This window comes from Pseudohongiella sp. O18 (assembly GCF_021729085.1).
GTDB lineage: Bacteria > Pseudomonadota > Gammaproteobacteria > Pseudomonadales > Pseudohongiellaceae > Pseudohongiella.
Genome location: NZ_JAJSAR010000003.1, coordinates 228,608 through 338,569, shown reverse-complemented (window position 1 = coordinate 338,569; position 109,962 = coordinate 228,608). Strand labels below are relative to the sequence as shown.

The following is a 109,962-nucleotide window of genomic DNA, read 5'->3' as shown; positions in this document are numbered from 1 at the left end:
CAGAAGTGAAACCGCTCAGCGCCGATGGTAGTGTGGGGCCTCCCCATGTGAGAGTAGGACATCGTCAGGCATCAAAACGGGAAAATCCCCGGTCTCATCAGAGGCCGGGGATTTTTTTTGCTCCTCTGCAAAGCCTGCCGATGTCCGCTGGCTGCCCGCCAGGGATGACGGACGTGTCGGTTTTGCAGGAGCAAAAACCGGCCATAGTGATTCGGCCCATCCATGGGCCTCACCCCTGCGGGGCGCCGTGAACGGCGTCCAAAACGGCAGTCCTGCCGTTTTGTCAGGCATTAAAATAAAAAAAGGGTCACCCCGTCTGGGGTGACCCTTTTTTTATTTTAAGCTTTGCTGAATAGGCTGCTCTCACATGGGGTTCCCCATGTGGAGTAGGGTGAGCCACGATGCCCAAAGGGCAAAGCAAGCACTGCTTGCTTAGTGAGCGAACGACCCGCATCTGTGATGCGGGGCCGGGCCATCGTCAGGCATGCTGCGAGCTGCTGGCATTTAGTGATTCGGCCCATCCCTGGGCCTCACCCCATCTGGGGTGACCCTTTTTTTATTGCGCTCGTTTTTAGCTCTGGCCTTTCTTGACACAGGCTATGACGCTTGAGACAGTCCTGATTCCTGCTCCGTCGATCTGATGACTGCCCGCCAGGCCGTCTGAGTGCACTGATCCCGGAAAGACGCGTACACAAAAACAATTGGAGACAAGTCTCATGCGTGTTGCCTTTACTCTGTCAGCTCTGGCCTTTCTGATCGTAGGTGCAGCCACAGCTGCTCTTGCTCAGACTCAACCACCAGCTTCGCCTCCAGAACACTGGGGCCCAGTTTCGATCGATCTCAATGAAGTCGACTATCCCCATCCCGTTCAATATCTGGAAAGAGAGCTTGAGGGCGAGCGTGTTCGGATTGCTTACATGGATGTCATGCCAACCGGCCCGGCAAATGGCCGCACTGTCTACCTGACTCATGGAATGAGCTACTACGGCTGGTATTGGGGCGAAACAATAGCAGCACTGGCAGATGAAGGGTATCGAGTCATTGCCGAAGACAGACTTGGTTGGGGCAAGTCATCAAAACCACTGATTCCTTATAGTTGGCATCTGCACGCAGAGAACATGGCCGCTGTCATGGATCACCTGGGCATTGAGCAGGCGGCAGTGATAGGGCACTCAATGGGTGGACAGATGGTTTCTCGCTTCGCGCTTTTATATCCAGAACGCACAACGCACCTGGTAATGGTAAACCCCATCGGTTTGTCCGGTAGGAGCGGTCCGGCCCCGATGTCACCGGTGACAGGGGACGTACTTGAGCCTGACGACACACCAGAGACAGATCGCCAAGCCGTTTATGAACGTCATCTGCGTACTGAAACCCGTCGAGTCGTCGAATGGAAGCCAGAATTCCTGGAACATGTCCGTATACGGTTTGGCAATGATATCAGCGAAGGAGGCCCGCTCAAGAATGCCATACTGGCAGCCAACCGCACTGGCGACAGCATGGCTGGTGACTGGCCACTCATTCAGGCCAGGGCTCTGGTGATAGGGGGGGAGGACGATGGTGCAGGGTTCCCGGAAGCCGTTAGAAATGCGGCGTCTATTCTCCCGAATGGAGAGGCTCACCTGATACCTGGTGTGGGGCATAATCCACACCTTGAAGCACCCGACACGCTGAACCGTGAACTTGTCCGCTTTCTTGGTCGTTAGTTCTCAAAGACGCGCGCAGGAGTTTTGGTATTGCTCTCGTGCCGAAGCACAATCTGGCGCACGCTAAGCATTTCCAATCCAACGCGAGTCGATTTTATCTTTGTTGATAAAGATCGGGTGGCTTGATTGTCGTAGAATCGTGATGCAGTCACTCGCAGGGAAATAGCTCACACATGGCAAAAAACACTGATAAATCGATACCCGTAAAGCTTTCCAGTAGCGTTGATGTTACCACGGCTGCGTCAGTTTATCGCAAGCTAGGGCGTGTCCACATGCCCGACATCCTGAGTTCGCAGAGTGTCAAAAAGCTTGTCGAAAGTTTGAGTCAGGATATTCCCTGGAAACTGCACTTCAACAGCAGTGGCAATGTCTATGACCTGGAGCCTGCGCAGTTTGAAGCCCTGCCTGACTCAGGTAAAAAGTCACTGACTGACGCAATTCATGCAAATGCCAGGAGCAACTTTCAGTACCTGTTCGAGAATTTTCCAGTGTCTGACATGTATGAGTCAGGACACTTTAAACAACACTACGTGATGCGCATTTATGAATTTCTCAACTCAGAGCGGTTTCTTTCCTTTGCGCGGGAGCTTACCGGAAATGCTGACATCAGGCTGGTAGACGCCCAACTGACCCGATATCAGCCGGGGCACTTTCTGACTTGCCATGATGATCATGTTCCGGGCAAAAATCGCGTTGCGGCCTACGTACTGGGATTAACAGACAACTGGCGCCCTGATTGGGGCGGGGCTTTGAATTTCGTGGATGGGGACGGACATATTGCAGAGGGGTACATGCCCCGACTGAATGCCTTGAACGTATTCAAGGTGCCACAATTGCATTCAGTCGGGTGTGTCGCGCCATTTGCAGGCTCGCCTCGAATCAGTATCAGCGGGTGGTTTCGAACCTGAGCTGCTTGGGCTCAACGCAGTGCGATTCGCACGTCACCTACCCCGACATCTGCACTCAGATCCATGTCACCGTCGCCGGAGCCACTGGTATCGCTGCTGACGAGCACGCGCTGACTCTCAGTGTCAGATGCTCCTCTTACCCGAGTATCACCGACGCCGGCGCTGGCGGTGATGCGACCAGTTGATGCTCGTGAGGTCTCGATATCAATCGTGCCAACACCCACCTGAATATCGAACTCGCTGTTTATGTCGACAATTTCTACGGTACCGACGGCAAGTTCAATCGAAATGCGATCGAGATCCGGGATGCGAATTACCCAATCTGCGGACACGTCGTCGGCGTCCAGTCCCAGGTTCAGCTCGCGCGCGTGGATACGGCTTTCTATATCTATCTTGCTCAAATCAGGTTCGTCGTCAAACCAGCTCAGGCTCCAGCGGCCATCTTCGGCTTTGATGACGACTTCGACTTCGATAGATCCCGAGTCAGAATGTTCGATCAGCAAGGTTCCCACGTTGGTGTCGATGTCCAGTCGATCAATCTCATCGCTGTCGAACGTGTGGCGGCGAACTTCATCGGCGCATGCCACACTTATGGAAAATGCCAATAATAAAACAGTGCCCAAAGTTTTTACGTTGATCATCCCTTACTCCTGCCCAGTAGTTACTTTTTGAATTGGTTACGCAAGTAATTGCGCGTTGCAATAGGAATAGCAATAGTTGTGCCAATCAAAAATATTCTTTAGTAACAACAGGATAGAAAGTTGTGCTCAGTCTGGTATTGGCGGGATTGACTAAAAATGTGTGGCATTCAGTAAAAAAAAGGGGAGGCCTTTTACTGGGCCTCCCCCTTTTCATTCAACTGCACCTAAGGGGCGCAGCAGGAAGTTTTACTGACGGACGTAGCGCTTGATGCCGCCGACTGGGCCAACTTCTGCACCGTAGATCACACCATTGCGGTCTACAGTTACACCTTCAGCCGTACAGGTACCACGGCAATCAGGTTGCGGATCCGGGATCAGATAATGAACTTCACCGGTACGTGCGCTGCCGACGCGGATGCCACGAGTCCAGTGTCCCCACTCCGGCGCAACTGAGCCTGACTCGGAGTCTGCGGCGTACAGTACGTCATTCTCGTCGATGAACAGGCCACTGTTGCGGCTGAACTGGTACCAGGTGTCCAGCAATTCACCATCCTGTGTATAGATCTGAATGCGGTTATTGCTGCGGTCAGAGATAAACAGGCGGCCCTGCGAGTCCAGTGCCAGCGCGTGGGGTTGCATGAAGTTCTCGGGGCCTGTGCCGTAGGAACCCCAGGTCATGACCAGATCACCGGAAGGGCTGAATTTCAGAATACGCGCCGTTGAGCCTTCCGCGTTAGAGTGCCCTTCGGCCACAAAAATATGGCCATCTGGAGCTACCAGCACATCATTGGGCTGGAACAGATAGTTAGGGTCACGGCCACCACCGGGCATGCCCAGAGTCATCAGGTGATGACCATCAGGGCTGAATTTGTGTACCTGGTGACCGTAGACTTCAGTTTCTTCTACACCGTCGCCGCGGTTGTCGCGCGCATCAGTTACCCAGACGTTGCCCTGTGGATCAACCTCGATACCGTGAGGCCATGTGATCATGCCGGCGCCAAAACTGGTAACCATGTTGCCATCGGCGTCGAACTTCATGATTGGATCCAGATTTGAGTTCTGGACACAAGCGCCAACGTTGCCGCTGCAGCGTTCTGCGACCCAGATGCTTTCACCATCAACATCGATGTGAACGGCACTGGTTGAACCCCATTCGCGACCAGCAGGAAGCTTCAGATAGTTTTCCACGGTCTGGTAGGGGTTTGGCAGGTCATTGACTGGATCCATATCCGGATTGCTGTAGTCGGTCTGCGCGCTGGCAGCGATGGACATGGCGCCGAATGCTGCTGTAATGGTCAGCAGGACGGCCTTCAATGGCTTATTGCTATTGCTCTGACTGATGTATGACATGTGTGGAGTGATCTCCCTTCTGATAACTGTTATGGGGCCGATCAGCATAAACTACCTGTTACGCTAACTCAATGATTACCGGACGTTACCGGTTCCTCCTGAGGCCAGATCTGACTGGGCTGCAGCGGCTGCTGGTAAACGCGAGTGGCATCAAAGTTCGTCTTGTCGATGCCATAGACCTCGAACAGGGTCTCCAGGCCTGTGGCAGGCTGATCTGTTGCGCTGTTAGAGTTCAGGCTGGTAAGCCGGCCAGGGTCAGTTACGACGGTGGCGGCATGCATAAGGCCAGCATCACGGGTCCCTGTAACCAGCAGAAACTGATTGCCACTGGCGGCGGGCCATGAGGACACCAGGCCCAGATCCCTGAAGGGCTCGCCCTGTTCTGGCAGACCAGCTGTGCTCCGGTGCAGGCGTCCGGTACTCTTTTCATACAACTCGTCGAAGGTATCGCCAGGTAAAAGGCCAGATGCCGTGAAGTAAAGATTGTTAAGTTTGTCCATGGCGCTGATGTAGCCGATATATACGATGTGGTTGTTGCGCAGATCTGCGGTGGTGACGCGCGACATCATCTTGATTTGATGGCGCTTGCCCGACGCCTGAACTACGGGGCCTATATTCAACAGGGCTGAGGCGCTGCCTTCTGGCATGTAGGTCATGTCGAGGTCGCGGAAGTAACTCTGAAGCTCACTGTTCTGCATGAACAGGGTGACCAGATCCTCGCGCGAGTTGATGTAGAAATCCCGCACCATGCGTGCAATGCGACCCTGCTCGTCCAGCTCACCAAAGATATAGTAGTCGCCCATAACGACGAGAATTGGGATCTCATCATCCATCATGGCCGCCCAGGGTTCGGAGCTCAGCACGGCGCTAACAGAATCAGAGACAGACGGCCGGGTTCTATCCAGCCATTGCCAGACATTCGCCAGCAGCAATGCAACAACCAGGAGTCCCCAGGCAAGGTTTATGGCAGTCAGTCTGCGTTTGTGAACTGGCTGAGGCAGGCCGTCAGCCACTGCCCCGTGGTCATCTGGTTGGCTGGTGGTTACTACCATGTATTGTCCTTTAGGGATGCGCAGTTTAGGGTCTGCATCGGGGGCAATGGTCCGGTAGTATTTTTCGAGTCGAGTTCGCAGTTTATGAATATAAACGCGCACAACCGAGTCCCGGGCTACATCGAAGCTGCCATCCCTGCCAAGCACGTCGACGGCAATGTCAAACTCCTTGGGCTGGCGGGAGTTTTCAGAGCAGTCAATAAGGTAATCCAGCAGTTGCGTATAGACTGGAGAGCGCCCGAGTACGCCGCTGGCGACAACTTTGTCGCGGGCCTCTCGCAGGGCTGCTGTTGCTGTGTTGTTGTCGATGCTGCTTGGCATAAATGGGCCGGCTCCAGGTTCCTGGATAGCTGGTTTCTGGACTTGAGAGCCGATATTAAACCGCTGACTACGGTGTATGTCCAATAGCATCAGGAATATCGTATGAATGCGGGAATTTACGCGATGAATGGACTCATTCACTTTAATTCGGTGTGTTAATCTCGCCGTCTGATTTGGATCAATCCGATCGCTGGATTTGCGTGGGTAGCTGCGCTATTCTTCGCGGCACTATATACGGAGCGAACGACCGGTAAACGTGCCGGAGGGTTCACAGTGGGAGGTCAGCAGCATAATGAACGAATTGCTATATCAATTCGCAGAGTGGCTATATGCAACGCCATGGAGCCGTGCGATAGAAGAGTCGTTCTATCTTTATAACTGGATTGAAACGACGCATGTGCTGACAGTCATGCTCAGCCTCGGTATGCTGATTTTCATCGATTTGCGCATGCTCGGATGGGTCATGCCGCAAGTGTCAGCCGTGAAGATTGCCCAGCGTTTGAATACAGCCATGATGATTGGCTTCGTGATTATGTTCATTACCGGCATTCTGCTGTTCTACGCCAAACCAACTTACACCATTCAGAGCATCTGGTTCCGTATCAAGATGGTCCTCCTGCTGGGTGCATTCGTGAATGCTCTGTTATTCCACAAGCGTATGATGTCATCTGCCGGATCATGGGACATGGAACCCAAAGCACCCGCGCATTTGCGCCTTGGTGCGGCTTTGTCGCTGGGTCTGTGGGCTGGAGTTGTAACAACGGGGCGACTGATTGCCTATGACTGGTTTCATTGCTATCGGGACCTGCCAGCAGCGATGGCATGGGCTGCCGGTTGCGTGGCTGACTGAACAATGGGTTCAGCCGCGGTTGCGGAATGAGAGTTAACTGACGCCGACGCATAGCAGTCGGCTTGCGAGAGACAGGAGTACCCGATGGAACTTTTACCACTAGGATTCTTTGAATGGGCCGAGTCATCCTTCCTCGGATATATTGGCAAGACATATGGTGGCATCTACGCGACGCTGGGTCAGTCCGTGCATCTGATCTCGCTGGCTGTGCTGGGCGGGGCAGTGCTGGTCAGTGATTTTCGACTGTTGGGGTGGGTGCTGCGAGATGTGCCATCTGAGGTAGTCGCGGAACAGGCTCACAAATGGTTCAAGATTGCCCTGTTCACGATCATTGCCAGTGGTGTGTTCATGGCTGCGGCGATCGCTATCAAGCTGTATTACAACTCCGCCTATTGGGCGAAGATGTATGCACTGATCGCTGGTGTGTTGTTTGTATTTCTGGTGCGCCGTCCGCTTCTTAGAGGTGACCACTCACAGATCAATCCCTGGGTGCTCAAGCTCGTGGCTGTCGCGTCCATTCTGGTTTGGGTCAGCGTTGCAGCAACAGGCCGCTGGATCGGTTTTTCCTGATTGCGGCATTTCGGAAAAGAATTGGGAGTAAAGTTATGACAGAGCCAGCAAAGCTGAGCACAATTGAAAAGATTGCAGTCGCCAGTTCCGTGTTTATTATCGGTGCCGGTATTGTCTATTGGGGGCTTCAGGTTCAGAACGTCATGGAGCTGCTGGAGATGGCATACGGCTAGGTAACAGACGGGCAAAACCCTTGAGGTAAAAGCTGCAGGGGTAAAAAGCGGCGATCAATTGGGTATTTTCCAATGATCGCCGCTTTTGTTTTTATAGTATTTTCAGGTTTAAAAGATTCCCAGCTCCATCAGGAAGTAGTCGTCCATAAACAGTTCCGATACCAGCCGGTCCAGACCTTTGCCGATGGCTGCGCTGATGTCATCGCCTTCCGAGTCCACCCGGCTAAAGACGGAGGCCTGCCAGGCATTGCGGCCCTGGTTGTTCAGGCTGAGCTGGCAGCGAATCAGTACCTGCAGACCATCCGCAGTTTCTTCAATCTGCATTTCCAGCAGTTCACCCTGCAGCCGCAGATTGCCTTCATCTTCCGTCAGATTGGCTTCTGAGGCGGCAAGTGCCTGATTGAATGTCTGTTGGATCAATGCTGCAGGCGTCTGTTCGGACAGCGTTACATTATCCTGGCCGGGGCGAGCTATGTCTTGCTTGTCTGCAATGTCGCGGGCATCAGTGAACTCGCTGACGCTAATCGGGCCGCCGAACATGGACGCCAGGCTGACACCCGTGTCGCCTTTATATTGATAATCAACGGTAACTTCTTCGCCTGCCAGCGCCTGACATGCCAGCAGCATGGCGCCAGTCACAGTAAGCGCGCATAAAGTACGTAACTTCACAGTAAAACTCCCTCACTTCTCAAGATGGCTGTAGTGCAACTTGTTGTTGGTTTTAAACCAGTGTAATCAGTTGGATGGCCAAGATAAAGCACATTGGCGAACCTGACCTGACAAACAAAAGGGCCGCGGCGGTGAAGCGCGCGGCCCTTGTGAGTGCTCTTAAGTCGTTCAAGCTTACCTGGCTGACAGAGTCTGTCTTCCGGGCAGCTGTCTCAGACTTACAGAGTACCTTCTGGCCATGGCACACCTTGGTGGCCTGATGGTACAGACTTCATGCCTTTGAAGACGAACTTCTGAATACGCTTGCCTTCGTAGGTTTCAGTTGTATAGAGGTTGTTCTGCGAGTCAGTCGCGATGCTGTGTGGCGCATAGAACTGGCCAGGCTGACGGCCACCGCCACCAAAGCTGATCAGTACTTCCAGCGACTCACGGTCAATCACGTAGATTTTGAAGTTCTGGCCATCAGCCAGGTAGATGTACTTCTGCTCTGGATCGTTCGAGAAATCGATGTCCCAGGTAGAGCCCTGAGCCAGTGTCTCTGGAGCGATGTAAACTTCGCGAACATAAGTGCCGTCTTCGCGGAACACCTGGATGCGGTCAGAACCACGGTCACACACGTAGACCAGGCCGTCGTTCGACGGGATGGCGCAGTGAACCGGGCCACGGAACTGCTGCGGACGATCGCCGGGAGCGTAGTCAACACGGACGTCTTCCGGACGGTTGCCGTAGGCACCCCAGTAGCGCTTGAATGCGCCGGTGTTCAGGTCGATAACAGCAACCCGCTTGTGACGATAACCGTCAGCGAGGTAAACCTCGTTCGCTTCACCGTCGATCTCGATCTCAGCAACCTGGCCGAAGAATTCAGTGCTGTTGCTGTCTGGCTCGCTGCCAGGAATACCATATTCGGCAACGAACTGACCGTCACCAGTGAATACCAGTACGTGCGCGTCGCCGCCGCCATTGCCGCCGATCCAGACATTACCGTTGGGTGCCACTGCGATGCCGTGGTTGGACGCTGGCCAGGTGAATCCGTCACCGGGGCCGCCCCACGCGTTTACCAGGTTGCCTTCGGGGTCAAATTCAAGAATGGGTGGTGCAGGGGTGCAGCATTCGCTGACGCCCATTTTCAAGCCGATTTCGGTGATGCCGCCGAACATGGAGTCCTGATCGCGGTGAACCATGAATACATGGTCACGATCATCCACTTCAACGCCAATAGAGCGGCCAATGATCCAGTTGTTCGGCAGAGGTTTTGGCCAGAACGGGTCCACTTCAAAAGTGGGGGTCTCGACCATCGCGCCGGACTGTGCCACGGCGGGTTCTTCGGTGAGCCATTGGGCTCCCATCGCAGCAACTGCCAGCGTAAGACTTGCGCCAACAGCCAGTTTGATTCTTTTTGTCATTATGTAGCTCCCTCCAGGTTGGTTTCCGGGCATGTTGATCTTGTTGTGCCCAGAGTATACTCAGTAATCAATGCTCAGTATACTCACGTGTCCAAAAAAGTGATCCGCTGTCGTAGCTTGGGCTGAGGTAGATATGCAGAATAATAAGATGAGGGGAGTTCTGGCGGAATTCCTGGGGAGAATGCCGCGATTATTCAGGTGGCACTGGCTGGTGTTGATGGCGCTGATTTGCAGCGCTGGGGCTCAGGCTGATGAAATTCCAAGTCGCGTTGCCGTTCAGGCTTACGTCAAGGCAGAGGGCGACCGGCTCAACCTGCTGATGCGGGTGCCCATGGATGCCCTGCTGGAAGCACAGTTTCCGCTGCGTGGCGAGATAGGCTATGTGATCTTTTCACAGGCCAGGGGCGCCATGGAAGATGCTGCCTACAACCAGCTGTTGCAGTCTATACAGATGTTTGAGGGTGACCGGCTGCTGGAAAATCCGCGTCTGGACGCTGTGCGAATCTCCCTGCCATCCAATCGTAATTTCGTAGATTACCCGACTGCCATGCAGGCGGTTCAATCAGCCCCGCTTGATGACAGTGTCGACCTTTATTATCGCCAGGGCTTCCTGGATGTGCTCGCGTCCTATCCCATTGAGTCTGAGGATTCACGCTTTTCGATCGACGCGCGACTGGGCGGCCTCGGGCTGGAAACTACTACGGTACTGCGCTACGTCCTTGATGACGGTGCTGAGCGCTCATTCAGCTATATAGGCAACCCGGGGCGCGTCTATCTGGATCCGCGCTGGTATCAGGCGACGTTCAACTTCATCGCACTTGGTTTTGACCATATTCTTGAAGGTACAGATCATCTGCTGTTTCTGTTCTGTCTGATCATACCGCTGCGCCGCATCAGAGCGCTGATCCCGGTGGTAACCTCATTCACAATAGCGCATTCGATCACCCTGATAGCATCTGCGCTAGGGTGGGTCCCGTCTGCAATCTGGTTTCCGGCGCTGATTGAGTCGCTGATTGCACTGTCCATTGTGTACATGGCTTTCGAAAACATCATTGGTGTTCGGCAGCAGCATCGCTGGATTGTGACGTTCGGCTTTGGTCTGATCCATGGGTTTGGATTCTCTTTCCTGCTGACAGAGAGCATGCAGTTCGCCGGGTCCCATTTGCTGGCGTCACTGCTGGCTTTCAATATAGGTGTGGAGCTGGGGCAGATCCTGGTGTTGCTGATTGCTGTTCCTGTTGTTCATCTGCTTTTCAAGTATGTATTGCCGGAACGCGCCGGTGTTATTTTGCTGTCAGCAATACTGGCACATTGGGCGTGGCACTGGATGGAGGAGCGCTTTGCCGGCTTCTTCGCCTACCAGCTGAACATGCCTGCGCTTGATCGATATTTCTTTGTGGGTGTATTGCAGTGGCTGGCTCTGCTGGCCCTGTCACTGGCGGTTCTGTGGGGAATGCGGGGCTTTTTCTCGCGCTTCGTGGATGCGGGCGACAAGCAGGAAATGGGTGAGTCACGAATTGTAGGCTAGAGTCGTCTTGGTTGTGTGTCTCAAACGAAACTTGCTATGATTCGGCGCTGCCTCAAGCGCCTGCAAGGTTTGTCTTGATAATAATAAATCGGGAGTTAGTAGTATGAGCGGGATCGGAATTGTATTGTTCGGGATAGCGGGGCTGGCGTTTGGCTGGTTTGTATACTCCCGGTTTATCGCGGAAAAGATCTACCGTCTGGATCCGAATTTCCAGACCCCAGCACACGAGCTCAATGATGGTGTGGACTACGTTCCCACCAACAAATACGTACTGTGGGGTCACCATTTCACGTCAGTTGCTGGAGCGGCGCCCATTGTTGGTCCTGCCATCGCCGTATACTGGGGCTGGGTTCCGGCACTGTTGTGGGTTACCTTCGGCACCATTTTCTTTGCCGGCGTTCATGATATGGGCGCGCTGTGGGCGAGTACACGCAACAAAGGCAAATCAATCGGCGCGCTGTCCGAGAATGTGATCGGCAAGCGCACACGCTCACTGTTCCTGATTGTAATCTTCCTGCTCCTGTTGATGGTCAACGCTGTATTTGGTGTTGTCATTGCTACCGGCTTTGTGAACACCCCCGGATCAGTGTTCCCTGCCTGGATGGCGATTGTGGTAGCACTGATTATTGGCCAGCTGCTACGTCGCAACTACAGCCTGATGCTGCTGACCGCAGTGGGTGTTGTGATTCTTTATCTGTCCATCTGGGCGGGTACCTTCATTGAATGGTCGCTGCCGGAAACCATGTTTGGTCTGACAGCCAGCGCCAACTGGATCATCATTCTGTTTATTTACGCAGCCGTCGCATCAATGCTGCCGGTATGGATGCTGCTGCAGCCGCGCGATTTCATCAACGGTATGCAGCTGATTGTGGGCCTGGCTCTGCTCTACGGTGCAGTATTCCTTTCTATGCCGGAGATGGTGGCGCCCGCGTTCAATTCGCAGGTGGCTGAAGGTACACCGAGCATATTCCCGCTTCTGTTTGTGACCATCGCCTGTGGTGCGATCTCTGGCTTCCACGGAATCGTGGCCTCGGGCACCAGCTCCAAGCAGCTGGACAAAGAGACCGACGCGCGATTCGTTGGTTATCTGGGCGCGATTGGCGAGGGTTCCCTGGCGCTGATCACCATCGTGGCTGTATGTTCTGTGGCTTACGCGGCCAACACTGAACAGTGGCATGCGGTATATACCCAGTTCTCTGATGGTGGGGCGCCCGCATTCGTTGCCGGTGGTGCGGCGTTGATTTCTGGCTCGTGGGGCATATCTGAGAACTTTGCACAGGTGCTTCTCGCAACCATGGTGGCTTTGTTCGCTGGTACGACCATGGACTCGGGTGTGCGACTTCAGCGTTACATCATTCAGGAGTGGGGTGACATTTACGGAATCTCACTGTTCAAGTCTGGTCTGGTGGCCACGGGCGTCGCAGTTCTGGCGTGTTTGCTGCTGGCATTCGGCGCAGGTGGTTCCTCGGGTCAGGGTGGCATGATCATCTGGCCATTGTTTGGTGCAACCAACCAGATTCTGGCAAGCCTGACATTGCTGGTGATCACAGTGATGCTGCTCAAGATGGGTCGCCCGGCTTATTACACGCTGATTCCGATGATCTTTGTCCTGATTACCTCCTTCCTGGCCGGCATGATTCAGCTGGTGCAATTCTACGAGGCTGGTAATTACCTGCTGGTCACGCTCGACTTCATCGTGCTCGTGGTCAGCGTGCTGGTAATGCTTGAAGCAGCCTCGGTAGTCAGCAAGCTACGCAAGGAGCGAGCGCAGCTGGCTGAATAAGCTGCCGCATCGCCGAATCCGGCCCGTCACGCGGGTCGGATTCGAGCGATCGTTACAAATAATTGCAATGTGAATCACTGCATCATTAGTGTTGTGAAACTGATTGACTATAATCCGTATCGATAGCCGGAACGGCAGATTGAATGGAATTATGGTTGGAATGGTCCGAACCCTCGCGGTAATCCTCTGGTTGGCAATTCTGGCATGCGCCCCTGCATGGGCCTCCCGTGTGCCTGACTTTTCTCTGATCGATCAAAACGGCAGATTTCACCAGCTGAGTCGCTACAGTGACAGCGACATCGTAGTTCTGCTGACCTACCATAAGGACTGTGAAGTAAGCCGTAATGCGCTGACTGAGCTTGTTTCTCTTCATGAGCGGTTCTCCGGCAATGAGGTCAGATTTCAGGTGCTGGTTGCCGATCCGACAGAAACTCGGGCATCGCTCAGAGATCTGGCGGAGCGGCTCGATACGGATTTACCGTTATTGCTGGATGAAACGCAGCTGGTCACTGATGCGCTGGGATTTACTCACGCCGGTGAGGTGCTGGTTGTCGATCCCGAAATGAGTCAGGAGCTCTATCGAGGCGGTATCGGGCTATACGACGACAATCCCATGCAGCTTGCGCTGGCGGCCAGTCTGCCGGGTCTGAGTTCGCACCTGCATTACATCGTCCATTCTGAGCTGAACGGTGACCCTTTCATCCAGGAAACGATGCCGTTGACCGGCAATACCCTTGCGCTTGATCAGCTGGAACAGGCGCGTAGCGAGCCGGTAAGCTACGAGGAAGACATAGTGCCGATTCTTCAGCGCCGCTGCGTAGAGTGTCATCGCGAAGACGGCGCCGCGCCCTGGGTGATGGGCAGTCATCGAATGATTCAGGGTTGGAGTCCGATGATCCGTGAGACACTTCTGACACGCCGGATGCCGCCGGGTCAGGTGGATTATCAGGATGCAGCGCGATTTGAGGATGTCCATCATATGACCAATGATGAGATGATCGCCATGCTTACCTGGATTGAAGAGGGCGCCCGCCGGGATGAGGGTTCCGAAGATCCATTGCTGTCCCTGTCGCCCAGGGAGTCCAGCTGGGAGCTCGGCGAGCCTGATTTGATAGTGGATTTTCCGGCACACCAGATACCAGCTTCCGGCGTACTCGACTATATGTTCGTTCCCATCGAGCTGGGATTGCCGGAAGATAAGTGGGTGCAGGCCTATGAGTTTGATGTAGATGCGAAGACGTCACTTCATCATGTGATGCTATACACCCAGGACGAACGGCAGCAAAGACAGAATGCCAGTCGTGGAGGGAGTCGTACGAATTTTGGTGGCTACGCGCCCGGGCGCGAATATGTAGTGCTGGATAGTGATACTGGCATCAAGTTAACGCGTGACATGCGGCTTATGATCCAGTTCCACTACACCACGATTGGGCGTGAACTGACAGACCGGTCCCGCCTGGGAATATACTTCAGGGACACACCCCCGACTCACGAACTGGTGAGAACTGCAGTGATGAATGGCGAATTTGAAATACCGCCAGGCGTCAGGGAGTTTCCAGTGCAGGCAGAAACGCTGATCGATACTGACAGTTATCTGTATAGCTTTGCACCGCACATGCACTACCGGGGCAAACATATAAAGTTTGAAGCGCAATTTCCTGATGGCACCACGGAGTCGCTGCTGTCCATTCCCAATTTTCAGCACAATTGGCAAATGGTCTATCGGCTGAAGGAGCCGCTGTTTCTTCCATCTGGAACGCGCATAGTTGCCAGCGGTGCCTTTGATAATTCCATTCATAATCCGCTCAATCCGGATCCCCGTGACCGCGTTGTCTGGGGGGATCAGGTCTGGGATGAGATGTTTATTACCTGGATGCGGGTGAGTCCTGTTAAATGAACGTCGTCCCACTTCTCGAGTGCCTTGCAGACGGGCAGTACCACTCCGGACAGGCAATCGGTGAGCGTCTGGGTATCAGTCGGGCTGCGGTATGGAAACAGATGCAGGCAATTCGCGACCTGGGTGTTGTGATTGAGGCTGTTACAGGCAAAGGATATTGTATCCGGGGTGGTCTTGAGTTGTTGGACAGCGCCCTGATCGAGGCGCGACTTTACCCTCAGGTCCACGCAGCGCTGGGGACGCCCGATGTCAGATTTTCTACCGGCTCAACAAATACCGATGCGATGCAGAAGGCACTGACCGGTGTCGAGCGTTATCTGGTATTGGCTGAGCATCAGGCCGCTGGCCGCGGGCGACGGGGTCGACAGTGGGTGAGTCCGTTTGGGCGAAACCTCTACATGTCCATGTTGTGGACGTTTCAAAATGGTATCGCAGCACTTGAGGGGCTTAGTCTGGTCTGTGCTTTGGCGGTCAAACGCTCGCTGCAGGCCATCGATCGCGATATTTCCGTCAAGTGGCCAAATGACGTTCATCTAAATGGCAAGAAGCTGGCAGGCATCCTTCTGGAAGTAAGTGGCGATGTCGCAGGGCCTTGCCGTGTTGTTATGGGTGTCGGATTGAATGCAGCGATGCCGGCTGAGCATGCTGCCGCTATAGGTCAGCCTTTTGCCGACATTGCCTCAGACAGAGATGGCAAAATAAGCCGCAATGACCTGGCAGCCAAAGTCATCAACGAGTGGGTGGCAGTGCTCGCGCATTTCGAGAGCGAGGGTTTTGAACCCTTCCGCGAAGAATGGATGGCGTCAGACTGTTATCTGGGGCAGCGCGTTGAAATCCGTGCTGGTGAGCACCTGACTCTGGGTAGGCATGCTGGTGTTGATCTGTCCGGACGTCTTTTGCTGGACACTGATGTTGGTCGTATCACCGTGGCGGGGGGCGAGCTTATGCCCAGTTTGCGACCGGCGGCCGGTTGATGCGTCGGGTACTGGCTCTGTTGCTGGCAATCAATCTGTTGATCGGCTTGTGGCTGGGCTTGCGAGCTGAGTCAGTGTTTGAAGAGTCGGAGTTTTTACCTGCGTCGGCTGCCAGGCTGGAGCTGGTGTCGGACCTGCCCCCGGATGTCCGGGAAAGCCGTGAGCGATGTGCAGAGCTGGGGCCATTCTCAAACGAAGATTTGCTGCAAGAACTGCCGGCTCTGAATGAGTCAGTCTGGTCGCTTGGAACTGTTGTTTCTGGAGAGCAGTCTCTGTATCGCGTATACCTCGGGCCGGCCGCCGATCGCGCTGGCGCCCTGGCGATGTTGGCGGAAGTCCGGCAGCGGCTTGAGGAGGCTCGTCTCAATATCGACTCGTATGTAGTGGCAGAAGGTGTGCTTGATAATGCGGTATCTCTCGGCCTTTTCAGTAACATCGATAATGCCGAGCGGGTCCGCGATCAGTTGCTTCAGCTTGGCTACGATGTGCAGCTGGAGCCAGAGACAAGGCGCTCCGAAGTTCTGTGGCTGAGTGCAAAGCTTAGCGATATACCTGAAGGGCAGCTTGAATCCTGGCGTCCCATTCTGGCTGCAGACGGCGCCATTTCTATCTCAGAAAATCTCTGCGAAACGATTGCACATCGTAAATAATTCCCATAAAATGCCGCCTCTGCTTTAGAGACCCGGGAAAAAAGATATCCCGCAGGCTCTTCTGGGAGGGGTTCCCGAGCGGCCAAAGGGATCAGACTGTAAATCTGACGCGAAAGCTTCGGTGGTTCGAATCCACCCCCCTCCACCACTATATAGCCACTATATAAAGGTATATAGAAAAGGTTAGGAAGAGTCGCCTTGCAAGGGGTGATATCTGGGATTCTGGCGACAGGCGGGTATAGTTCAATGGTAGAACACCAGCCTTCCAAGCTGGATATGCGGGTTCGATTCCCGCTACCCGCTCCAATGCAGGGGCTCGGTCTCTGGCTGAGAATTTTGCTCGCATAGCTCAGGCGGTAGAGCACTTCATTGGTAATGAAGAGGTCACCAGTTCGACTCTGGTTGTGAGCACCAGATTTTGTAGTAATGTGCCGGCGCGATGTATGTGCCGAAATTTTTTTATTTGATGATCCTCTGCAGCGGTATGGGTCATTTTCAGGCATGCTTGGTAAAGAAAAGAGGCGGTCACAATGGCTAAGGGTAAATTTGAGCGTAAAAAAGTACACGTCAACGTGGGAACAATTGGTCACGTTGACCATGGTAAAACAACGCTGACAGCAGCGCTGACGCGCGTTTGCTTTGATGTGTGGGGTACTGGTGAATCGCGTGCTTTCGACCAGATCGACAATGCGCCGGAAGAAAGAGAGCGTGGTATCACCATCTCTACTGCGCACGTTGAGTACGACTCACCAAACCGTCACTACGCACACGTTGACTGCCCCGGACACGCTGACTATGTGAAGAACATGATCACTGGTGCGGCGCAGATGGACGGCGCGATTCTGGTAGTGTCAGCTGCTGACGGCCCCATGCCGCAGACGCGTGAGCACATCCTGCTGTCCCGTCAGGTTGGCGTTCCTTACATCGTTGTGTTCATGAACAAAGCGGACATGGTTGACGATGCGGAGCTGTTGGAGCTGGTTGAGATGGAAGTGCGCGAGTTGCTCGACACTTACGATTTCCCGGGCGACGACACGCCGATCATCATCGGTTCTGCGCTGATGGCACTGAACGGTCAGGACGACAACGAAATGGGTACCTCAGCTGTGAAGAAGCTGGTTGAGACTCTGGACGAGTACATCCCTGAGCCTGAGCGTGACATCGAGAAGCCCTTCCTGCTGCCAATCGAAGACGTGTTCTCGATCTCTGGTCGTGGTACGGTGGTTACTGGCCGTGTTGAGCGCGGTATCGTTAAAGTTGGCGACGAGATCGAAATCGTTGGTCTGAAAGACACCACCAAGACTACCTGTACGGGTGTTGAGATGTTCCGCAAGCTGCTCGACGAAGGTCGTGCAGGTGAGAACGTGGGTGTTCTGCTGCGTGGTACCAAGCGTGAAGACGTTGAGCGTGGTCAGGTACTGGCCAAGCCTGGTTCAATCACTCCGCACACCAAGTTTGAAGGCGAAGTGTACGTACTGAGCAAGGAAGAAGGTGGTCGTCACACGCCATTCTTCAAAGGCTACCGTCCGCAGTTCTACTTCCGTACGACTGACGTGACTGGTGCGGTTGAGCTGCCGGAAGGTGTCGAGATGGTTATGCCTGGTGACAACCTGAAGTTCCTGGTAACGCTGATTGCTCCGATTGCGATGGATGAAGGTCTGCGTTTTGCGATCCGTGAAGGCGGTCGTACTGTAGGCGCTGGCGTGGTATCCAAAATCATCGAGTAAGTTGGTCGCCGGAAAATCTGAGAAATGGTGCAAGCCGAAACGCCTGCTGGGGGTTTCGGCTTGTGCATCTTGAAAAAGTATAGGCCAGTAGCTCAATTGGCAGAGCGGCGGTCTCCAAAACCGCAGGTTGGGGGTTCGATTCCCTCCTGGCCTGCCATTTATGGCAGCGCTGAGACAAATAGTTATGTCTGACAAGTCTACTACGCAGGCACCGAAGCAGGATTTGCTGAAGTGGATTGCCGTTGCAGTTATCGTCGCCGGTGGCGTGTATGCCAATGCATACTTCGCTGCTGAATCTCTGGTATTGCGGGTGGTTGGGCTGCTCGTCCTGGCTGTGCTGGCAGGTTGGATTGCAGCTCAAACGGTCAAAGGCAGTGCATTCCTTAATCTGTGTATCGAAGCGCGCACCGAAATTCGCAAGGTGGTCTGGCCAACTAGACAGGAAACAACGCAAACCACGCTGATCGTGCTGGTAGTGGTGTTTATTGTTGCGCTGGTGTTGTGGCTGCTGGATACAGCGCTGGGTGCGATCATCTCGCGTATCATTGGATAGTCAGGAGATATCAGATGGCAAAGAATTGGTATGTGGTTCATGCCTACTCCGGCTACGAGAAGCGGGTGATGCAAGCCCTCAAAGAGCGCATTACCCGTTCCGGAATGGAAGACCTGTTTGGCGAAGTGCTCGTCCCAACAGAAGAAGTACTGGAGATGCGCGCCGGTCAAAAGCGCAAGAGTGAGCGAAAGTTCTTCCCGGGATACGTTCTGGTGGAGATGGAGCTCAACGATGATACCTGGCACCTGGTGAAAGAGACTCCAAGAGTGCTTGGCTTTATTGGTGGTAAGGCTGATCGGCCTGCGCCGATCACGACCCGTGAAGCCAACCGAATTCTTCAGCGCCTTGAAGAGGGGCAGGACAAGCCGCGTCACAAGATTATTTACGAGCCGGGTGAAATGGTTCGTGTCATTGATGGTCCATTTAATGACTTTACTGGCACCGTCGAAGAAGTGAATTACGAAAAGAATCGGCTGCGTGTGGCGGTGTTGATTTTCGGTCGCTCCACGCCGGTTGAGCTAGAGTTCAGCCAGGTCGAAAAAAGCTAACTGATTTTTAAAACCCCGTCGGGCCGCCAATTCCGACGGATTACAGGGGAGTTTCTGGCTGCTTTATGCTGTCGGTAACGCTCGAACCCACAGGAGAAGTACTATGGCAAAGAAAGTCACTGCATACATCAAATTGCAGGTTGGCGCTGGCAAGGCAAACCCAAGCCCGCCCGTTGGTCCTGCGCTCGGTCAGCATGGTGTTAACATCATGGAATTCTGTAAGGCCTTCAATGCCCAGACTCAGGGCATGGAAGCAGGTCTGCCAATTCCTGTTGTGATTACAGTATACGCGGATCGTAGTTTCACCTTTATTACTAAAACTCCTCCAGCATCTGTTCTGCTGCGCAAGGCATTGAATATTCCAAAAGGAAGCTCGCGTCCTAACACTGAAAAAGTGGCAAAAGTGACACGTGCTCAGCTGGAAGAGATCGCTGCCATCAAAATGCCAGATCTCACAGCAGCCGATATGGATGCAGCTGTTCGCACACTGGCTGGTACTGCCAGAAGTTCTGGTATCGACGTGGAAGGAGTGGAATAAATCATGGCTAAACTGACCAAAAAACAGCAGGCTATTGCTGACAAGATTGATCGTACCCGTGCTTATTCCATTGAAGAAGCCATCGCGCTTCTGAACGAGTTTGCATCACCAAAATTCAAAGAGTCCATTGACGTCTCTGTTAATCTGGGCGTTGATCCGCGTAAATCCGATCAGGTAGTCCGTGGCTCAACACTGCTGCCAAACGGTAGCGGCAAAACTGTCCGTGTTGCCGTGTTCGCTCAGGGTGAAAATGCTACCAAGGCAAAAGACGCTGGTGCAGACATCGTCGGTTTTGATGATCTGGCTGACAGCATCGCTGCTGGCAACCTTGACTTCGACGTAGTGATTGCAACGCCGGACGCAATGCGCGTGGTAGGTAAGTTGGGTCAGGTGCTGGGTCCGCGTGGCTTGATGCCAAACCCAAAGGTTGGCACAGTGACGGCAGACGTTGCCGGCGCAGTCAAAAATGCCAAGTCTGGTCAGGTTCGATACCGAACTGACAAGAAGGGCATTATCCACGGTGCCATTGGCAAGATCGGATTCGAAGCGGATGCCATCCAGGGTAACCTGGAAGCATTGCTGGCTGATCTGAAAAAAGCAAAGCCTGCCTCTTCAAAGGGCGTTTATATTCAGAAAGTTGTGCTGTCATCGACAATGGGCCCTGGCGTCCTGATCGATCACGCAGCCCTGAAAGTATAAGTATTGAGATTCGCGGCAGCAGATCTGTTGCCGCTACAGACTTTGGGGTTTTGGTGCGGGCATGTCCTGCACCAGAGCTGTCAAAGACCGTAGGTGTCAGCTGCAATACGGGGTGACTTAATGTCCTACGCAGATGGTGAAACCCGTTCCGGCCCGCCGGAGCATTCCACCAGTTAAAGGCCCACTTTTCCATCAGGTTGAGTGGGAGCAAAACAACAAGGGCTGTCTATGGCAGTCCCTATCAGGAGTAAAGCTAGTGGCTATTAGGCTTGAAGACAAAAAGCAAATCGTCTCGGAAGTCAATGAAGCTGCTAACAATGCTTTGTCTGCAGTGCTCGCCGATTATCGCGGTGTCACTGTGTCGAGCCTGACTTCACTGCGCAAAAAGGCGCGCGAAGAGGGTGTGTATCTGCGTGTTGTACGTAACACACTGCTCAAGCGTGCTGTAGATGGTACTCAGTATGAGTGCATCCGCGAAGTGCTGACAGGTCCGACCATTCTTGCGTTTTCAATGGAAGATCCAGGCGCCGCGGCTCGCGTGCTGAAGGACTTCGCCAAAGAGAACGAGAAGTTTGAGGTCAAGGCTTTGTCTGTCGGTGGCAAGTTGTTGGGTGCCGACCAAATTGATGCTCTGGCTAAACTGCCGACTTACGATCAGGCAGTGTCCATGCTGATGAGTGTCATGCTGGCCCCGGTTACCAAGCTTGTTCAAACCTTCAATGAGGTTCCGACCAAGGTTACGCGCGCAGTTGCTGCGGTACGTGACCAGAAGCAAGCAGCATAACTCTGAGATCGAAACGGTTTATTTATTCATTTTTTATTAGGAGATAAGAGTCATGGCTCTGTCTAAAGACGATATTCTGAATGCAATCGCCGAAATGTCTGTAATGGACGTTGTAGAACTGGTTAGCGCGATGGAAGAAAAATTCGGTGTTTCTGCTGCTGCAGCGGTTGCTGTTGCTGCACCTGCTGCTGGTGGCGATGCTGCTGCTGCAGAAGAAGAAAAGACTGAATTTGACATCGTACTGAAAGCTGCTGGTGACAAGAAAGTAAACGTCATCAAGGTTGTTCGTGGCATCACTGGTCTGGGCCTGAAAGAAGCTAAAGACCTGGTTGACGGCGCGCCTTCAACTGTTAAAGAAGCTGCCAGCAAAGCTGAAGCAGAAGATGCTAAGAAGCAGCTGGAAGAAGCTGGTGCTACGGTTGAACTGAAGTAATCCTTCTGTTCAAGTCAGGCAGTAAAATTGTATACCGACAGGGGTAAAACCCCCTGTCGGTATTCAATGTTTATAAGGCAGGCATAATTTAGTGCAAAACGGATTCTGATCGAATCCTATGATAGTGGGGTATATCCGGGCATCTCCAGCGCCACTTTCCGGATATCAACAGACATACTTGCTAGGAAAACATAATGGCCTATTCGTATACAGAGAAGAAGCGTATCCGCAAAGACTTCAGTAAGTTGCCGACTGCGATGGATATTCCATATCTCTTGTCAACCCAGATTGACTCCTACAGGCAGTTTACCCAAGCCGGCCTAGCCCCTGATGTACGTCAGGATGTTGGTCTGCAGGCGGCGTTCAAGTCCGTGTTCCCCATTGTCAGCTACTCCGGAAAAGCCATCCTGGAGTTTGTCAGCTATGAATTGGGTAAGCCAGTGTTTGACGTCAAGGAATGTCAGCTGCGTGGCACCACATATTCCGCGTCCCTTCGCGTACGTGTCCGGTTGATCCTTTACGATAAGGAATCAACTACACAGGCAATCAAGGACATCAAAGAGCAAGAAGTCTACATGGGTGAGATTCCCCTGATGACCGACAGCGGTACCTTCGTCATCAACGGTACTGAGCGTGTTGTTGTGTCTCAGCTGCATCGTTCTCCCGGTGTGTTCTTCGACCACGATCGTGGCAAGACCCACAGCTCGGGCAAGCTGCTGTACTCCGCGCGGATTATTCCGTATCGCGGCTCCTGGCTGGATTTCGAGTTTGACCCGAAGGACCTGGTATACGTACGAATCGACCGTCGTCGCAAACTGCCAGCCACAGTGTTGCTGCGCGCGCTGGATTTCACCGCAGAACAGATTCTCTCCATGTTCTTCGAGAACAACAGCTACCGTGTGGGCAAATCGGTCGAGGAGCTGATGCTCGAGCTGGTTCCGTCACGTCTTCGCGGTGAAGTATTGAACTTCGATGTCAAAGACAAGAAGGGAGAAGTCATCGTCGAATCGGGCCGTCGTATCACCGCGCGCCATATTCGTCAGATGGAAAAAGCCAAGCTTCAGGAGCTGCAGGTCAGCGCTGAGTTCGCCAGTGGCCAGTCGCTGGCAAAGGATATAGTCAACCCGGAAACAGGCGAGATCCTGTTTGAGTGTAACTCGCTGGTTACTCCGGAAATGCTGGACGCTATGATCGCGGCCGGCGTTGACAGTTTCGAAACAATTTACACGAATGACCTGGACTGCGGTCCGTTCGTCTCTGAAACGCTGCGAATCGACAGCACAACATCACGTCTTGATGCGCTTGTGGAAATCTACCGCATGATGCGTCCTGGCGAGCCACCGACCAAAGACTCGGCTGAAAACCTGTTCGGCAACCTGTTCTTCTCACAGGAGCGTTACGACCTGTCGGCTGTTGGTCGTATGAAGTTCAATCGTCGTCTCGGCCGTGAGGAAACAACCGGCGAAGGAGTTCTGAGCGTTGATGACATCGTTGATGTTCTCAAGACGCTGGTAGGCATCCGCAACGGCTTTGGAACCGTGGATGATATCGACCACCTTGGCAACCGACGTATCCGTTCTGTTGGTGAAATGGCTGAGAACCAGTTCCGTGTAGGTCTGGTCCGTGTAGAGCGCGCTGTCAAAGAACGTCTGAGCATGGCCGATTCCGAAGGCCTGATGCCTCAGGACATGATCAACGCCAAGCCGGTGGCAGCAGCTATCAAAGAATTCTTTGGTTCCAGCCAGCTGTCTCAGTTCATGGATCAGAACAACCCGCTGTCAGAAGTGACTCACAAGCGTCGTGTTTCTGCTCTCGGACCGGGTGGTCTGACTCGTGAGCGAGCAGGCTTCGAGGTTCGTGACGTACACCCGACTCACTATGGACGTGTTTGCCCGATTGAGACGCCTGAAGGTCCGAACATTGGTCTGATCAACTCCATGGCGACGTATGCTCGCACCAACGATTACGGTTTCCTGGAAAGTCCGTATCGTCGCATTATCGACGGCAAAGTAACCAACGAAATCGATTACCTGTCTGCGATTGACGAAGGTCAGTACGTGATTGCACAGGCGAGTGCGACGCTGGACGCAGAAAACCGTTTTGTCGACAACCTGGTGACCGTGCGTTACGCCGGTGAGACAACCTTGATGCCGAAGGAACAGATCAACTACATGGACGTGGCACCTCAGCAGATGGTGTCCGTGGCTGCGGCGTTGATTCCGTTCCTTGAACACGACGACGCCAACCGTGCATTGATGGGTTCCAACATGCAGCGTCAGGCGGTACCAACATTGCGCGCGGAACCGCCGCTTATTGGTACCGGTCTGGAGCGCAACGTCGCAGGAGACTCTGGCGTGTGTGTGGTGGCTGATCACGGTGGCAGAATCGAGAGCGTCGATGCATCTCGCATTATTGTGCGTGTGAACGATGATGAAACACAGGCTGGTGAAGCTGGTGTGGATATCTACAACCTGACCAAGTACACCCGCTCCAACCAGAACACCTGTATTACACAGCGGCCCCTGGTGAAAGAGGGTGATCGAATCAGCCGCGGAGATATCCTGGCTGACGGCCCATCGGTTGATCTGGGCGAGTTGGCACTGGGTCAGAACATGCGCATCGCGTTCATGCCCTGGAACGGTTATAACTTCGAAGACTCGATTCTTATATCCGAGCGTGTTGTCAGCGAAGATCGACTGACAACCATCCACATCCAGGAGCTGACCTGTGTGGCGCGTGATACCAAACTGGGCGCCGAAGAAATCACGTCGGATATTCCAAACGTTGGTGAGGGTGCCCTCGGCAAACTGGATGACGCGGGTATTGTTTACATTGGTGCTGAAGTTGGTGCCGGTGACATTCTGGTTGGTAAGGTTACACCAAAGGGTGAAACACAGCTGACTCCGGAAGAAAAACTGCTGCGTGCGATTTTCGGTGAGAAAGCGTCTGATGTGAAAGACACCTCGCTGCGTGTGCCTTCCAGTGTAAAAGGCACCGTTATCGATGTGCAGGTATTCACACGTGACGGTCTGGAGAAAGACCAGCGTGCCAAAGAGATCGAAAAGTCGCAGCTCGATAAAGTACGTAAGGATATCAACGACGAATTCCGTATCGTTCAGGGCGCAACGTTCTACCGTCTCAAGCAGGCCTTCCTGGGCAAGAAAGTTGCCGGCGGTCCTGGTCTGAAAAAGGGCGCAGAACTGACTGAAGAGTACCTGGATGGTCTGGGTGCTGACGACTGGTTCAAGCTGCGTCTGGTTGATGAAGAGCTCAACAAGCAGCTGGAGCTGGCTGAGGCACAGCTGAAGCGTCGTCGCGATGATCTGGATGAGCGTTTTGAAGACAAGAAGCGAAAGCTGGTGCAGGGTGATGACCTGGCGCCGGGCGTGCTGAAGATCGTCAAAGTGTATCTGGCCATCAAGCGCCGCATTCAGCCAGGCGACAAACTTGCGGGACGTCACGGTAACAAGGGTGTTATCTCCGCTATCATGCCGGTTGAAGACATGCCTTTTGATGAAAGTGGCAACCCGGTTGACGTGGTCCTGAACCCACTGGGTGTACCATCGCGAATGAACGTAGGTCAGATCCTGGAAACCCACCTGGGTGCGGCTTCCAAAGGCCTGGGTGCGCGTATCGACACGATGTTGCAGGAAAAGCGCAAGGTTGCTGAAGTGCGCAAATTGCTGGATGAGATCTATAACTCTGTCGGCAACAAGAAAGAGTCACTGGACGAGTTGACCGATGATGAGATTCTGGATCTGGCAAGCAACCTGAAAAAGGGTGTGCCGATGGCGACGCCTGTGTTCGACGGTGCCAATGAGACAGAGATCAAGCAAATGCTGAAGCTGGCGGGGATGGACGAAAGTGGCCAGGTCACACTGTATGACGGGCGTACCGGTGATGCTTTCGATCGTAAGGTCACGGTCGGCATCATGTACATGCTGAAGTTGAACCACCTGGTCGACGACAAGATGCACGCGCGTTCTACTGGTTCTTACAGTCTTGTTACGCAGCAGCCGCTGGGTGGTAAAGCCCAGTTCGGTGGTCAGCGCTTCGGTGAGATGGAAGTGTGGGCGCTGGAAGCCTACGGCGCGGCCTATACGCTGCAGGAGATGCTGACAGTCAAGTCGGACGACGTCGCTGGTCGAACCAAGATGTACAAGAACATCGTGGACGGCGACCATCGTATGGAGCCAGGTATGCCTGAATCGTTTAACGTGCTTCTGAAAGAGATCCGGTCTTTGGGTATTGATATGGATCTGGAAGTTTCCGGTAAATAACGAATCGCCGATATTGTGATGCCAGCTGCATGACAGCTGGCGGAGGAAAGTAGAATGAAAGACTTGCTGGGATTATTGAAGTCACAGTCACAATCAGACGAGTTTGACGCTATCCGTATTGGCCTGGCCTCGCCGGAGATGATCCGCGCCTGGTCGTTTGGCGAAGTGAAGAAGCCGGAAACCATTAATTACCGTACTTTCAAACCTGAACGTGATGGTCTGTTTTGTGCGAAGATTTTTGGTCCGGTCAAGGACTACGAGTGTCTGTGTGGCAAATACAAGCGTCTGAAGCACCGTGGCGTTATCTGTGAGAAGTGTGGCGTTGAAGTGGCGCTGTCAAAGGTCCGTCGTGAGCGCATGGGCCATATCGAACTGGCCAGTCCAGTCGCTCACATCTGGTTCCTGAAATCACTGCCGTCGCGTATTGGTTTGTTGCTGGATATGACGCTGCGTGATATCGAACGCATTCTCTATTTCGAGTCATTCGTTGTTACCGATCCGGGCATGACGACTCTGGAGAAAGGCCAGCTGCTGACCGATGAGCAGTACTATGAAGCCATGGAAGAATTCAGTGATGAATTCGACGCCAAGATGGGTGCTGAGGCTATTCAGCAACTGATGCGCGACTTGGACCTGCCCGAAGAGATCAACCGTCTGCGCGAAGAGATTCCCGCGACTAACTCTGAGACAAAGTTGAAGAAGCTTTCCAAGCGGCTCAAGCTGCTGGAGGCATTTGCTGACTCTGGCAACAAGCCGGAATGGATGGTCCTGACCGTATTGCCTGTGCTGCCACCGGACCTGCGTCCGCTGGTACCGCTGGATGGCGGCCGTTTCGCTACTTCCGATCTCAACGATCTGTACCGTCGCGTAATTAACCGTAACAACCGTCTGAAGCGCCTGCTTGATCTCAACGCACCTGACATCATCGTGCGCAACGAGAAGCGTATGCTGCAGGAAGCTGTAGATGCGCTGCTGGATAACGGTCGTCGCGGTCGTGCCATTACCGGCACCAACAAGCGTCCGCTCAAGTCACTGGCCGACATGATCAAAGGTAAGCAGGGTCGTTTCCGTCAGAACCTGCTGGGTAAGCGAGTCGACTACTCCGGTCGTTCGGTGATCGTGGTAGGTCCGACCCTTAAACTGCATCAGTGTGGTCTGCCCAAGAAGATGGCGCTGGAGCTGTTCAAGCCATTCATCTTTGGTAAGCTGGAGCGTCGTGGTCTGGCTACGACCATCAAGGCCGCCAAGAAAATGGTGGAGCGCGAAACTCCGGAAGTATGGGATATCCTGGCTGAAGTGATTCGCGAGCACCCAGTTCTTCTGAACCGGGCGCCCACGCTGCACCGCCTTGGTATCCAGGCTTTCGAGCCGGTCCTGATTGAAGGCAAGGCCATCCAGCTGCACCCGCTTGTCTGCGCGGCCTATAACGCCGACTTCGACGGTGACCAGATGGCTGTTCACGTGCCGCTGACACTGGAAGCCCAGCTCGAAGCGCGTACACTGATGATGTCGACCAACAACATCCTGGCGCCTGCCAACGGTGAGCCGATCATCGTTCCATCGCAGGACGTTGTACTGGGCCTGTATTACATGACGCGTGAGCGAATCAATGCCAAAGGTGAAGGCATGGTGTTCGCTGATGCGGCAGAAGTTAAGCGCGCTTACGATACTGGTCAGGCGCATCTGCAGGCGCGCATCAAGGTGCGTCTGTCGGACTACGAGCTTAACGAAGCGGGTGAGACCGAGAAAGTGCGTCGCATCGTCGACACAACTGTCGGTCGCGTCCTGCTGTACTCAATTGTTCCGTCTGGTCTGCCATTTGCAATGGTCAATCAGAAGATGACCAAGAAGCAGATTTCCGGCATCCTCAACGCCTGTTATCGAAACGTTGGCCTGAAAGAAACGGTTATCTTTGCTGACCAGTTGATGTACACCGGTTACAAGTACTCAACCGTCTCTGGTTCGTCCATTGGTGTTAACGACTTCGTTATCCCGGAAGCCAAAGCCAAGATCATTGGTCAGGCTGAATCCGAAGTAGAAGAGATCGAAAACCAGTACGCCTCTGGTCTGGTTACACAGGGTGAGAAGTACAACAAGGTGATCGACATCTGGTCCCGCGCCAACGACCTGGTTGCCAAGGCCATGATGGAAGGTCTCTCTACCGAGCCGGTGATCAATAAAGAAGGCAAGGAAGAGCGCCAGGAGTCATTCAACTCCGTCTATATTTATGCTGACTCTGGTGCACGGGGTTCGCCCGCCCAGATTCGTCAGCTCGCAGGTATGCGTGGTCTGATGGCACGTCCTGATGGCTCCATCATTGAGACGCCAATCACGGCGAACTTCCGTGAAGGTCTCAGCGTTGTGCAGTACTTCACCTCAACGCACGGTGCGCGTAAAGGTCTGGCAGATACGGCATTGAAGACAGCGAACTCCGGTTACCTGACTCGCCGTCTGGTTGATATTTCCCAGGATCTGGTGATCACAGAGGAAGACTGTGGCACACAGGAAGGCCTGTTGATGCGTCCAATCATCGAGGGTGGCGATATTATTGCCGCGCTGGGTGAGCGAGTGCTGGGTCGTGTTCTGATCAGTGATGTTGTGCATCAGGATACTGGTGAAGTGCTGGTTGATGCTGGCACGATGCTTGACGAGAAAATGGTTGAGCGTCTGGAAACCATGGGTATCGACGAAGTGCATGTCCGCTCTGCGATAACCTGTGATACGCGATTCGGTATCTGTCGTCAGTGCTACGGCCGAGATCTGGCGCGTGGTCACCTGGCAAACGTGGGTGAGGCTATTGGTGTCATCGCGGCACAGTCCATCGGTGAGCCTGGTACACAGCTGACGATGCGTACGTTCCACATCGGTGGTGCGGCATCGCGTGCAACCGCTGCTGATAACGTGCAGGTTCGTACCACGGGTACAGTCCACCTGCACAACATGAAGACAGTGACCAATGCCAACGGTGGCCTGGTTGTGGTTTCGCGTTCTGGCGAGCTGATCGTGAATGACGAAGCAGGTCGTGAGCGGGAGAAATACAAGCTGCCTTACGGTGCCGTGATTACGCTGAAAGAGGATCGCAAGGTTGAAGCTGGTCAGGTTGTGGCTACCTGGGATCCGCACACGCACCCGATCATTACCGAGGTAAAAGGTCGTGTTGCCTTTACCAATATGGAAGAAGGCTTGACTGTCCGTCGCCAGACAGACGAAATCACAGGCTTGTCCAGCCTGACCGTTATGGATCCGGCAGAGCGGCCGTCGGCAGCCAAAGAGCTGCGTCCGGCGATCACACTGCTGGATGAGAAAGGCAAGGAACTGCCACTGCCTGGCACGAATATGCCCGCAGTCTACTTCCTGCCGGCACATGCGATCATCGCTGTTCAGGATAGCGTTGATCTGTCGGTTGGTGACGTTATTGCCCGTATTCCGCAGGAAGGTTCGAAAACTCGTGACATCACCGGTGGTCTGCCTCGTGTTGCCGACCTGTTTGAAGCCCGCAAACCGAAAGAACCGGCTATTCTGGCAGAGATTTCAGGTACGGTTACCTTCGGTAAGGAAACCAAAGGCAAGCGTCGTCTGGTCATCACGCCAAAAGAAGGCGAGAGCCTGCCAGATGGCAGCACTCACTATGAGACGCTGATTCCGAAATGGCGTGCCATGACAGTGTTCGAAGGCGAGTTCATCGAGAAGGGTGAAGTTGTTTCAGACGGCCCGCCCTCTCCGCACGACATCCTGCGTCTGAAAGGTGTTCAGGCCCTGGCCGAATACATCGTCAACGAGGTGCAGGAAGTCTACCGACTGCAGGGCGTGCGCATCAACGACAAACATATCGAAGTAATTGTGCGTCAGATGCTGCGTAAGGTTGAGATCACCGATGCTGGTGACTCTTCGCTGATTCGTGGCGAGCAGGTCACGATCACGCAAGTGTTGGAAGAAAACGACAGGCTGCGTGAAGCTGGCAAGATAGAGGCGCGTTATCAGCGTCAGTTGCTGGGTATCACCAAGGCGTCGCTGGCGACCGAGTCGTTCATCTCGGCGGCATCCTTCCAGGAAACCACGCGTGTATTGACCGAGGCTGCCGTAACAGGCAAGCGCGATCACCTGCGTGGCTTGAAAGAGAACGTGGTGGTTGGTCGACTGATACCAGCAGGTACTGGTCTGGCCTACCACGAATCGCGGCGTCAACAGGCAGCGGCATCACGAGCCCAGGAAGAGGGTTCAGGTGTTACCGCCAGCGAAGTTGAAGCAGCGTTGACGGAAGCGCTGAAAACAGGTGGCTAAACCGGGGAAACCCGACTGTAGCGCCTAATTCAGTTGACTAGAGGATGCGAGGTCTTTAAACTCTCGCATCCTTTACTCTGGTGAGTGGTCTTTTGTCTGTGGTTCCACGGAATCGCAGTAATCGGCTGCACGCCGGAGTACAAGTATTTAAATGACTAGTTCAGGAGTAATGAATGGCAACTATCAACCAGTTGGTTCGTAAACCAAGACAGAGCAAAGTCGCCAAGAGTGACGTGCCCGCTCTGCAAGGTTGCCCGCAAAAACGTGGCGTGTGCACCCGCGTCTACACAACTACACCAAAGAAGCCAAACTCAGCACTGCGTAAAGTATGTCGTGTGCGTTTGACTAACGGTTATGAAGTCACCTCCTACATCGGCGGTGAAGGTCACAACCTGCAGGAGCACTCTGTGATCCTGATCCGTGGTGGTCGTGTAAAAGACCTTCCGGGTGTGCGTTATCACACAGTGCGCGGCAGCCTGGATACATCAGGCGTATCAGCACGTCGTCAGGGTCGCTCCAAGTACGGTGCTAAGCGTCCAAAGTCTTAATTTTCAAATAAATTTTTCCAGTAAGGCCGCGTGACATTCGTCGGTGACGGGTGTGAATCGTGGATTTACCTGAATAGTGAGGTGAGTTATGCCCAGAAGAAGAGTGGCAGCAAAACGTGAAATCCTGCCTGATGCCAAATATGGCAGCAAGGTGCTGGCCAAGTTCATGAACCACGTGATGGAAGACGGCAAAAAGTCAGTTGCCGAGAAGATTGTCTATGGTGCACTGGATACAGTGACCAAAAATGGCGGTGGTGATCCGCTGGAAACCTTTGAAAAAGCCCTTGAGCAAATTGCACCGATGGTTGAGGTGAAGTCTCGCAGGGTGGGTGGTGCAACCTATCAGGTTCCAGTTGAAGTGCGCGCAGAGCGCCGTACCGCTTTGGCAATGCGTTGGTTGGTTGAGCATGCACGCAAGCGTGGCGAGAAGTCCATGGCATTGCGTCTGGCCGGTGAGATTTCTGACGCATCTCAGGGCCGCGGCAGCGCGGTCAAGAAGCGTGAAGATGTGCACCGTATGGCTGAAGCCAACAAGGCGTTCTCGCACTACCGTTTCTGATAAATCATTAAATTCAATTTTTTAAGCATATAGGTGCGATTGTGGCCAGAAGAACCCCATTGAGCCGTTACAGAAATATCGGTATCTGTGCTCACGTAGATGCTGGTAAAACAACTACGACCGAGCGAGTCCTGTTCTACACAGGTATGAACCACAAAATTGGTGAAGTACACGACGGCGCTGCCACCATGGACTGGATGGAGCAGGAGCAGGAGCGTGGTATCACCATTACCTCTGCTGCCGTGACGACATTCTGGCGTGGTATGAGTCAGCAGTTCGATGAACACCGTGTCAACATCATCGACACACCCGGACACGTGGACTTCACCATTGAGGTTGAGCGTTCACTGCGAGTGCTGGATGGTGCTGTAGTAGTGCTGTGTGGTTCTTCAGGTGTGCAGCCGCAGACAGAAACTGTATGGCGCCAGGCAAACCGCTACGAAGTGCCGCGTCTGATCTTTGTTAACAAGATGGACCGTGCCGGCGCTGACTTCCTGAAAGTGGTCAAACAGGTCAAGAACCGTCTGGGTGCCATTCCTGTGCCCATGCAACTGGCCATCGGTGCTGAAGACAACTTCAAGGGTGTTATCGACCTGGTGAAGATGAAGAGCATCGTCTGGAGCGAAGCTGACCAGGGCGTGACCGTGGCTTACGAAGACATTCCTGCTGACATGCAGGCTGAGTCTGAAGAGTGGCGCGAATACATGGTCGAGGCAGCTGCCGAAGCCAACGAAGAGCTGATGAACAAGTACCTAGAAGGCGGTGAGCTGACTGAAGAGGAAATCAAGGCTGGTATCCGTATTCGTACGCTGGCCAACGAAATTGTTCCAACCTTCTGTGGCTCCGCATTCAAGAACAAGGGTGTTCAGGCTGTTCTGGACGCGGTAGTTGAATACCTGCCGTCACCGACAGAAGTGAAGGACATCGAAGGTACGCTGGAAGATGGTTCTGTTATCCGCTGTGAATCCAGTGATGATGAGCCATTTGCGGCCCTGGCGTTCAAGATTGCCACGGACCCGTTTGTGGGTACGCTGACCTTCTTCCGTGTTTACTCAGGCAAGCTCAATTCTGGCGACTCTGTCTACAACTCGGTAAAGATGAAGAAAGAGCGTGTCGGTCGTATGGTGCAGATGCGCGCCAACAACCGCGACGAGATCAAAGAAGTAATGGCCGGCGACATCGCTGCTGCCATCGGTCTGAAAGACGTTACCACTGGTGAAACTCTGTGTGATCCAAGCCGTATCGTCGTTCTGGAAAAGATGGACTTCCCTGATCCTGTAATCTCGGTTGCTGTTGAGCCGAAGACCAAGGCTGACCAGGAAAAGATGGGTATTGCTCTGGGCAAGCTGGCTCAGGAAGATCCATCGTTCCGTGTTGAGACAGATGAAGAGTCAGGCCAGACCATTATTTCCGGTATGGGTGAGTTGCACCTGGACGTTCTGGTTGACCGTATGCGTCGTGAATTCGGCGTAGAGGCCAATATCGGCAAGCCGCAGGTGGCTTACCGTGAAACCATCCGCAAGGCAGTTGAAGTGGAAGGTAAGCACGTCAAGCAGTCCGGTGGTCGCGGTCAGTTTGGTCACTGTTGGTTGCGCATCGAGCCGCTGCCGGCAGACGAAGAGTACCAGTTTGTGAACGAGATTGTGGGTGGTGCGATTCCCCGTGAATACATCCCTGCCGTTGATAAAGGCGTTCAGGAACAGATGAAAAATGGCTGTTTGGCGGGATATCCGCTGCTGGCCATGAAAGTCACAGTCTATGATGGCTCTTACCACGACGTTGACTCCAGTGAAATGGCGTTCAAAATCGCTGGCTCCATGGCGCTCAAGAAAGGCGCTCTGATGGCTGATCCGGCGCTGCTGGAACCAATCATGAAAGTTGAGGTGGTTACTCCAGAAGAGAACATGGGTGACGTGATGGGTGACCTTAACCGTCGTCGTGGCATGGTTCAGGGCATGGATGACACCTCCAGCGGTAAAGTGATCAATGCTGAGGTGCCTCTGTCAGAAATGTTTGGTTATGCAACCGACCTGCGTTCCATTTCGCAGGGTCGTGCGACCTACACCATGGAATTCCTGAAGTACGGTGAGGTGCCATCGAATATTGCTGAGTCCATCATCAGCAAAAACAAAGGCTGATTTTCTGAAAATATAGACTAGTTTCACGAGGTGATATTGTGGCTAAGGGTAAATTTGAACGTAAAAAAGTACACGTCAACGTGGGAACAATTGGTCACGTTGACCATGGTAAAACAACGCTGACAGCAGCGCTGACGCGCGTTTGCTTTGATGTGTGGGGTACTGGTGAATCGCGTGCTTTCGACCAGATCGACAATGCGCCGGAAGAAAGAGAGCGTGGTATCACCATCTCTACTGCGCACGTTGAGTACGACTCACCAAACCGTCACTACGCACACGTTGACTGCCCCGGACACGCTGACTATGTGAAGAACATGATCACTGGTGCGGCGCAGATGGACGGCGCGATTCTGGTAGTGTCAGCTGCTGACGGCCCCATGCCGCAGACGCGTGAGCACATCCTGCTGTCCCGTCAGGTTGGCGTTCCTTACATCGTTGTGTTCATGAACAAAGCGGACATGGTTGACGATGCGGAGCTGTTGGAGCTGGTTGAGATGGAAGTGCGCGAGTTGCTCGACACTTACGATTTCCCGGGCGACGACACGCCGATCATCATCGGTTCTGCGCTGATGGCACTGAACGGTCAGGACGACAACGAAATGGGTACCTCAGCTGTGAAGAAGCTGGTTGAGACTCTGGACGAGTACATCCCTGAGCCTGAGCGTGACATCGAGAAGCCCTTCCTGCTGCCAATCGAAGACGTGTTCTCGATCTCTGGTCGTGGTACGGTGGTTACTGGCCGTGTTGAGCGCGGTATCGTTAAAGTTGGCGACGAGATCGAAATCGTTGGTCTGAAAGACACCACCAAGACTACCTGTACGGGTGTTGAGATGTTCCGCAAGCTGCTCGACGAAGGTCGTGCAGGTGAGAACGTGGGTGTTCTGCTGCGTGGTACCAAGCGTGAAGACGTTGAGCGTGGTCAGGTACTGGCCAAGCCTGGTTCAATCACTCCGCACACCAAGTTTGAAGGCGAAGTGTACGTACTGAGCAAGGAAGAAGGTGGTCGTCACACGCCATTCTTCAAAGGCTACCGTCCGCAGTTCTACTTCCGTACGACTGACGTGACTGGTGCGGTTGAGCTGCCGGAAGGTGTCGAGATGGTTATGCCTGGTGACAACCTGAAGTTCCTGGTAACGCTGATTGCTCCGATTGCGATGGATGAAGGTCTGCGTTTTGCGATCCGTGAAGGCGGTCGTACTGTAGGCGCTGGCGTGGTATCCAAAATCATCGAGTAAGTCGGTGAAGGCATAAGAGAGGCGGTCGATAGGCCGCCTCTTTTTATTGCTTCGCTGTGTTAGGGTCAAAGAAGACTAAATTTGCTGTAACGAAATAGTTTTCTTGACATGGGGCTGTGTCAGCCTTAGAATTCCGCTTCCTTTTTTCCGGTCCTCAACTGGGATCCGGGTAACAAAAAAAGTAAGTATTTAATTTAAAAAGTGTTTGGAGAGCAGACTAGATGCAAAATCAGCGTATCAGAATTCGGCTGAAGGCCTTTGATCATCGGCTGATTGATCAGTCTACTCAGGAAATTGTCGATACTGCCAAGCGAACCGGTGCGCAGGTGAGAGGGCCAATCCCTCTGCCAACGAACAGGGAACGCTACACGATTCTGATATCGCCGCACGTGAATAAAGATGCGCGCGATCAGTACGAGATCAGAACGCACAAGCGCCTTCTTGATATCGTAGAGCCGACAGAGAAAACAGTGGATGCGTTGATGAAGCTGGACCTGGCGGCAGGTGTGGAAGTGCAGATCAGTCTTGGGTAAGGGCTGAGTGATCCAGAATTTTGTGTTAGGCCGGGTTTGTAGATAGAAGCGAGAATGGTTCAGTAATGGTTCAACTCTGAAACAACTGATAACAGCTGGCTTGGCGGGGTCCAAAAGCCCCCAGGCAAACATGGTGTAATGCGATAGCAGCCATAGCGGGTTAAAGCCCCGTACACGATGAGGTTCAAAAAATGTCGATTGGTTTGGTCGGTCGAAAAAGCGGCATGACCCGTATATTTACTGAAGCTGGAGATTCTGTTCCAGTGACAGTGGTAGAGGTCAGCCCAAACAGAATTACTCAGTTGAAAACTGAGGAAGTGGATGGCTACAGCGCCGTTCAAGTGACTGTGGGTGAGCGCAAAGCTTCCCGCGTTTCGCGCTCTTTGGCGGGTCACTTCGCGAAAGCTGGAACAGAAGCTGGTGCCGGCCTGTGGGAATTCCGCGCTGGTCAGCAGGAGCTGGCTGAGTTCGCCCCCGGTGCTGAGTTGACAGTTGCTCTGTTTGAAGCAGGTCAGCGTGTAGACGTAACCGGCACTTCAAAAGGTAAAGGCTTCGCTGGCGCCATCAAGCGTCACAATTTCCGCGCACAGGATGCAACTCACGGTAACTCACTGTCTCATCGTGCTCCTGGTTCAATTGGTCAGTGTCAAACGCCTGGTCGTGTCTGGAAAGGCAAGAAGATGGCTGGACACATGGGTGATGTGCGCGTAACGACTCAGTTTCTCGAAGTCGTTCGCGTGGATGCCGAAAATAATCTGCTGTTGGTAAAAGGTGCCATCCCGGGAGCTACTGGCTCACACGTGGTAGTGCGTCCTTCTGTCAAGTCAGCCGGATCCAGGGGGTAAGCAATGATGGAATTGAATCTTGCGCAGCCCGGTAAAAAGGCCGGAGCAGGCACTGTTTCTGTTTCAGAAGAAACGTTTGGCAAAGAATTTAACGAAGCGCTGGTACATCAGGCGGTCGTGACCTACATGGCAGGCGCCCGTCAGGGTACTGTTAAGCAGAAGACACGTTCCGAAGTTGCAGGTGGTGGTCGTAAGCCATGGCGTCAAAAGGGTAGCGGTCGTGCGCGTGCGGGTACCACTCGTGGCCCTATCTGGCGTACCGGTGGTGTAACCTTCGCTGCGCGTCCCCAAGATCACAGCAAAAAACTGAATCGCAAAATGTACCGCGGTGCAATGCGCAGCATTCTGTCAGAGTTGCTGCGTCAGGATCGTCTGGTCGTTGTTGAGCAGTTCAGCGTTGATACGCACAAAACCAAAGATCTGGCGAGCAAGCTGAAAGAGTTTTCGCTGGATAACGTACTGATCGTTGCTGATGAAGTGGCAGAAAATCTGTACCTGGCAGCTCGCAACCTGCGTCACGTTGATGTATTGGATGTGTCAGGTCTGGATCCGGTCAGTTTGATCGGTTTCGAGAAGGTGCTGATGACTGTTCCTGCGCTGAAAAAAGTTGAGGAGATGTTGTCATGAACCAACAGAGACTTTACACGATTATCGTTGGGCCGCACGTATCTGAGAAGGCTGCGCTGATTGCAGACCGCAACAACCAGGTTGCGTTCCGTGTTGCCAATGACGCAACCAAGCCTGAGATCCGTGAAGCGATTGAAACACTGTTCAAAGTGACAGTGGAAGATCTGCAGGTACTCAACGTCAAGGGCAAGACCAAGCGTACTGCGCGTGGCAAGCTGAGACAAAAATCAAACTGGAAAAAGGCTTACGTGAAGCTGGCGCAGGGTCAGGAAATTGACTTTGCGGAGATGGCGTAAGAAAGGGTCGCGGTTATGGCAGTTGTTAAATGTAAACCCACCTCGCCAGGGCGCAGGTTCGTCGTAAAAATCGTAAACCCTGATTTGCACAAGGGTGAGCCTTACGCTGGTTTGGTGGCGACCAAGTCAAAGACTGGTGGTCGAAACAATGCTGGACGCATCACTCGTCGTCATGCGGGCGGTGGTCACAAGCAAAAGTACCGAATTATCGATTTCCGTCGTGATAAAGACGGCATCGTAGCCAAGGTTGAGCGTCTGGAGTATGACCCCAACCGTACGGCCAACATTGCGTTGCTGCTCTACGCCGATGGCGAACGCCGTTACATTATTGCGCCGGCCAAGATTTCTGCTGGCGACACGCTGGTCTCAGGTGATGAGGCGCCGATCAAGACAGGTAACTGTCTGCCGCTGCGCAACATCCCGCTGGGTAGCACGGTTCACTGCGTTGAGCTGAAGCCGGGTAAAGGCGCTCAGATCGCGCGAAGCGCTGGCGGCTCAGTGCAGCTGGTGGCTAAAGAAGGTAATCACGTCACGCTGCGTCTGAAGTCTGGTGAGATGCGCAAAGTGCTGGCCGATTGTCGCGCAACGCTGGGAGAGGTTTCCAACTCTGAGCACAGCCTGCGCTCCCTGGGTAAAGCCGGTGCCAAACGCTGGCGTGGTATTCGACCGACGGTACGTGGTGTGGCCATGAACCCGGTTGATCACCCGCACGGTGGTGGTGAAGGTCGTACCTCCGGTGGCCGTCACCCTGTGACGCCATGGGGTAAGCCGACCAAAGGCTACAAGACCAGAACTAACAAGCGAACGACCAATATGATCGTCCGCCGCAGAAATGCTAGCCGATAAGGCCTGACAACAGAGGAAATTAAAGTGCCACGTTCACTGAAAAAAGGTCCCTTCATAGACCTTCATTTAATGAAAAAAGTGCAGGCAGCACGCGATGCTAATGACAAGCGTCCTATTAAGACCTGGTCACGACGCTCGATGATTTCTCCAGATATGCTCGGGCTGACGCTGGCTGTGCACAATGGACAGCAGCATGTGCCGGTTTTTGTGACCGAAGACATGGTTGGTCACAAGCTGGGTGAATTCGCGCTGACGCGTAACTATCGCGGTCACGCGGCAGACAAGAAAGCCAAGCGCTGATAAGTGGGGAAATTGAGATGGAAGTTGTAGCAATATTGCGCGGCGCTCGGCTCTCTGCCCAGAAGGCGAGATTGGTAGCCGATCAGATCCGCGGCAAGAATGTCGAAGAGGCACTTCAGTTGCTGACCTTCAGCCCAAAGAAGGGTGCTGATGTCATCAAGAAGGTGTTGAACTCTGCGATTGCGAATGCCGAGCATAATGAAGGGGCGGATGTGGACGAGCTGAAAGTCTCCACTATCTACGTCGACGAAGGTATGTCCATGAAGCGAATCCGTCCACGTGCCAAAGGCCGTGCTGATCGCATTCTGAAGCGTACCTGTCACATCACCGTTAAAGTAGCCGATAAGTAGGAGATCAGGATGGGTCAGAAAGTACATCCAACCGGAATTCGGCTTGGTATAGTTAAAAAGCACACATCAGTGTGGTTTGCCGAAGGCAAAGATTATGCTGAGCATTTGCTGGTTGATTTGCAGGTGCGTGATTACATCCGCAAGCAACTTGCCAATGCGTCTGTTTCACGTGTTGATATCGAACGTCCGGCGCAGACAGCCCGCATTACTATTCACACTGCCCGTCCAGGTATCGTGATTGGTAAGAAAGGCGAAGATGTAGAGACGCTGAGAACCGCTCTGATTGCCAAGATGGGCGTGCCGGTTCACATCAACATCGAAGAGATCCGTAAGCCTGACCTCGATGCGCAACTGGTTGCTGACAGTGTTTCGCAGCAGCTGGAGCGACGTGTCATGTTCCGTCGCGCCATGAAGCGCGCTGTACAGAACGCCATGCGCCAGGGTGCGGAAGGTATCAAGATTCAGGTCAGCGGTCGTCTGGGCGGTGCAGAAATTGCCCGAACAGAATGGTATCGGGAAGGTCGTGTGCCATTGCACACACTGCGTGCCGATATCGACTACGCGACTTCAGAGGCTAGCACAACTTACGGGATCATTGGCGTTAAGGTCTGGATTTTCAAAGGCGAGATCCTTGGCCACAAGGAAGCCCCTGCGGCTCCCCAGAAAGCGTCCAAGTAGAGGATAGGCCAAGATGTTACAACCAAAGCGTACTAAATTTAGAAAGATGATGAAGGGCCGTAACCGCGGTCTGTCTCATCGTGGCAGCAAAGTGGATTTCGGCGAGTTTGGCCTGAAAGCCCTGGGTCGTGGCCGCCTGACTGCGCGTCAGATCGAAGCTGCCCGTCGTGCCATGACTCGTCACGTAAAGCGTGGCGGTAAAATCTGGATTCGGGTTTTCCCCGACAAGCCAATTACCCAGAAGCCTCTCGAGGTTCGTCAGGGTAAAGGTAAGGGTAGCGTGGAGTACTGGGTCGCCCAGATTCAGCCCGGTCGTGTGATGTTTGAGATCGAAGGCGTAGACGAAGGTCTGGCGCGCGAAGCGTTTCAACTGGCTGCTGCCAAGCTGCCGTTTGAAACCACTTTTGTAAAACGGACGGTAATGTGATGAAAGCCAGCGAATTGCGAGAAAAGTCAGTTTCTGAGCTGAACGAGCAGCTCAATGGCCTGTATCGTGACCAGTTCAACTACAGGATTCAGAAGCGGACCGGACAACTGGCACAGACTCATGTGCTTTCTGCAGTAAAGCAGGATATTGCCCGGATTAAGACCATCATTACTGAAAAGCAGAAAAGTGGGTCCTGATTATGTCGCTTAATGAAACAGAAGCAGTACAGACCGGTCGCGTTGTGACCGGCAAAGTTGTCAGCGCCAAGATGGACAAGTCCATTGTTGTGCTGATCGAGCGTCGGGTTAAGCACCCGGTGTATGGAAAGTTCATAACTCGCTCTTCAAAAGTGCATGCGCACGATGCGAACAATGATTGTCGCGAAGGTGATCGAGTTACGGTTAAAGAAGTCAGACCGATCTCCAAGACCAAGACCTGGTCTTTGGTATCAATTGATGAGCGTGCAACGCAGATCTGATTCTGGCGGTAAATGGGTTTCTGGCGCCAGTCGGCGTTGTTGCTAAAGCGACAGTTTAAGGGTTCGGAGAGAATCGATGATTCAGGTACAGTCATATTTAGATGTGGCAGATAACAGTGGTGCCAAGCGAGTAATGTGTATCAAAGTGCTCGGTGGCTCACATCGTCGTTATGCCCGCATCGGGGATGTCATCAAAGTGACAGTGAAAGAAGCGATTCCCCGAGGCAAAGTTAAAAAGGGACAGGTGCTTTCAGCACTCGTTGTTCGCACGAAGAAAGGTGTTCGCAGAACTGATGGCTCGTTGATCAAGTTTGATGACAATGCCGCGATTCTGTTGAACAACCAGCAGGCGCCTATCGGTACTCGTGTGTTTGGGCCTGTGACGCGTGAATTGCGAACTGAAAAGTTCATGCGAATCATCTCCCTGGCACCAGAAGTGCTGTGACAGATATCGAGGCCGCGGAATATGCGTAAGATTAAAGCTAATGATGAAGTAATCGTCATCGCCGGAAAAGACAAGGGCAAGCGGGGAACCGTGACGCGCCTGGTCGGTGAAACCAAGGTGATTGTCGGTGGTATCAATATTGTAAAACGACACACCAAGCCTAACCCCAATGCGGGTATTGCAGGCGGTATCGTTGAGAAGGAAGCTGCGCTGGATGTTTCCAATGTAGCGATCTTCAATCCGGAGACCAACAAAGCTGACCGCGTCGGCTTTCAGGTTGAAGATGGAAAGAAAAAGCGGATTTTCAAGTCCACTAACAAAGTCATTGATTAACGGAAACTCAGGTCGCCAACATGGCTCAGTTGAAAGAATTTTACAAAAGTGACGTAGTACCCACACTGACCAAACAGTTCGGGTATGACAATCCGATGCGTGTACCCCGTATCACTAAAGTGGTACTGAATATGGGTGTAGGTGAGGCCGTCGGCGACAAGAAGTTGCTGGATAACGCCGTCGCTGAATTGACCATGATCAGTGGTCAGAAGCCGGTTATCACCAAAGCGCGTAAATCCATTGCCGGATTCAAGATTCGTGCTGGCTGGCCAATTGGCGCCAAAGTCACACTGCGCGGCGAGCGTATGTACGAATTCCTGGATCGTCTGGTTGACATCGCGATTCCACGTATTCGTGACTTCCGTGGTCTGAACCCGAAGGCATTTGATGGTCGTGGCAATTACGCTATGGGTGTGACTGAACAGATCATCTTCCCGGAAATTGAATACGACAAAGTCGACAAGCTGCGTGGTCTGGATATTACCATCACTACTACTGCACAGAACGACGAAGAAGGACGCGCCCTGCTGACGGCGATGCGCTTCCCATTTAAAGCATTGACCGGCAAAGCTGCCGCCAAGGAGTCGTAAAGATGGCCAAGACCTCAATGGTTGCACGTGAAGAAAAACGTACGCGCACAGTTGCCAAGTTTGCTGCCAAGCGAGCTGCCCTGAAAGCAATCATCGCTGATGTGAATGCCAGCGAAGATGATAAGTGGCAGGCGCAGATCCAGCTGCAGAAGCAGCCACGCGATGCAAGCCCTGTTCGTCAACAGAAGCGTTGCCGTATCACCGGTCGTCCCCACGGTGTATATCGTAAATTTGGTATTTGTCGTCACAAGCTGCGTGAAGCAGCGATGCGTGGTGATGTGCCGGGACTGACCAAGGCAAGCTGGTAAGCGGAGAAATTTATTATGAGTATGTCAGATCCTATTGCAGATTTGCTGACACGCATTCGAAATGCACAAATGGCCCGCTTGTCCCAGGTGAGCGCGCCCGCGTCCAAGCTGAAAGTTGCCATTTGCAACGTTCTTCAGGATGAGGGTTATATCAGTGGTTACTCAGTCAGTGACGATGTCAGCGCCAAGCGCGAGCTGGTCATTGATCTGAAATACTATCAGGGCAAGCCGGTTATCGAAGAAATCAAACGAGTCAGCCGTCCTGGTCTGCGTCAGTACATGGGCAAAGAAGAACTGCCCCGCAACCGTCAGGGACTGGGCATTGTGATTGTGTCAACCAACAAAGGGTTGATGACAGACAAGCAAGCACGTGCTGCCGGCATCGGTGGTGAAGTTCTGTGTACGGTATTCTGATACACACGATTCTTACTAACAGTTTATAGAGCACGATTATGTCCAGAGTAGCAAAAAATCCGATTTCGCTGCCCAAAGGCGTGGAGACAACAATCGCTGGTTCAGCGGTCACTGTCAAAGGCAGCAAAGGCAGTCTTAATCTTGAACTGCATGACTATGTGCAGATCGAGAAAGACGGTGAAGTCCTGCGCGTGTCCGCGAAGAACCAGTCTCGCGAAGCAGTTGCGATGGCTGGTACATTCCGCGCACTCGTTAACAACATGGTTGTTGGCGTAAGTGAAGGATTTCAGCGCAAGCTGCAGTTGCAGGGCGTTGGTTATCGAGCCAAGGCACAGGGCAACACTGTCAATATTACAGTAGGGTATTCTCATCCAATCGATTATCAGCTGCCAGCTGGTGTCACAGCAGATACACCTTCTCAGACCGAAATCGTACTGAATTCGGCTGACAAGCAACTGCTTGGCCAGGTAGCCGCTGAGATCCGCAAGTTCCGTCCACCAGAGCCTTACAAGGGCAAGGGTATTCGCTACGCGGATGAGAATGTTTACAGAAAAGAAGCGAAGAAAAAGTAGGGCGTGACATTATGAACGATAAAAAAGTAGCTCGTATCCGTCGCGCACGACGTACCAGAGCAAAAATAGCGGAGCTCGGTGTAAACCGATTGTGCGTGTATCGTACTCCGCGCCATATCTATGCGCAGATCATTGCCCCTGAAGGCAATGTAGTGTTGGCTTCTGCCTCCACAGTTGAAAAAGACCTGCGTGGTAAGGCAACAGGAAACGTTGAAGCGGCCGGCAAAATCGGCGCACTGATTGCTGAACGTGCCAAACAGGCTGGCGTAAGCAAAGTGGCGTTCGATCGTTCCGGTTACAACTATCATGGTCGAATCAAAGCGTTGGCTGATGCGGCACGTGAAGGCGGCTTGGAATTTTAAGGGTTTAGAACTATGGCACTGAGAGACGAGGCGAAAAAGAACGAAGAAGGTTTGCAGGAGAAACTCATCCAGGTAAACCGTGTCGCCAAAGTAGTTAAAGGTGGTCGTATTTTCGCCTTTACTGCGTTGACCGCAGTAGGTGACGGTAACGGTCGAGTAGGCTTCGGTCGCGGCAAAGCACGTGAAGTGCCATTGGCGATCCAGAAGGCCATGGAAGCCGCACGTCGCAACATGATTTCCGTGTCGCTGGACGGTAATACACTGGAGTATCCGGTCAAGGCGCGTCATGGCGCGTCCAAGATCTACATGCAGCCAGCATCCGAAGGTACCGGTATCATCGCCGGTGGCGCGATGCGTGCGGTGCTGGAACTCGCTGGTATCCAGAACGTTCTGGCTAAATGTTACGGTTCAACCAATCCGGTCAACGTTGTTAACGCGACGTTCAAGGGATTGAAAGAGATGCGTGCGGCTGAGAGTGTTGCAGCCAAGCGTGGTAAGACACTTGAAGAGATCCTGGGTTAAGCGTTATGGCCAACAAAACAGTTAAAGTTACGCTGGTTCGCAGTCCGATCGGCACGATGGAGCGTCATCGTCAGTGCCTGAAAGGTCTGGGTCTGCGTCGTATGCACCAGACTGTGGAGCTGCAGGACACGCCTGCTGTCCGCGGCATTATCAACAAGATCAGCTACATGCTGCAAGTTGAGGGTTAACAGATGCATTTGAATACATTGAGCCCGGCAGAGGGCAGCACCCAGTCTCCGAAGCGCGTTGGACGCGGCATTGGAAGCGGCTGGGGCAAGACCTGTGGTACAGGTCACAAAGGTCAAAAGTCACGCAGCGGCGGTACAGTACGTCCAGGTTTCGAAGGCGGTCAAATGCCTTTGCAGCGTCGCTTGCCGAAGTTCGGTTTCAGCTCACGTATTGGTCGTCTGACCGGCGAAGTTCGTACCAGCGAACTGAATGCCCTGGAAGGCAACGTTGTAAGCATCGAAACACTGCGAGCTGCCAACCTGATCAACGGTGGCATCAAGCGAGTAAAGATCATGCTTTCTGGTGACGTGACCAAAGCTGTTACTGTAGAAGGTCTGCGTGTCACTAAAGGTGCGCGTCAGGCAATTGAAGCGGCTGGTGGCAAGGTGATCGATCCTGTTGTACCTGAGTACGCAGGAAAGAAAAAAACCAAAAAAGCTAGCGCTTAATTTTGCAACTACCGAAAGAGCTGATTGATTAAAGATGGCAAAGAAACCCAATATGTCAGGTGAAGGGATTGGAGCGGGACTAGGTGAGCTGAAGGCTCGTCTGCTGTTCCTGCTGTTTGCCATATTTGTCTATCGTGTCGGCACGCATATACCGGTTCCTGGTATCGATCCAGCGCAGCTGGCTAACATGTTCAGTCAGAACGAAGGTACCTTCCTCGGTCTGTTTAACATGTTCTCTGGTGGTGCGCTGGAGCGTATGAGTATTGTTGCCCTGGGCATCATGCCGTATATCTCCGCATCGATCATCATGCAGCTTCTGAGTGCGGTAAACCCTTACCTGGCACAGCTGAAGAAAGAGGGTGAGTCGGGTCGTCGCAAGATCACGCAATACACCCGTTATGGCGCTCTGGCGCTGGCGATTGTGCAGGGTACTGGCATGGCCGTTGGCCTGCTGGCACCGATGGCTTACAACCCGGGTCTGGGCTTCACCTTCACTGCCATTGTGTCGCTGGTGACAGGTGCGATGTTCATGATGTGGCTGGGTGAGCAGATTACCGAGCGTGGCGTAGGTAACGGGATCTCCATGCTGATCTTCGCCGGCATCGTGGCAGGTCTGCCCGCCGCAATAGGCAGCTCGCTGTCGCAGGCGTACGAAGGTCAGATCAGCGGTTTGCTGTTGTTTGTGGTGGCCATAATTGCGGTCATCGTGATTGCCGGTATTGTGTTTATCGAGCGCGGGCAGCGTCGCATCACGGTTAACTACGCCAAGCGTCAACAGGGCAACAAACTTTATCAGGCACAGTCGAGCCATCTGCCTCTCAAGGTGAATATGGCGGGCGTGATTCCGGCGATTTTCGCAAGCAGTATCCTGCTGTTTCCGGCTTCCATCGGACAATGGTTTGGACAGAGTGAAGGAGCCGAATGGCTGCAGGATCTCGCGCTGTTGATTGGTCCGGGTCAGCCTCTGTACGTAATTCTGTTCAGCGCGATGATCATCTTTTTCTGTTTCTTTTACACCGCGCTGGTGTTTAACCCGAAAGATGTAGCGGATAATCTGAAGCGTTCGGGCGCATTTATCCCGGGTATCCGTCCCGGTGAGCAGACAGCCAAGTACATTGATGCTGTTCTGACGCGACTGACCATGTTTGGTGCGATCTACATCACTATCGTGTGTCTGTTGCCGAATTTCTTTCAGATGATGGCGAATGTACCGTTTAACCTGGGCGGCACCGCGCTGTTGATTGTTGTGGTCGTAAGCATGGACTTTATGTCACAGGTACAGGCGCATCTGATGTCGCATCAGTATGATTCTCTTATGAAAAAGTCCAATTTGGGTAGTTTCGGTCGAGGCCGCTAGGCCGTCGGGAACTTGAATTTAGAGCGTCTCGGGCGATACCCGACGTTGAATGGAGAGTAGAAAGTGAAAGTCAGAACATCAGTCAAGAAAATCTGCCGTAAGTGCAAGGTGATCAAGCGCAACCGAGTCGTACGAGTTATCTGCGACGCAGAGCCCCGTCACAAGCAGCGCCAGGGTTAAGCACTGGTTGATTTTTAATTCGCCAGAGTATATCCTTTGCGCCCCTGAATTTAGGGGTCCAGGTTCTCTGGTAAACGCGTAAATTAAAAGATTGGAGTCAAGCTATGGCACGTATTGCCGGTGTCAACATACCAGATAACAAGCACCTGGTTATTTCCCTGAGTTATATCTTCGGGATTGGTGCCACGCGCGCTAAGTTGATTTGTGAACGCGTGGGCATCGCTCCTTCGACAAAAACCAGTGCACTGTCACCGGAAGAACTCGACAATGTGCGTGCCGAGGTTGGCAAGTTCACTGTAGAAGGTGACCTGCGTCGTGAAGTATCCATGAGCATCAAGCGATTGATGGACCTAGGCTGTTTCCGCGGTATTCGTCATCGCCGGTCACTGCCAGTACGTGGTCAGCGCACCAAGACTAACGCCCGTACACGTAAGGGTCCGCGTAAGCCGATTCGCAAATAATATTTAGAGACAATACGCTTTAATCTTATTCAGGAATTTTCTATGGCTAAGCCAGCAGCTAAAGCAGCGCCTAAAAAGAAGGCAAGAAAAGCCGTTATTGACGGAATTGCATTCATTCATGCGTCGTTCAACAACACCATCGTTACCATCACTGACCGCCAGGGCAACGCTCTGAGCTGGGCTACATCTGGTGGTTCTGGTTTCCGCGGTTCGCGTAAGAGTACGCCATTCGCCGCTCAGGTTGCTGCGGAGCGTGCGGGTAAGACTGCCATCGAGCTTTATGGTCTGAAAAACCTGGATGTTAAGGTCAATGGTCCTGGCCCTGGCCGTGAGTCGGCAGTGCGTGCCTTGAACGCCTGTGGCTTGAAAGTGGGTGTGATCACTGATGTGACACCGATTCCCCACAACGGTTGTCGACCCCCGAAAAAGCGTCGCGTCTAAAGGCGAGAGTCGTAGGATCAGTAATAGCTTATTCCGGCTAATAACCGAGATTTAGAAAACAGGAGTCAGTGTATGGCCCGCTATCTAGGCCCCAAATGTAAACTCGCACGACGCGAAGGAACCGATCTGTTCCTGAAGAGCGGCGTTCGCCCGCTCGACAGCAAGTGCAAGGCGGAAACGATTCCGGGTCAGCACGGTGCACGACGCGGCCGTCTGTCTGACTACGGCGTTCAGCTGCGTGAAAAGCAGAAAGTACGACGCATCTACGGCGTACTCGAGCGTCAGTTCCGCACGTATTACAAGGAAGCAGCCCGTCGTAAGGGCGCAACAGGCGAAAACCTGCTGCAGTTGCTTGAGTCGCGACTGGATAACGTTGTGTACCGAATGGGATTCGGAGCAACTCGCGCTGAGTCGCGCCAGTTGGTGTCTCACAAATCGATCACTGTTAACGGTAGCGTTGTTAATGTGCCGTCTTATCAGGTTAATCCCGGTGATGTCGTTGCTGTTCGTCAGAAATCCAAAGAACAGCTGCGGATCAAGTCAGCGCTGGAGCTTGCCAACCAGCGTACGCCGGTTGAGTGGATCACTGTCGATTCGGGCAAACGGGAAGGTCAGTTTACCCGCAAGCCAGACCGTGCTGATCTCTCAGCGGATATTAACGAAAACCTGATCGTCGAGCTTTACTCCAAGTAAACCTGCTTAAACAGGCGTTATTCGGAAGTAGAGTTAAACATTACCGGGCTAATTGTTAAGGGTGACCCCATGCAGATTTCGTTGTCGGATTTTCTTACACCACAGTTGATCAAGGTAGAAGAGTTTGACAAGTATCATTCCAAAGTGGTGCTTGAGCCTCTTGAGCGTGGTTTCGGCCATACTCTGGGGAACGCATTAAGAAGAATCCTGCTGTCTTCCATGCCTGGTTGTGCAGTGGAAGAAGTTGAAATCGATGGTGTTGTGCACGAGTACAGCAGTATCGAAGGCGTTCGTGAAGACGTTATTGAGATCCTGCTGAACCTGAAAGGTGTTGCAGTGATTCTGAACGGCCAGGACGAGGCCGTGCTCAACCTGAGCAAGAAAGGCCCTGGCGTTGTCACAGCTGCTGATATCGAGACCGACCACAATGTCGAGATCGTCAATCCGGAGCACGAGATTGCCAACCTGAATGGGTCAGGTGAGCTGAACATGCGACTGGTGGTACGTAAAGGCCGAGGTTATGTTCCTGCCGATTCCCGACGTCATGATGACGATGAGACTCGCGCTGTTGGTCGTCTGCAGTTGGACGCCACTTACAGTCCGGTGCTGAGCGTTGCCTACTCTGTTGAGAGCACTCGAGTAGAGCAGCGTACTGACCTGGACAAGCTGATTATCGATCTGCGTACGAACGGTACAATTGATCCAGAAGAAGCGATCCGTCGCGCAGCAACAATCCTGCAGCACCAGCTGGCTGTGTTTGTTGACCTGCAAAGCCAGGAAGCTGCTGCACCGGAAGAGCCCGAAGACGAGATTGACCCGATTCTGTTGCGTCCGGTCGATGACCTGGAGCTGACAGTTCGTTCTGCAAACTGTCTGAAAGCGGAAGATATTTATTATATTGGCGACCTGATTCAGCGCACAGAAGTTGAACTGCTGAAGACTCCAAATCTGGGTAAAAAGTCGCTTACAGAAATTAAAGACGTATTGGCTACTCGTGGACTTTCACTGGGCCTGCGTCTTGAAAACTGGCCGCCGGCTAGCCTGCGTACAGAAGACAAGTAATACCGTCATCGGATTAAAATACTATAGCGAGTCAGCCGTGAGGCTGCGGTTGAAATAGGAATTGTAGATATGCGTCATCGTCATAGTGGACGTCAGTTGAACAGAAACTCTGCGCACCGTAAGGCCATGTTCCGTAACATGACTGCCTCGCTGGTTGAGCACGAAATCATTAAGACCACTGTCGTCAAGGCAAAAGAGCTGCGTATGGTTGCGGAGCCTCTGATTACCTTGGCCAAGACGGATAGCGTTGCCAACCGTCGTCTGGCTTTCAGCCGTCTGCGTAGCAAGTCTGCCGTCGGTAAGCTGTTCACGGATCTCGGTCCGCGTTACCAGGGTCGTCCTGGTGGCTACATCCGTATCCTGAAATGTGGTATCCGCGCTGGTGATAAAGCACCTATGGCTTATGTAGAGCTGGTGGATCGTCCGGCAGGTGTAGGCGCTGAGGAAGGCGCTGAAGACTGAAGCAAGCTGTATTGATGTCGCGGATAATTTTCTGCGTTCAAATACATAAAAGCCGGGACTGTGTCCCGGCTTTTTTGTTTGGGAGGAGCATATGACCAAGACATTCTATCCACCACACAGGGTTTTGATGGGGCCGGGTCCTTCTGATGTCAGTCCGCGTGTGCTGGAGGCTCTTGGCCGTCCAACTATTGGTCATCTTGATCCCGCCTTCATCGGATTGATGGATGATATCAAGCGGCTGCTGCAATATGCCTTTCAGACAGAAAATGAGCTTACTTTGCCCGTTTCAGCACCAGGTTCAGCTGGCATGGAAGCGGTTTTTGTAAATCTTGTGCAAGCAGGAGACAAAGTAATTGTCTGCCAAAATGGTGCTTTTGGCGGGCGAATGAAAGAAAACGTCGAGCGCTGCGGTGGCACTGCGGTAATGGTTAGCTCAGAGTGGGGGGCAGCTGTCGATCCCGGCAAAGTCGAGGAAGCCCTGTTGGCCAACCCGGATGCTGTAGCGGTGGCATTTGTTCATGCTGAAACGTCAACAGGTGTGCGCAGTGACGCAAAGTCACTGGCCGCGCTGGCGCATCAACATGACTGTCTTGCAATAGTCGACGCCGTTACCTCGCTGGGTGGCATCGAACTTAAAGTCGATGAGTGGGAGATCGACGCGATCTATTCCGGCACACAAAAGTGCCTGTCCTGTGTGCCAGGTATCTCTCCAGTCAGTTTTAGCCCCAGAGCAGTAGAGCGAATCAAGAGTCGACGCGAACGTGTGCAAAGCTGGTTCCTGGATATGAACCTGATAATGGATTATTGGGGGAGCGGGCAAAAGCGCAGCTATCATCATACGGCGCCAGTTAATGCCATGTATGCTCTCCATGAGGCTCTTAGCATTCTGGAGGAAGAAGGGCTTGAACAGTCCTGGGCCCGGCATGCGCAGCACCACCACACGCTGGTTGAAGGTCTGGAAGCGATGGGGCTGCAGATGGCTGTGGCAAAAGAGTCGCGACTGCCCCAGCTTAATGCTGTCAAGGTTCCTGAGGGAGTGGATGAGACAGCGATCAGAAATGCGCTACTGAGCGACTGGAACCTGGAAATTGGCGCAGGCCTGGGTCCGCTGGCGGGCCAAATCTGGCGTATTGGATTGATGGGGCACAGCGCGGACGCCACCCATGTGCGTTTGCTGATGGCCGCGCTGCAGGACGTGCTGCCTTAGAAAGCAGAAACGGACCAGTTCAGTTGGGGCCTGACAATTCAGTCCCTGTGCCAGAACAGGCCAATAAATAACAGAGGCCAAAGTCCGACGTGGATGAATACGTCGGCAGTATTAAAGACGTAGTTCCAGAATGGGATTGCGCGGATATCAATAAAGTCGACAACACTTCCGTAGATTAGCCGATCAAGGATATTGCTGATTCCGCCTCCGGCGACAAAGCCGAAAAATATGAACTCGTATTGGCGAACCTGTTTTCCTTTCACCAGGTACCAGCAAAGAACTGATATCAGTGCGATACTGAAAAGCGCAAACAGCCAGCCTTTGCCCTGCGCCATTCCGAAAACACCGCCCAGATTGCGCACGTGAGTGACATTAAACACGCCATCGACTACGGCCACACTGCTGCCAATAGACAGTGAGCTGTTTACCAGCCAGCTGCTTAACTGGGACAGAGACAGGCAGGTGACTGCGATCGCCAAGAAAATAAGCAATGCCCGGGGGCGAGTCGACGTCGCGTCGTTTATCAGTCGGTCCCGAAGGGATTGGGGTGAGGGTTTAGTGTGATTCAATTCGGTCTCGCGATTTTATGCCGTTGACGGTTGGCCAGAGTGTCCCGGTTGCCACCCTGCAGGCAGCAACCGGATCCAGCGGACAAGCCTACCGGAACTTCATTCAGAGTTCAGCAAAAAAAGCCCGCAGCCGCTCGGCATTTTTGCCGACGTCACTCAGACCAACGCGGGAAGTTGAACGAGCATCCAGTTCCGTCGTACCGTCCTCTGTCTCCTGAATCCGTATGACGACATCATCCTTGAAGCGGAACCAGAAGGTTGTATCAGTGGCCTCAATGCGCCCCTCATCAGGCACCTGAGACACCAGCTCCCAGCCCAATGCGTCGACTGCCGCCAATGCGCGTTCAAACACAACATCGACAGGCTCTGAGAATGTCTGAGTGCTCACATCTGGATAGGCTTCAAGTTGCAGTTCTGCATGCTGCTCAGGTGTGTAGTTGGGGTTGCCGGTGCCATAAACTGTCGGGTTGCTGTTGCTGCCTCTTAGTGGCAGCACATCAACAAACTGCGGCGGATTGGCCACATCCGTGCTGATGTCATGGATCGGAGGAATCGTACGACCCGCGCCCGGAAGATAGGACTGGGGAACGTACCAGGCGATTGCCGCAACCACTGTCGCAGCCAGGCAAATGGCAGTGTTTCGGCCGGCATTGCTGTCACTCTGCCGACGCCCCAGTCCAAAGACGATGACGGTCGCCAGCGCGCAGCCTATCGTTATCCAGGCCACCAGTGGCTGGGCTGAACGCAAAATGGAGAAACCCTGGCGGAAGTCCCAGGCCTGCAGCCAGACACCGACAGGTGCAGCCAGGGCGGTCAATCCCAGACCGATACCTGCAATGCCCGCTAATACCGTCAAGATTAACGGTAATCCGGCTTTTGTCTTGTTTTCAGTGCTCATTTTGAATCTCCACGGAAGGGTGTTCGTAAGGTTTGTCGCAATAGAGAGTTATACGACGACTGCCGTCGCGCTGGATTTGTATCGTACTGCGTGCACAGTTATGCATGGCAGGAGGTTGCCACAGATCAGCAAGGTCGCGGCCTTCGATTGCACACAGCAGCGATTTTATCCAGACGCCGTGGCTGACGATCGCGATATGTCCTGCCTCAGTTTCTGCCAGTATTTTTTCCAGTCTGCTCAGCGCTCGATGCTGGATGTCGGCAAAGGTCTCCGCACCGCTCAGCAAAAACGCATCAGGTTGATTCCAGAATGCATGATAGCGCTGCGGATCGTTTTTCTGGATGTCTGCATACAGTTGTCCTTCCCAGGGTCCCATATTGATTTCCCTGAGCAGGTCGCAATATTCCATTGGCACGTCTCGCTCGCTGAACGCGATCTCGGCCGTTTCGCGGGCGCGCTGACTGCTGCTGACAAAAACAGCCTGCACTGGAATGTCGCGTAATGCCTGTCGCAGTTGTCTGGCCTGCTCACGGCCAGTGTCAGTCAGAACAGATTCCTGCTGTCCCTGTGCGCGCCGCTCGCGATTCCAGTTTGTTTCGCCATGCCGAATAAGATGCAAGGTTCTCATGACTGGCTCCGGGTTCTGCGCACGGCGTCCAGCCAGCGGGCGTACTGAGCGTCGCGCCACTCTTTCGGCTGGGTAGGCTCGAACTGACGCTCCAGCTGCCACAGCACTGAAATGTCTTCGAGTGAGCCATACAGGCCAGCCTGCAGACCTGCTACAAAGGCGGCGCCAAGGGCGGTTGTCTCCGTGATCTGTGGTCGGTCGACAGGGCCGCCCAATAAATCGGCAAGTCGTTGCATCGCAAAATTGTTGTCTGCCATACCGCCGTCTACGCGCAGCATGGTTGGACGCTGACCATCTGACTCCATGGCCTTTTGCAGGTCCTTGGTCTGGTAGGCCACCGACATCAGTGCGGCAGCAACGATCTCTGGGATACCTGCGTCACGTGTCAAACCGAAAATCGCACCACGCGCATCGGCATCCCACCAGGGCGCTCCCAGGCCAGTGAATGCTGGCACCAGCATGACAGACAATCCAGGGTCAGCCTGATTGGCCAGGGCCTCAGTTTCTGCGGCTGACTTGAACAGGCCAAGTTTATCGCGCAGCCACTGCATGGTGGCACCTGCCATGAAGATGCTGCCTTCCAGTGCGTAAACAGGCTTGTCGTCAAGCCGGTAGGCCACGGTAGCAAGCAGGTTGTGGCGAGATTCCAGAATTTGTTCGCCGGAATTCATCAGCAGAAAACAGCCAGTGCCATATGTACTCTTTGCCATACCAGGTTGAAAACAGGCCTGCCCGAACGCTGCAGCCTGCTGGTCTCCAATCATGCCGCAGATTGGCACGGGCGCGCCCAGCAGCTCAGACGAGGTTTGCCCAAAGTCGGCAGCGCAATCCTTAACCTGAGGTAGCAATGAGGCTGGGATATCAAACAGATCCAGTAATTCTTCATCCCATTGCTGCGTCTGGATATTGAACAGCATGGTGCGAGAGGCGTTCGTGGCGTCGGTGCTGTGTTCCTTGCCGCCAGTCAGGCGCCACAACAGGAAAGTGTCGATTGTGCCAAAAGCGAGATGCCCTGCCTTTGCCGCGTCGCGTGCGCCGGTCACGTTTTCAAGCAGCCAGTGGATCTTGCTGGCCGAGAAATAGGAGTCGATAAGAAGGCCGGTTTTTTTCTGGACGAGATCGGGACGTCCCTCACGCTCAAGGCGTGATCGAAGCTTCTCACAGAAGGCTGCAGTGCGACGATCCTGCCAGACGATGGCTTTATGGATGGGTTTGCCGCTGCGACGATCCCAGATCAGCGTGGTCTCGCGTTGGTTGGTGATACCGATACCGGCCAATTTTGACGGCTGGATTCCACTGGCAGTGAGAGCCTCACGACAGCTCTGGACAGTTGTTGTCCAGATATCTTCGGCTTCATGCTCGACCCATCCGTCATTGGGGTAGTGTTGTGGGTAATCGTGCTGACCAACTGCGACGCGCTCGCCATTCCGCGTGAAAATGATGGCCCGACTGCTTGTCGTTCCCTGATCAATAGCCAACAGATAGTCACTCATAGGTGTTTTCCGTTTCCATCGCACCGGCCTCCTTTTTCGCTTATTGTTGCGTGCTACTATAACATACGTTCGATACGTAAACGGTGTACAGGGGGACAAAGTGCCGGATCAATCAGGCGTTATACAAACTGACTTGCTGGTAGTCGGAGCAGGTGTCAATGGAGCCGGCATAGCCGCGGATGCAGCAGGCAGAGGTCTGTCAGTGGTCCTGTGTGACCAGGCAGACATTGGCGGTGCGACTTCTTCGTCCAGTACCAAGCTCATCCATGGTGGTCTGCGATATCTCGAAACCTGGCAGTTCAAACTGGTCCACGAGTCGCTCGAAGAGCGCGAGGTGCTGCTGCGTGCCGCCCCTCACATCATCTGGCCGATGCGGTTTCGGCTACCTCATCACAAGCAGTTGCGCCCGGCCTGGATGATTCGCATCGGCCTGTTCCTGTACGATCACCTGGCTCGCCGTGTCACTTTACCCGGATCCCGCAGCATTTCCTTCAGTGACGACGGACCACTGCGCTCCGATTACCGGCGTGGTTTCGAATATTCAGACTGCTGGGTGGATGATTCACGCCTGGTCATTCTTAATGCCCTGCAGGCTGCCAGCAATGGGGCCCAGGTCCTGCCGCGCCATCGTTGTGTCAACCTGACAGCGCAGCAGAAAGGAAAACAAGGTCGCTGGCTGGCTGAACTTCTGAATGAGCGCAGTGGTGAGGTCACAAAAGTGAGTGCTCGCTGTGTGGTTAATGCAGCAGGGCCATGGGTAACACGTGTCCTCACACAATCAGGCACCGATAACCGGGCGGTGAGACTGGTGAAAGGATCGCATATTGTGGTACCAAGAATGCATCCTGGCGAGGAGGCCTTCCTGTTGCAGAATGCTGATGGCCGGGTAGTGTTTGTCATTCCCTACGAAGATGACTACACCTTGATAGGCACGACCGAGGAGGATTACGCCGGCGATCCAGCAGATGCCAAAATCTCGTCGCAGGAAATCGAATATCTGTGTGACGTGGTTAACCAGTACTTCAAGCGGAATATATCACCAGCCGATGTTGTTCATACCTACGCGGGTGTCCGGCCGCTGGTAGAAGAGGAAAGCGATAAGGCAGTCGGAAAGTCCGCCAGTAAAGTCTCCCGTGATTACTCGTTTCAGCTCGACAGGCGCGAGGCACCACTGTTAACGGTGTACGGGGGCAAGATCACAACCTACCGGCATCTGGCTGAGTCGGCACTTCGTCAGCTTCGTGAGATATTTCCCGACATGGGGGAGCCCTGGACCAGGACCGCCAATCTGCCGGGAGGTGATTTTACTGACCAGGCTTCATTGCTGAGCGTTTTGCAACAGGAGCACCCGGCTTTACCAGCTCAACAGATTGCCGCCTGGGTGAAACGCTACGGCACATCAACTCGAGAGTTACTTGATGGTGTGAATGGAGTGGCTGATCTTGGCCGGCAGTTTGGCCCGGGTCTTTATGCTCGCGAAGTGGACTACCTGATCGCTAAAGAATGGGCGATGACGGCCGACGACATACTCTGGCGACGAACAAAGCTGGGTATCCGTTTTACGCAGGAACAGGTTCTTGATTTAGAAGGTTACATGGCACGTGATACCTGATAAACGGCGTCTGCTCTGGTGATCTGATCTGCACACAGCTGGTGCGAATGCCTGATTCAAGTGTCCGCGTTGGTGCAGACTGGCTTGCACCCGGGAGTGACAAAAGCTCTCCAGGGGACAGCAGGTAGCGCGTTCGCTCCAGCCGGGAACCCGCGCAGATTGCTGTCAGTCTCAGCAAGCCCTCGTATTGTCGGCAAATTTTGCGTCGTATGCCATAAAGTGAGCGCGATGACACGCGAATGGCACTGAAATTGCTTCAGTCAATACTGTGTGATCGTGGCATCAGAAGCAGATATCAACAAGCAGTAGTCCACGGAAGGAGTTGCTAATCATGAAGTTTTTGTCGAACTCTCGGCTTCGCGGCAATATTGAACAGTCAATTGATGAACTTGCAAGGAATCTGGATCTCGGCGCTGGCGCCGGGGCACAACATGACGCTGCGTTGACTGCACTGAAACAGACTTTGCACAGCCGAATCAAACACTGCATTGAGGCTGCCGTGACCATCGCCTGTCAGGCGCCTGAAATGTCCGCCATTGCCAGTGACACGACGCGCACGGGACAGCAACTGGCGCAGTCGTCGGAAGCCATCGCCAGCAGCAGTGAGCAGGTTACCACTGCTATTGAAGCTGAACTGCTGCCAGCGACGCAGGATGTTGCCAAATTGTCGGCCGAAGTGGCGGATGCCATACGTACTTGTGAAGCTGACAGTAGCCGCACCCGATCGAGCATCACTCGCATCAACGCCACTGAAGAGCATCTCGGCAGTGTCATCGCGAGCCTGCAGCTGCAATTGCAGGAAGTCGTCAAGGTAATCTCGTCCATCTCCGATATCTCCAGACAGACCAATCTACTGGCCCTGAATGCGGCCATTGAAGCCGCTCGGGCCGGCGAGCACGGGCGTGGATTTGCTGTCGTTGCCGAAGAGGTCAGGGCTCTGGCCAACAACACAACAGATGCCACCAGCCAGGTTTCAATGATTATTGAGAATTTTACCGAGCAGGTGGCGGGTCTGGGCGTCGCGGGCAAGGAGATGCGTGAAGCAGTGACAGCAGGTTCGGATAGTGTGGAGCACATTGGCCAGGAGCTCTGCAAAGTCCGTGAAGCCATGGATAACCTTGATCAGCGATTTCATGGCATAGTATCCAGCACCGAGCAGATGAGTCAGGCCATGCAGGCGGTCAACCGTGACGTGCACACAGTCTCAAGTGTAGCGGCGGATATGAAGACCAAGGCGGCGCGCGTGAATGAGCTCGGACATGCAATTCATGTCCAGAGCGACTCGCTGCTGGAAGGTCTGGGTGGTTTCCGGTTGCAGATTCACAGGCTTGCCGGTGAGGTTATTGCGGAGCTGGCTGCGGCACCCGAGCTTGTCAGTCACGATCGTGGAAGCATGGAGTCCCGACTGGCTACAGCGCTCAACCAGCACCAACAGTTCGAACTCATGTACCTGGTTGGTGCCGATGGAATTCAGGTTTCCGAGAATATTTTTGCCGCTGATCTGTCGCCGACAGCGGACAGGGCATCGGCACGAGGTAAAGACTGGCGTTCACGGGAATGGTTCAAGCGGGTCGTTGACACCGGAAAGACCTATATATCCGATGTGTACCGTTCGTCGGCCACTGACGAGTTCTGTTTTACGGTATCGGTTCCGGTGTTTCAGAATGGCAAGCTGGTGAGAGTGCTGGGTGCAGACGCCCGGCTATCGGCATTGCTGTAGCGCCTCAGTTCGGGCGCGAAGCTTATTCCTCTGCCTGTGGGAGCCAGGTGTCCCTGATCCACTCCCACAGGTTTTGCCACTCTTTGTTGCCTTCCGGATCCTTGCCCAGCTTTTCGCCATTCCAGTAAAGGATTACACCGTCTTCCCTGATGCAGTAGCAACCCGATCCAGCCTGGCAAACCGGCAGCAGGTGGCGCGGCATACCTTCATTCCACATGATCGCCGCGACTTCAGGCAGATAGGTATGTGAGCGCGGATCGGTTACTGTTACCGGCTCAAAGGATCCGAGCACAACGTCGCTGGCCTCCAATAAGTAAACCCGCAGGTCGTCGGGTAATGACAGCAGCAGCTCTTCCTCAATCTCGACAAGCAGATCGTCATCAGGCAACTCCAGCGCAACTGGTACGTCCTCACTCAATTCATGCAATAGATCGATGATGTCTTCCATGGTGTTTACCTGATTAGATACCTGGGGGGCGATTACAGAGAGTCGGCCGGTTTGCGGGCACGCAGCAGGAACTGGCTGGTTCCACGATTGAGCATGGGATCAAAAATTGATCGACGCGGGTTGTCTCCATCAGTGAGCAGCAGCTCGCTCTCCGCCTCGATGATAAAGCCCGCATCAGTAATTACCTGCTCTGCATCGGACTGCACCATGCGGTGCAGTCGGCGGTTGTCATTGCCAGGTGCACCATGATGATCAATGATGCCGATAATGCCGCCTGGTCGAAGCAAACGATGCAGCTCGACCAGCAGGCTGTAAGCGCTCGCGGGGCTGCGGTTAAAGTAATCGTGCAGAATCTGCGATACCAGCACAAAATCTACAGAAGCCTCTGGCAGTCCCGAGTCCTGGATGCCGCGATCGATCCGCTCGACATTCTGCAACTGGCCGTCCCGTATCTTGTTGGCGAGCGCGTCGCCCTGACTTATGTCGGTGCGATCTTCGTCATAACGAAGCGCCCTCGGCGAGTTCTGCGCGTACACGATTCCAGCCGGGCCGACCGCTTTTGAGAGTATGTAAGTGTAATAACCACCGGCGGCATACACATCAAGCACCGTCATGCCTGGTTCCAGACCCAGAAACTGCAGTACCTCCACAGGTTGTCGGGCTGAATCACGCATTCGATCGCTGATGTCGCGATCACTGCCACTGATCTGTGCCTTGAGCGCCTCGCCGTCCAGGCTTTGCGCGAGCGCCCCGGTCATCAGACCAGCGAGAAGGCATACCGCGGTAAGCATGTGTGCCAGGTGCTGTGTCGACTTGTTCAGCATGGTTGTTCCTCTTGCGTGGTCGATTGACCCTAAAGTTTCCTATAATGTCGAAATTACCTAAATCAACAATTGAACCGCGAAGGATGCTTGATGACTAATTTGCCCGCGCTTGTCAGAGAAACCCGCCCGGATGGACACGCCGATGCGGCGGTTATATGGCTGCATGGCCTGGGTGCCGATGGCAGCGACTTTGTCCCCATTGTACCCGAGTTGCGACTTCCGTCTGACATGGCGGTACGCTTTATTTTTCCGAATGCACCATCGATCCCGGTATCCATAAACCAGGGGTATGTCATGCCGGCATGGTATGACATTCTGGAAATGGATGTCAGCCGGCGGGTGGATGAAACTCAGCTGCGCGCATCGGCTGCAGCCGTGCATGAACTGGTTGAAGCCCAGATGGCGGCTGGCATCGATAGTCGACGCATTATCCTTGCTGGATTCTCGCAGGGAGGAGCGGTTGTGCTGGAGGCGGGCCTTAGCTGTCCACATCCGTTGGCAGGTATCATGTCGCTGTCCAGTTACTTCCCGACGGCCGACACCGTGACAGTCAATCAGGCGAATCGAGAGCTGCCAATCAGAGTCTTTCATGGCACGGCCGATCCGGTCGTGCGAGAGGCGTTGGGACAGCAGGCAGTCGCTGCGCTGCAGGCCAAAGGCTACAAGCCAGAATACAGCAGCTACCCAATGCAGCATACCGTTTGTCTGGAGGAAATCAGGGATATCTCAAGCTGGCTTCAGTCGACGCTGAATACCAGGTCCGCCTGATGGTCGACTAGTATCCTATGCCTCTTGCCACCAGCCAGCCCAGAACCGGGGTCACGATAACCACTGCCACGGCGGCTTTTTGTAGTCGCGTGATGGCGCCGGGGGTGTCCTCGATGTGTTTGTCCGGTGTCAGTGTGTGCCGCTGACGCCAGAAGAATGCGGCAGGCCAGGCTGTCAACAGAATGAGCAAAGCAACCAGGGACAGTTTGGCGTGAAACAGTGGGTTGTTACTATAGAATTCTGCCGGTTTTCCAACCATCAGCCACAAGGTCAGTCCTGCAGTGATTGCTGTCAGCAAGGCGATTAATGTCCATTGATAGACTTTTACTATCCCTTTCAGGTCGTCGTGGCTGACAGCTTCACGCGGCGCCATGGCAACTATTAGCAAGCCGATTGCCCAGCCGAGTAGCGCGATGAGATGCAGGAAATCAATTGCCGCCGTGATCATGTCAGTTCATACCGTCAATTTTGCTGCCGGGCGACCAGCTGCGCATTAACCAGTTCCTGCAGTTTTCCACTCTGAGCTGCCTGCCTGGTCTCTGTATAGCCACCGATGTTATGTGAGGCTCCCACAAAAACCTGCGGCAGTGTCCGGCTGCTGGTCATTTCCAGCAGTTCACGCCGCATTTGTTGATGGCGGTCTGGGTTGGCGTACTCTCCGGTATCCAGCTCCACAGTGGTGTATGCAATTTTCAGATGATCCAGCAACTGTCTAACTGCGTGGCAATAGCTGCACCAGGACAGCGTGAAGACTGTCACTGGCGTTTTGCTGACACCCAGCAGGGCATTGATATCTGAGGTTTGTGGGGATAGATCGGTCTCACTCATTGCTTTTCCCGCGGCAAATAAACGCTATTGTGTCATAACTGAGTATGGTAATCTTTAGCGCCGTTAAATTACGGCAAGATAAATCAGGTGTTCATACATTGCAGACGACACTAAATTCCGGGCCTCGGACAAGGTGGTCGATATGACGGTAAACCCTGCCGACAATCCTGCGTTCGCAACCCTGGGTTTGCGTGAGCGCAAAAAGATAATCCGCTTGCAGCGGATCGTCGCGGCGGCCCGTATCCTTTTTGTCGAGAAAGGCTTCACCAATACCACGATTCAGGATATTGCGGCGGAAGCCGATGTCGGCCTGGGTACACTCTATCTGTATGCCAAGAGCAAGGAAGATCTGTTGGTGATGGTCTTTAAAGACGACATCATCAGCATGATTGAGCAATCCTATGCGGAAATTGAGCCAGATGCGCCATTAATTGACCAGTTGATGGTTTTCTTTGATGGGCATATCCGCTACCTCAGTCAGGATGAGGTGCTGTCCCGCACTGTGCTCAAGGAGCTGTCGTTTTCTGCGACAGAGCAACGCCGCGAAGATATCGATCAGATCATGAACCGCACCTACGCCAAGCTGATGAAACTTATAGAAAAAGCCAAGCGAGACGGGCGTTTGTCGAAGAATCTGTATACCGGTACCGCCGCCTGGAGCGCTTTCGCCCTCTACTATCACCTGCTGCAGGGTTATCTGTGCGGATTCCACTCAGAAACCGAGTTCCGTAAAAGCCTGCGCAACGCGCTTCACGCGCTGCTAAACTGAACAATCCGACCTGTCTATGGCTGTGGTCGCCAGGTGTGCTGTACGCCGGCAATCCAGCGCCTCAGAAAATGACTTTCGTCATTTGACTTTGCACCGCACGGTGGTACGATCAGAATCCTGAATAGACTCAGAATTATAGTTTAATCGCCTGATTTTCAATGTCTTAGTAACGCTGCGAATAAGCGGTATCAGTTAATCTGATAATGGTCGCCGCCCGAATGGACTAGCGGCTCAAGCGGGTCTTTTAAACTAAGGTTTGAATCGCATCAATTTTTGGCTCAGCCAGAGTGGTTTTGGCTAGCTGGTTTTAGTCGGAGGGGTAAAATGATCAGTTGGATTCGAAAGAGCAGCAGGATGGCAGCTGGTGGCGCCATCACTGCCCTGGCACTGGGTTTTAGCGCAAGCTTCAGCCATGCTGCCGATGAGCGGGTTGGGGATTTTGCCCTTCTCGATCACGAGGGTTATTACCACCACATGGCGTGGTATGACAACAACAAGGCCATCGCGTTTCTGGTGCAGGGTAATGGCGCCGAAGAAACCCGTGCGGCACTTGGCCAGTTCTCTGCCCTGAAAGCGGAATACGCTGACAAGGGTATTCAGTTCATGATGATCAACCCGTTGGGTGAGGCTCGTGACGAAGTGGCAGCAGATGTTGCCGCGCTGAATACCGAAATACCTGTGCTGATCGATGATGTTCAGGCTGTTTCCGAGTCCATGGGTATTGAGCGTTTTGGCGAAGCTGTCATATACGACCCCAAATCGTTCTCGGTTGTTTACCGTGGTGATGCTGGTCAGCCATTCGCTGATGCACTGGCCCAGGTTGCAGCCGGCAATGCCGTCAGCACCGCATACGTGGCAGCCAGCGGCGCGGAAGTTGAATATGTGGAGCGTGATCCAAGCTCAGTGTCCTACGAGAAAGACGTAGCGCCGATCATTGCTGAAAACTGTGCAAGCTGTCACCGCGAAGGTGGTGTAGCACCGTTCGCTCTTAATAGTCATGCGATGGTGCAGGGCTGGAGCCCGATGATCCGCGAAGTACTGATGACCAAGCGTATGCCGCCGGGCCAGATGGACCCGCATGTGGGTAACTTCCGTAACAGCTACGTTGTGCCTTTCGAAGATCAGCGCAAGGTGCTGGACTGGATTGCGGCAGGTTCGCAGAAAGATGGCTCCACAGATCCGCTGGCGATGATTGAGTGGCCACCAACCGAGTGGGCATTCGGCGAGCCGGACTACGTAATCGAGATTCCGGAGCAGCAGATTCCCGCAACCGGTGTCCTGGATTACCGCTATGAATTCATCCCGATCAATCTGCCGGAAGGCAAAGATCGCTACGTGAAGGCCAGCCAGTATATGCCTGGTGACCGCACTGTGCTGCACCACACGCTGAACGCACTGTTCAAGCCGGGTGTGCGCCCTAGCGGAAACGGCTTTGTAAGCACGCCTGATCCGAATCAGGCTTACATCACGCCCTACATCCCTGGTGCTGCGCCATACGTGGAAGAGCCCAATACCGGTGGTCTGCTGATGGACGGCTCTACCATCGCTATTCAGCTTCATTACACAACAACCGGCCGTGAGTCAGTAGATGCCAGCCGCATTGGTGTCTGGTTCTACGATGAAGATGAGATTCCGGAAGAGCGTATGACAGGCGAGTGTGCGTGTATCTTTACACCTACATGGACCAACATTCCTCCGTACGATCCCAATTTCGAGCAGCAGACCGAAATCGTGATCCCGGACGATGCGTATCTGCACAGCTTCCTGCCGCACATGCACTTCCGTGGCAAGTACATGCGCTTCGAAGCACACTACCCGGATGGTTCTACTGAGCTGCTGGCCAACATCGCCAATTACGACTATAACTGGCAGATGGAATACAAACTGGCTGAGCAAAAGCGTGTTCCCGCAGGTACTCGTATTGTAGTTACCGGTGCATTTGACAACTCAACCCAGAACAAAGCCAACCCTGATCCTGCACGTGAAGTGCCATGGGGTGACCAGAGCTGGGATGAGATGTTCTTCGGTCAGGTCTACTACAAGTTCGTAGACCAGAGCCGCTACCAGGCTCAGGCCGAATCAGACGACGCTAACCTGGTCAGCAGCACAAACTAAGCTGAGCAAGTTGCAGTAAGAGGGCGACCAGTCGGTCGCCCTTTTTTTTGCCGGAACCGAGGTGGATTGCCAGGAATTCTGCTCAGTCTGCTTTGCAGTCGCCAGCCAGCGGCGCTGGGCTGTACAGCACTTGCCGGGATCGATTAACATCGAAGCAGCTCAACACAGCAGTAACAGACCCATGCCGTGATCCGATTCCAATCTGGAAATGTGAATGAACATATTGTCAGCAAGCCGTCCTGTCCTGATCACTGCTTTGGTTGCACTGGTCCTGTCTTCCTGCGGGGGTGGCCCCAGGTGGCAGGCACCTTCCGCTGATGAGCTTCTCATCCCGGAGATTTCGGCAGACGGCACAAAGTTTTTTGTGTTTCAGCGTAACTATCATCGACCACAGCCCGCCACCGTCCAGACACCCGTTGATCCGTCGCGGCGACAACAGCTTCCAATCGGTGAATATGATGTCACAGAGCGTATTGATAACGTCCTTCTTCAGACTGAGTACTGCCGCACCGGCTTCTTTGAGCTGTATCGTGAGCAGGGTCTGCAGCATTTCGAAGTGCGAGGTGAGTGTCGAGAGGCGGCAACCGAGGAAGATCGGCAACGCTACGAAGGGCCTTTACCAGTAGACTCACTGGCACCACCGCCACAGTAAGACTGAAAGGAGATTCTCAGGTGTATTCTCTACGACAAACACTGCTCCTGGTGATGTGCCTGAGCTGCTTCTCTGCAACCTTTGCCCAGTCCCCGCCCTCTGCACCACTACCAGATGGACTGCAGACGATCAGCTTTGACAGTCCTGCCGTTGGCCGCCGGATGAAGTTCGATATCGTTTTGCCGCCTGACTACGAACAAAGCGACAGACGCTACCCTGTGCTGTATCTGCTGCATGGTTACATGCAGAACTATACTGTGTGGGGACGAAACCTTGGGGCTGCGTTCTACGCCCGCAATATCGGTGAGCTGATAGTGGTGATGCCAGATGCCGGCAATAGCTGGTATATCAATTATGCGGAAAGTGCAGGCGGGCAGCGCAATCACTGGGAAGATCATATTATCGAGGACGTTATAGGCTACGTCGATGCGAATTTCCGGACTCATGCCCGACGCGAAGGACGGGCGATTGCTGGTTTGTCGATGGGCGGCTACGGTGCGCTGATGCTGGCGCTGCGTCACCCGGACATGTTTGTGTCAGTGGCCAGCACCAGTGGTGCGTTGACTCATGCCAGACAGCGCGCAGACGCAATCGCACAGCAAAGACCAGCGCCACAATCGCGTACCGCAGCCGATTCGCCCGAGTTGGCGCGGGCAGACGCCGTCATATCCCAGATTATTGATATCCCTGGATTCAGCACGCAGGAAGAGCGAAATCCGCTAGGTGTGGACTTCGCCACCGTGGAGCAGGCGCGGGCCTACGACCCGTTTCAGATCATCTATAATGTGCCAAAGAGTCAGCTGCCACATTTTTATTTCGATGCCGGACTCAGTGATGGCCTGATCAATGACGCACGCGAATTCATGCAGGTACTGCTGCTGAACGACGTCCCATTCACCTACATGCAGACACAGGGCCGTCACAACTCCGAATACTGGCGGCGCTCAGTTGGGCAATTCATGCCGGTACAGAACGAAATCATGCAGCGTGCGCTGGGCAACCGTCCCTGAGTTCAAGGGCGATGACTGATCAGGCGTTGTTTTCAATCAAGAACCTCAACTGCAGGGTTACCAGCCGGTTGCAGTTGCAGGTGGATTTCTTCGAAATCCGGGAGGGCCAGCACTGGTGTCTGTTTGGTGGCAACGGTGCTGGCAAAACGCTGTTACTTGATGCTCTGCTTGGTAAACTCCCGCTGGCCCGCTCGCACATAATGTATCACGATGGTTTTGATCCGCGCGTCGACGTGTGTGTTGTGTCATTTGAAGAGCAGCAGCGTTTATGGCAGCGCGACAATCGATTTGATGTCAGTGAGTTTGAAGCCAGTGGGGCAGACAGTGGGACGACGGTCTGGGCGCTGGCCTCCGGTCTCGCTCGGGTCAACGACAGTGAGGTTCAGTATTACCTGCGAGCGCTGGGTATCCATGATCTTGCTGAGAGGGGGATTCGCTTCCTCTCCTCAGGGCAGTTCCGGCGTGCACTGATCGCCCGTGCACTTGCCCAGCGTCCGAGATTGCTGGTTCTGGACGAACCGCTGGAAAGTATCGACAGAGACAGCGTAACCGTCATCACTCAGGCGCTTACCGAATGGATGACGCCTGGAAATACTACCCTGTTGCTTGCTCGACGCGAGAATCAGCTGTTTTCCAGACTGAGCCATATGGCCCTCATTCGTGATTTGAAAATGATTACTGAAGGCGAAACAGGGCCTGTCAGCCAACACCCTTATTGCCAGCAGTTGTTGTCTCCACAGTTGCCCAGTGACATCACTTTGCCTGAGACGCCGACAATGACCGTCAGTAACCGATTAAAAAGTGCCATCTCGCCCAGTCGATCACAGCCATTGATTGAACTGAAACACGTCAGTGTCCAGTACGGCGATAAGCATGTGTTTCGTGATTTCAGCTGGCAGATGAACTGGGGTGACCACGTGCTGGTGGAAGGTCCCAACGGCTGCGGGAAATCAACACTTCTGGCCATGCTCGACGGCGACAACCACAAAGCCTACGGCCAGCATGTTGTTATGTTCGGCCATCGCCGTGGCACGGGCGAGTCTGTCTGGGATGTGAAGGCGCACTTCGGTATTGTTTCCAACGAACTACAGCGTCAATACGTCAGCGGTTGGCGGGTGCTTGATGTTATCTGCAGTGGTTTTCACGACACCGTGGGGCTGTATGCAGATATTGGTGCGACTCAGCGTGCTCATGCCAAAGCCTGGATGCAGGCCCTGGGGCTGATTGGTGCCGCTGAAAGTTTTTTCAGTGAGTTGTCTTTTGGTGAACAGCGGCTTGTGCTGCTGGCCCGTGCCATGGTAAAGCAACCACTGATCCTGATACTGGACGAGCCCTGCGTCGGCCTCGATGATGTATACAGGGCGAGACTGCTGCAGCTACTGGACCTGATCGCAGCACAAGGACAAACACATTTGATCTACGTGAGTCACACTGACGAAGATGCACCACGCAGTATCAATCACCATTTAATCTGCGCAATGGATGAGGAAGATTCAGTCGGTCGCTGGCGTAGCCGTCCAGCGTTCAATCAGGCGTAACAACTCTCTTTTACTGAACGGTTTGGTCAGGACATCATCCATGTCCGCCTGCAGGCAGCGTTGTTTGTCCTGTTCCAGGGCGCTTGCGGTGATGGCGACTATGGGCGTCCGTGGCCCTGATAGTTCCCTGATCTGGGCTGTGGCCGCATAACCGTCCATCACCGGCATCTGACAATCCAGCAGAATGAGGTCGAAGTCATGATTGCGGACGGCGTCTACTGCGGCTGCCCCATTGGGGACAATATCAAGAAGGCAATGACTGCTGGCCAGAAAAGCTTTGGTTAATTGCTGGTTAATGGGGTCGTCCTCGGCCAGCAGGATGCTTAGAGGGCGACTTTTGACGGGCGCTCCGTCGGCAGCAATATCTTCTGTGGCCTGGATGGCGGCGCGCGGTGCGCGCAACTGCAGCGTAAAAGTGGAGCCTTTACCTTTCTCGCTGGCGACAGCGATTGTGGCATCGAGTTTGTTGGCCAGTTGATGGGCTATTGTCAGCCCAAGCCCGGTGCCGGAGTACGAACGGCTATCGCGGTCATCAACCTGATAAAACGCGTCAAACAGGCGAGGTTGATCGGCGCTGGCGATACCAATACCGGTATCCGTCACACTGAACAGTAAATCCTCATCTTTAACCGTGGCACTCACGGACACAGAGCCCATACTGGTAAATTTGATCGCATTGCTGACAAAGTTGTGCAGTATCTGACGAATGCGCAAGGCGTCGCCGATTCGTGGCATGTGGCCAGAATCATCGAGATTCACAATCAGTTCCAGGCCCTGCTGTTTTGCCAGTGGCAAAAACATGCGACTCAGTTTCTCCAGAATATCGGCGGGACTGAACACGACCTTTTCGATGGTGATTTCATTGGCCTCAACTTTGGAGAAATCGAGAATGTCGTTGATGATCTCCAGCAGCGTTGCGCCGGCATCATGAATGGCATGTAAGGTCTGTCGTGACCGGCGGTCGTCGACATGCTCCAGTGCGATATCTGTCAAACCCATGATGGCATGCAAAGGCGTGCGAATTTCATGACTGACGCGTGCCACAAAACGTGATTTAGCCTCATTCGCAGCTCGCGCATCATTGGCCAGCCTTTCGGCGGTATCCCGCGAATTGCGCAGTGCTGCATTGGCCTCCTGCAGCGCTTGCTCATGACCCCGTCTGCGCTCGGCATTCACGAGCAGCTCGGCAAGCAGCTTGAGAATGGTGATATCAACTTCAGTCCAGTGACGTTCCTGGTGTACGGCATCAAAGCCGATGAATCCGGTGCAGCGATCATTGTCGATCAATGGAATGGTGACGATGGAACGAATCTGCTGGGGTTCGAGTATATTGCGCAGGACGTTGTCCTCAGGGAGCTCGGATACGCGAGTGCAATAGAATGGCAGGCCGCTGGTATGGGTGTTTACCCATAGAGGGATGTCATCGATAGGCACGTTCTGCAGGTTGTCTATTTCCGGCGTTATACCGTCCCGACACCATTCGTGGGTGTTGCGTATGATGCGCTCGTCAAACAGATAATCCATACGATAGGCACGGTCCGCACCAACAAACTGACCAACGTCGCGCAGAGCTTCGGTTGTCAGATAATCAATTTCCGTGGCATCGGCCCTGACCATTTTCATTGACAGCGTGATCAGCAGATTTTCCAATTGCGATCGGTAAAGCGATTGCGTGCGCGCCAGCTCAAGTTCGGTAATATCGTAGTTGACCCCAATGATCTGCGCTGAACCATCTTGCGCTGTCGTCAAGGAGGCATAACCTGCCAGCTTTTTAGTCACGCCGCCTGGCGTTGTGATGCGAAATTGATATTCGGCTGGTTCTTTGAGGTCCAGCTTGATCAGGTTGCCAAGCAGGGTAACCACATCGGCCGCGTCTGCTGGGTCAAGCCAGCGCCGGAAGTCATCTATACCGCCGCTGAACTGTGCCGGGTCGACCTCAAACAGCCTGAACATTTCCTCGTCCCAGTTCAGTGTCTGCGAGCTTAGTTTGTACTCCCAGACACCAATGCCACCAGCATGTGTGGCAAGCGACAGGCGGCGGCTGCGCTCGATTTCACCCAGGCGATTCTGCGACTGCTGCAGCGCGCTGCCCAGTTTGTCGAGTATGCGCATGAATTGGTGGCTGTCGGTCTCCGACAGTGACCAGGTATCACAATGAATAATCAGTGTGGCATTGTCCGCAACAGGAAAGTGGCGCATCGCAGCCGGTGTTTCATCTGCATGTCGGGACAAAAGCTGTCGTGTTGTTGAATTGTCGGGGACCAGGACAACAGCTTCGTCGCCAGGAACGTGCATGACAGGCTTTAGCTCGAGGGCAGCGTAGCCTTGAGCGCAGCGGACCTGTATGTGTTCGAAGAGAGTGGAAAGAAATCGTCGACATAACACATCGGCACGATCTTCAAGCGAAATGGCGAGTGCCAGGTCCAGTAACAGACGATGTGTTGACCCGGCATCATGTATTGGAGGAATGTTTTCAGTCACAGGGACATCTCACATTAAAGCCTCGCGCATTGCCTGACAGGTTGCTGGCCATGCCTCTTGCAGTTGAGCCAGCAACTGCTGGCATGTCTGGCTGTCTCCTCGTTCACCGTGTGTTTCCAGTTCAGCCATCAACTCAGCCACCCGTCGCGCGCCGATGCTAATGCTGGAAGCACGCACGCTGTGCGCCAGGCTGGCAGCCCGGGCCAGGTCCTGATCAATGTTAATGGCCTTCTGCAAAGCAAGGATGATCGCGGATAAGTGGGATTGATAATGCTCGTGTAGCGACTGCAGTAAAGCCTGTTCATCGGACTCGAGTTCCTGCGGGAGCCGTTTGGCATCAAACAGCGCTGAGGATTTGCTTCGAGCCGGAAGCGTATTCATGTCAGTCACCCCAGGGAGAGTTCATAACCTTCGCCACGCCGGGTACGAATCCTGAAAGACGGATCTGCCGTTGCCAGCTTGCGGCGCAGGCGGCTGATGAGAATATCGATAGATCGATTGCTGGGATCCATTTCATAGCCATAAAGGCTCTGAAACGCCCCATAGCGATTGATAAAATGCGGCTGCTGACAGAAGAACAGCTCCAGCAAGGCGGCCTCCTTCTCAGTCAGTGGTACGGATTTCCCATTATCACCGATAATACTGTGGCTCTGGCGGTCCAGCCTGAAGGTTTCACTGAGTGGGATGGTCATGGCCGAGCGTGCCGCGCCCTGATGGTCGGAGACCCGGGACAGTCGCTGTCGATTGCGATTCACTACCTCGATGCGTGCCACCAGTTCTTCCAGGTCGCATGGCTTGACGATGTACTGGTCGGCACCGCCGTTCAGGCAGGATACTTTGATATCTGTGGTGTCGTCGTTCGATAACATGATGACGGGCCTGTCCAGATATACGCGTATCTGCCGACATAAATCCAGTCCGGATTGCGACTCATTGCCCAGGTGGTAGTCCAGAATAAAGACATCGGGCAATTCACCGTCCGTCACGCCGTTCAGGCTGGAAGCCTGAGTGGACGGCAAAACTTGCGTGGCGTCATTACAGACGAGGCATTGATAGCCTCGATTTTTTAACTGATGCGACAGTATCCGGGTGTATACCGGGTCGTCATCAACGAGCATTAATACCGAATTGTTATTATTCATACCGTAAAGCAGGTAGCGTACATTTTTTTACAATGACTGTGAACTGGATCAACGACAAACGATGCCGTTTTTAGCACTATCGAAACTGCGAGCCAGATAATAACAGAAAAAAGCGCCGGAAATGTGGGGAGTATGAAACTGATGAAACAAGAATTTTGCGCGGTGGTGAAAGCCAGGCGATCCTTCGTCTTTGTGATGGCCGCCTGGCTGCTGACGCTGGGTGTTGTGCAGTTGCTGGGGCAAATCTAGCGCCCTGTCCTCAGTAGGGCGCCCCGGCGATGCTGCCATCTCCTGGCAGAAACAGCATGGCCTCGTCAGGAGCCTGGTAAAGGCGTGTCACCATCAGCAGGACACCCGGGACGTCAAGAAGCTCGGCGTCAGACAGCACCAGCTTGCCGCGGATCCGCTGCTGCTCCACGAAGGCCAGTCCATTCCGGGAGAACCGCAAGTGACTGAAGTATTCGCCGGAACGTCCCCACTTCGATGAAATCATTTCCTGGCCGACTTGCCCGTCCAGTCGCGCGAACGGATAAAACCAGCGCGCACCCTGCACACCTGCAAGGTAAGTAATAATATGCCCGTCAGGGTAGTACCACGCCTCCTGCTCGGTCCGGAAGCTGAACGTGGCAGGGTTTCCATTCGGCCAGAAAACGGTTTCTTCGCCGCGTGTCCAGCCATATGCCAGCAACTGACCATTGGGGTAGTAGATGGCTGAATTGCGGCCTGGATGTGTTGTGAAAACCTGGCCATTCGGGAAGTACCAGGCCTGATTGAACAGATCAATGGATACCTGGCGCCCATTGGCATAGGTGTTCTGATAGCGTGTCCCGCCATCGTGCACAACCGGCTGGCAGGCAAGGCGATTCAGTTCGCGCATTTGTTGACTGGCCAGCTGCAGTTCGGCGACATCATCATTGTTGGCAGGCAACAGCAGGTTCAGTGCAGTCATCTTCGCCATGAACTCAAGCGTGGCGCAGGCACTTGCAACATGCTCTTCGTCTGCATGACTGACACTGACCGGTATCAGCAGGCAGGCTGGCAGTATAATGCCGAACAGGCGTCGTATATAACGGTTTCGGATGGTCTTGACTTCTCGCTTGTTACTCATGCCGCTGCTCCTTCGCATTGCCTCTGACTGTGCCCAACTAGCGATTGGGCGCTTACAGAGACAGCCTAGAAGCCTGAGTATTAACCTTTGCTGAACAGCCTGAATTAACGGGCAGGAAGATTCAGAATGCCGCCCCGGATGTTGGCAACTTTGTCAAAGCCAGCGCTTTTCAGAATGCTGTAGGCCAGCGATGATCGTTTGCCTGAGCGGCAAAGAGTCACTATCGGTTTGTCGCCGGGTATTTCTGAAAGACGATCACGCAGCTGATTTAATGGGATGCTGATGGCGTTGCTGAGAATTGAAATATCCTGTTCAACCTCTTCGGCTTCGCGAACATCAATGATTGTCACAGATGGCTGGTTATGTACTACCCATTCTGGTGTTACCTCGGGGATGCCTGCGAAACTTATGCGAATATCTGCCCAGTCGGGTTCGTCAGGTAACTTGCCGTCTTCTGGTTTGCCACTTCGCATGTTCGCAGGAAGTGCCTCATCTATTTTTTTGGGATGAGGTAATTGCATGGCTTTCATGTATTGTACAAAATCGGTTTCATTTGCATTTCCCCCTACTCTGGGATTGTGCAGCTTTTCTTCCGCGACGGACGAGCGTGTGCGTCCATTGTAGTCATGGGCGGGGTAGATGGCGCAATCGTCAGGCAGTGAGAAAATCTGCTCGGTTATGGAGTGGTACAGGCGAGATGCATCGCCCTGCTGAAAATCGCTGCGTCCGCAGCCGCGGATCAATAATGCATCACCAGTGAATGCCATGCTGTAATCGTCCAGCACATAAGTCAGACAACCGGCGGTATGGCCCGGTGTGGCCCTGACTTCCAGCTTTACACCCTGCACGCCAAATTTGTCGCCGTGCTTTAGTGGCAGGTCAACGTTTTCGGCTCCGGCAGCAGCTGACGAGGCTATCCAGCAGCCTGTATGCTGCTTCAAAAGCCATGCTGCAGTAACGTGGTCGGCATGTGCGTGGGTATCAGCAACGATCTTTAGTTTGAGCTCCAGTTCTCTGAGCATGGCAAGATCGCGGGTCACCTGTTCGAATACCGGGTCGATCAGGATCGCCTGACCCGAGTGTTCATCTGCCAGTAGGTAAGTGTAGGTGGAAGATACCGAATCATACAGTTGTCTGAAGATCATGCTGCGTTCCTGTTATTTACCAAATTGTCATGATTTTGTCATGTAACAGTGTCATTACTATCCCTCATATCGAAACACAAATCATTGATAGGCATCAATAAAGCGTCAGTCTGAAGGCTGAGACCGGGAGCCGTGGATTTTTCGAGACTTGTCACAGTTCTGACAAAGAACTCGTTCAGTATACGGCCATTCAGGATTCTTGATTCCATCCCGGAGAGAGCTAAGGTATGAATATTAAAACAATCTTTGGTGTCAGTGTATTGGCCGCAGCAGTCGCAGCTTGCGACGGTGGTGGTGTCACGCTGGCTCCTTCCACAACGGTTTCAAACTCAAACAACACCACTAATAGCGGTGGCAATAGTGGTGGCGGTACAACCAATCCCTGCGCTAGTTACACCGTGTCCGGGCAGGCAGTTCAGGGAGCGTTTAGTGGTGGTAACTGCACGTACTCTAACACCTTTGTCAGCGATACACGCCCTCTGACCACCGACCTGGTTATCAATGAATTGCCAAATGGCGGCCTGCACATTTTTGAAGACAGCCTGTTCGTTGGTCGCGATGTTAATGCGAATTCTGCAGCGCAGGGTGTCCGTATTCCTCAGGATGGCGAGGGTGCAACCCTGACAATTGGCGCCGGCGCCAAGATTGCCTTCTTTAATGCGGAAGACTACGTCAGAATCGCGCGCGGTTCGCGAATCGTTGCCGATGGCACGCGTAGCAAGCCGATTATTTTCAGTGCGGTCCGTGACCTGCGCGACAACCAGGCTACTCAGTCTGATCGTGGCCTTTGGGGCGGCGTTCAGATCAATGGTAATGGTCTGACCAACAAGTGTACCGATGCTGATCGTCAGGCAACAGCCAGCAATCCGCACAATTGCCACGTGACCTCAGAAGGTCGTCCGGCCACTTACGGTGGTAACAACAACTCAGAAAGCTCCGGTCTGTTGCGGTACGTGCAGATTCGTCACGCAGGGTTTGAGGTGGTTGATGGTGACGAGCTGAATGGTCTGACTCTGAATGCGGTAGGTTCTGGAACGACGATTGAGTACGTGCAGACTTACACCACGCTTGATGATGGTTTCGAAATGTTCGGCGGTGCAGTTGACCTGAAGAACGTCGTGGCTGTCAACGTAGGCGACGATTCCATCGACTACTCAGAGGGCTGGGTAGGCGATATTCAGTTCGCACTGATTGTTCAGACCTCTGGCTCCAACCGTTGTATCGAAGCCGATAACACCGGCGACTCACAGCCCGATAATATCGCTCCTTACACCAAAGGCCGTGTCTCCAACATGACCTGTATCACCTCAAATGTCGATACCAACGCAGGTACTGCGCCTTCCTCCAAAGGTGATGCAGAAGGCCCGCTGTATCGTGAGGGCAGCTACTTTGAACAGTACAACTCGATCATTACCTCCAATGCCAGCGGCATGGCCAGTAACGAGTGTTTTGAAGTGGAGAGCTCACAGACAATCGCTGGTATCAACAGTGGTATCAGTGCTGCCAGTGGCAACGTGATCGCCTGTACCGAGTCACTGAAAGTGTCTTCAAGTGCCGGTCTGGACCTGCGCAACTGGTGGACAAGCAATGGCAACGCCGTCGTTGATGCATCAGCCAATCTGCCCGCTACGGTGCTCACTGGTCTGAGCCCGTCCAACCCGACGGCTTATGTCACTGCTCCCAGCATGACTGATGCCAACGGTGCGGCGATCAATGTGACTGTGTTCGATGTGACACGTCTGCAGGATAACTTCAGCGCTGACGCAGCGCCGGCTCTGGGTGGTTCCGGCAGCAGCTCATTCTTTGAGTCTGTGGACTTCATCGGTGCTGTGAAAGCGGGTGACGACTGGGTATCTGGCTGGACAACCGGCCTGTAACAGTCAGCGCAATCAAGCGCAGCCCAGAGCGGGGATGAGGCCGAACAGGACTTGTCCCCGTTCGGGTTTCCAGAAAGGCATAGATTAAGGTAAAGGTGATGAATATGATGAACTGGCAACCACGCAAACTGACGTGTGCGATTGCAGTCGTAATGTCAGGTGCAGCAACCGTTTCAGCTAAGGTCCTGGCGCAGGAAGAGGCTGGACAGGCTGCCCAGGTCCCGGCACCCCAGGTGGAAGAAATCATGGTCATGGGACGCCTGCGTGATGCGGCGCGCTCCATCATCATGGAGCGGGTGGAACAGCCCTTCGCTGCCGAAGTGGTCGGCGTCGAGCAAATCTCACGCGCCGGTGACTCCGATGTGGCCATGGCTTTGCGCCGCGTGACTGGTCTGTCGCTGGTGGACGGCAAGTTCATTTATGTGCGTGGTCTGGGTGAGCGCTACTCCAGCGCAACACTGAACGGTGCAGAAATTCCTTCACCTGAGCTGAGCCGCAACGTGATTCCGCTGGACTACATTCCTGCCTCGATTCTGGAGTCAGTGAAAGTTCACAAGGCCTATTCATCAGACCAGCCGGCAGCCTTCGGTGGCGGCAACGTTGATATTCGTACTCGTGGCACCCCGGATGACCTGGTATTCGATGTGTCGGTGGGTGCAGGCTGGAACACCGAAAACAGCGGTGACGGCTTGCGCAACCTGGGCGACCAGGGTGACCTGCCAGAAGGCATCATGAATGCGCTGAATACTTATCAGGGCGATATCAGTCCTTCCAATATCACGCGATTTGAGTATCCAGGTGTTGGTACGCCGACGGAAGCACAACGGCTTGAAGGCATTCGCATCAACCGCGAACTGCTGCGCTCAATTAACCGCGATGTTGATATCGAAAGCACAACGTCCCTGGATCCGGATACCAATGCGTCCGTGACGCTGGGCAATGCATTTGATATCAACAATGATCTGACATTTGGTGTACTCGCCAACGGCGCAATTGGTACTAGCCAGAGCAACTCCGATCAGTTCGAGCAGAGCTTCAGCAACCCGGATGAAACCTTCCGCAATATTCAGCGAACATTCACAAATGACAGTCTGACTGCTGCACTGAACCTGAGTCTGTCGTATCAGGACCGGCATACCATTTCCACCAACACCTACCTGTTGCAGGATGATGAAGATCAGGCGTCCATCGTGCTGGGCTTCAACCCCGATTTCCAGCAGGCCAGTGGTCGCCAGCGCAAGACTAATGTGTCGCGTCTCGAACAGCGCGAATTGTTCGTTAACCAGGTTGTAGGAGAGCATTCCCTGGAAGCCTACGACCTCGAACGTCTGCCAATGCGCAGTCTGTTCAGCTTCGTAAACGGAGTTGATCTGCGCTGGTTCTACTCAGACGCCCAGGCCAGCACCAATGTGCCTAATTCAAGCTCGGTACAGTCGACCAATATTCTCGACCCGGGTTCACAGCAGCTGATTTCAACCCAGGTCAACACTGGCTCGTCGGCTCAGTTTGCCTTCCTTGAACTGGAAGACAGTGTAGAAAGCTGGGGTTATCAGGCTGATGCACATTTTGACCTTGGTTTCACAAATGGCACCGTTTCTGGTGGCTACAACTACAGCGAAAAAGCTCGTGAGTACTACGGCTATACTGCCAACATCGTGATGGGCCCGACAGGTCGCGAAGGACTGCCATCGCAGGTTTTCAGCGATGATAACCTGGCGGATCTGGATAATGGCTTCTTCCTGAACATGGGTTCCAACTTTGGTACCGAGAGTTACGTTGCCGGTGAAAGCAAAATCGCTGCCTTCGGTATGGTGGACTCTTACTTTATGGACAACTGGCGGATGACGGCGGGTGTGCGTTGGGAAGATTTCTCCCGCGGCGTGATTCCATTGAACCTGCTTGACTACTCTGGCGACTTCCTCAATGAAGTAATCGAAGATATTAACCAGCCAGATAGCAATGCGCTGCTGCGGGATGATGATTTCTATCCGTCTGTAGCACTGACCTATATGCAGGATGGCCTGTTTGGTACAGATAATTTCCAGGTACGACTCGGCTATGGCAAGACGGTTGTCCGTCCTGACCTGCGAGAGTACGCAGACATTCAGTTCATTGACCCCGAGTTGAATGACCGTGTTCAAGGCAACCCGAACCTGAGTTTCTCGGACATTGATCATTTTGACCTACGCACCGAAATGTTCTTTGATAACGGTGACAACCTGACGGTTTCACTGTTCTACAAGGATATCTCCAGTCCGATCGAGCGAGTTGAACGACCAGGTCCACAGGACGCGCGTTTGCTGAGCTTTGACAACGCAGAGGCTGGCGAGATCTACGGTGTGGAGTTTGAAGGCCTGAAGAACATCGGCCGCGGCTTCTTTGTCAGTGGCAATCTGGTGCTCAGCGATTCCGAGCTGACATTTGACGCTGCCAGCTCGCAGACCAGCCTGGACCGTCGTTTGACTGGCCACTCGGAATATGTGGTCAACACGCAATTGGGCTACGACTCTGACAACGGCAGACACGCCGCGTCATTGCTGTACAACGTGTTTGGTGAGCGGGTCTTCTTCGGTGGCCGTAATGAGTCACCAGATGCGTTTGAAAATCCGTTCCACTCACTGGACCTGACGTACTCTTATTTTCCGACAGACCGCATTACTGTCAGATTGCGTGCGCAGAACCTGCTCGACGAAAACCGCGAATTCTATCAGGATGATGTAAAAATCATCGACGTTGCTACCGGTTCGCGTTTGCGTCTTGACCTGCAGTGGAAACTGTAAGGTTTATTCGGAGACGATGCTGAACAAACTTGCGCAAACCCGCCTGTGGGTGTCCGGACTTGCAGTACTGCTGACTCTGGCAGTGCTGATCTGGTCAGGATACTCGCTGGCGAGACTGTTCTGGTTGCTGGTTCCCGATGCCGCGGAAGGTATTGCGCCGCCGTCGGTAACGCGCGCCGATAATGTTGCGACTCAGTCCCGTTCTGTAGATCTTGCCCGCATAGCCCAGGCATTCACATTGACGGAAGCCAGGGGACTGTCTGCTTCAAACATGGTCAGTGAAACTGCTACTGCCGATGACACTCGCTTACAACTTGTGTTACGCGGAGCCGTACTCAGCACTGAGCCGTCCTCATCCCGAGCCATCATTGCCAGTGGTGACCAGCAACAGGTTTATCGGCCTGGCGACGTGCTACAGGGCACCTCCGCCGGTGTGACTCTAGAGCAGATCTTCAGTGATCATGTCACGCTGAACAACAATGGTCGGATAGAGCGACTTCGGCTTTACGATCCTGCTGCAGCCAATGGGGCGACTTCAGCAGTTGCACCAGTTACGACTGCCCAGTCGAGCTCCGTGAGTGAGGACACGACGGAACCAGTGTCCGGCATGGACCAGGCAGCAGAGTTGGCTCGCGTCATGCGGTTGCAAATGGTCAATCTGGAAGGAGTTGCTGGTCTGCGCATCCGTCATGGCAGTCGCGCCGATCTTCTGTCAAATGCCGGTCTGGCAATCGGCGACATCATTACTGCCGTCGATGGTACGTCCATCAATGACCTTGGTCAGCTGCAATCCCTGCTGGGTCAGCTGCAGCAATCACAAACGGTACAGCTGCAGGTGTCACGCGACGGCACCCTGCAGACTGTCAATCTGAACAGGGCCACGCTTGGCCTGCCGTGATATGAGAGAGTTAATGAAAGCGAATCCTGCCAATCTGCTTATCCGCAAGATCCAGCCTGACTGGATGGCTCCTTTGTGCCTGTCATTCATGCTGGCATTGTCATCCGTGACAGCCATTGCCCAGGAAGCCATGTGGACGCCAAATTTTCGTAACAGTGACATTCTCGAGGTTATTCGGGCTGTACAGGATGTGACCGGGAAAACGATGATTCTGGATCCGCGCGTGCGCGGCGAGATAACCGTTATCAGCAGCTCGCCTGTCAACGCTCAGGACTATTACCGTATCTTTCTCAGAGCCCTGGACATCACCGGGTTTACCGCCGTGGAAACCGGCGACAATATGGTCAGCATCGTACCGTCGCAGGAAGTGCGCTCGGCGCCGCTGCCATTCTCGAGTTACGACAGCAACGACAGCAGTCGCTATGTCACCGAGGCCATCCAGCTCGACAATGTGTCTGTTAATCAGGTGCTGCCAGTGCTGCGTCCACTGGTGTCGCAAAGCAACGGGCAGATGTCTGCCTACCCCGATGGAAATATGATCATTCTGGTCGACACGGTTGCCAATGTGCAGCGTATTCGACAGATTCTGGATCGCATTGATCAGTCTTCAGTGCCGGAAACCGAAGTCGTTAGCCTGCAGTTTGCGCAGGCCAGCGACATTGTTGCCCTGCTTCGCGAAATGAATGAAGACCAGGTGGCCGCTGATCAGGAACCGGTCACCTCGCGGCTGCAGATCAATGCGGATACACGCACGAACTCAGTGCTGGTGACAGGTGGCAAACGACAGCGGGACACCATCCGGGAACTCATTACCCTGCTTGATAAGCCGCGTGAGCAGACCGGCAACACTCGTGTTGTCTATCTGGAATACGCAAGTGCCGAGCGTGTTGCGGAGGTACTGACCTCGGTCATACGTAACACTTTTCAACTGGGTGGTGCGGCGCCGGCGCAGGGTGTCACCGAGGGAGCAGCAGCTGATGGTGCGCGCCGTGCCAGTGTTGAAGCTGACCCTGACAATAACGCGGTCATCATTACTGCAGACATGGACATCATCGATTCTCTGATGGATGTAGTGCAGCGGCTGGACATCCAGCGCGCCCAGGTTCTGGTCGAGGCCATTATCGTCGAGATAAATGATGATGTGGGGCAGAACCTCGGAATCCAGTGGCTGTTCAGGGACGAAAGTGGCGCGTTTGCCGGCAGCTTTGAGCCCGGCGCCAATCTGCAGCGACTTGGACTTATTGCCGATGGCGCACTCAATGAAGACCGCGAGGAAGGCCTGCAAAACCTGGCGGCTGGTCTGGCCAGTGCTGCCGGACAGACCATTGGTATCGGTCGCCTCGGCGGCAGCACCGACCTGCTGGCACTGATAGATCTGTTACAGGCCAACTCTGGCGCCAACATTCTGTCTACGCCAAATATCCTGACCACGGATAACACCGAGGCACTTATTACTGTTGGTGAAAGTGTGCCGTTCATCACGGGGTCCTACACCAGCACGGGCAACAGCGGTAATGTTCAGAATCCGTTCCAGACCATTACCCGACAGAATGTTGGTACCACCTTGCGAGTCACGCCACATGTCAATCGTGGTGACAAGGTGGCGCTGGACATCGCTCAGGAAATCTCCAGCATTTCCCAGAAAGCAGGTGCGGTGGACCTGATCACCAACGAACGCAAAATTGAAACTCGCGTAACGGTAGCAGATGGTGAGACCGTGGTGCTGGGCGGCCTGATTCGCGACAATGTGGTTCAGAGTGAAAGTCGTGTGCCGGTACTGGGCAGCGTACCAGGCCTGGGCCGATTGTTTCGTTCCACCTCCAGTTCGGTGCAGAAAACCAATCTGCTGGTATTCATACGACCGACTATCCTGCGCGATGACAACGCCCTGCGCGGCGCAACCGCTGAAAAGTACGAACACATCCGTAATCAACAGCTTCTGCAACAGCCTGTCCATGGTGGTATTTTTGGCGACTCACAAATGCCACTGCTGCCTGCCTGGGAGACGCTGCTGGACGCCCCTGATGCCGAGGCGCAGGAAGATCAGCCGTGAACCAGCACTATGTTCTGCCCTATGATTTTGCCAACGGCAAAGGTGTGCTGCTTGATGACGGCGAAGTGATCTGTCGGGGTGAACCTGCGCTGAATGTGCTGCTGGAACTGCGTCGCATCATGGGTCATGGATTCACGCCGGTCGTAATATCAGCAAACGAATTTCAGCAGCGGCTGACCACGCTTTATCAAAGTGGGGCAGATGACGCCCAGCGTGCGGCTGATGAGCTGGGTGGCGATATCGACCTGACGGCACTGGTTGATGATATTCCCGGCAACAGTGATCTGCTGTCTGATGCCGACAATGCTCCGGTGATCAGACTGATCAACGCCGTGTTGTCGCAGGCCGTTCGCGAACAGGCATCAGATGTACATATCGAGCCTTTTGAACAGCGTGTCGCAATCCGCTTCCGCGTGGATGGTGTTCTGCGCGATGTGCTGGCGCCACGCTCTGAGTTGGGACCTGTGCTGGTCTCGCGTCTCAAGGTCATGGCGCGTCTGGATATAGCCGAAAAGCGACTGCCTCAGGATGGGCGCATCAGTGTCAGGCTGGCGGGTCACGCGGTGGACATTCGCCTGTCCACCATTCCGTCTGCTTTCGGAGAGCGAGTGGTGCTTCGCCTGCTGGATCAGGCTGCCGGTCAGCTGAAACTCGAACAACTGCAGATGCCGGCACCCATTCATGCGCTGTTTGCCAGTGCACTGGCCAGACCTCACGGCATCATACTGGTCACAGGACCGACTGGCTCTGGTAAGACCACGACGCTATATGCAGGTCTGCAGCATATCAACAGTCGCGAGCGCAATATTCTGACGATTGAGGATCCAGTTGAATATGTGCTTCCCGGCATCGGCCAGACACAGGTCAACACCAAAGTGGATATGAGTTTTGCCCGCGGTCTGCGCGCCATTTTGCGACAGGATCCAGACGTGGTGATGGTGGGTGAAATTCGTGACCAGGAAACCGCGGCGATTGCCGTGCAGGCCTCACTGACCGGACACCTGGTGTTGTCGACCCTGCATACCAACACGGCGGTGGGCGCGGTCACTCGACTGCAGGATATGGGCATCGAGCCATTTCTGCTGGCGTCCAGTCTGCAACTGGTGTTGGCGCAACGTCTTGTTCGACGTCTCTGTAACGACTGCAAGCAACCGGTTGCAACCGATGCGGCAGAGCAGCAGCGTTTCGGATTTACGGAAGGGACGCAGGTATGGCGAGCCGCCGGCTGTGATCAGTGCAACCACACCGGTTACCGCGGCCGAACCGGCCTTTACGAGGTGCTGGAGGTGGACGCCACCATGCGTCGACTGATTCACGATCAGGCTGGAGAGCCAGCCCTGGAAGCCCATGTACGGGCGACCAGTCCTGCCTTGTCCGAGCATGGAAGGCAGCGAATACTGGCCGGCGAAACCAGTCTGGAAGAGGTGCTGCGGGTGACTGCCATGGGCACGGGGATCTAGGTCATGGCTTCGTTCCGCTACAAAGCACTGGGCGCCGACAGCAAGCCGGTGAGTGGTGTGCTGGAGGCTGACAGCGAGCGTCAGGCGCGTGCACGGCTGCGCAGCCAGGGCATGAAACCCATGACAGTTACCGTGACCAGTGCTGCCAATGATGCCAGTGGCGGTCAGTCTCTCTGGTGGCGACCGCGCCGCCTGTCGGTCGCCCAGCTTTCATTAATTACCAGACAACTGGCGTCGCTGGTGCAATCAGGCATGCCGCTGGACGAGGCACTGCAGATCAGTGCCCGGCAGTCACGGCAGATAAAAGTGAAAGGCATACTGTCTCAGGTCAGGTCGCGGGTTGTCGAAGGCCATTCGCTGGCACAGGCAATGTCAGAGCACCCGGCGGCGTTTGACCGAATGTATTGCGCCATGGTGCGGGCAGGTGAATCCGCGGGTTACTTGGGTCCGGTGCTGGAGCGCCTGGCAGAGTACACAGAAACAGGCCAGCAGGCGCGTCAGAAACTCAGCACCGCCATGATCTACCCTCTGGCATTACTGTCGGTCAGCCTGCTGGTAGTGGCCTTGCTGATGACCTTTGTGGTGCCGCGACTGGTCACCATGTTCGCCACATCTGGACGTGACCTGCCTGGTCTGACACAGGCTTTGATCAGCGTCAGTGAGTTTATGGGCTCACCATGGGCCTTGCTGTTGCTGTGTGCCATTGCATTAGGCGGGGTACTGTTTCGCTGGTGGCTGCAGGCTGTCGAAAACCGCCTGCGCTGGCATGGATTTTTACTCAAGGTGCCAGGTGTTGGTGAAAACCTGCGGCAGCTGGAAAGTGCACGTTTTGCTTCGACGCTGGCGATACTTCTTGGCTCCGGAGTGCCATTGCTGGAATCAGTCCGCATTGCGGCACAGGTTCTCAATAACGAGGTCATGCGCGCCGCGGCACGCACCGTGGCCACTGCAGTCCAGGAGGGTGGCAGCTTCAGCAAGAGCCTGCGTCAATGCGCGGCGTTTCCTCCACTCCTTGAGCAGATGGCCGCCAATGGAGAAGCGAATGGCAGCCTGGGGCGTCAGCTGGCCTATGCTGCCGAAAACCAGGAACGGGAATTGAGCATCAGGCTCAGCACCATGATGGCATTGATGGAACCGCTGACCATTGTGCTGATGGGCGGTCTGGTGACATTGATCATGCTGGCAGTTCTGCTGCCAATTTTTGATATCAACACATTGATATAACGAGTTCAGACGATGGGTGATTCTATGTTGGTTAAAAATGCTGCCGTTAACAGCACAAACAGCTCAGCTCTGGCGCTGCCAGAAGCAAAATCTATCAGGAAGCAACAAGGCTTCAGTCTCATCGAGATACTGGTAGTGCTGGTCATCATGGGCCTGCTTATCAGCATTATTGCGCCCAATGTTCTCGGCCGTGCCGATGAGGCACGAGTGCAGAAAGTGTTCGCCGATTTCAGCGCCATCGAAACTGCGTTGCGTATGTATCGCCTGGATAACTATGTCTATCCCAGCAGCGAGCAGGGGCTGCAGGCACTGGTAGACCGACCGACGCTGGAGCCGGTGCCGACAAACTGGAAGCAGGATGGCTACCTGGAAGCTCTGCCAGTCGATCCATGGGGGAATCCCTATCGCTATCTGAGTCCCGGTCAGAACGGACAGTACGATGTCTTTACCTTTGGTGCCGACGGAACGCGTGGTGGTGAGGGGCAAAACGCTGATTATGGCAACTGGCAGAATCAGGAACAGTAACCCGATGAGCCCTGGCGCGGCCCGTGGTTTCAGTCTGGTCGAGCTTCTTGTGGTGATGGCAATCGCTGCGCTGCTGGTCAGCACGGTGGCGTTCTCCGTGGGGCGGGGTTCAGACGCTGACGACCAGGCTCTGGATATCGCAGAGGATGTGAGCCAGCTGATTGGCCTTGCGTCAAATCGGGCAGTCGTCATGGCGCAACCGATAGGAATGCATCTGAGGGCACCTGAAGATTTGGCTGATGAAGGCTGGCAGCTCGTGTGGTCTCGTTGGCGTAACGGTCAGTGGCAGATTGATGACGACATGGAATTACAGGCTGAATTACCGCCATCCCTTCAGCTCGATTTATGGGTCGAAGAACAGCCTGTTGATCTGGCCCGCCGTGGGCTCCAATCTGGCGATGAATCAAATGAACCTGTGCTGGTCATGTATCCGACTGGCGAAACGACGCCATTCATCTTGCAGTTGTCAGTGCAAACGGCGAGTGGAGAAACACAGCTTGCTCGTGTCGCCACTCAGGAATCAGGGGTCATTGAAACACAGTGGTAGCGAAAAATTTCCACAGCCCGCTGGTTCGGACAGTTCAGCTAATGAGCCTGCAATGGTGAGCGCATGATGCACAATCAGCGATCGGAACAGCTCGGCTTTACCCTGATTGAGGTGATGGTGGCATTGCTTGTCGTCGGAATCGCGCTGCCGGCGCTGATGTTCCAGTTGGGCGCACAACTGGATGCTACCGACCGGTTTCGCCAGCAAACCATTGCCAGCTGGGTTGCTAAGAATCAGATGTCACATTTACAGCTGGATGCGGCGGCGGGAATCATGTCGACTGCAGCGTTCCGGGAGGGCGAAACTGAACTTGCCGGGCGTCGATGGTCATGGCAGTTGTCGGTGGAAGAGACACCTGTGCCGGGTCTGCTACGCCACCGGCTTGATGTGGCAGCCATGGAGCGGCCTGCCGACACGCTGGCCAGTCTGACCAGCTATCTGTCTGCTGCTCAGGCGATTGGCCCCTCAGCGCTCAGTGGAGATGCCGATGGTCAGGACTGAGGGTGGATTTACGCTGGTCGAACTGCTGATCGCGATGTCAATCACGGTCATGATTGCTGCAGTGTCCTATCAGTTTCTGGACAGCGCGATAGAAGCCCGTGAACGCGGCGATCAACTCATGCAGGAAATAGAGCAGATCGAGCGGTTCTGGCAATTATTGAACGGTGATATCGAGCACATTGCCAATCGCCCATTACCGATGCCGGCCACTGGGGTTGATCCGCTGCAGTCAGTGCTTGGTGACACCGATGAGCGGGTGGTAATGCTGGCAGTGCCACATAATGCGTTTTCTCTGGAAGCACTCAGTGGTCGACAGGGTGCCATGATCTGGTTCAGCAGACACGCCTGGCACAACCCAATGGCGTCTCCGCGATCGGAGCTGCAACGGGTGCTCTACCGCCTGTCACCTGACGGCACGCTGTACCGCGATTCTTGGCAGGAAAGCAATCAGGCGCTGGGCACACCTCCAATGCAGTCCATGCCACTGTTGCAGGCTGTAGAGCAGGTCTCCTGGCGGTTCCTGCCGGTTGGCGTCACTACCCAGGGCTCATCAATCGATGATGCGGGCTGGATATCGGGTTGGCCGCTCGCTGCTGCTGCCGGGGACAACGAAATTCTGCAGCGCCAGCGCCGCTTACCGGCGGCCATCGAAGTCAGTTTGCGCGTTTCGGGTCTGGGTGAGGTGCGCCGGGTGTTTGTGTTGCCGATGGCGTTTTCAGCGGGCGGAGCATCAACGTGAGCGATCAGCATTCAAAAGCTGCAAGCCAGCGTCTTCAGCAGACTGGTAGTGCACTCATACTGGCCATGCTGGTGACTGCCATGGTCGCAGTGCTGGCGACTCAATTTGCTGAGTCCTTCGTACGAAGCGCATCGATGGCGGAGGCAAGATTAATGCAGCAACGATTTGATACCTATCTGCAGGGAGCTGAAACCCTGGCTGCTCAGGTATTGCTTATGGACTCGCAGCGGGCAGGCGACAGGCCTGCAGAGCCGGTTGATCACCTTGGTGAGAGCTGGGCTGCGATGTTGCCCCCCATGCCAACCGACGATGGTTTTCTGCGCGTATTCATTGAGGACGCGCAAGGGCGGTTCAATATCAACAATCTGGTATACAAAACAGAAAATTTTGACGATCTGGGCGCATTGAGCTCAGTTCGTTTCAGTGCTGCACAGCGGCACTTTATACGCATGTTGCAGAGCCTGCCCGAAATGGCTGTCACCGAAGCGCAAGCGGTCGCGATCACCGAGGCTATTGTAGACTGGATCGACGAGGATGACCGAGTTAGTGGCCTGTCAGGCGCCGAGTCACTTTATTACACAGGCGCTGGCACGGTCGCACAGTCTGCGAATCAGCTCATGCATGATGTGAGCGAGCTGGCGATGGTGCGACACATCACGCCGCAGCTTCTGAAGGCATTGCGGCCACGTGTGGTTGCCCTGCCAGTTGCGACATCCATCAATATCAACACGGCATCGGCATCAGTGATGTCAGGCGTCAATGACGAAAACACCCTGACCTTTGCTGAGCAGGCCGTCGTGGACACGTTTTTGGAGCTGCGGGATCAACAGGCCTTTGTGTCTGTCACTGAATTTTTGCAGTCCGCGCAGCAGTCTGGCCTGCAGTCTGATCCCGGACAGTCAGGGGACGCCGCAGGTCAAGTGCCCACATACAGCGTAAGCAGCGAATATTTTCTGGCCTACATACAGGTCACAATCGGTGAGGTTTCCCGTTACCTGACATCACTGATTCATCGTGACGGGAGTGGCGTGACGACGCTGGCGCGCTATCACAACTCCTTTCACGAAAATCCGTTTGAAACACTGGTGAATTGAAAAATGAGTGTATTGATAATCAGGCCGGAATCGACTCCGGGTCATTATCGCTGGCGGCGATACGACCGACGCGCCGGTTGGCTGGCTGCTTCTCAGAAAGGATCACTGCAAACGCTGTGTAAGCAGCACCCTGGTGCTCAGGTCTGGCTGATGCTGGACGGACCACAGTTGGTCATGCGTCGCCTGCCCTACAGACCGGAGGAGAGAAAACATCTCAGTCGACTGATTCCGTTTGAACTGGAGTCAGACATTGCCGGTGATATTCAATCCCTGCATATTGCCATTGGTGCTGTTGAGCCGGAGACCGTCACGCTTGCCTATGTTGACCGGGAGTGGTTTGCAGAGCAGATAGAAGCCCTGGAATCAGCGGGCCTTGAAGTATCACGCTGTTTTGTTACCGGTCAGTTGATAGATGGCGATAACGATGACTGGAAAATACTGGTCACGGACGGAGCTGACGATGGTTGGCTGCCGACACAGCTCAGCGGTCTCGGGCTATCTGTTGATGTCAGTATGCTGCCTCTCGTTGCAGAACGAGTCCAGCGCGAAGCCGTTGCTGGAGCCAGCCCGGCGTTGCACGTGCCGGCGTTGCACGTGTTTGCGAGTTCACAGTCCGAAGCTGACGATATCGTCAGTATGTTGCCAGAGAGCATTCGGGGCGAAGTCCGGACGAGAGTATCCATTGTTAACGAGCCCTGGGATGCATTGACGTTTGAGATGCCGGGCGCCATCGAACTGCGTCAGGGACAGTTTGCGGCGCCGGTACGCTGGCAAAAACTGTGGCGACCGGCGCGGATTCCTGTCATTGCAGCGGCGGCAGCCTTGCTGATTTTTATGTTGTCCAGTTTTATAGAACTGCAGATCAATAACGCTGATTATCGCCGCATACAGCAGCAGGTGGAACAGGTTTACCGGACTGCCGTGCCGCAGGGTGTACTGGTAGATGCTGAGCAACAGCTGCGCAGCCAGTTGGCGCAACTTCGCGGCTCTGGTGCCAGCGCATCGGTGCTGCCACTGCTGGATCAGATCGCGCCGGTGCTTTTGCAGCACGGCGATGTGCGTGTACACCGTGTGAACTTCCTGGCGGCGCGCCAGGAGTTACAACTGGCGTTGACTGCGCAGAGCAATTCCCAGCTGCTCGCCTTTAGCGAAGCACTCGGAAATGCAGGGCTGTCAGCGCAGGCGCGCAATATCAGTCAGGCTGGCAGTCGGCAACAGGCCAATCTGCTTGTCAGCGGGGTAGCGCCATGAAACTGAGAGCATTGCAGGTCAAGTTGATACAGCGCTGGCAGCAATTTACCGGACGTGAGCAATTGTGGCTGCTGGCATGTGGTGCGTCGCTGCTGGTGTACCTGCTTTGGGCTGCCATCGTCCAGCCGCTGAATGCGGCCAGAGAGCTGTCAGAAAGACGGGTCACAGAGGCGCGCCAGCAGGTACTTGCTGTACAGAGTCTCGCGCAGGAGTTGATCGAGTTGCGCGATGAGCGCCAGCTTGGGACCGCGATGGCAAGTCTGCCGCAGTTTCTCGATGATGCGGCAAGCGCAACCGGCCTGCGGGTAAGCACACTGGAACCTGCGATTGATGGTCAGTCGGCCACCATTCGCATGGAGCAGGTGGCCATGAACAATCTGCTGCAGTGGCTGTCAGCAGTCGAGGCGGGTGGCCGTAACCGTGTCGAGAGCATGACCATAGTGCCATCAGCGGCCGCGGGCCTGTCTGTAAACGTCACAGTGAGAGGCCGTTGACGTGACCAGCACTCGCGTTCTATGGCTGGTGGTTCCAATGACGCTGGTATGGATCGTACTGCTTGCACCGGCGACTTTGCTGGTGGGGCCTGCCCAGGTTGCCGGCCTGCAATTGTTCGGTGTTGACGGCACATTGTGGCGGGGCGCAGTGGATCGAGCAATGCTACGGCAGCCACAGGTCGTGCTGGATATCGGCGAGCTGCAATGGCAATGGCTTCCATCCCGACTCATCCAGGGTCAATTGTGTGCAGATGTGCAGTCGCGTGCCCGCCCGATAGCCGGCCAGCTCCAGTCCGTAGACGCCCGCGCCTGCCTGCAAACCAACGGAACTGTGTTGCTGAGCCAGGCCTCCGCGGACATGCCCGCCGCCGTCCTGTGGCGGGAAGAAAGCGTCCGATTGCTGGGCCACCTGGCGCTGCAACTTGTTGAGCCAGTGGCCTTGCAGGCCGGGTCTGCGGTAGCCCGCGCACGTGGGCTCTGGTCGCAGGCTGGCATCACGGTGCTGGGGCAGGGGACGAGGGATCACATTGACGTTGGTGAAGTGGCACTGGACGTTGCTGTTACGATGAACAATGGTCAGGTTTCAGAGGTTCAGCTTCGCCTGTCGCCGATTGGTAATCAATCAATCACATTACCTGAGTGGCTGGCGCTTATGCTGGAACAGGATGAATCTGGCAGTTATCTGTTTAACTGGCAATCCTGATACCTTCCTCTCGCAAGCTTGTGACAAGACGGCTGGCGAAAAGCAGTGCTTCTGGTGTGTCGCCGTGCACACAAAATGTTTCGGCATTCACCGAAAGCCGCTGCCCCGTTACAGTCATCAGGTAACCATGTTTAATGATTGACAGGGCCTGCTTAATCGCGGCATCGGCATCATGAATTAGGGCGTCAGGCTGTGAGCGTGGCACCAGCGTGCCGTCTGTCTGGTAGCGCCGGTCCACAAACGCCTCCGCACGGGTTCTGATGCCAAAAACTCTGGCTGTCTGCAGCAATGCACTTCCCGCCAGTCCCACTACTGTCAGTCTGGTGTCGAACTCCCTTACCCAGTCGCAGAATTTTTCAGCCAGCGCCTGATCAGTGGCCATGTCATTGTAAAGTGCGCCATGTGCTTTGACGTGACAGACGCGAGCACCTTCAAATGAAGCCATGTCGCACAGATATTTCAATTGTCGCAAGATGCTGTCGCGCAGCTCATTTATCGGGATGTCCAGCGAGCGCCTGCCCATGTGTTCCCGGTCCGGATATGAGGGGTGAGCGCCAACGACAACACCAAACTCGACAGCGTTTTGCAGCGCGGCCCGGATACTGTCAGCGTCGCCAGCGTGAGCGCCGCAACTGATATTTGCAGAACTGATCAGCTGCAGCAGCTCTCTGTCATTGGGGGCGCCTTCACCCAGGTCTGCGTTCAGGTCTACCTGCGTTGCCTTCATCTTGCCTGCTTCCGGTACTGTATCTGTTGCCTGAGTATCTGCAGCTCATGCTGCCCGGCGCTATGTAGACCCTGCGCTTCAGCAACGCTTACTTCCGTGAAATAAAGAAGCGTGCCAGGTGTTGCATAAGCAAGCTGGTGGAAGTCGACCTCGATGACGCTGGCAATGACCGGATAGCCTCCGGTTGTCTGGGCGTCGCAGCCTAGCAGAATCGGCTGACCATTGCCTGGCACCTGCAACAGTCCGGGCAGCACTCCGGCTGACAGACGCAAGGTGTCTCCCTGATATCTCAGGGTGGGGCCTGACAAACGTAGCCCGGTGCGGTTGCTGTTGGCCTGCACTCGCCACGGAAACTGCCATAAAGCATTCTGGCTTTGGGGATCGAAATGCTCGTAGTCCAGCCCGCGTATGGCGCGCAGTGACATGGTGATGGCTGGTTGCCGAATGCCTCCGGAAGAAAATTGCTGATTTGCCGCTTCGCCAACGGGCAATCGATCTCCCGCCCGCAGGGCGCGCCCCTGATAACCGCCAAGCTGATTATTCAGATCAGTGCTGCGGGAGTTTAGTGTGGGGGCAACATCAATGCCTCCGGCAATGGCGAGAACAGCGCGTTGTCCGGGAATCTGAGGGCGGTTGAGTAGCAGTCGTGTTCCTGCGGGCCAGCGCATAATGAATCCTGGCGGCAGATAATTTTGCACCACGGTTTGCATATCGGCCTGCAATAGCTGAGCTGACATATCTGCGCCAGACAGAACAATATGCTGGTCCCGATCGCTCTGCAGGACCACGGGTCCAGCAGAAATTTCCAGACCAGCGGCCAGCGGATCATTCTCCAGTAGCAGGTTGGCCCGCAACAGGGCTGGGGCATCCATCATGCCGCAGCGAGGTACACCGAGATGGCGCATGCCGAATCGGCCCTGATCCTGCACGGTCAAAAGTGGCGCTGTGGTGATGACCTCTATCATGCCGGGAGCTCCTCATTGACCGCTACAAATCGAACCCAGTCGCCTGGCTGCAGCAGGCTGGGAAGCTGCTTCTCAGGGTCGAAGAGTTTGATGGAAGTGCGTCCGATGATATGCCAGCCGCCCGGACTCGCCGAGGGGTAAATGCCGGTTGTGGCGCCACCAATGCCAACGGCGCCAGGCATCACGCGGGTTGCCGGATTATCCTTGCGAGGTGTGGCCAGTGCCGGATCCATGCCGCCAAGATACGGGAAGCCCGGCATGAAACCCAGACACAATACAAAGTAGTCTACCGAACAGTGGCGCTGAATGACTTCGCGCGGGGAAAAGCCCGTGATTTCAGCAACCGCCAGCAGGTCAGGGCCATGGTCGCCACCGTAATGCACCGGAATATCATGTCGTTGACCTGCGCTGGCATTGAATTCTAGGTGTTGCCAGAGCTGCTCAGCTTCGCGCAGCACACGACGCGCCGCATGTCCGTCTCGCAGCGCCAGCAAAAGACTGCCTGGCCCCGGTACCGCATCGGTCACTAAGGGGCCAATCTGAAGGTGTGCCTGCAGGGTACTGGCCAGCTGACAGATTCTGGCCTGCAGCTCGACATCAACGCTGTTCAGCGAAGGTTCAGCGAACTGCAGGAGAATAGCACTTTCAGTAACAAAACTGATTCCAGGTTCTGATATGCTCATATCGCTACTTTGCTCACGATGACGGCTCATGGCTAAGGTCTAACTGGTTGATTGCATACGTGAGAATAAGTTCACTGTTATGGATGTCGAAGACTTAGTCAACAGCCAATCGTGACAGGCATGTTTTAGCTGGCAGAACCTGCAACTGGTGACGTTGTAAAAAAGCGACGAATGAAAGGAGTTTCATATGACTTTTCGCAAGGGGATAAGATTCACGGTAATGAGCGCCACACTGGCATTGCTGGCTTTGTCCGCAAATGCACAGCAATCAGTATTACCGCAACTGCCGGAGGGGCAGACGCTGATCAATCTGTCAGTCACAGAGCGGATCAACGTGGCTCAGGACGAGATTGTTGCCGATCTGCGAGTAGAAGTAGAGGACCGCGATGCGAGTGTTGTCCAGAATGCCATCAATGAGCAGATGCGTGAGGGGCTGATCGTGGCGCGTGCCGTGACAGGAGTAGATGCTGCGACAGGTCACTACAGCGTTTATCAGATCAATCGCCAGCCTCAGGGTGGGCGCGCTGATCCGGTCTGGCGCGGTTCCCAGAGCATCACACTGGAGAGCAAAGACCCTCAGACTTTATTGTCGCTGGCGGGTGAGCTGCAGGATATGGGTTTTGTCATGAGTCAGTTGTCCTATCGCCTGAGCACTGAACGTGCGGATGAGGTACGCGATTCATTGATGGAAACCGCCATCGCCAGGGCTCGTGCCAATGCCGAACGCGCGGCGGCAGCGCTGGGCCGTCCTGAGGTAGAGATCGCTTCATTAACCATCGAGACAGGCATGTCATACGCGGCACCGGTGATGATGCGGGCCATGGACACAGGCTCGCGCGAGATGGCAACACCATCTGCGGAGGCAGGCGAGTCCGAGGTTTCGCTGACGGTCAATGTGCAGGCAGTCGCGCGCTGATCATCACAAGCTGACCCCTCGTTACGGGTTTGGGGCACGTCAAAAGTCATTCATCGAGCGCCTGCTCTTGCCTTGCCGTGCCCCCCTGTTTATGCTCCGAAATCAAAGCACAAAAATAAGCAGCGGAGATTTCAGGTATGCAAACCCACAACCCACCGGCGTCGACCCCTTTTTTGCGCAAAAAACTGGCGCTGGCCATGATCATGTCAGGCGTGCTGCTGGCAGCATGTTCCAGTGAGGAGACGACTCCCCCGGTAGAAACCCTGAACGAAACCACAGGCAGTGCGTCCGTTGACCAGATGGCGGCCGATCGACCTGAGGATCTGCGGCCGGTAGATGCCAGCCGTATCATCAATGCGGGGAGCAACACTGCTGACTGGTTAAGTCATGGGCGGACCTATTCAGAGCAGCGTCATAGCCCGCTGGATACCATTAACCGCAGCAATGTCGAACAGCTGGGCCTGGCCTGGGACTTTGAACTGGACACGGATCGCGGCCAGGAAGCCACACCACTGGTCATTGATGGCGTAGTTTATTTCACCTCTGCCTGGAGCAAGGCGTTTGCTGTTGATGCGCGCACTGGTGAGGAAATCTGGCGTTATGACCCTGAGGTACCTGGTGCGAAGGCGGCTGATGCCTGCTGTGACGTTGTCAACCGGGGTCTGGCAGCCTGGGGTGACATGGTATTCCTGGGTGCCCTTGATGGCCGCCTGATTGCGCTGGATCGCGAAACCGGTGCCGAAGTCTGGTCAACCATGACCGTCGATCCGGAGGGTCGCTACACAATCACTGGCGCGCCTCGAGTCGTCGATGGCAAGGTTGTGATTGGCAATGGTGGTGGTGAGCTGGGTGTTCGTGGCTATGTATCTGCATACGATGCGGAATCTGGCGATATGGTATGGCGCTTCTACACGGTGCCCGGTAATCCGGAAGAGGGCTTCGAAAGCGACGCCATGGAAATGGCCGCCGAGACCTGGGCCGGCGAATGGTGGCGAATCGGGGGCGGCGGTACAGTCTGGGATTCCATGGCCTATGATCCAGAATTGGACCTGCTGTATATCGGCGTTGGTAACGGCAGCCCCTGGAATCATCACATCCGTTCCAATGGAGAGGGTGACAACCTGTTCCTGTCATCCATTGTTGCATTGCACGCTGATACCGGTGAGTACGCCTGGCATTTCCAGACCACACCTGCGGAATCCTGGGACTACACAGCAACGCAGCACATGATCCTCGCAGATATCGAAATTGATGGACGCATGCGTCAGGTGATCATGCAGGCGCCCAAAAACGGTTTCTTCTACGTGATTGACCGCACCACTGGTGAATTTATCTCCGGTAACAATTACGTTGAGATTAACTGGGCCAGCGGCCTGGATCCGGTGACCGGACGTCCGATAGAAGCGGAAATCGTGCGCTACGAGCGCGACCCTGCCGTGGTTATCCCCGGTCCCCTGGGTGGTCACAACTGGTACCCGATGTCATACGATCCCAATACTGGTCTGGTCTTCATTCCGAGTCAGAACACTTCCTATGTCTATTCGAACCCGGGTGACTTCGAAGAGCAGGAAGTAGGCTGGAACCTCGGTGTTGGTGGCGTCAATGCGCCACCCGCAAACCCTGAAGATGCGCAGCGAGCCCAGCAGCTACCGGCATCAGCCCTGTTGGCCTGGGATCCTGTTACACAACAGGAGCGCTGGCGCGTCGAATATCCCGTCTATGGAAACAGTGGTCTGTTATCGACAGGTGGCGGCCTGGTCTTCCAGGGCTCTGCAGATGGGCTCTTCCATGCCTATCGCACGGACAATGGTGAACGCCTGTGGTCCTACCCCGTTGGTGATGCCATTCTCGGCGGTGCAGTCACTTATGAACTTGATGGTGAACAATATGTGCTGGCGCTGGCTGGTCAGGGCGGTGCGATGCCATTGACCATGGGGCTGCTGTCTGGCAATTATCCGCGAGAGCGGAATGGTCGCCTGATGGCATTCAAACTGGGTGCTGAGGGCCAGATGCCAGAAATGGCAACGACCGAACGAGTGCCATTAAACCTGGAAGGCATCAGCAGCGATGGCAGTGTTGAGTTGGGTGCGGCCATGTATGGCGCTTACTGCTCTGTGTGTCATGGCCCAATGGCCCTGAGCGCTGGCCCGATTCCTGACCTGCGTTACAGCCCGATGCTGCTGAGCAGTGAAGCCTTCCATGGCATCGTGCTGGAAGGCACGCTGGAAAGCCGTGGCATGCCGAATTTCTCGGCTGACATAGGTGAAGCGCAGGTGGAAGGCATCCGGGCGTTTCTGCTACAGCGCGCCGCAACCGTGGCGGCTGAGTGACACTACTGTGATTCAACTCCTCCCATCGAGCTTCGATGGGAGGAGTACTGAATGTTGATCAATCCAGCAGGTGCTGATTGAACCATTCCAGGCGAGCCCGGTAATCATGTGGGTGCCACCAACCTGATGGGCAAGGCGTTGGGGATCGTCACCCGCTGTATCGTCACAGACCTGATCCACAGAGCCGGCTTCGCCCACAACACGGCCCGCAGCAGTCTGTTTGCCTTGCCCATAAATGTTAACGTTATGTATTAGGTCGGGCGGAAAAACTGGTACTGATTCCGGCCGGCGGCCTTGGCCTGATACATGGCGTGGTCGGCCTTGGTCACCAGTTCCTTGAAATCTAGGCCGTGATCCGGCGCCAGCGCTATGCCCATGGACAGCGCAGGGATCAGGGTCTCGCTGCGGATGGTGACAGGATTGGCGACAGCGCGGCGGACCTTTTCCAGAATAATCTCGACATCCGCGCTTTTGGAAATATCGGATAGCAGGATCAGGAATTCGTCGCCGGCGATGCGGACCAGTCGGTCGGACTTGCGCAGCTGCGAGCTGATGGTCTGGCCCAAATGGCGGAGCAGCTCGTCGCCCAGGTCGTGGCCATGTGAATCGTTGAAGGTCTTGAAGTTGTCGACATCAACAAAGACCAGACCCACACCCGCCGCTTCTCGCTGGGCGTGCTGCAAGAGCTCCTGAAAGTACTGCTCGGCCATCCGTCGGTTCGGCAGCCCGGTCAGATTGTCGTGATTGGCCATGTGCTCGGCCCGCAGTTTCGACTGAGTGACATCGTCCATTTGCACATGCAACGCGGCCAACAGCGCAAGCAGGTCTGAAGCCAGCACGCGAATAATGAAGGCCGCGGCAATCAGAATAACTCCGTAGTCGCCCAGCCAGCGATAGGCAGTGGCGTCTTCCAGGCCGGTTCGCCAGCCGTTTTGGGTGGCATATAGCAGAATTGGCATGTACACCAGCATGGCGATCAGGGCCATGTAAAACGTCCGTTTGCCAATCATGATCATGGCGAACAATAAAATTGCCGGGTAACCCATCAAGGCAGATGAACGCAAACCTGCACCTCCCCACATGGCCTGTGCCACACAGACAAACATGACTATTACGGTCAATGCGGCAGCCGCCTGCGGATAGCCATTACGTAAAAGCAACAGGGCAAGTAACAGAAATATGACAGTAAACAGCAGCGCTGTTACAACAACGGGTCGATTGTCCAGGAAGTTGACCAAGGAGAGGGTGATGATTGCCAACAGCATAACCATGATGCCCTGGCCTATACGTTTGGTGCGGATCTGTCGAATGGGGTCTGAGCGACGTGACGTGTTCAGCGGGTTGGGCAGGTTATTTTTATTCAGCTCTTGCATCCTTTGAGTCCCGGTTCATGCTACAAGCGTGTTGCTACGTTAGGAACTATGCAGTGGATCAACGGAGAAGGCAATCCCCGGTTTTGCCTCCTGCCAAAGTCATGTGGCAAAAATGCCGGAATCAATGACGAATCAGGCTATGACCAGGATTCAGGCACCAACAACAAGCTGGACCGACTGCGATGGACTGATCCCGGTTTGCCAGACACTTCTGGCCTATAATTGGACAGATCTAGGCCTGCGCCACTGTGGCGGCTGAGTAACTCTGCTGTGATTCAGCTCCTCCCATCGAGCGTCGATGGGAGGAGTACTGAACGGTGATCAATCCAGCAAGTGCTGGTTAAACCATACCAGGCGATGATCAATCCAGCAGGTGCTGATTGAACCACTCCAGGCGAGCCATGGCAGCTTCCTGCGCATCGTCGCCACGAAAACCATGCGCGCCGCCTTCGATTGTGATGAACTCACTGACCACGCCCGCTTCCTGCAGCGCCGAGTACATTCGCTCGCTGTGACTGATATTGACCAGTTCGTCGGCATCACCATGGATCAGCAAGACGGGCGGATCGTTTCGGTCTGCAAGCAGCAAGGGTGAGATACCAGCGGCCAGTTCCTGGGGAAAATCCAGGGCCGGGAAGCGGTCGTTCGGACCGGTCATTTGCCGCAGATCCACCGGTGGGAAATAGGCGACCACGGCGGCCACGCCATTGCCTGCCTGCATAATCGGGTCGTCGCTGTCTGCCATGCCATCATCGGCGTCCAGTCCCAGCATCAAGGATAGATGGCCCCCTGCGCTGCCATGATGGACAGCAATCACGGTATAGCCCTCGGCCAGCATGGAGGCAAAGGAAGCCAGGCGATTCTCGGGTTCAGTCCAGCGGGAGAACCATCCACCACTGACCATGTAGACAATCGCCGCGCCATTGGCGTTCTGTTCGGGTTGAAAGACGTCATAAATCAAGGCCATGCCGTCTTTGTGCCCGTATACCACATTCGGGATGATCCGGGCCTGCGCCTGCGCGCCTGCCGACAACATCATCAGGCATGTCAGCAGGCAAGCGGTCATTATTCTTATCGTTTTACACCTCAAAGTTTTTAATTGTTGTGTCAGGTAAACCCATTGTACTCGCCATTGCCTGTCGGCATAGCCCTTTCAGCCTGCCAGGCGTGCAGTCTGTCTGCGGTCAGGGCAAAAGTCTGCGCAGATAATGACCAGTGTGCGAGTGCTGGCTCTCGGCAATCGTTTCCGGCGTGCCCTGTGCGATTATCTCGCCACCACCACTGCCACCTTCCGGCCCCAGGTCAACAATCCAGTCGGCCGTCTTGATGACATCAAGATTGTGCTCAATAACCACAATGGTATTGCCCTGGTCCCGCAGACGATGCAGCACAGTCAGCAGTTGCTGAATATCGTCAAAATGAAGCCCTGTTGTAGGTTCGTCCAGGATATACAAGGTCTGACCGGTATCGCGCTTGGAAAGTTCACGTGCCAGCTTGACGCGCTGCGCTTCGCCGCCGGACAGTGTCGTCGCTGCCTGGCCAAGACGGATGTAGGACAGACCAACATCCATCAGGGTCTGCAGTTTGCGCGCAACGACCGGTACCGGATCAAAAAACTCACGGGCGTCCTCAATGGTCATGTCCAGTACTTCGGCGATATTGCGACCCTTGTATTTCACTTCCAGTGTTTCGCGGTTGTAGCGCTTGCCGTGACAGATGTCACATGCCACATAAACGTCCGGCAGGAAGTGCATTTCGACTTTGACAACACCATCGCCCTGACAGGCTTCGCAGCGTCCACCTTTAACATTGAAACTGAATCGGCCAGGGGTGTAGCCCCGTGAGCGTGCTTCCTGGGTGCCGGCAAACAGCTCGCGAACTGGCGTGAAGATACCGGTGTAGGTCGCCGGGTTGGAACGGGGGGTTCGGCCGATAGGGCTCTGGTCAATATCAACCACCTTGTCCAGTAGGTCCAAACCGCGTATCTCTGCATGCTCGGAGGGTGTCAGGGTGGTGGCACCATTCAGACGCGTTGCAGCGACCGGATAAAGGGTGTTGTTGATCAGTGTTGATTTACCCGAACCAGACACACCCGTGACACAGGTGAACAGACCCAAAGGAATTTCCAGGTTTACGTGTTTAAGGTTGTTGCCACTTGCGCCGATCAGGCTCAGCGTTTTGCCTTTTTTGGGTGTATGCCGACTGTCAGGTATTTCGATGCGGCGTTTATTGGACAGGTACTGGCCGGTAAGCGAGCGCGGTTCGGCGATAATATCGTCAATAGTGCCTTGTGCCACAATTTCACCGCCGTGCACCCCGGCGCCAGGTCCGATGTCAATCAGATGGTCGGCGCTGCGGATGGCATCTTCATCATGTTCGACTACGATGACTGTATTGCCGATGTCACGCAAATGGAACAACGTGTTCAGCAGCCTGTCGTTGTCACGCTGGTGCAGCCCGATGGACGGCTCATCCAGGATGTACATGACTCCGACCAGGCCAGCGCCAATCTGGCTGGCCAGGCGGATTCGCTGCGCTTCGCCACCAGACAGGGTGTCGGCACTTCGACTGAGCGTCAGGTAGTTCAGGCCCACGTCAATAAGAAACTGCAGGCGCAGTTCCAGTTCTTTCAGGATCTTGTCGGCAATGGTCGCACGTGCTCCACTTAATTTGAGCGAGCCAAAATAGTCCCTCGCCTGTGCGATTGTCATGTGTGTAATGTCGGGCAGGGTTGTTCCTTCGATATACACATGGCGAGCATCGGAACACAGCCGTGTGCCTTCGCAATCCGGACAGGCGTGTGAGTTCAGAAAACGCGCCAGGTCATCGCGGACGGCCTGAGATTCGGTTTCCCGGTAGCGACGCTCCATATTGGGCAGAATGCCTTCAAACGCATGGCGCCGGACCATGGTGTCGCCCCGGTCATTGGCAAACCTGAAGTCGATCTGTTTGCCCTTGCTGCCGTAAAGGATCAGGCTTTGATGGGCATCACTCAGCTCGGCAAATGGTGTGTCCACAGCAAATTTATAGTGCTCAGCCAGTGATGTGAGCATCTGGAAATAATAGAAGTTGCGACGATCCCAACCGCGAATTGCGCCTTCTGCCAGCGATAAAGATGTGTCAGTGATAATCCGCTGCGGGTCAAAGAACTGTTTGACACCCAGGCCATCACAGCTGCTGCAGGCACCTGCCGGGTTATTGAACGAGAACATGCGGGGTTCCAGTTCGCTGATGCTGTGGCCGCAGACGGGGCAGGCAAAGCGCGCAGAGAACATGATTTCATCGCGTTCTTCGTCCATGAAAGCGATCGTGACCGTACCGTCACTGAGTTGAATGGCAGTCTCCAGACTTTCTGCCAGACGCTGCTGAATATCATCCCGAATTTTCAGCCGGTCGATGACAGCCTCAATGGTATGTTTCTTGTTTTTCTCAAGCGCTGGCGGATAGTCGAGTTCGGTTACGGTGCCATCGATACGGGCACGGATGAATCCGCTGCTCTGCAGTTCCTTGAAAACGTGCAGATGTTCACCTTTGCGCTCCCTTATCACGGGTGCCAGTACCATGATCTTGCTGCCCTCGGGCAGGGCCAGCAGCTGATCGACCATCTGACTGACGGTTTGCGCCTGCAGCTTCTGATGGTGTTCGGGACAGAATGGTTCGCCGGCACGAGCAAACAGCAGCCGCAGATAGTCGTAGATCTCGGTGATGGTACCGACAGTCGAACGTGGGTTATGAGACGTCGATTTCTGCTCTATGGAAATGGCAGGAGAGAGGCCTTCGATATGATCAATGTCCGGTTTGTCCATCATGGACAGGAACTGCCGGGCATAGGTGGACAGCGATTCCACATAACGGCGCTGGCCCTCGGCATACAGCGTGTCGAATGCCAGCGAGGATTTTCCCGAACCCGACAGCCCGGTGATCACTACCAGTTTGTCCCTGGGGATACTCAGACTGACGTTCTTCAGGTTGTGGGTGCGCGCCCCCCGGATCGTGATTTTATCCATGCTGTTCCTGCTGCTCCCATCGCAATACAACAGCCCATTATGGTCAAATCCCTGTCCCAGCGCAAAGGGCACTGAACGTAAATCTGCTGTCGGCGCAGTCCCAGGAAACATGCTATGCTTAAACCGAACGTAACGAATTTATCTTCAGTCTGACAATAGACGGCAGAAGACGCCAAGGGCACGGGAGGATTAGAAAAGGTGGCAAGTCGCGGCATCAACAAAGTTATTCTGGTAGGCAATGTAGGCAAGGATCCCGAAACCCGCTATATGCCCAGCGGTGGCGCGGTCACCAACCTGACCCTGGCAACTGGCGATACCTGGAAGGATAAAAATACCGGGCAACAGCAGGAACGTACGGAATGGCACCGTATTGTTTTCTTCAACCGTCTCGCAGAAATTGTGAATGAATATGTCCGCAAGGGCAGCAAACTGTATATCGAAGGCAGTCTGCGTACCCGTTCATGGGAGCAGGATGGCATTACCCGCTATGCAACTGAAATTGTTGCCAACGAAATGCAGATGCTGGATTCACGTGGCGCGTCCAGTGGCAGTGACGATCGCTTTGGACAGGACATGAATCAGGATATGCCGTCTCAAAATGCACCGTCGCAACGCAGCGGCGGCCAGGCAGCCCAGGGCAGCTCGCGGCCGGCGGACTTCGATAATTTTGACGACGACATTCCTTTTTGATCCGTTGGGCGGGGAGTGAACTCAGTCGGTGAAGGTCTTAATTCTCGGGGCGGGCAGTGGTATCGGACAGGAGTTGTGCCGACTGTTCGACGAACGCCAGATTCAATGGGTTGCGGCTGATCACAAGAGTGTCAATGTAGATGACCCGGTTGGCGCAGCTCGGGTCATTACCCATGCTGGCGCGGGTCAGGTGATAAACCTGACCGCCTATGCGGCCGGCCGCCAGGATGCTCTGGAGCTGGCCGAAGCAGCACCCGACGATACAGATAAACAGAACCACCAGCTGGCCGACCTGTTATCACAGGTCTGTGATCATCTGCATATACCCATGATTCACCTCTCCACAGCGCAGGTGTTTGGTGGCGACAAGAAGCTGGCATATAACGAGCAGGACACCCCGGCACCGGTAGGTGTTTATGGTGCAGCGGCATTCGCAGGCGAGCAGGCCATCCAGAAAAACCTCAAGCAGCATATTATTATCCGTTCAGGATGGCTGTTCGGCCCGGGGCAGGACCAGGATCTGCGTCGCTGGCTGGATGAGCTGCGTGACGGCGACGGCAATGTCCGGGTGATGCGCCGCAAACTTTCACCAACGCCCATTGAGGACCTGGCGCGAGTCATTCTGGCGGTTGCTCTGCAAGTGGATTGTCATGCCGATGTCTGGGGTGTGTACCATTATGCGGCACTGGAACCGCTGCGTGAAAGTGAGTTCGTCCAGCATCTCGTCAAGTTTGCCGCGCAACATGACGAGCGCGTGTATGCGCTGCTTGACCACCTCAATATCAACCTGGTTCGCGTCGAAACGCCACATATTGCCAATAACACGCTGGCAACCAAGAAGATTTTCGAGACCTTTGGTATCAAGCAGCGACCCTGGCAGGGCAGCCTGCAAAAGCTGATCAAATCCTGGTACAAGGGACAGCCTGCGTAATGGCCAGCTCCGGCGCTTTCATGTCAACGGCCACCCTGAAACCCGTCGGGCAGGTTCGTGACCATATTCTGCAGGTGGCGCGTACTCGCCTAACGCGTGAAACCATACCTTTGTCCGAGGCGCTGGGCCGGATCCTCGCCACGGACGTGATTGCGGCAGTTGATGTTCCGCCGTGGGACAACAGCGCCATGGATGGTTATGCCATACGGGTTGCTGAACTGGCGGATGGCGATGTACTGCCAGTGAGTCAACGAATCACCGCAGGCAGCTCTCCTGTGCCACTGCATCCGGGCACTGCAGCCCGCATTTTTACGGGTGCGCCCGTCCCAGATGGCGCTGACGCTGTGGTCATGCAGGAAAACTGTGAGCAGTCAGGCGTCGAAACCAACACACAGTCTGTTTGCATTCTGCAGGTTCCGCAGGCAGGCGCCAATGTCCGGCGCCGAGGCGCCGACATTCAGAAGGGTGAGTTGTTGTTCGCGGCCGGCTACCGATTGCAGGCAGCCGATCTTGGACTGCTGGCGTCAACAGGGGTATCGCATATCGCAGTTGGTCGAATGCCCAGAGTGGCCATTCTGACAACTGGGGATGAGCTGGTTGCGCCTGGCGAGGAGCTGGCGCCCGGGCAGATCTACAACAGCAATGCAGTGACGCTGCAAGGCCTGCTTAACGGATTGGGTATAGTGCCGCAGCAGGTCAGGCACGTCGCTGACACTCTGGCACAGACTCAGGGCGTGTTACGCGAGCTGGCGCAGACCTGTGACTGTATTATCAGCAGCGGAGGTGTCTCGGCAGGCGAAGAGGATCACGTCCGTCGTGCACTTCAGGAAGAGGGCCAGCTTGATGTCTGGAAGCTGGCTTTAAAGCCAGGCAAACCATTTGCCTTTGGGCATCTTCACGATACGCTGTTCTTTGGCTTGCCGGGTAATCCCGTGTCTTCGTTTGTAACATTCGTTCTGCTGGTACGTCCAGCGCTGTTGGCGTGGATGGGTGCGGCCCGGCCGCTACCAACGTCCTGGCCTGTGCGCGCGGATTTTGAGCGCCCGGTTGCCAGCGAACGTGAGGAGTATCTCCGGGTAACATGTCATGAGAGGGACAGTCAGGTCTGGGTAACACCGCTCGCTGATCAGAGTTCCGGCGTATTGAGCTCAATTCATACAGCTGACGGGTTGGCGATTGTGCCCAGCGGCCAGACGCTGGCAATTGGCGATGCATTGCGATTTATCGCGTTTAGTGACATAGTTTAGACAAGTAATTACCCCCACTGTGAAGTCATCATGCATTACGCGCCCTTCTGTTTTCCGTCGCCTCACGTTTTACGGTCCTTTGCGAAATATGGAAAACAGGGTTTTGTCAGTCTGTTGTTTTTGACTGGAGCGATCGGCTGCACTGTGCAGCAGGCGCAACCGGCTCCACCGGCGCAGGAACCTGTCGTAGAAGTACCTTCTGACGATCTCGACAGTGTCAGCGCAGAAAGGGATGAAGCAGAACAGCAGCGACGAATCGTGGCTGATATTCTGTATAGCGGCATGCGAGCCCTTCGCGCCGACCGACTGCTGACGCCACCCGAGGACAGTGCCTATCGGTATTTCAGTCGCGCACTGGCTCTGGATCCGGGAAATAGTGTGGCGCTGGACGGCATGCAGGATATCGTCCTCCGCTATCTGCAACTTGCCGAGCTGTCATCGCGGCAGGGCCAGTTCGAAAATGCCGAGACCTACCTGCGCCGCGCCGCTCAGGTTGATCCCGGGCATGACGGGATTGTCGCTGCCCGCAACAACCTTGCTGCCGAGAGAGAGCGGACGCACAGCGTTCATACGCTGGATGGCCGCGCTCTATATGCCCGCAATGAGGCAATGGTGAACCAGTTGCAACAACTGGCACGCGTTGTTCACGAGACTCAGGCCTTTGTCTTGATTACAGCACCCAATGATGAACTGGGTCGCTGGATTTACGCACGAATGCAGGACGCCTTGACGGATTACCGTGTTCGCGGTGATATCGAGATTGGTGACCAGGCCACCGTCAGACTGGTCAGGACTGGCAACAGCTGAAGCCAGAAGTTGGTTTCCGCAATTTCGAATTCACTTCATCATACTGTCACACCTCATTGCTAGAGTACTCACCAGAACCGAATGCCAAGGTTGGTCCTGGAGTCGATTCTTTTTGTTCATTCAGATAGACCTTTTTGCTGTAAGTGGAATTCTCCCCGCCTACCACTGCCAGGCTTTTCGGCCCTTACCGAAAAGCCTGTTTTTTTATGCGGAAGAGGAACTACCTTTACATTTTGTGATGCTCTATTTAGGCTTGGCCCTCAATAATGAAAAGACATTGAGGTCATCAGACAGCTATGAGCAAGTCGATCGCCGCGCTATGGCAAAGCCTTTGGACATCCCACCGCCAGACCAAGAATGCGCTGCGAGGCAGGCCACCTGAGGACACTCCACCACAGGCCTATTCCCGCTCACAAATTGTCGGGCTACTGCTTGGACCGCTGCTGTTTATCCTGGTTATGCTGGTTTTTGAGCCACAGGGCCTGAGCTACGAAGCCAAAGCCGTGCTTGGTGTCACCTTGTGGATCGCGACCTGGTGGATAACTGAGGCGATTCCCATACCAGCCACATCGCTGCTACCTATACTGCTACTGCCGATTACGGGTGCCGTGGACAATGCCACGGTTACCTCAGCCTACGGTGATGACATCATCTTTCTGTTCCTGGGTGGTTTTTTTATCGCCACAGCGATGGAGAAGTGGAATCTTCACAAGCGGATGGCGCTGGCCATCATTGCCTACGTGGGTACCAGCACACAGCGCATACTGCTGGGATTTATGCTGGCCACCGCATTTTTGTCCATGTGGGTATCCAACACTGCCTCGGTGATGATGATGGTGCCGATGGCGCTGGCGATCACGGCGCAGGTTGCGCATACCCTGCGCGGCAAGCCGGGGGAAGAAGACATCCCGGTATTTGAAAAGTCACTGATCTTTGGTGTTGGTTATGCCGGAACTATCGGTGGACTGGGCACTCTGATTGGTACGCCGCCCAATATTATTCTGGCCGCCCAGGCGCGCGAGCTGTTTGGCGTTGAGATCAGTTTTGCGGGCTGGATGCTGATTGGTGTACCCATGGTCGTGGCCCTGCTGGTCATCACCTGGCTCTACCTGGGTCGTGTGGCGTTTCGAATGCATATCAAGTCACTGCCTGGCGGGCGTCAACTGATCCAGCAGGAACGCGACGCGCTGGGCATCATCTCTTTTGAAGAGAAGGCGGTGGCAGCGGTGTTTGCGTTTGCTGCCTTCATGTGGATCAGTCGAGGGTTCATCTGGGCCGATCTGGTCCCGGAAATCAGAGATGGCATGATTGCCGTTATGGCCGCAGTACTTTTGTTTGTCATTCCGTCACGTTCCGAGGCGGGGTCACGCGTGCTGATGTGGAAGGACAGCAAAGAAATCCCCTGGGGCATTTTGTTGCTGTTTGGTGGTGGCCTGGCGATAGCGGCAGGTTTTCGCTCGACCGGCCTGTCTGACTGGATGGGCAGTCAATTGACCATTCTTGACGGCGTGCATCTGATGGTGATGATCGCCACGGCGGCGCTGCTGATTCTGTTCCTGACCGAAATCACGTCCAATACAGCCACTGCCACCATGATTCTGCCGGTTGTGGCGAGTCTCGCCCTGGCGCTGAATGTGCATCCATTTGCCTTGATGATTCCGTGTGCCATGGCGGCCAACTGTGCCTTCATGCTACCTGTGGGTACGCCTCCCAATGCCATTATTTTTGCCACGGAAAAGCTGCGTATTGTCGAGATGATGCAGGTGGGTTTTCTGCTCAATCTGATAGCAACCGTGCTGATCACCTTGATGGTGTACTTTGGTGTGCCCCTGCTCTGGGGTATTGATCTCACTACAGTTCCTGCTGCATTCCTTCAGTAAGGCTTTGTTTTAATTTCAATAATCAGCGTTAACGATTTTCGTTAACGCTGATCGACAACCGTTTCGTAACTACCGGCTTCGTGCCACCAGCCTCCGATGCACCTATAGTGCAGCAACCGAAATTTCGCAGATTCAACAAGAACTGTATCGGGAATAATGATATCGACAGTGGCCGGCTTTAACGCCAGGCCGCTGCGCATTCTATTGCTACAAGGGGAAGCAGTTATGAACACCAGGCACGACGCTTACAGGTCCGCTAACGCGTCCACTCAATTGCAGCATGCAGTGTCCAGATCACTGCCCGCTGCAAAGGTCACCAGCACCTTGATCATTTCTGCCTCGCTGATGGCTTCCTGTCAGCTTGCCATGGCCCAGAACAGCGATGACCCGCAGATCCAGGAGATGCTGATCACCGAGCGCAGCATTGAGAACACCCTGCCGCTGGAGCTGGCACGCTATGGCGCTGATCTGGAGATTGTGACCGAGCAGCAGATCCGTAATCACGGTTTTGTGGATGTGGCCCAGGCGCTGGAAATGCTGGTGCCAGGTCTGTCACTGACGACTCAGGCTGGCGCATTCAGCTATGTGAATGTCGCCATGCAGGGTTCACGATCCAGCGATATCCTCTGGACCGTAGATGGCGTGCGGATCAATAACCGTCTGTACAACTCAACCAGTCCGGCCGACACACTTCCGTCCAGCATGATTGAGCGCACCGAAGTGCTGAAGGGCAGTCATGGCCTGATGTACGGTACCCAGGCCATCGCCGGAGTGATCAACGTCGTTACACGTGGTTTTTCCGAAACCCCGGACGGACAGATCAGCGTGGGTGCTGGCAGCGATGGCCTGATGCGCATTAACGGCTATGGTCGTGGCGCCATAGGTGATCACAAACTCGTCGGCTGGGCGTCACGCGATGAAAGCGATGGTTATGATATCTACGACAACTACCAGCCTACCTCGCAGTTTCGCAAGCGCGGCTACAAAGTTGACAGTGCCGGTGTTAAGTACGGCTACGACTTTACCCCTGATCTGAGCCTGTCATTGACTGGCATTCACACAGAAGGTCGTATCGACTATCCGAATGTGAGCAATATCAGCATCAATGACCGGACTGAAAACATCATCAGTGCCAGGCTCGACTGGCTGCCATCCGAGGCTGCCCAGTTTTTCCTGAAAAGTTATTACCACAGCTGGGACACTGACTATTACACGCCTGGCAACGCCTCAGACTACTGGGGATATGAAGACAAGGGCGTCAATGCCGCTGCAGTTTTCAAACCCGAAGGTTTTCTTGAATACCATGTGGGTTACGACTTCCAGACCTATACCGGTCAGGATGACTACCTGCTGATCGCACGTCAGCGCGAAGATGTGCACGCCGTATTCACTCAGCTGCGCAGTACTGACGATCTTAGTGATCGGGCACGTTTTTCTGCCGGGTTCCGTCGTGATGAGACCGGTGGCAACAGCTCCAACACCTGGAATGTGACCGGCGTGTATGAGTTCACGGACACCCTCTATGTAAAGGGCATGACAGGGACGTCCTTCATGTTGCCGAGTGCCGAGAACCTGTATCGTATTCATTGTCCCAGCGGCAGTGGCTGTACCCACGGCAATCCAAACCTGGCGCCAGAGGAAAGTTTTGCCATCAACGCGTCAGTGGGTGGTTTGCTGGCACTGGCAGAGCGCGAAATCGGCTGGCAGGTATCCGTGTGGGACCGCTCGGTGGACAACCTGATCACGCGTGCGCCCATACCGGCTGGCATGCCCAACCGACCGGGCCCCGAGTTCGACAACACCTTCATCAATATTGGCGAGGAGGTCGAAGTTCGCGGCGCCGAACTGTTGCTGAATGGTGAGCTGACCAGCACATTGTCCTACGACCTCAGCTACACCTACAGTCAAGAGGAAGTACGCAACACCGGGCAGCAGATACAGGATCGTCCACCGCGCAGCTACAAGGGTGCGCTGGCCTACAGCGCTCCCAGTGGTCGTTTTGGTGCCAACGTCGCCTTCAAATACATTGGTCGCAAGTCTTCCGATGTGAATGGTTTTGGGCTCCAGTACTATGGTGACAACCACGTGCTCGACATGGGTGCTCACCTGTACCTTGACCGGGATCAGCAACACCGCCTGACCCTGCGACTCGAAAATCTGCTGGATGAGGACTATGCCAGCAGCCTGGGCTCAGCGGTACTGGCCGGCTCCAACCCATCCGAGCGATTCCTATGGCAGCGCCTCGCACCACCACGCACGGTGCACCTGAATTACAGCTATAACTTCTGATAATGCGATATATCCTGATCACACACCGTTACCTGGCAGTTGCCGTAGGCCTCTTAATGAGCCTGTGGTGCCTGTCAGGCTTCGTGATGATGTATCAGGCCTTCCCGGAGCAGACCCTGGCGCAGCGCCTGCAGGGTCTGGCTCCCCTGGACCTGCAGGAATGCTGCGACCTGTCTTCCCTGGCGGCGGTGGATAGCAGTGTGGCACCGCCTTTCCGCATTGAAATGTTACTGAATGATCCGGTGATGCGGACGCCGGCTGCCGTTATCAATCTACGCACGGGCCAGCCCATTACACTGCTAGGTGATGCCGAGCTCATGCAGGTTGCGCGTCTCTGGGCGGAAGGAAACAATCTTCAGGATGCCAACCTGAGCTTGCAGGGTGAGCTAGAGATGGACCAGTGGATTATCCAGTCTGCGCGTCGCAACCGGCCAGTTCACCACGTGTTGATGGGCGATAGAGCCGGTACCGAGATCTACATTAACGGCAGCACAGGCGAGGTGTTTCAGAAAACCACCCGGCGCGAGAGAGTGCTGGCCTGGCTTGGCGTGATACCTCACTGGCTGTACCCGACTGCGCTGCGTCAGAACGGCGCCTTGTGGTCCGAGATTGTCATCTGGACGTCGATTGCGGGTACGTTTCTGACTGCAACCGGACTCTATGTCGGTATCGCCCGCCTGCGAACCCGACGTGCCAGACGTGACGCAGGAGCCCAGCCAAGAAGCCAGATATCCCCGTTCAGGGGGCTCTGGTACTGGCATCACATGCTCGGACTGGTGTTTGGCATTCTGACTCTCACCTGGGTGTTCAGCGGGCTGCTGACCATGAATCCATGGGGTGCTCTTGCAAGTGACGGAAGCTCCTACCGCCAGGATTTTGTGGGAGATGCGTCCTGGCAGCAGGTTCGCAATCTGCTCAGATCGGCAACACAGGCGCAGCAACAGGGCGAGCTACCGCAAAATATGGTTTCCCTGCAGTCAGGTGTTTTTGCAGGAGATTTGCATGCTTTCGTGGGTACCGCTGATGGTGAGCAGTCACTTCGAATTGACGCCACGGCACGACCCGCTGAGCCGCTGACCGAGAGTGTTATTCGACAGCATACTGCAGCTGCCGGAGTGCCGCTGGAGTCACTAAGGCTGCTGACTGAGGAAGACGCGTATTACTACGCGCACAAGAGCCCGATTGAGTTGCCTGTCTGGCGCGCGCAACTGATTGATTCCGATAACACTGCCATTTACATCGGGCCGGAGTCGGCCAGCGTGCGGGTAATGACCGAGACCAGTCGCACTTCGCGCTGGTTGAGGGTGGGTTTGCATCGCCTGGACTTTGCCTTCATGAAGGACAGGCCGCTGTGGGATATCCTCGTGATTATTCTGCTGGCAGGCGTTACCCTGTTATGTCTGACTGGAACCTGGATGAGCTTTCAACGCATTCGCCACGACATGCGATCCGCGCGGCAGCAAAAGCGCCGCGCATTTTAAAATTCCCAGCCGGGTTAGCCGCACCGGGAATTGCAGACTCGCGTGATCCGGTTCAGTTGCCTGCTGACAACTGCCGAACCGCGGCGAGTATCTGACGGCAGGTAATCTGTCCGACCAGCTGACCGCTGTCATTGACGACGGGGCGTCGCCGCTGCCCTTTTGACAGCATGTCGGTGGCGATATCAATGATGTGGTCGCCGGGCTTGGCGGAGTTGATGTTGGCTGACACCATATAGTCCTGCACCAGGCCTATCGAGCCCTGATCATAACTGGCTCCAAGAATACCCCTCAGGCAGTCCAGCTCTGACAGAATACCCAGCAGTTGACCCGTCTCGTTGACCACACACAGACCGGATACCCGGTTTTTGGTGATCAGATCGACTGCCTCGATCAGTGGTGTCTCAGGTGCGACCGTGATCGGCTTGTCGACCATGTAATCTTCCAGATTGACAGAACGCAGCATCGAACTTTCTCTTTTGATTATTGGATGAACAGTCTATCAGTCAAACGAAAACGCTGACAACAAATGCTGAGGAATGCAGACAAACACCTGCTTGCATCAAGATATATACTAAACTATATTTCGTTTTATGAAAAAAGCAGATCAAAACAGGAGTGTTCCGCATGAGCGCGGCGACTTCGTTGCTCCATGGATCCTGACGACGTCGGCGGGGGAAATTTCGCCGCGGCGGCTGGCCCTGCTGGAGGCAATTGGCGATTGTGGTTCGATCAGCGCTGCCGCGCGAAAGGTTGGCATTACCTACAAGGCCGCCTGGGATGCGGTCGATGCCATGAACAATCTGGCGGACTGCCCGCTGGTCAGCGCCCAGCATGGTGGCCGCGGCGGCGGTGGGGCAGAACTGACCGACGAAGGCAGGCAACTGGTGCGCGATCTTCAACAATTGCGCAACCTGCAGCAGGCGTTTATTGAAAGTGTGACCACGGGTAAGGACGGGGAATTTGATTTGGATGATTCATTGCGCATGCTCCGACGGCTGACAAGCAAAACCAGTGCGCGCAACGTACTCAGTGGCAGGATTGCCGGGGTCACGCATGGCGCTGTTAACGCCGAAGTGTCGATTCGGCTGGGTGGCGATGATCAGTTGATTGCGATCTGTACAGAGGAAAGCACACGGGACCTGGGGTTGGCTGTAGGTCGCGAGGTGCAGGCGCTGATCAATGCGTCCTGGATTATTCTGGCCGATGCAGACAGCACGGGCAGAACCTCTGCCCGCAACCGTCTGTGCGGAATTGTGCAGAGAATAACCCCTGGGGCTGTGAATGCCGAAGTTGTGATTCGCCTCGATGGTGGTAACACGCTAGCGGCCATCATTACCTCGGAAAGCCTTCAGGCCATGGAGCTGGAGGAGGGGAAGCCAATCTGTGCTCTGATTAAGGCGTCAAATATAATTCTTAGTGTACAGGAAGATTGAGCACACCTTGCCGCATCTCACGACAGGAACACTTATGATGTTTTT

110 protein-coding genes and 4 tRNA genes (1 of these 114 running past the window's edge) are annotated in these 109,962 nt (G+C 54.5%); 89 read left to right on the top strand and 25 right to left on the bottom strand.

Translation table 11 applies throughout. The annotated features are described in order from the left end of the window. The first annotated feature begins 716 nt into the window (after positions 1-716). Both LVD14_RS15390 and LVD14_RS15385 read left to right on the top strand, forming a co-directional pair. Positions 717-1,706 carry an alpha/beta fold hydrolase gene (locus tag LVD14_RS15390; protein WP_237134995.1) on the top strand — a complete coding sequence of 330 codons (990 nt, stop codon included), beginning with the start codon at positions 717-719 and terminating at the stop codon, positions 1,704-1,706. A 173-nt stretch (positions 1,707-1,879) separates the two neighbouring features. Then, on the top strand, positions 1,880-2,614 hold the full coding sequence (locus LVD14_RS15385) for a 2OG-Fe(II) oxygenase (protein WP_237134994.1): 735 nt from the start codon (positions 1,880-1,882) through the stop codon (positions 2,612-2,614). 11 nt (positions 2,615-2,625) lie between these two features. Here the strand turns inward: LVD14_RS15385 and LVD14_RS15380 are convergent, their stop codons facing one another. The 3 genes from LVD14_RS15380 to LVD14_RS15370 all read right to left on the bottom strand — a co-directional run bounded on the left by LVD14_RS15380 (position 2,626) and on the right by LVD14_RS15370 (position 5,978). Next, complete coding sequence (locus LVD14_RS15380) at positions 2,626-3,255, bottom strand: hypothetical protein (protein ID WP_237134993.1); 630 nt, start codon at positions 3,253-3,255, stop codon at positions 2,626-2,628. Positions 3,256-3,501: 246 nt separating this feature from the next. Then, on the bottom strand, positions 3,502-4,605 hold the full coding sequence (locus LVD14_RS15375) for a peptidyl-alpha-hydroxyglycine alpha-amidating lyase family protein (RefSeq protein WP_237134992.1): 1,104 nt from the start codon (positions 4,603-4,605) through the stop codon (positions 3,502-3,504). Between the two features lie 68 nt (positions 4,606-4,673). Further along, the gene (locus LVD14_RS15370) at positions 4,674-5,978 is read right to left on the bottom strand and encodes a hypothetical protein (RefSeq protein ID WP_237134991.1); all 1,305 of its coding nucleotides are present in this window, start codon (positions 5,976-5,978) and stop codon (positions 4,674-4,676) included. A gap of 292 nt (positions 5,979-6,270) precedes the next feature. On the opposite strand from LVD14_RS15370, the gene LVD14_RS15365 reads away from it, so the two are divergent. The 3 genes from LVD14_RS15365 (at position 6,271) to LVD14_RS15355 (ending at position 7,571) form a co-directional block, all read left to right on the top strand. Beyond that, the gene (locus LVD14_RS15365; RefSeq protein ID WP_237134990.1) at positions 6,271-6,828 is read left to right on the top strand and encodes a hypothetical protein; all 558 of its coding nucleotides are present in this window, start codon (positions 6,271-6,273) and stop codon (positions 6,826-6,828) included. Positions 6,829-6,912: 84 nt separating this feature from the next. Further along, on the top strand, positions 6,913-7,398 hold the full coding sequence (locus LVD14_RS15360; RefSeq protein ID WP_237134989.1) for a DUF6644 family protein: 486 nt from the start codon (positions 6,913-6,915) through the stop codon (positions 7,396-7,398). A 35-nt stretch (positions 7,399-7,433) separates the two neighbouring features. After that, positions 7,434-7,571, top strand: a complete 138-nt coding sequence (locus tag LVD14_RS15355; RefSeq protein WP_237134988.1) for a hypothetical protein — start codon at positions 7,434-7,436, stop codon at positions 7,569-7,571. A 108-nt stretch (positions 7,572-7,679) separates the two neighbouring features. Here LVD14_RS15355 and LVD14_RS15350 read toward each other — a convergent pair whose 3' ends face one another. Both LVD14_RS15350 and LVD14_RS15345 read right to left on the bottom strand, forming a co-directional pair. Then, positions 7,680-8,240: a hypothetical protein gene (locus LVD14_RS15350; RefSeq protein WP_237134987.1), complete on the bottom strand. Its 561-nt coding sequence runs from the start codon at positions 8,238-8,240 to the stop codon at positions 7,680-7,682. A 218-nt stretch (positions 8,241-8,458) separates the two neighbouring features. Further along, the gene (locus LVD14_RS15345) at positions 8,459-9,643 is read right to left on the bottom strand and encodes a hypothetical protein (protein ID WP_237134986.1); all 1,185 of its coding nucleotides are present in this window, start codon (positions 9,641-9,643) and stop codon (positions 8,459-8,461) included. Between the two features lie 133 nt (positions 9,644-9,776). Here LVD14_RS15345 and LVD14_RS15340 point away from each other — a divergent pair, with 133 nt between their 5' ends. The 51 genes from LVD14_RS15340 (at position 9,777) to LVD14_RS15090 (ending at position 50,264) form a co-directional block, all read left to right on the top strand. Next, on the top strand, positions 9,777-11,171 hold the full coding sequence (locus LVD14_RS15340; protein WP_237134985.1) for a HupE/UreJ family protein: 1,395 nt from the start codon (positions 9,777-9,779) through the stop codon (positions 11,169-11,171). A 103-nt stretch (positions 11,172-11,274) separates the two neighbouring features. Continuing rightward, a complete protein-coding gene (locus LVD14_RS15335) occupies positions 11,275-12,954 on the top strand; it encodes a carbon starvation protein A (RefSeq protein ID WP_237134984.1) in 1,680 nt (559 codons plus the stop codon). Positions 12,955-13,183: 229 nt separating this feature from the next. Beyond that, complete coding sequence (locus LVD14_RS15330) at positions 13,184-14,851, top strand: redoxin domain-containing protein (protein ID WP_237134983.1); 1,668 nt, start codon at positions 13,184-13,186, stop codon at positions 14,849-14,851. Then, complete coding sequence (locus tag LVD14_RS15325; RefSeq protein WP_237134982.1) at positions 14,848-15,825, top strand: biotin--[acetyl-CoA-carboxylase] ligase; 978 nt, start codon at positions 14,848-14,850, stop codon at positions 15,823-15,825. The genes LVD14_RS15330 and LVD14_RS15325 overlap by 4 nt, the downstream gene beginning before the upstream one ends. Then, complete coding sequence (locus LVD14_RS15320; protein ID WP_237134981.1) at positions 15,825-16,475, top strand: SPOR domain-containing protein; 651 nt, start codon at positions 15,825-15,827, stop codon at positions 16,473-16,475. The genes LVD14_RS15325 and LVD14_RS15320 overlap by 1 nt, the downstream gene beginning before the upstream one ends. A gap of 64 nt (positions 16,476-16,539) precedes the next feature. Further along, positions 16,540-16,623: transfer RNA gene (locus LVD14_RS15315), tRNA-Tyr, on the top strand. An 84-nt stretch (positions 16,624-16,707) separates the two neighbouring features. Continuing rightward, a tRNA-Gly gene (locus LVD14_RS15310) sits at positions 16,708-16,781 on the top strand. 32 nt (positions 16,782-16,813) lie between these two features. Next, positions 16,814-16,889: transfer RNA gene (locus tag LVD14_RS15305), tRNA-Thr, on the top strand. A 116-nt stretch (positions 16,890-17,005) separates the two neighbouring features. Beyond that, entirely contained in the window at positions 17,006-18,202 is a 1,197-nt protein-coding gene (gene tuf, locus LVD14_RS15300; protein ID WP_237134970.1) for an elongation factor Tu, read from the top strand. Positions 18,203-18,283: 81 nt separating this feature from the next. Next, positions 18,284-18,359, top strand: a tRNA-Trp gene (locus LVD14_RS15295). Between the two features lie 27 nt (positions 18,360-18,386). Beyond that, positions 18,387-18,755: a preprotein translocase subunit SecE gene (gene secE / locus LVD14_RS15290; protein WP_237134980.1), complete on the top strand. Its 369-nt coding sequence runs from the start codon at positions 18,387-18,389 to the stop codon at positions 18,753-18,755. A 14-nt stretch (positions 18,756-18,769) separates the two neighbouring features. After that, the gene (gene nusG / locus LVD14_RS15285; protein WP_237134979.1) at positions 18,770-19,303 is read left to right on the top strand and encodes a transcription termination/antitermination protein NusG; all 534 of its coding nucleotides are present in this window, start codon (positions 18,770-18,772) and stop codon (positions 19,301-19,303) included. 103 nt (positions 19,304-19,406) lie between these two features. Continuing rightward, positions 19,407-19,841 carry a 50S ribosomal protein L11 gene (rplK, locus tag LVD14_RS15280; protein WP_237134978.1) on the top strand — a complete coding sequence of 145 codons (435 nt, stop codon included), beginning with the start codon at positions 19,407-19,409 and terminating at the stop codon, positions 19,839-19,841. 3 nt (positions 19,842-19,844) lie between these two features. Further along, on the top strand, positions 19,845-20,540 hold the full coding sequence (rplA, locus tag LVD14_RS15275) for a 50S ribosomal protein L1 (protein WP_237134977.1): 696 nt from the start codon (positions 19,845-19,847) through the stop codon (positions 20,538-20,540). Between the two features lie 256 nt (positions 20,541-20,796). Continuing rightward, on the top strand, positions 20,797-21,324 hold the full coding sequence (gene rplJ / locus LVD14_RS15270) for a 50S ribosomal protein L10 (protein ID WP_237134976.1): 528 nt from the start codon (positions 20,797-20,799) through the stop codon (positions 21,322-21,324). 52 nt (positions 21,325-21,376) lie between these two features. Continuing rightward, positions 21,377-21,757: a 50S ribosomal protein L7/L12 gene (gene rplL / locus LVD14_RS15265; protein WP_237134975.1), complete on the top strand. Its 381-nt coding sequence runs from the start codon at positions 21,377-21,379 to the stop codon at positions 21,755-21,757. Positions 21,758-21,951: 194 nt separating this feature from the next. Next, on the top strand, positions 21,952-26,037 hold the full coding sequence (gene rpoB, locus LVD14_RS15260; RefSeq protein ID WP_237134974.1) for a DNA-directed RNA polymerase subunit beta: 4,086 nt from the start codon (positions 21,952-21,954) through the stop codon (positions 26,035-26,037). Positions 26,038-26,091: 54 nt separating this feature from the next. After that, positions 26,092-30,318 carry a DNA-directed RNA polymerase subunit beta' gene (rpoC, locus tag LVD14_RS15255; protein ID WP_237134973.1) on the top strand — a complete coding sequence of 1,409 codons (4,227 nt, stop codon included), beginning with the start codon at positions 26,092-26,094 and terminating at the stop codon, positions 30,316-30,318. 173 nt (positions 30,319-30,491) lie between these two features. After that, positions 30,492-30,866 (top strand): 30S ribosomal protein S12, encoded by a 375-nt coding sequence (gene rpsL / locus LVD14_RS15250; RefSeq protein WP_058022520.1) that lies wholly within the window; start codon positions 30,492-30,494, stop codon positions 30,864-30,866. A gap of 88 nt (positions 30,867-30,954) precedes the next feature. Continuing rightward, positions 30,955-31,425, top strand: a complete 471-nt coding sequence (gene rpsG, locus LVD14_RS15245) for a 30S ribosomal protein S7 (RefSeq protein ID WP_237134972.1) — start codon at positions 30,955-30,957, stop codon at positions 31,423-31,425. A gap of 41 nt (positions 31,426-31,466) precedes the next feature. Beyond that, on the top strand, positions 31,467-33,563 hold the full coding sequence (gene fusA, locus LVD14_RS15240; RefSeq protein WP_237134971.1) for an elongation factor G: 2,097 nt from the start codon (positions 31,467-31,469) through the stop codon (positions 33,561-33,563). A gap of 38 nt (positions 33,564-33,601) precedes the next feature. Then, positions 33,602-34,798 carry an elongation factor Tu gene (tuf, locus tag LVD14_RS15235; protein WP_237134970.1) on the top strand — a complete coding sequence of 399 codons (1,197 nt, stop codon included), beginning with the start codon at positions 33,602-33,604 and terminating at the stop codon, positions 34,796-34,798. A gap of 221 nt (positions 34,799-35,019) precedes the next feature. Next, positions 35,020-35,331, top strand: coding sequence for a 30S ribosomal protein S10 (gene rpsJ / locus LVD14_RS15230; RefSeq protein WP_237134969.1), 312 nt, complete (start codon positions 35,020-35,022; stop codon positions 35,329-35,331). Positions 35,332-35,522: 191 nt separating this feature from the next. Next, positions 35,523-36,176: a 50S ribosomal protein L3 gene (rplC, locus tag LVD14_RS15225; protein ID WP_237134968.1), complete on the top strand. Its 654-nt coding sequence runs from the start codon at positions 35,523-35,525 to the stop codon at positions 36,174-36,176. Between the two features lie 6 nt (positions 36,177-36,182). Then, positions 36,183-36,803 (top strand): 50S ribosomal protein L4, encoded by a 621-nt coding sequence (gene rplD, locus LVD14_RS15220; RefSeq protein ID WP_237135009.1) that lies wholly within the window; start codon positions 36,183-36,185, stop codon positions 36,801-36,803. Next, positions 36,800-37,099, top strand: coding sequence for a 50S ribosomal protein L23 (gene rplW / locus LVD14_RS15215; RefSeq protein WP_237134967.1), 300 nt, complete (start codon positions 36,800-36,802; stop codon positions 37,097-37,099). Before rplD ends, rplW begins: the two co-directional genes overlap by 4 nt. Before the next feature lie 15 nt (positions 37,100-37,114). Next, complete coding sequence (rplB, locus tag LVD14_RS15210; protein ID WP_237134966.1) at positions 37,115-37,945, top strand: 50S ribosomal protein L2; 831 nt, start codon at positions 37,115-37,117, stop codon at positions 37,943-37,945. A gap of 24 nt (positions 37,946-37,969) precedes the next feature. Continuing rightward, positions 37,970-38,245, top strand: coding sequence for a 30S ribosomal protein S19 (gene rpsS / locus LVD14_RS15205; RefSeq protein WP_237134965.1), 276 nt, complete (start codon positions 37,970-37,972; stop codon positions 38,243-38,245). A 17-nt stretch (positions 38,246-38,262) separates the two neighbouring features. Next, positions 38,263-38,595, top strand: coding sequence for a 50S ribosomal protein L22 (gene rplV / locus LVD14_RS15200; RefSeq protein ID WP_237134964.1), 333 nt, complete (start codon positions 38,263-38,265; stop codon positions 38,593-38,595). A gap of 9 nt (positions 38,596-38,604) precedes the next feature. Then, complete coding sequence (gene rpsC / locus LVD14_RS15195) at positions 38,605-39,273, top strand: 30S ribosomal protein S3 (RefSeq protein ID WP_237134963.1); 669 nt, start codon at positions 38,605-38,607, stop codon at positions 39,271-39,273. Positions 39,274-39,286: 13 nt separating this feature from the next. Next, positions 39,287-39,700, top strand: a complete 414-nt coding sequence (gene rplP, locus LVD14_RS15190; RefSeq protein WP_237134962.1) for a 50S ribosomal protein L16 — start codon at positions 39,287-39,289, stop codon at positions 39,698-39,700. After that, complete coding sequence (gene rpmC, locus LVD14_RS15185) at positions 39,700-39,897, top strand: 50S ribosomal protein L29 (RefSeq protein ID WP_237135008.1); 198 nt, start codon at positions 39,700-39,702, stop codon at positions 39,895-39,897. The genes rplP and rpmC overlap by 1 nt, the downstream gene beginning before the upstream one ends. A 2-nt stretch (positions 39,898-39,899) precedes the next feature. Next, positions 39,900-40,178, top strand: coding sequence for a 30S ribosomal protein S17 (gene rpsQ / locus LVD14_RS15180; protein ID WP_237134961.1), 279 nt, complete (start codon positions 39,900-39,902; stop codon positions 40,176-40,178). Between the two features lie 76 nt (positions 40,179-40,254). Continuing rightward, positions 40,255-40,623 (top strand): 50S ribosomal protein L14, encoded by a 369-nt coding sequence (gene rplN / locus LVD14_RS15175; protein WP_237134960.1) that lies wholly within the window; start codon positions 40,255-40,257, stop codon positions 40,621-40,623. A gap of 21 nt (positions 40,624-40,644) precedes the next feature. Beyond that, positions 40,645-40,956, top strand: a complete 312-nt coding sequence (rplX, locus tag LVD14_RS15170) for a 50S ribosomal protein L24 (RefSeq protein ID WP_237134959.1) — start codon at positions 40,645-40,647, stop codon at positions 40,954-40,956. Between the two features lie 20 nt (positions 40,957-40,976). After that, positions 40,977-41,546: a 50S ribosomal protein L5 gene (rplE, locus tag LVD14_RS15165; RefSeq protein WP_237134958.1), complete on the top strand. Its 570-nt coding sequence runs from the start codon at positions 40,977-40,979 to the stop codon at positions 41,544-41,546. Between the two features lie 2 nt (positions 41,547-41,548). Continuing rightward, on the top strand, positions 41,549-41,854 hold the full coding sequence (gene rpsN / locus LVD14_RS15160) for a 30S ribosomal protein S14 (protein WP_237134957.1): 306 nt from the start codon (positions 41,549-41,551) through the stop codon (positions 41,852-41,854). Positions 41,855-41,869: 15 nt separating this feature from the next. Then, entirely contained in the window at positions 41,870-42,268 is a 399-nt protein-coding gene (gene rpsH, locus LVD14_RS15155; protein WP_237134956.1) for a 30S ribosomal protein S8, read from the top strand. A gap of 38 nt (positions 42,269-42,306) precedes the next feature. Further along, positions 42,307-42,840 (top strand): 50S ribosomal protein L6, encoded by a 534-nt coding sequence (gene rplF / locus LVD14_RS15150; protein WP_237134955.1) that lies wholly within the window; start codon positions 42,307-42,309, stop codon positions 42,838-42,840. 11 nt (positions 42,841-42,851) lie between these two features. Next, complete coding sequence (gene rplR / locus LVD14_RS15145) at positions 42,852-43,202, top strand: 50S ribosomal protein L18 (RefSeq protein WP_237134954.1); 351 nt, start codon at positions 42,852-42,854, stop codon at positions 43,200-43,202. A gap of 12 nt (positions 43,203-43,214) precedes the next feature. After that, the gene (gene rpsE, locus LVD14_RS15140) at positions 43,215-43,724 is read left to right on the top strand and encodes a 30S ribosomal protein S5 (protein ID WP_058022499.1); all 510 of its coding nucleotides are present in this window, start codon (positions 43,215-43,217) and stop codon (positions 43,722-43,724) included. 5 nt (positions 43,725-43,729) lie between these two features. Next, positions 43,730-43,912, top strand: a complete 183-nt coding sequence (gene rpmD / locus LVD14_RS15135; protein WP_237134953.1) for a 50S ribosomal protein L30 — start codon at positions 43,730-43,732, stop codon at positions 43,910-43,912. A gap of 3 nt (positions 43,913-43,915) precedes the next feature. Next, a complete protein-coding gene (gene rplO, locus LVD14_RS15130) occupies positions 43,916-44,401 on the top strand; it encodes a 50S ribosomal protein L15 (protein WP_237134952.1) in 486 nt (161 codons plus the stop codon). Between the two features lie 34 nt (positions 44,402-44,435). Beyond that, complete coding sequence (gene secY, locus LVD14_RS15125; protein ID WP_237134951.1) at positions 44,436-45,758, top strand: preprotein translocase subunit SecY; 1,323 nt, start codon at positions 44,436-44,438, stop codon at positions 45,756-45,758. 63 nt (positions 45,759-45,821) lie between these two features. Next, on the top strand, positions 45,822-45,938 hold the full coding sequence (rpmJ, locus tag LVD14_RS15120) for a 50S ribosomal protein L36 (RefSeq protein ID WP_082628126.1): 117 nt from the start codon (positions 45,822-45,824) through the stop codon (positions 45,936-45,938). A gap of 104 nt (positions 45,939-46,042) precedes the next feature. Then, positions 46,043-46,399 carry a 30S ribosomal protein S13 gene (gene rpsM / locus LVD14_RS15115; protein ID WP_237134950.1) on the top strand — a complete coding sequence of 119 codons (357 nt, stop codon included), beginning with the start codon at positions 46,043-46,045 and terminating at the stop codon, positions 46,397-46,399. 42 nt (positions 46,400-46,441) lie between these two features. Continuing rightward, on the top strand, positions 46,442-46,840 hold the full coding sequence (rpsK, locus tag LVD14_RS15110) for a 30S ribosomal protein S11 (RefSeq protein ID WP_237134949.1): 399 nt from the start codon (positions 46,442-46,444) through the stop codon (positions 46,838-46,840). A 72-nt stretch (positions 46,841-46,912) separates the two neighbouring features. Next, entirely contained in the window at positions 46,913-47,533 is a 621-nt protein-coding gene (gene rpsD / locus LVD14_RS15105; protein ID WP_237134948.1) for a 30S ribosomal protein S4, read from the top strand. 69 nt (positions 47,534-47,602) lie between these two features. Further along, positions 47,603-48,595, top strand: a complete 993-nt coding sequence (locus tag LVD14_RS15100) for a DNA-directed RNA polymerase subunit alpha (RefSeq protein WP_237134947.1) — start codon at positions 47,603-47,605, stop codon at positions 48,593-48,595. Positions 48,596-48,664: 69 nt separating this feature from the next. Next, complete coding sequence (gene rplQ / locus LVD14_RS15095) at positions 48,665-49,057, top strand: 50S ribosomal protein L17 (RefSeq protein WP_237134946.1); 393 nt, start codon at positions 48,665-48,667, stop codon at positions 49,055-49,057. Between the two features lie 91 nt (positions 49,058-49,148). Beyond that, the gene (locus LVD14_RS15090; protein WP_237134945.1) at positions 49,149-50,264 is read left to right on the top strand and encodes a pyridoxal-phosphate-dependent aminotransferase family protein; all 1,116 of its coding nucleotides are present in this window, start codon (positions 49,149-49,151) and stop codon (positions 50,262-50,264) included. 38 nt (positions 50,265-50,302) lie between these two features. On the opposite strand, the gene lspA is transcribed toward LVD14_RS15090, so the two are convergent. From lspA to glpK, 4 genes are all read right to left on the bottom strand, one after another. Further along, positions 50,303-50,755, bottom strand: coding sequence for a signal peptidase II (gene lspA, locus LVD14_RS15085; RefSeq protein WP_272907376.1), 453 nt, complete (start codon positions 50,753-50,755; stop codon positions 50,303-50,305). A 181-nt stretch (positions 50,756-50,936) separates the two neighbouring features. Continuing rightward, positions 50,937-51,689, bottom strand: coding sequence for a DUF1499 domain-containing protein (locus LVD14_RS15080; protein ID WP_237134943.1), 753 nt, complete (start codon positions 51,687-51,689; stop codon positions 50,937-50,939). A gap of 31 nt (positions 51,690-51,720) precedes the next feature. Beyond that, the gene (locus LVD14_RS15075) at positions 51,721-52,359 is read right to left on the bottom strand and encodes a histidine phosphatase family protein (protein ID WP_237134942.1); all 639 of its coding nucleotides are present in this window, start codon (positions 52,357-52,359) and stop codon (positions 51,721-51,723) included. Continuing rightward, the gene (glpK, locus tag LVD14_RS15070) at positions 52,356-53,852 is read right to left on the bottom strand and encodes a glycerol kinase GlpK (protein ID WP_237134941.1); all 1,497 of its coding nucleotides are present in this window, start codon (positions 53,850-53,852) and stop codon (positions 52,356-52,358) included. Before glpK ends, LVD14_RS15075 begins: the two co-directional genes overlap by 4 nt. Before the next feature lie 100 nt (positions 53,853-53,952). Here glpK and glpD point away from each other — a divergent pair, with 100 nt between their 5' ends. Next, on the top strand, positions 53,953-55,464 hold the full coding sequence (gene glpD / locus LVD14_RS15065; RefSeq protein ID WP_237134940.1) for a glycerol-3-phosphate dehydrogenase: 1,512 nt from the start codon (positions 53,953-53,955) through the stop codon (positions 55,462-55,464). 331 nt (positions 55,465-55,795) lie between these two features. Continuing rightward, positions 55,796-57,184, top strand: coding sequence for a methyl-accepting chemotaxis protein (locus LVD14_RS15060; protein ID WP_237134939.1), 1,389 nt, complete (start codon positions 55,796-55,798; stop codon positions 57,182-57,184). Positions 57,185-57,206: 22 nt separating this feature from the next. Here LVD14_RS15060 and LVD14_RS15055 read toward each other — a convergent pair whose 3' ends face one another. Together LVD14_RS15055 and LVD14_RS15050 are read right to left on the bottom strand one after the other, a co-directional pair. Continuing rightward, complete coding sequence (locus LVD14_RS15055) at positions 57,207-57,632, bottom strand: SMI1/KNR4 family protein (RefSeq protein ID WP_237134938.1); 426 nt, start codon at positions 57,630-57,632, stop codon at positions 57,207-57,209. 32 nt (positions 57,633-57,664) lie between these two features. Further along, positions 57,665-58,456 carry a class I SAM-dependent methyltransferase gene (locus LVD14_RS15050; RefSeq protein ID WP_237134937.1) on the bottom strand — a complete coding sequence of 264 codons (792 nt, stop codon included), beginning with the start codon at positions 58,454-58,456 and terminating at the stop codon, positions 57,665-57,667. Between the two features lie 90 nt (positions 58,457-58,546). On the opposite strand from LVD14_RS15050, the gene LVD14_RS15045 reads away from it, so the two are divergent. Continuing rightward, positions 58,547-59,224, top strand: a complete 678-nt coding sequence (locus tag LVD14_RS15045; protein WP_237134936.1) for an alpha/beta hydrolase — start codon at positions 58,547-58,549, stop codon at positions 59,222-59,224. Positions 59,225-59,231: 7 nt separating this feature from the next. On the opposite strand, the gene LVD14_RS15040 is transcribed toward LVD14_RS15045, so the two are convergent. Continuing rightward, a complete protein-coding gene (locus LVD14_RS15040) occupies positions 59,232-59,672 on the bottom strand; it encodes a DUF2214 family protein (protein ID WP_237134935.1) in 441 nt (146 codons plus the stop codon). Positions 59,673-59,686: 14 nt separating this feature from the next. Next, positions 59,687-60,052, bottom strand: a complete 366-nt coding sequence (locus tag LVD14_RS15035) for a glutaredoxin (RefSeq protein ID WP_237134934.1) — start codon at positions 60,050-60,052, stop codon at positions 59,687-59,689. A gap of 142 nt (positions 60,053-60,194) precedes the next feature. Between LVD14_RS15035 and LVD14_RS15030 the strand changes: the two genes are divergently transcribed. The 5 genes from LVD14_RS15030 to LVD14_RS15010 all read left to right on the top strand — a co-directional run bounded on the left by LVD14_RS15030 (position 60,195) and on the right by LVD14_RS15010 (position 66,136). Further along, a complete protein-coding gene (locus LVD14_RS15030; protein ID WP_237134933.1) occupies positions 60,195-60,821 on the top strand; it encodes a TetR/AcrR family transcriptional regulator in 627 nt (208 codons plus the stop codon). Positions 60,822-61,145: 324 nt separating this feature from the next. Beyond that, positions 61,146-62,936 carry a hypothetical protein gene (locus tag LVD14_RS15025; RefSeq protein WP_237134932.1) on the top strand — a complete coding sequence of 597 codons (1,791 nt, stop codon included), beginning with the start codon at positions 61,146-61,148 and terminating at the stop codon, positions 62,934-62,936. 214 nt (positions 62,937-63,150) lie between these two features. Beyond that, positions 63,151-63,588, top strand: a complete 438-nt coding sequence (locus tag LVD14_RS15020) for a hypothetical protein (RefSeq protein ID WP_237134931.1) — start codon at positions 63,151-63,153, stop codon at positions 63,586-63,588. A 20-nt stretch (positions 63,589-63,608) separates the two neighbouring features. Next, the gene (locus LVD14_RS15015) at positions 63,609-64,598 is read left to right on the top strand and encodes an alpha/beta hydrolase (protein ID WP_237134930.1); all 990 of its coding nucleotides are present in this window, start codon (positions 63,609-63,611) and stop codon (positions 64,596-64,598) included. Positions 64,599-64,609: 11 nt separating this feature from the next. Then, positions 64,610-66,136 (top strand): ATP-binding cassette domain-containing protein, encoded by a 1,527-nt coding sequence (locus LVD14_RS15010; RefSeq protein WP_237134929.1) that lies wholly within the window; start codon positions 64,610-64,612, stop codon positions 66,134-66,136. Here the strand turns inward: LVD14_RS15010 and LVD14_RS15005 are convergent. The 5 genes from LVD14_RS15005 to LVD14_RS14985 form a co-directional block, all read right to left on the bottom strand. Next, complete coding sequence (locus LVD14_RS15005) at positions 66,092-68,617, bottom strand: GAF domain-containing hybrid sensor histidine kinase/response regulator (protein WP_237134928.1); 2,526 nt, start codon at positions 68,615-68,617, stop codon at positions 66,092-66,094. The two genes, LVD14_RS15010 and LVD14_RS15005, sit on opposite strands and share 45 nt — an antisense overlap. A 9-nt stretch (positions 68,618-68,626) precedes the next feature. After that, positions 68,627-68,998: an Hpt domain-containing protein gene (locus LVD14_RS15000; protein ID WP_237134927.1), complete on the bottom strand. Its 372-nt coding sequence runs from the start codon at positions 68,996-68,998 to the stop codon at positions 68,627-68,629. Positions 68,999-69,003: 5 nt separating this feature from the next. Then, positions 69,004-69,759: a response regulator transcription factor gene (locus LVD14_RS14995; RefSeq protein WP_237134926.1), complete on the bottom strand. Its 756-nt coding sequence runs from the start codon at positions 69,757-69,759 to the stop codon at positions 69,004-69,006. 259 nt (positions 69,760-70,018) lie between these two features. Further along, positions 70,019-70,867 (bottom strand): hypothetical protein, encoded by an 849-nt coding sequence (locus LVD14_RS14990; protein WP_237134925.1) that lies wholly within the window; start codon positions 70,865-70,867, stop codon positions 70,019-70,021. 104 nt (positions 70,868-70,971) lie between these two features. Continuing rightward, entirely contained in the window at positions 70,972-72,012 is a 1,041-nt protein-coding gene (locus tag LVD14_RS14985; protein ID WP_237134924.1) for an MBL fold metallo-hydrolase, read from the bottom strand. A gap of 227 nt (positions 72,013-72,239) precedes the next feature. Between LVD14_RS14985 and LVD14_RS14980 the strand changes: the two genes are divergently transcribed. The 14 genes from LVD14_RS14980 (at position 72,240) to gspN (ending at position 88,158) form a co-directional block, all read left to right on the top strand. Beyond that, positions 72,240-73,889: a hypothetical protein gene (locus LVD14_RS14980; RefSeq protein WP_237134923.1), complete on the top strand. Its 1,650-nt coding sequence runs from the start codon at positions 72,240-72,242 to the stop codon at positions 73,887-73,889. 104 nt (positions 73,890-73,993) lie between these two features. Beyond that, on the top strand, positions 73,994-76,669 hold the full coding sequence (locus LVD14_RS14975; RefSeq protein ID WP_237134922.1) for a TonB-dependent receptor domain-containing protein: 2,676 nt from the start codon (positions 73,994-73,996) through the stop codon (positions 76,667-76,669). Between the two features lie 16 nt (positions 76,670-76,685). Then, positions 76,686-77,567, top strand: a complete 882-nt coding sequence (locus LVD14_RS14970; protein ID WP_237134921.1) for a type II secretion system protein N — start codon at positions 76,686-76,688, stop codon at positions 77,565-77,567. Positions 77,568-77,580: 13 nt separating this feature from the next. Further along, a complete protein-coding gene (gene gspD / locus LVD14_RS14965; RefSeq protein ID WP_237134920.1) occupies positions 77,581-79,620 on the top strand; it encodes a type II secretion system secretin GspD in 2,040 nt (679 codons plus the stop codon). Further along, positions 79,617-81,080, top strand: a complete 1,464-nt coding sequence (gene gspE, locus LVD14_RS14960; RefSeq protein ID WP_237134919.1) for a type II secretion system ATPase GspE — start codon at positions 79,617-79,619, stop codon at positions 81,078-81,080. The genes gspD and gspE overlap by 4 nt, the downstream gene beginning before the upstream one ends. A gap of 3 nt (positions 81,081-81,083) precedes the next feature. Continuing rightward, positions 81,084-82,304, top strand: coding sequence for a type II secretion system inner membrane protein GspF (gene gspF / locus LVD14_RS14955; protein WP_237134918.1), 1,221 nt, complete (start codon positions 81,084-81,086; stop codon positions 82,302-82,304). A gap of 24 nt (positions 82,305-82,328) precedes the next feature. After that, the gene (gene gspG / locus LVD14_RS14950; RefSeq protein WP_272907355.1) at positions 82,329-82,829 is read left to right on the top strand and encodes a type II secretion system major pseudopilin GspG; all 501 of its coding nucleotides are present in this window, start codon (positions 82,329-82,331) and stop codon (positions 82,827-82,829) included. A gap of 4 nt (positions 82,830-82,833) precedes the next feature. Next, complete coding sequence (locus LVD14_RS14945) at positions 82,834-83,376, top strand: Tfp pilus assembly protein FimT/FimU (protein ID WP_237134917.1); 543 nt, start codon at positions 82,834-82,836, stop codon at positions 83,374-83,376. Between the two features lie 63 nt (positions 83,377-83,439). Next, positions 83,440-83,877 (top strand): type II secretion system minor pseudopilin GspI, encoded by a 438-nt coding sequence (gene gspI / locus LVD14_RS14940; RefSeq protein WP_237134916.1) that lies wholly within the window; start codon positions 83,440-83,442, stop codon positions 83,875-83,877. After that, on the top strand, positions 83,864-84,616 hold the full coding sequence (gspJ, locus tag LVD14_RS14935; protein ID WP_237134915.1) for a type II secretion system minor pseudopilin GspJ: 753 nt from the start codon (positions 83,864-83,866) through the stop codon (positions 84,614-84,616). Before gspI ends, gspJ begins: the two co-directional genes overlap by 14 nt. Then, positions 84,613-85,710 (top strand): type II secretion system minor pseudopilin GspK, encoded by a 1,098-nt coding sequence (gspK, locus tag LVD14_RS14930; protein ID WP_237134914.1) that lies wholly within the window; start codon positions 84,613-84,615, stop codon positions 85,708-85,710. Before gspJ ends, gspK begins: the two co-directional genes overlap by 4 nt. Before the next feature lie 3 nt (positions 85,711-85,713). Beyond that, the gene (gene gspL, locus LVD14_RS14925) at positions 85,714-86,961 is read left to right on the top strand and encodes a type II secretion system protein GspL (RefSeq protein WP_237134913.1); all 1,248 of its coding nucleotides are present in this window, start codon (positions 85,714-85,716) and stop codon (positions 86,959-86,961) included. Beyond that, positions 86,958-87,455 (top strand): type II secretion system protein GspM, encoded by a 498-nt coding sequence (gene gspM, locus LVD14_RS14920; RefSeq protein WP_237134912.1) that lies wholly within the window; start codon positions 86,958-86,960, stop codon positions 87,453-87,455. Before gspL ends, gspM begins: the two co-directional genes overlap by 4 nt. A 1-nt stretch (position 87,456) precedes the next feature. Further along, a complete protein-coding gene (gene gspN, locus LVD14_RS14915) occupies positions 87,457-88,158 on the top strand; it encodes a type II secretion system protein N (RefSeq protein WP_237134911.1) in 702 nt (233 codons plus the stop codon). Here the strand turns inward: gspN and pxpA are convergent. The 3 genes from pxpA to pxpB are packed head-to-tail and all read right to left on the bottom strand — an operon-like array spanning position 88,142 to position 90,533. Next, positions 88,142-88,885: a 5-oxoprolinase subunit PxpA gene (gene pxpA, locus LVD14_RS14910; RefSeq protein ID WP_237134910.1), complete on the bottom strand. Its 744-nt coding sequence runs from the start codon at positions 88,883-88,885 to the stop codon at positions 88,142-88,144. The genes gspN and pxpA overlap by 17 nt on opposite strands. Beyond that, positions 88,882-89,850 carry a biotin-dependent carboxyltransferase family protein gene (locus LVD14_RS14905; RefSeq protein WP_237134909.1) on the bottom strand — a complete coding sequence of 323 codons (969 nt, stop codon included), beginning with the start codon at positions 89,848-89,850 and terminating at the stop codon, positions 88,882-88,884. Before LVD14_RS14905 ends, pxpA begins: the two co-directional genes overlap by 4 nt. Further along, on the bottom strand, positions 89,847-90,533 hold the full coding sequence (gene pxpB, locus LVD14_RS14900; protein ID WP_237134908.1) for a 5-oxoprolinase subunit PxpB: 687 nt from the start codon (positions 90,531-90,533) through the stop codon (positions 89,847-89,849). Before pxpB ends, LVD14_RS14905 begins: the two co-directional genes overlap by 4 nt. 187 nt (positions 90,534-90,720) lie before the next feature. Between pxpB and LVD14_RS14895 the strand changes: the two genes are divergently transcribed. Both LVD14_RS14895 and LVD14_RS14890 read left to right on the top strand, forming a co-directional pair. Continuing rightward, positions 90,721-91,449, top strand: a complete 729-nt coding sequence (locus tag LVD14_RS14895; RefSeq protein WP_237134907.1) for an SIMPL domain-containing protein — start codon at positions 90,721-90,723, stop codon at positions 91,447-91,449. 137 nt (positions 91,450-91,586) lie between these two features. Next, positions 91,587-93,779, top strand: coding sequence for a PQQ-dependent dehydrogenase, methanol/ethanol family (locus LVD14_RS14890; RefSeq protein ID WP_237134906.1), 2,193 nt, complete (start codon positions 91,587-91,589; stop codon positions 93,777-93,779). Positions 93,780-94,030: 251 nt separating this feature from the next. Here LVD14_RS14890 and LVD14_RS14885 read toward each other — a convergent pair whose 3' ends face one another. The 3 genes from LVD14_RS14885 to uvrA all read right to left on the bottom strand — a co-directional run bounded on the left by LVD14_RS14885 (position 94,031) and on the right by uvrA (position 99,159). Further along, positions 94,031-95,152 carry a GGDEF domain-containing protein gene (locus LVD14_RS14885; RefSeq protein ID WP_237134905.1) on the bottom strand — a complete coding sequence of 374 codons (1,122 nt, stop codon included), beginning with the start codon at positions 95,150-95,152 and terminating at the stop codon, positions 94,031-94,033. Positions 95,153-95,513: 361 nt separating this feature from the next. Then, positions 95,514-96,218, bottom strand: coding sequence for an alpha/beta hydrolase family protein (locus LVD14_RS14880; RefSeq protein ID WP_237134904.1), 705 nt, complete (start codon positions 96,216-96,218; stop codon positions 95,514-95,516). Positions 96,219-96,336: 118 nt separating this feature from the next. Further along, positions 96,337-99,159 carry an excinuclease ABC subunit UvrA gene (gene uvrA, locus LVD14_RS14875; RefSeq protein ID WP_237134903.1) on the bottom strand — a complete coding sequence of 941 codons (2,823 nt, stop codon included), beginning with the start codon at positions 99,157-99,159 and terminating at the stop codon, positions 96,337-96,339. Positions 99,160-99,357: 198 nt separating this feature from the next. Between uvrA and ssb the strand changes: the two genes are divergently transcribed. From ssb to LVD14_RS14840, 7 genes are all read left to right on the top strand, one after another. Next, complete coding sequence (gene ssb, locus LVD14_RS14870) at positions 99,358-99,849, top strand: single-stranded DNA-binding protein (protein ID WP_237134902.1); 492 nt, start codon at positions 99,358-99,360, stop codon at positions 99,847-99,849. Between the two features lie 28 nt (positions 99,850-99,877). Next, positions 99,878-100,780, top strand: coding sequence for an SDR family oxidoreductase (locus LVD14_RS14865; protein WP_237134901.1), 903 nt, complete (start codon positions 99,878-99,880; stop codon positions 100,778-100,780). Positions 100,781-100,800: 20 nt separating this feature from the next. Next, positions 100,801-102,027, top strand: a complete 1,227-nt coding sequence (gene glp, locus LVD14_RS14860) for a gephyrin-like molybdotransferase Glp (protein ID WP_237134900.1) — start codon at positions 100,801-100,803, stop codon at positions 102,025-102,027. A 144-nt stretch (positions 102,028-102,171) separates the two neighbouring features. Next, positions 102,172-102,834, top strand: a complete 663-nt coding sequence (locus LVD14_RS14855; protein ID WP_237134899.1) for a hypothetical protein — start codon at positions 102,172-102,174, stop codon at positions 102,832-102,834. Between the two features lie 296 nt (positions 102,835-103,130). Further along, entirely contained in the window at positions 103,131-104,714 is a 1,584-nt protein-coding gene (locus LVD14_RS14850; RefSeq protein ID WP_237134898.1) for an SLC13 family permease, read from the top strand. Between the two features lie 225 nt (positions 104,715-104,939). Then, positions 104,940-107,003 carry a TonB-dependent receptor plug domain-containing protein gene (locus LVD14_RS14845; RefSeq protein WP_237134897.1) on the top strand — a complete coding sequence of 688 codons (2,064 nt, stop codon included), beginning with the start codon at positions 104,940-104,942 and terminating at the stop codon, positions 107,001-107,003. Positions 107,004-107,005: 2 nt separating this feature from the next. Continuing rightward, the gene (locus LVD14_RS14840) at positions 107,006-108,484 is read left to right on the top strand and encodes a PepSY domain-containing protein (protein ID WP_272907354.1); all 1,479 of its coding nucleotides are present in this window, start codon (positions 107,006-107,008) and stop codon (positions 108,482-108,484) included. A gap of 52 nt (positions 108,485-108,536) precedes the next feature. Here the strand turns inward: LVD14_RS14840 and LVD14_RS14835 are convergent, their stop codons facing one another. Continuing rightward, entirely contained in the window at positions 108,537-108,947 is a 411-nt protein-coding gene (locus LVD14_RS14835; RefSeq protein ID WP_237134895.1) for a CBS domain-containing protein, read from the bottom strand. Positions 108,948-109,074: 127 nt separating this feature from the next. Here LVD14_RS14835 and LVD14_RS14830 point away from each other — a divergent pair, with 127 nt between their 5' ends. Together LVD14_RS14830 and modA are read left to right on the top strand one after the other, a co-directional pair. Beyond that, complete coding sequence (locus LVD14_RS14830; protein WP_237134894.1) at positions 109,075-109,917, top strand: TOBE domain-containing protein; 843 nt, start codon at positions 109,075-109,077, stop codon at positions 109,915-109,917. Between the two features lie 34 nt (positions 109,918-109,951). Beyond that, a protein-coding gene (gene modA, locus LVD14_RS14825; protein WP_237134893.1) for a molybdate ABC transporter substrate-binding protein crosses the window boundary here: on the top strand, positions 109,952-109,962 show its beginning. It continues 787 nt past the right edge of the window; the window shows 11 of its 798 coding nt (coding positions 1-11); the start codon lies at positions 109,952-109,954; its stop codon lies off the right edge, out of view.

Excerpts from the sequence above, each read along its gene's own strand:
- LVD14_RS15100 (WP_237134947.1), top strand. The coding sequence starts at position 47,603 with ATGCAGATTTCGTTGTCGGATTTTCTTACACCACAGTTGATCAAGGTA.
- rplE (WP_237134958.1), top strand. The coding sequence starts at position 40,977 with ATGGCTCAGTTGAAAGAATTTTACAAAAGTGACGTAGTACCCACACTG.
- LVD14_RS15360 (WP_237134989.1), top strand. The coding sequence starts at position 6,913 with ATGGAACTTTTACCACTAGGATTCTTTGAATGGGCCGAGTCATCCTTC.
- LVD14_RS14970 (WP_237134921.1), top strand. The coding sequence starts at position 76,686 with ATGCTGAACAAACTTGCGCAAACCCGCCTGTGGGTGTCCGGACTTGCA.
- LVD14_RS14895 (WP_237134907.1), top strand. The coding sequence starts at position 90,721 with ATGACTTTTCGCAAGGGGATAAGATTCACGGTAATGAGCGCCACACTG.
- rpsH (WP_237134956.1), top strand. The coding sequence starts at position 41,870 with ATGAGTATGTCAGATCCTATTGCAGATTTGCTGACACGCATTCGAAAT.
- LVD14_RS15075 (WP_237134942.1), bottom strand. The coding sequence starts at position 52,359 with ATGAGAACCTTGCATCTTATTCGGCATGGCGAAACAAACTGGAATCGC.
- LVD14_RS15035 (WP_237134934.1), bottom strand. The coding sequence starts at position 60,052 with ATGAGTGAGACCGATCTATCCCCACAAACCTCAGATATCAATGCCCTG.
- LVD14_RS14830 (WP_237134894.1), top strand. The coding sequence starts at position 109,075 with ATGAAAAAAGCAGATCAAAACAGGAGTGTTCCGCATGAGCGCGGCGAC.
- LVD14_RS14975 (WP_237134922.1), top strand. The coding sequence starts at position 73,994 with ATGATGAACTGGCAACCACGCAAACTGACGTGTGCGATTGCAGTCGTA.
- LVD14_RS15320 (WP_237134981.1), top strand. The coding sequence starts at position 15,825 with ATGCGTCGGGTACTGGCTCTGTTGCTGGCAATCAATCTGTTGATCGGC.
- LVD14_RS15325 (WP_237134982.1), top strand. The coding sequence starts at position 14,848 with ATGAACGTCGTCCCACTTCTCGAGTGCCTTGCAGACGGGCAGTACCAC.
- rplO (WP_237134952.1), top strand. The coding sequence starts at position 43,916 with ATGCATTTGAATACATTGAGCCCGGCAGAGGGCAGCACCCAGTCTCCG.
- rpsK (WP_237134949.1), top strand. The coding sequence starts at position 46,442 with ATGGCTAAGCCAGCAGCTAAAGCAGCGCCTAAAAAGAAGGCAAGAAAA.
- LVD14_RS15045 (WP_237134936.1), top strand. The coding sequence starts at position 58,547 with ATGACTAATTTGCCCGCGCTTGTCAGAGAAACCCGCCCGGATGGACAC.
- tuf (WP_237134970.1), top strand. The coding sequence starts at position 17,006 with ATGGCTAAGGGTAAATTTGAGCGTAAAAAAGTACACGTCAACGTGGGA.
- LVD14_RS14835 (WP_237134895.1), bottom strand. The coding sequence starts at position 108,947 with ATGCTGCGTTCTGTCAATCTGGAAGATTACATGGTCGACAAGCCGATC.
- LVD14_RS14850 (WP_237134898.1), top strand. The coding sequence starts at position 103,131 with ATGAGCAAGTCGATCGCCGCGCTATGGCAAAGCCTTTGGACATCCCAC.
- rplA (WP_237134977.1), top strand. The coding sequence starts at position 19,845 with ATGGCTAAACTGACCAAAAAACAGCAGGCTATTGCTGACAAGATTGAT.
- rpoC (WP_237134973.1), top strand. The coding sequence starts at position 26,092 with ATGAAAGACTTGCTGGGATTATTGAAGTCACAGTCACAATCAGACGAG.
- rplV (WP_237134964.1), top strand. The coding sequence starts at position 38,263 with ATGGAAGTTGTAGCAATATTGCGCGGCGCTCGGCTCTCTGCCCAGAAG.
- LVD14_RS15355 (WP_237134988.1), top strand. The coding sequence starts at position 7,434 with ATGACAGAGCCAGCAAAGCTGAGCACAATTGAAAAGATTGCAGTCGCC.
- LVD14_RS15010 (WP_237134929.1), top strand. The coding sequence starts at position 64,610 with ATGACTGATCAGGCGTTGTTTTCAATCAAGAACCTCAACTGCAGGGTT.
- rplF (WP_237134955.1), top strand. The coding sequence starts at position 42,307 with ATGTCCAGAGTAGCAAAAAATCCGATTTCGCTGCCCAAAGGCGTGGAG.
- rpsC (WP_237134963.1), top strand. The coding sequence starts at position 38,605 with ATGGGTCAGAAAGTACATCCAACCGGAATTCGGCTTGGTATAGTTAAA.
- LVD14_RS14985 (WP_237134924.1), bottom strand. The coding sequence starts at position 72,012 with ATGATCTTCAGACAACTGTATGATTCGGTATCTTCCACCTACACTTAC.
- LVD14_RS14840 (WP_272907354.1), top strand. The coding sequence starts at position 107,006 with ATGCGATATATCCTGATCACACACCGTTACCTGGCAGTTGCCGTAGGC.
- nusG (WP_237134979.1), top strand. The coding sequence starts at position 18,770 with ATGGCAAAGAATTGGTATGTGGTTCATGCCTACTCCGGCTACGAGAAG.
- LVD14_RS15090 (WP_237134945.1), top strand. The coding sequence starts at position 49,149 with ATGACCAAGACATTCTATCCACCACACAGGGTTTTGATGGGGCCGGGT.
- rplX (WP_237134959.1), top strand. The coding sequence starts at position 40,645 with ATGCGTAAGATTAAAGCTAATGATGAAGTAATCGTCATCGCCGGAAAA.
- rplD (WP_237135009.1), top strand. The coding sequence starts at position 36,183 with ATGGAATTGAATCTTGCGCAGCCCGGTAAAAAGGCCGGAGCAGGCACT.
- LVD14_RS15365 (WP_237134990.1), top strand. The coding sequence starts at position 6,271 with ATGAACGAATTGCTATATCAATTCGCAGAGTGGCTATATGCAACGCCA.
- LVD14_RS14845 (WP_237134897.1), top strand. The coding sequence starts at position 104,940 with ATGAACACCAGGCACGACGCTTACAGGTCCGCTAACGCGTCCACTCAA.
- rpmD (WP_237134953.1), top strand. The coding sequence starts at position 43,730 with ATGGCCAACAAAACAGTTAAAGTTACGCTGGTTCGCAGTCCGATCGGC.
- LVD14_RS15385 (WP_237134994.1), top strand. The coding sequence starts at position 1,880 with ATGGCAAAAAACACTGATAAATCGATACCCGTAAAGCTTTCCAGTAGC.
- LVD14_RS14890 (WP_237134906.1), top strand. The coding sequence starts at position 91,587 with ATGCAAACCCACAACCCACCGGCGTCGACCCCTTTTTTGCGCAAAAAA.
- rpsG (WP_237134972.1), top strand. The coding sequence starts at position 30,955 with ATGCCCAGAAGAAGAGTGGCAGCAAAACGTGAAATCCTGCCTGATGCC.
- LVD14_RS15040 (WP_237134935.1), bottom strand. The coding sequence starts at position 59,672 with ATGATCACGGCGGCAATTGATTTCCTGCATCTCATCGCGCTACTCGGC.
- LVD14_RS14945 (WP_237134917.1), top strand. The coding sequence starts at position 82,834 with ATGAGCCCTGGCGCGGCCCGTGGTTTCAGTCTGGTCGAGCTTCTTGTG.
- gspJ (WP_237134915.1), top strand. The coding sequence starts at position 83,864 with ATGGTCAGGACTGAGGGTGGATTTACGCTGGTCGAACTGCTGATCGCG.
- LVD14_RS14885 (WP_237134905.1), bottom strand. The coding sequence starts at position 95,152 with ATGCAAGAGCTGAATAAAAATAACCTGCCCAACCCGCTGAACACGTCA.
- rpoB (WP_237134974.1), top strand. The coding sequence starts at position 21,952 with ATGGCCTATTCGTATACAGAGAAGAAGCGTATCCGCAAAGACTTCAGT.
- rplK (WP_237134978.1), top strand. The coding sequence starts at position 19,407 with ATGGCAAAGAAAGTCACTGCATACATCAAATTGCAGGTTGGCGCTGGC.
- LVD14_RS15055 (WP_237134938.1), bottom strand. The coding sequence starts at position 57,632 with ATGGAAGACATCATCGATCTATTGCATGAATTGAGTGAGGACGTACCA.
- LVD14_RS14995 (WP_237134926.1), bottom strand. The coding sequence starts at position 69,759 with ATGAATAATAACAATTCGGTATTAATGCTCGTTGATGACGACCCGGTA.
- rpsQ (WP_237134961.1), top strand. The coding sequence starts at position 39,900 with ATGTCGCTTAATGAAACAGAAGCAGTACAGACCGGTCGCGTTGTGACC.
- gspD (WP_237134920.1), top strand. The coding sequence starts at position 77,581 with ATGAAAGCGAATCCTGCCAATCTGCTTATCCGCAAGATCCAGCCTGAC.
- rplL (WP_237134975.1), top strand. The coding sequence starts at position 21,377 with ATGGCTCTGTCTAAAGACGATATTCTGAATGCAATCGCCGAAATGTCT.
- rpmC (WP_237135008.1), top strand. The coding sequence starts at position 39,700 with ATGAAAGCCAGCGAATTGCGAGAAAAGTCAGTTTCTGAGCTGAACGAG.
- rpsD (WP_237134948.1), top strand. The coding sequence starts at position 46,913 with ATGGCCCGCTATCTAGGCCCCAAATGTAAACTCGCACGACGCGAAGGA.
- pxpB (WP_237134908.1), bottom strand. The coding sequence starts at position 90,533 with ATGAGCATATCAGAACCTGGAATCAGTTTTGTTACTGAAAGTGCTATT.
- LVD14_RS15050 (WP_237134937.1), bottom strand. The coding sequence starts at position 58,456 with ATGCTGAACAAGTCGACACAGCACCTGGCACACATGCTTACCGCGGTA.
- LVD14_RS15340 (WP_237134985.1), top strand. The coding sequence starts at position 9,777 with ATGCAGAATAATAAGATGAGGGGAGTTCTGGCGGAATTCCTGGGGAGA.
- rpsN (WP_237134957.1), top strand. The coding sequence starts at position 41,549 with ATGGCCAAGACCTCAATGGTTGCACGTGAAGAAAAACGTACGCGCACA.
- LVD14_RS15000 (WP_237134927.1), bottom strand. The coding sequence starts at position 68,998 with ATGAATACGCTTCCGGCTCGAAGCAAATCCTCAGCGCTGTTTGATGCC.
- LVD14_RS15370 (WP_237134991.1), bottom strand. The coding sequence starts at position 5,978 with ATGCCAAGCAGCATCGACAACAACACAGCAACAGCAGCCCTGCGAGAG.
- LVD14_RS14990 (WP_237134925.1), bottom strand. The coding sequence starts at position 70,867 with ATGAGTAACAAGCGAGAAGTCAAGACCATCCGAAACCGTTATATACGA.
- gspI (WP_237134916.1), top strand. The coding sequence starts at position 83,440 with ATGATGCACAATCAGCGATCGGAACAGCTCGGCTTTACCCTGATTGAG.
- rplR (WP_237134954.1), top strand. The coding sequence starts at position 42,852 with ATGAACGATAAAAAAGTAGCTCGTATCCGTCGCGCACGACGTACCAGA.
- secE (WP_237134980.1), top strand. The coding sequence starts at position 18,387 with ATGTCTGACAAGTCTACTACGCAGGCACCGAAGCAGGATTTGCTGAAG.
- gspF (WP_237134918.1), top strand. The coding sequence starts at position 81,084 with ATGGCTTCGTTCCGCTACAAAGCACTGGGCGCCGACAGCAAGCCGGTG.
- rplP (WP_237134962.1), top strand. The coding sequence starts at position 39,287 with ATGTTACAACCAAAGCGTACTAAATTTAGAAAGATGATGAAGGGCCGT.
- LVD14_RS15020 (WP_237134931.1), top strand. The coding sequence starts at position 63,151 with ATGAACATATTGTCAGCAAGCCGTCCTGTCCTGATCACTGCTTTGGTT.
- gspM (WP_237134912.1), top strand. The coding sequence starts at position 86,958 with ATGAAACTGAGAGCATTGCAGGTCAAGTTGATACAGCGCTGGCAGCAA.
- LVD14_RS14880 (WP_237134904.1), bottom strand. The coding sequence starts at position 96,218 with ATGACCGCTTGCCTGCTGACATGCCTGATGATGTTGTCGGCAGGCGCG.
- rpsL (WP_058022520.1), top strand. The coding sequence starts at position 30,492 with ATGGCAACTATCAACCAGTTGGTTCGTAAACCAAGACAGAGCAAAGTC.
- rplB (WP_237134966.1), top strand. The coding sequence starts at position 37,115 with ATGGCAGTTGTTAAATGTAAACCCACCTCGCCAGGGCGCAGGTTCGTC.
- secY (WP_237134951.1), top strand. The coding sequence starts at position 44,436 with ATGGCAAAGAAACCCAATATGTCAGGTGAAGGGATTGGAGCGGGACTA.
- rpsJ (WP_237134969.1), top strand. The coding sequence starts at position 35,020 with ATGCAAAATCAGCGTATCAGAATTCGGCTGAAGGCCTTTGATCATCGG.
- rplW (WP_237134967.1), top strand. The coding sequence starts at position 36,800 with ATGAACCAACAGAGACTTTACACGATTATCGTTGGGCCGCACGTATCT.
- LVD14_RS14980 (WP_237134923.1), top strand. The coding sequence starts at position 72,240 with ATGAATATTAAAACAATCTTTGGTGTCAGTGTATTGGCCGCAGCAGTC.
- LVD14_RS15375 (WP_237134992.1), bottom strand. The coding sequence starts at position 4,605 with ATGTCATACATCAGTCAGAGCAATAGCAATAAGCCATTGAAGGCCGTC.
- LVD14_RS15380 (WP_237134993.1), bottom strand. The coding sequence starts at position 3,255 with ATGATCAACGTAAAAACTTTGGGCACTGTTTTATTATTGGCATTTTCC.
- LVD14_RS14905 (WP_237134909.1), bottom strand. The coding sequence starts at position 89,850 with ATGATAGAGGTCATCACCACAGCGCCACTTTTGACCGTGCAGGATCAG.
- LVD14_RS15345 (WP_237134986.1), bottom strand. The coding sequence starts at position 9,643 with ATGACAAAAAGAATCAAACTGGCTGTTGGCGCAAGTCTTACGCTGGCA.
- LVD14_RS15030 (WP_237134933.1), top strand. The coding sequence starts at position 60,195 with ATGACGGTAAACCCTGCCGACAATCCTGCGTTCGCAACCCTGGGTTTG.
- pxpA (WP_237134910.1), bottom strand. The coding sequence starts at position 88,885 with ATGAAGGCAACGCAGGTAGACCTGAACGCAGACCTGGGTGAAGGCGCC.
- rpsE (WP_058022499.1), top strand. The coding sequence starts at position 43,215 with ATGGCACTGAGAGACGAGGCGAAAAAGAACGAAGAAGGTTTGCAGGAG.
- LVD14_RS15060 (WP_237134939.1), top strand. The coding sequence starts at position 55,796 with ATGAAGTTTTTGTCGAACTCTCGGCTTCGCGGCAATATTGAACAGTCA.
- LVD14_RS15025 (WP_237134932.1), top strand. The coding sequence starts at position 61,146 with ATGATCAGTTGGATTCGAAAGAGCAGCAGGATGGCAGCTGGTGGCGCC.
- rplQ (WP_237134946.1), top strand. The coding sequence starts at position 48,665 with ATGCGTCATCGTCATAGTGGACGTCAGTTGAACAGAAACTCTGCGCAC.
- gspG (WP_272907355.1), top strand. The coding sequence starts at position 82,329 with ATGTTGGTTAAAAATGCTGCCGTTAACAGCACAAACAGCTCAGCTCTG.
- rpsM (WP_237134950.1), top strand. The coding sequence starts at position 46,043 with ATGGCACGTATTGCCGGTGTCAACATACCAGATAACAAGCACCTGGTT.
- LVD14_RS15335 (WP_237134984.1), top strand. The coding sequence starts at position 11,275 with ATGAGCGGGATCGGAATTGTATTGTTCGGGATAGCGGGGCTGGCGTTT.
- glp (WP_237134900.1), top strand. The coding sequence starts at position 100,801 with ATGTCAACGGCCACCCTGAAACCCGTCGGGCAGGTTCGTGACCATATT.
- uvrA (WP_237134903.1), bottom strand. The coding sequence starts at position 99,159 with ATGGATAAAATCACGATCCGGGGGGCGCGCACCCACAACCTGAAGAAC.
- rplC (WP_237134968.1), top strand. The coding sequence starts at position 35,523 with ATGTCGATTGGTTTGGTCGGTCGAAAAAGCGGCATGACCCGTATATTT.
- glpK (WP_237134941.1), bottom strand. The coding sequence starts at position 53,852 with ATGAGTGACTATCTGTTGGCTATTGATCAGGGAACGACAAGCAGTCGG.
- rplN (WP_237134960.1), top strand. The coding sequence starts at position 40,255 with ATGATTCAGGTACAGTCATATTTAGATGTGGCAGATAACAGTGGTGCC.
- gspL (WP_237134913.1), top strand. The coding sequence starts at position 85,714 with ATGAGTGTATTGATAATCAGGCCGGAATCGACTCCGGGTCATTATCGC.
- LVD14_RS15390 (WP_237134995.1), top strand. The coding sequence starts at position 717 with ATGCGTGTTGCCTTTACTCTGTCAGCTCTGGCCTTTCTGATCGTAGGT.